General features: G+C 36.4%; 102 protein-coding genes, 3 pseudogenes and 3 riboswitches (2 of these 108 cut by a window edge). Of the genes and pseudogenes, 24 read left to right on the forward strand and 81 right to left on the reverse strand.

Translation table 11 applies throughout. The features are described 5' to 3' along the window. Positions 1 to 571 carry the final stretch of an alanine/glycine:cation symporter family protein gene (locus LD272_RS04345; RefSeq protein WP_439647379.1) on the forward strand. 800 nt of this gene lie to the left of the window's left edge, so the window shows 571 of its 1,371 coding nt (coding positions 801-1,371); its start codon lies beyond the left edge, outside the window; its stop codon occupies positions 569 to 571. A gap of 84 nt (positions 572 to 655) precedes the next feature. On the opposite strand, the gene LD272_RS04350 is transcribed toward LD272_RS04345, so the two are convergent. The 3 genes from LD272_RS04350 to LD272_RS04360 all read right to left on the reverse strand — a co-directional run bounded on the left by LD272_RS04350 (position 656) and on the right by LD272_RS04360 (position 2,806). Further along, complete coding sequence (locus tag LD272_RS04350; protein WP_226035374.1) at positions 656 to 1,324, reverse strand: SOS response-associated peptidase; 669 nt, start codon at positions 1,322 to 1,324, stop codon at positions 656 to 658. Between the two features lie 22 nt (positions 1,325 to 1,346). Continuing rightward, positions 1,347 to 2,069: a lysophospholipid acyltransferase family protein gene (locus LD272_RS04355; RefSeq protein WP_226035375.1), complete on the reverse strand. Its 723-nt coding sequence runs from the start codon at positions 2,067 to 2,069 to the stop codon at positions 1,347 to 1,349. Positions 2,070 to 2,158: 89 nt separating this feature from the next. Beyond that, complete coding sequence (locus tag LD272_RS04360; RefSeq protein ID WP_226035376.1) at positions 2,159 to 2,806, reverse strand: MOSC domain-containing protein; 648 nt, start codon at positions 2,804 to 2,806, stop codon at positions 2,159 to 2,161. Positions 2,807 to 2,964: 158 nt separating this feature from the next. Here LD272_RS04360 and LD272_RS04365 point away from each other — a divergent pair, with 158 nt between their 5' ends. The 3 genes from LD272_RS04365 (at position 2,965) to LD272_RS04375 (ending at position 6,126) form a co-directional block, all read left to right on the forward strand. After that, the gene (locus tag LD272_RS04365) at positions 2,965 to 3,099 is read left to right on the forward strand and encodes a DUF2639 domain-containing protein (RefSeq protein ID WP_226035377.1); all 135 of its coding nucleotides are present in this window, start codon (positions 2,965 to 2,967) and stop codon (positions 3,097 to 3,099) included. A 200-nt stretch (positions 3,100 to 3,299) separates the two neighbouring features. Then, entirely contained in the window at positions 3,300 to 4,307 is a 1,008-nt protein-coding gene (mreBH, locus tag LD272_RS04370) for a rod-share determining protein MreBH (RefSeq protein ID WP_226035378.1), read from the forward strand. Between the two features lie 343 nt (positions 4,308 to 4,650). Then, positions 4,651 to 6,126 carry a UDP-N-acetylmuramoyl-L-alanyl-D-glutamate--2,6-diaminopimelate ligase gene (locus LD272_RS04375; RefSeq protein WP_226035379.1) on the forward strand — a complete coding sequence of 492 codons (1,476 nt, stop codon included), beginning with the start codon at positions 4,651 to 4,653 and terminating at the stop codon, positions 6,124 to 6,126. Between the two features lie 76 nt (positions 6,127 to 6,202). On the opposite strand, the gene LD272_RS04380 is transcribed toward LD272_RS04375, so the two are convergent. After that, on the reverse strand, positions 6,203 to 6,418 hold the full coding sequence (locus tag LD272_RS04380; protein WP_226035380.1) for a YdbC family protein: 216 nt from the start codon (positions 6,416 to 6,418) through the stop codon (positions 6,203 to 6,205). Positions 6,419 to 6,609: 191 nt separating this feature from the next. Between LD272_RS04380 and LD272_RS04385 the strand changes: the two genes are divergently transcribed. Continuing rightward, a complete protein-coding gene (locus LD272_RS04385) occupies positions 6,610 to 6,837 on the forward strand; it encodes a DUF2164 domain-containing protein (RefSeq protein ID WP_226035381.1) in 228 nt (75 codons plus the stop codon). Positions 6,838 to 6,850: 13 nt separating this feature from the next. On the opposite strand, the gene LD272_RS04390 is transcribed toward LD272_RS04385, so the two are convergent. After that, a complete protein-coding gene (locus tag LD272_RS04390) occupies positions 6,851 to 7,354 on the reverse strand; it encodes a GNAT family N-acetyltransferase (RefSeq protein ID WP_226035382.1) in 504 nt (167 codons plus the stop codon). A 134-nt stretch (positions 7,355 to 7,488) separates the two neighbouring features. Between LD272_RS04390 and LD272_RS04395 the strand changes: the two are divergent. Both LD272_RS04395 and LD272_RS04400 read left to right on the forward strand, forming a co-directional pair. Beyond that, positions 7,489 to 7,842 (forward strand): annotated as a pseudogene (locus tag LD272_RS04395) (NUDIX hydrolase). Positions 7,843 to 8,002: 160 nt separating this feature from the next. Further along, positions 8,003 to 8,926 (forward strand): DMT family transporter, encoded by a 924-nt coding sequence (locus tag LD272_RS04400; protein WP_226035383.1) that lies wholly within the window; start codon positions 8,003 to 8,005, stop codon positions 8,924 to 8,926. Between the two features lie 7 nt (positions 8,927 to 8,933). On the opposite strand, the gene LD272_RS04405 is transcribed toward LD272_RS04400, so the two are convergent. Both LD272_RS04405 and LD272_RS04410 read right to left on the reverse strand, forming a co-directional pair. Next, a complete protein-coding gene (locus LD272_RS04405; protein ID WP_226035384.1) occupies positions 8,934 to 9,152 on the reverse strand; it encodes a hypothetical protein in 219 nt (72 codons plus the stop codon). A 20-nt stretch (positions 9,153 to 9,172) separates the two neighbouring features. Continuing rightward, complete coding sequence (locus tag LD272_RS04410; protein WP_226035385.1) at positions 9,173 to 9,469, reverse strand: DUF5658 family protein; 297 nt, start codon at positions 9,467 to 9,469, stop codon at positions 9,173 to 9,175. Between the two features lie 454 nt (positions 9,470 to 9,923). Here LD272_RS04410 and LD272_RS04415 point away from each other — a divergent pair, with 454 nt between their 5' ends. After that, complete coding sequence (locus LD272_RS04415) at positions 9,924 to 10,283, forward strand: helix-turn-helix domain-containing protein (protein ID WP_226035386.1); 360 nt, start codon at positions 9,924 to 9,926, stop codon at positions 10,281 to 10,283. Positions 10,284 to 10,357: 74 nt separating this feature from the next. On the opposite strand, the gene LD272_RS04420 is transcribed toward LD272_RS04415, so the two are convergent. Continuing rightward, on the reverse strand, positions 10,358 to 11,131 hold the full coding sequence (locus tag LD272_RS04420) for a TIGR01457 family HAD-type hydrolase (protein WP_226035387.1): 774 nt from the start codon (positions 11,129 to 11,131) through the stop codon (positions 10,358 to 10,360). A 303-nt stretch (positions 11,132 to 11,434) separates the two neighbouring features. Here LD272_RS04420 and zwf point away from each other — a divergent pair, with 303 nt between their 5' ends. Both zwf and LD272_RS04430 read left to right on the forward strand, forming a co-directional pair. Beyond that, positions 11,435 to 12,922, forward strand: coding sequence for a glucose-6-phosphate dehydrogenase (gene zwf / locus LD272_RS04425; protein ID WP_226035388.1), 1,488 nt, complete (start codon positions 11,435 to 11,437; stop codon positions 12,920 to 12,922). Positions 12,923 to 12,942: 20 nt separating this feature from the next. Continuing rightward, on the forward strand, positions 12,943 to 13,569 hold the full coding sequence (locus LD272_RS04430) for a cyclase family protein (protein ID WP_226035389.1): 627 nt from the start codon (positions 12,943 to 12,945) through the stop codon (positions 13,567 to 13,569). A 51-nt stretch (positions 13,570 to 13,620) separates the two neighbouring features. On the opposite strand, the gene gnd is transcribed toward LD272_RS04430, so the two are convergent. The 3 genes from gnd to sda form a co-directional block, all read right to left on the reverse strand. Beyond that, positions 13,621 to 15,039 (reverse strand): NADP-dependent phosphogluconate dehydrogenase, encoded by a 1,419-nt coding sequence (gene gnd / locus LD272_RS04435; protein WP_226035521.1) that lies wholly within the window; start codon positions 15,037 to 15,039, stop codon positions 13,621 to 13,623. A 194-nt stretch (positions 15,040 to 15,233) separates the two neighbouring features. Further along, on the reverse strand, positions 15,234 to 15,983 hold the full coding sequence (locus LD272_RS04440) for a Cof-type HAD-IIB family hydrolase (RefSeq protein ID WP_226035390.1): 750 nt from the start codon (positions 15,981 to 15,983) through the stop codon (positions 15,234 to 15,236). Positions 15,984 to 17,006: 1,023 nt separating this feature from the next. Beyond that, positions 17,007 to 17,168, reverse strand: coding sequence for a sporulation histidine kinase inhibitor Sda (gene sda / locus LD272_RS04445; protein ID WP_226035391.1), 162 nt, complete (start codon positions 17,166 to 17,168; stop codon positions 17,007 to 17,009). A gap of 352 nt (positions 17,169 to 17,520) precedes the next feature. On the opposite strand from sda, the gene LD272_RS04450 reads away from it, so the two are divergent. Further along, entirely contained in the window at positions 17,521 to 17,856 is a 336-nt protein-coding gene (locus tag LD272_RS04450) for a helix-turn-helix domain-containing protein (protein WP_226035392.1), read from the forward strand. Positions 17,857 to 18,406: 550 nt separating this feature from the next. On the opposite strand, the gene LD272_RS04455 is transcribed toward LD272_RS04450, so the two are convergent. From LD272_RS04455 to larC, 12 genes and pseudogenes are all read right to left on the reverse strand, one after another. Then, positions 18,407 to 19,693, reverse strand: coding sequence for an L-lactate MFS transporter (locus tag LD272_RS04455; RefSeq protein ID WP_226035393.1), 1,287 nt, complete (start codon positions 19,691 to 19,693; stop codon positions 18,407 to 18,409). Positions 19,694 to 20,226: 533 nt separating this feature from the next. Further along, positions 20,227 to 21,138 (reverse strand): AEC family transporter, encoded by a 912-nt coding sequence (locus LD272_RS04460; protein ID WP_226035394.1) that lies wholly within the window; start codon positions 21,136 to 21,138, stop codon positions 20,227 to 20,229. Positions 21,139 to 21,491: 353 nt separating this feature from the next. Beyond that, on the reverse strand, positions 21,492 to 21,965 hold the full coding sequence (larC2, locus tag LD272_RS04465; protein WP_226035395.1) for a nickel pincer cofactor biosynthesis protein LarC2: 474 nt from the start codon (positions 21,963 to 21,965) through the stop codon (positions 21,492 to 21,494). Positions 21,966 to 21,988: 23 nt separating this feature from the next. After that, positions 21,989 to 22,741 carry a nickel pincer cofactor biosynthesis protein LarB gene (gene larB / locus LD272_RS04470; protein WP_226035522.1) on the reverse strand — a complete coding sequence of 251 codons (753 nt, stop codon included), beginning with the start codon at positions 22,739 to 22,741 and terminating at the stop codon, positions 21,989 to 21,991. Between the two features lie 406 nt (positions 22,742 to 23,147). After that, positions 23,148 to 24,620, reverse strand: a complete 1,473-nt coding sequence (locus tag LD272_RS04475; RefSeq protein ID WP_255639641.1) for a gluconokinase — start codon at positions 24,618 to 24,620, stop codon at positions 23,148 to 23,150. 273 nt (positions 24,621 to 24,893) lie between these two features. Continuing rightward, on the reverse strand, positions 24,894 to 25,697 hold the full coding sequence (gene larE, locus LD272_RS04480) for an ATP-dependent sacrificial sulfur transferase LarE (protein WP_226035396.1): 804 nt from the start codon (positions 25,695 to 25,697) through the stop codon (positions 24,894 to 24,896). Positions 25,698 to 25,745: 48 nt separating this feature from the next. Further along, the gene (locus tag LD272_RS04485; protein ID WP_226035397.1) at positions 25,746 to 26,516 is read right to left on the reverse strand and encodes an SDR family oxidoreductase; all 771 of its coding nucleotides are present in this window, start codon (positions 26,514 to 26,516) and stop codon (positions 25,746 to 25,748) included. An 18-nt stretch (positions 26,517 to 26,534) separates the two neighbouring features. Then, a complete protein-coding gene (locus LD272_RS04490; RefSeq protein WP_226035398.1) occupies positions 26,535 to 27,803 on the reverse strand; it encodes a nickel pincer cofactor-dependent isomerase, group 22 in 1,269 nt (422 codons plus the stop codon). 285 nt (positions 27,804 to 28,088) lie between these two features. Beyond that, positions 28,089 to 28,280 (reverse strand): annotated as a pseudogene (locus tag LD272_RS04495) (Gfo/Idh/MocA family protein); the annotation flags it as partial. Continuing rightward, entirely contained in the window at positions 28,274 to 28,588 is a 315-nt protein-coding gene (locus LD272_RS04500) for an AraC family ligand binding domain-containing protein (RefSeq protein WP_226035399.1), read from the reverse strand. The gene LD272_RS04500 and the pseudogene LD272_RS04495, both read right to left, overlap by 7 nt. A 256-nt stretch (positions 28,589 to 28,844) precedes the next feature. Then, entirely contained in the window at positions 28,845 to 29,492 is a 648-nt protein-coding gene (locus LD272_RS04505) for an urease accessory protein UreH (RefSeq protein WP_226035400.1), read from the reverse strand. An 84-nt stretch (positions 29,493 to 29,576) separates the two neighbouring features. Beyond that, positions 29,577 to 30,497: a nickel pincer cofactor biosynthesis protein LarC gene (gene larC, locus LD272_RS04510; protein ID WP_226035401.1), complete on the reverse strand. Its 921-nt coding sequence runs from the start codon at positions 30,495 to 30,497 to the stop codon at positions 29,577 to 29,579. A 364-nt stretch (positions 30,498 to 30,861) separates the two neighbouring features. Between larC and LD272_RS04515 the strand changes: the two genes are divergently transcribed. Further along, entirely contained in the window at positions 30,862 to 32,049 is a 1,188-nt protein-coding gene (locus tag LD272_RS04515) for an ROK family transcriptional regulator (RefSeq protein WP_226035402.1), read from the forward strand. 190 nt (positions 32,050 to 32,239) lie between these two features. Here the strand turns inward: LD272_RS04515 and uxaC are convergent, their stop codons facing one another. Together uxaC and LD272_RS04525 are read right to left on the reverse strand one after the other, a co-directional pair. Next, positions 32,240 to 33,637 (reverse strand): glucuronate isomerase, encoded by a 1,398-nt coding sequence (gene uxaC / locus LD272_RS04520; RefSeq protein WP_226035403.1) that lies wholly within the window; start codon positions 33,635 to 33,637, stop codon positions 32,240 to 32,242. A gap of 382 nt (positions 33,638 to 34,019) precedes the next feature. Then, positions 34,020 to 35,006, reverse strand: a complete 987-nt coding sequence (locus tag LD272_RS04525) for a tRNA dihydrouridine synthase (protein WP_226035524.1) — start codon at positions 35,004 to 35,006, stop codon at positions 34,020 to 34,022. Between the two features lie 755 nt (positions 35,007 to 35,761). Here LD272_RS04525 and LD272_RS04530 point away from each other — a divergent pair. From LD272_RS04530 to LD272_RS04545, 4 genes are read left to right on the forward strand one after another with little or no spacing between them, the layout of a single operon-like run. Then, a complete protein-coding gene (locus tag LD272_RS04530) occupies positions 35,762 to 37,882 on the forward strand; it encodes an MMPL family transporter (RefSeq protein WP_226035404.1) in 2,121 nt (706 codons plus the stop codon). Positions 37,883 to 37,934: 52 nt separating this feature from the next. Beyond that, entirely contained in the window at positions 37,935 to 38,606 is a 672-nt protein-coding gene (locus LD272_RS04535; RefSeq protein WP_226035405.1) for a response regulator transcription factor, read from the forward strand. After that, positions 38,603 to 40,000: a sensor histidine kinase gene (locus LD272_RS04540; protein WP_226035406.1), complete on the forward strand. Its 1,398-nt coding sequence runs from the start codon at positions 38,603 to 38,605 to the stop codon at positions 39,998 to 40,000. Before LD272_RS04535 ends, LD272_RS04540 begins: the two co-directional genes overlap by 4 nt. Positions 40,001 to 40,005: 5 nt before the next feature. Beyond that, positions 40,006 to 40,401: a hypothetical protein gene (locus LD272_RS04545; protein ID WP_226035407.1), complete on the forward strand. Its 396-nt coding sequence runs from the start codon at positions 40,006 to 40,008 to the stop codon at positions 40,399 to 40,401. A gap of 570 nt (positions 40,402 to 40,971) precedes the next feature. Here the strand turns inward: LD272_RS04545 and LD272_RS04550 are convergent. The 8 genes and pseudogenes from LD272_RS04550 to LD272_RS04585 all read right to left on the reverse strand — a co-directional run bounded on the left by LD272_RS04550 (position 40,972) and on the right by LD272_RS04585 (position 47,336). Next, the gene (locus tag LD272_RS04550; protein ID WP_255639647.1) at positions 40,972 to 41,427 is read right to left on the reverse strand and encodes a P-loop nucleotide/nucleoside kinase family protein; all 456 of its coding nucleotides are present in this window, start codon (positions 41,425 to 41,427) and stop codon (positions 40,972 to 40,974) included. 686 nt (positions 41,428 to 42,113) lie between these two features. Beyond that, positions 42,114 to 42,656 (reverse strand): ATP-binding protein, encoded by a 543-nt coding sequence (locus tag LD272_RS04555; protein ID WP_439647381.1) that lies wholly within the window; start codon positions 42,654 to 42,656, stop codon positions 42,114 to 42,116. Next, positions 42,651 to 42,995 (reverse strand): annotated as a pseudogene (locus LD272_RS04560) (type II toxin-antitoxin system PemK/MazF family toxin); the annotation flags it as partial. The gene LD272_RS04555 and the pseudogene LD272_RS04560, both read right to left, overlap by 6 nt. A 60-nt stretch (positions 42,996 to 43,055) precedes the next feature. Further along, entirely contained in the window at positions 43,056 to 43,490 is a 435-nt protein-coding gene (locus tag LD272_RS04565) for a hypothetical protein (protein WP_226035409.1), read from the reverse strand. Between the two features lie 555 nt (positions 43,491 to 44,045). Further along, positions 44,046 to 44,780: a hypothetical protein gene (locus LD272_RS04570; RefSeq protein WP_226035410.1), complete on the reverse strand. Its 735-nt coding sequence runs from the start codon at positions 44,778 to 44,780 to the stop codon at positions 44,046 to 44,048. Positions 44,781 to 44,953: 173 nt separating this feature from the next. After that, positions 44,954 to 45,487, reverse strand: coding sequence for a TIR domain-containing protein (locus LD272_RS04575; protein WP_226035411.1), 534 nt, complete (start codon positions 45,485 to 45,487; stop codon positions 44,954 to 44,956). 62 nt (positions 45,488 to 45,549) lie between these two features. Beyond that, entirely contained in the window at positions 45,550 to 46,653 is a 1,104-nt protein-coding gene (locus LD272_RS04580) for a DNA polymerase III subunit gamma/tau (protein WP_226035412.1), read from the reverse strand. A gap of 38 nt (positions 46,654 to 46,691) precedes the next feature. Beyond that, entirely contained in the window at positions 46,692 to 47,336 is a 645-nt protein-coding gene (locus tag LD272_RS04585) for a hypothetical protein (protein WP_226035413.1), read from the reverse strand. Positions 47,337 to 47,542: 206 nt separating this feature from the next. On the opposite strand from LD272_RS04585, the gene istA reads away from it, so the two are divergent. Both istA and istB read left to right on the forward strand, forming a co-directional pair. Then, entirely contained in the window at positions 47,543 to 49,093 is a 1,551-nt protein-coding gene (istA, locus tag LD272_RS04590; RefSeq protein ID WP_226035414.1) for an IS21 family transposase, read from the forward strand. A 1-nt stretch (position 49,094) separates the two neighbouring features. Then, on the forward strand, positions 49,095 to 49,862 hold the full coding sequence (gene istB, locus LD272_RS04595; RefSeq protein ID WP_226035415.1) for an IS21-like element helper ATPase IstB: 768 nt from the start codon (positions 49,095 to 49,097) through the stop codon (positions 49,860 to 49,862). Positions 49,863 to 49,955: 93 nt separating this feature from the next. Here istB and LD272_RS04600 read toward each other — a convergent pair whose 3' ends face one another. Next, entirely contained in the window at positions 49,956 to 51,737 is a 1,782-nt protein-coding gene (locus LD272_RS04600) for a hypothetical protein (protein WP_226035416.1), read from the reverse strand. A gap of 143 nt (positions 51,738 to 51,880) precedes the next feature. Here LD272_RS04600 and LD272_RS21575 point away from each other — a divergent pair, with 143 nt between their 5' ends. Continuing rightward, positions 51,881 to 51,988 carry a DUF2116 family Zn-ribbon domain-containing protein gene (locus tag LD272_RS21575; protein ID WP_226035417.1) on the forward strand — a complete coding sequence of 36 codons (108 nt, stop codon included), beginning with the start codon at positions 51,881 to 51,883 and terminating at the stop codon, positions 51,986 to 51,988. Positions 51,989 to 52,061: 73 nt separating this feature from the next. Here the strand turns inward: LD272_RS21575 and LD272_RS04610 are convergent, their stop codons facing one another. Beyond that, positions 52,062 to 52,667: a helix-turn-helix domain-containing protein gene (locus LD272_RS04610; protein ID WP_226035418.1), complete on the reverse strand. Its 606-nt coding sequence runs from the start codon at positions 52,665 to 52,667 to the stop codon at positions 52,062 to 52,064. A 342-nt stretch (positions 52,668 to 53,009) separates the two neighbouring features. Here LD272_RS04610 and LD272_RS04615 point away from each other — a divergent pair, with 342 nt between their 5' ends. Next, positions 53,010 to 53,453, forward strand: a complete 444-nt coding sequence (locus LD272_RS04615) for a hypothetical protein (RefSeq protein ID WP_226035419.1) — start codon at positions 53,010 to 53,012, stop codon at positions 53,451 to 53,453. Positions 53,454 to 53,471: 18 nt separating this feature from the next. On the opposite strand, the gene LD272_RS04620 is transcribed toward LD272_RS04615, so the two are convergent. The 17 genes from LD272_RS04620 to LD272_RS04700 form a co-directional block, all read right to left on the reverse strand. After that, complete coding sequence (locus LD272_RS04620) at positions 53,472 to 54,707, reverse strand: IS256 family transposase (protein WP_226035420.1); 1,236 nt, start codon at positions 54,705 to 54,707, stop codon at positions 53,472 to 53,474. 815 nt (positions 54,708 to 55,522) lie between these two features. Beyond that, entirely contained in the window at positions 55,523 to 56,902 is a 1,380-nt protein-coding gene (gene rlmD / locus LD272_RS04625) for a 23S rRNA (uracil(1939)-C(5))-methyltransferase RlmD (protein WP_226035421.1), read from the reverse strand. Positions 56,903 to 57,153: 251 nt separating this feature from the next. Next, the gene (locus tag LD272_RS04630; protein WP_226035422.1) at positions 57,154 to 58,062 is read right to left on the reverse strand and encodes a diacylglycerol kinase; all 909 of its coding nucleotides are present in this window, start codon (positions 58,060 to 58,062) and stop codon (positions 57,154 to 57,156) included. Positions 58,063 to 58,184: 122 nt separating this feature from the next. Then, the gene (gatB, locus tag LD272_RS04635; RefSeq protein WP_226035423.1) at positions 58,185 to 59,615 is read right to left on the reverse strand and encodes an Asp-tRNA(Asn)/Glu-tRNA(Gln) amidotransferase subunit GatB; all 1,431 of its coding nucleotides are present in this window, start codon (positions 59,613 to 59,615) and stop codon (positions 58,185 to 58,187) included. Then, on the reverse strand, positions 59,615 to 61,084 hold the full coding sequence (gene gatA, locus LD272_RS04640; protein ID WP_226035424.1) for an Asp-tRNA(Asn)/Glu-tRNA(Gln) amidotransferase subunit GatA: 1,470 nt from the start codon (positions 61,082 to 61,084) through the stop codon (positions 59,615 to 59,617). Before gatA ends, gatB begins: the two co-directional genes overlap by 1 nt. A gap of 14 nt (positions 61,085 to 61,098) precedes the next feature. Further along, positions 61,099 to 61,389, reverse strand: coding sequence for an Asp-tRNA(Asn)/Glu-tRNA(Gln) amidotransferase subunit GatC (gene gatC, locus LD272_RS04645; protein ID WP_226035425.1), 291 nt, complete (start codon positions 61,387 to 61,389; stop codon positions 61,099 to 61,101). 533 nt (positions 61,390 to 61,922) lie between these two features. Next, positions 61,923 to 63,440 (reverse strand): sodium/proline symporter PutP, encoded by a 1,518-nt coding sequence (gene putP, locus LD272_RS04650; RefSeq protein ID WP_226035426.1) that lies wholly within the window; start codon positions 63,438 to 63,440, stop codon positions 61,923 to 61,925. Positions 63,441 to 64,346: 906 nt separating this feature from the next. Continuing rightward, the gene (locus LD272_RS04655) at positions 64,347 to 65,618 is read right to left on the reverse strand and encodes a helix-turn-helix domain-containing protein (RefSeq protein ID WP_226035427.1); all 1,272 of its coding nucleotides are present in this window, start codon (positions 65,616 to 65,618) and stop codon (positions 64,347 to 64,349) included. Between the two features lie 296 nt (positions 65,619 to 65,914). Further along, positions 65,915 to 67,462 (reverse strand): L-glutamate gamma-semialdehyde dehydrogenase, encoded by a 1,548-nt coding sequence (gene pruA / locus LD272_RS04660; RefSeq protein ID WP_226035428.1) that lies wholly within the window; start codon positions 67,460 to 67,462, stop codon positions 65,915 to 65,917. A 120-nt stretch (positions 67,463 to 67,582) separates the two neighbouring features. Beyond that, positions 67,583 to 68,749, reverse strand: coding sequence for a CamS family sex pheromone protein (locus tag LD272_RS04665; RefSeq protein WP_369413937.1), 1,167 nt, complete (start codon positions 68,747 to 68,749; stop codon positions 67,583 to 67,585). A 17-nt stretch (positions 68,750 to 68,766) separates the two neighbouring features. After that, a complete protein-coding gene (gene ligA / locus LD272_RS04670) occupies positions 68,767 to 70,773 on the reverse strand; it encodes an NAD-dependent DNA ligase LigA (protein WP_226035430.1) in 2,007 nt (668 codons plus the stop codon). Between the two features lie 14 nt (positions 70,774 to 70,787). After that, on the reverse strand, positions 70,788 to 73,022 hold the full coding sequence (gene pcrA / locus LD272_RS04675; RefSeq protein WP_226035431.1) for a DNA helicase PcrA: 2,235 nt from the start codon (positions 73,020 to 73,022) through the stop codon (positions 70,788 to 70,790). 13 nt (positions 73,023 to 73,035) lie between these two features. After that, complete coding sequence (gene pcrB, locus LD272_RS04680) at positions 73,036 to 73,725, reverse strand: heptaprenylglyceryl phosphate synthase (RefSeq protein WP_226035432.1); 690 nt, start codon at positions 73,723 to 73,725, stop codon at positions 73,036 to 73,038. A gap of 353 nt (positions 73,726 to 74,078) precedes the next feature. Beyond that, positions 74,079 to 75,074 carry a Gfo/Idh/MocA family protein gene (locus LD272_RS04685; RefSeq protein ID WP_226035433.1) on the reverse strand — a complete coding sequence of 332 codons (996 nt, stop codon included), beginning with the start codon at positions 75,072 to 75,074 and terminating at the stop codon, positions 74,079 to 74,081. A 52-nt stretch (positions 75,075 to 75,126) separates the two neighbouring features. Beyond that, positions 75,127 to 75,441, reverse strand: coding sequence for a YerC/YecD family TrpR-related protein (locus LD272_RS04690; protein ID WP_226035434.1), 315 nt, complete (start codon positions 75,439 to 75,441; stop codon positions 75,127 to 75,129). A gap of 39 nt (positions 75,442 to 75,480) precedes the next feature. Continuing rightward, the gene (locus LD272_RS04695) at positions 75,481 to 76,527 is read right to left on the reverse strand and encodes a DUF3048 domain-containing protein (RefSeq protein WP_226035435.1); all 1,047 of its coding nucleotides are present in this window, start codon (positions 76,525 to 76,527) and stop codon (positions 75,481 to 75,483) included. Between the two features lie 66 nt (positions 76,528 to 76,593). Continuing rightward, positions 76,594 to 78,339 (reverse strand): adenine deaminase C-terminal domain-containing protein, encoded by a 1,746-nt coding sequence (locus LD272_RS04700; RefSeq protein WP_226035436.1) that lies wholly within the window; start codon positions 78,337 to 78,339, stop codon positions 76,594 to 76,596. Positions 78,340 to 78,537: 198 nt separating this feature from the next. Here LD272_RS04700 and LD272_RS04705 point away from each other — a divergent pair, with 198 nt between their 5' ends. Then, a complete protein-coding gene (locus LD272_RS04705; RefSeq protein WP_226035437.1) occupies positions 78,538 to 78,810 on the forward strand; it encodes a YgaP family membrane protein in 273 nt (90 codons plus the stop codon). Between the two features lie 65 nt (positions 78,811 to 78,875). Here LD272_RS04705 and modB read toward each other — a convergent pair whose 3' ends face one another. Next, positions 78,876 to 79,535, reverse strand: a complete 660-nt coding sequence (modB, locus tag LD272_RS04710) for a molybdate ABC transporter permease subunit (protein WP_226035438.1) — start codon at positions 79,533 to 79,535, stop codon at positions 78,876 to 78,878. After that, positions 79,535 to 80,341, reverse strand: a complete 807-nt coding sequence (modA, locus tag LD272_RS04715; RefSeq protein ID WP_226035439.1) for a molybdate ABC transporter substrate-binding protein — start codon at positions 80,339 to 80,341, stop codon at positions 79,535 to 79,537. The genes modB and modA overlap by 1 nt, the downstream gene beginning before the upstream one ends. Positions 80,342 to 80,530: 189 nt before the next feature. On the opposite strand from modA, the gene moaC reads away from it, so the two are divergent. After that, positions 80,531 to 81,022 carry a cyclic pyranopterin monophosphate synthase MoaC gene (gene moaC / locus LD272_RS04720; RefSeq protein WP_226035440.1) on the forward strand — a complete coding sequence of 164 codons (492 nt, stop codon included), beginning with the start codon at positions 80,531 to 80,533 and terminating at the stop codon, positions 81,020 to 81,022. A gap of 19 nt (positions 81,023 to 81,041) precedes the next feature. On the opposite strand, the gene LD272_RS04725 is transcribed toward moaC, so the two are convergent. The 16 genes from LD272_RS04725 to LD272_RS04800 all read right to left on the reverse strand — a co-directional run bounded on the left by LD272_RS04725 (position 81,042) and on the right by LD272_RS04800 (position 96,512). Next, complete coding sequence (locus tag LD272_RS04725; RefSeq protein WP_226035441.1) at positions 81,042 to 81,551, reverse strand: MogA/MoaB family molybdenum cofactor biosynthesis protein; 510 nt, start codon at positions 81,549 to 81,551, stop codon at positions 81,042 to 81,044. 345 nt (positions 81,552 to 81,896) lie between these two features. Then, positions 81,897 to 82,475, reverse strand: coding sequence for a hypothetical protein (locus LD272_RS04730; protein WP_226035442.1), 579 nt, complete (start codon positions 82,473 to 82,475; stop codon positions 81,897 to 81,899). 146 nt (positions 82,476 to 82,621) lie between these two features. Continuing rightward, a complete protein-coding gene (gene purD, locus LD272_RS04735) occupies positions 82,622 to 83,881 on the reverse strand; it encodes a phosphoribosylamine--glycine ligase (protein WP_226035443.1) in 1,260 nt (419 codons plus the stop codon). Positions 83,882 to 83,954: 73 nt separating this feature from the next. Beyond that, a complete protein-coding gene (gene purH / locus LD272_RS04740; protein WP_226035444.1) occupies positions 83,955 to 85,487 on the reverse strand; it encodes a bifunctional phosphoribosylaminoimidazolecarboxamide formyltransferase/IMP cyclohydrolase in 1,533 nt (510 codons plus the stop codon). Next, positions 85,465 to 86,082 carry a phosphoribosylglycinamide formyltransferase gene (gene purN, locus LD272_RS04745; RefSeq protein ID WP_226035445.1) on the reverse strand — a complete coding sequence of 206 codons (618 nt, stop codon included), beginning with the start codon at positions 86,080 to 86,082 and terminating at the stop codon, positions 85,465 to 85,467. The genes purH and purN overlap by 23 nt, the downstream gene beginning before the upstream one ends. Further along, positions 86,075 to 87,103, reverse strand: coding sequence for a phosphoribosylformylglycinamidine cyclo-ligase (gene purM / locus LD272_RS04750; RefSeq protein ID WP_226035446.1), 1,029 nt, complete (start codon positions 87,101 to 87,103; stop codon positions 86,075 to 86,077). The genes purN and purM overlap by 8 nt, the downstream gene beginning before the upstream one ends. Positions 87,104 to 87,151: 48 nt before the next feature. After that, the gene (gene purF / locus LD272_RS04755; RefSeq protein ID WP_226035447.1) at positions 87,152 to 88,564 is read right to left on the reverse strand and encodes an amidophosphoribosyltransferase; all 1,413 of its coding nucleotides are present in this window, start codon (positions 88,562 to 88,564) and stop codon (positions 87,152 to 87,154) included. Next, the gene (gene purL, locus LD272_RS04760) at positions 88,540 to 90,765 is read right to left on the reverse strand and encodes a phosphoribosylformylglycinamidine synthase subunit PurL (protein ID WP_226035448.1); all 2,226 of its coding nucleotides are present in this window, start codon (positions 90,763 to 90,765) and stop codon (positions 88,540 to 88,542) included. The genes purF and purL overlap by 25 nt, the downstream gene beginning before the upstream one ends. Next, complete coding sequence (gene purQ, locus LD272_RS04765; protein WP_226035449.1) at positions 90,749 to 91,432, reverse strand: phosphoribosylformylglycinamidine synthase subunit PurQ; 684 nt, start codon at positions 91,430 to 91,432, stop codon at positions 90,749 to 90,751. The genes purL and purQ overlap by 17 nt, the downstream gene beginning before the upstream one ends. Then, positions 91,429 to 91,680, reverse strand: coding sequence for a phosphoribosylformylglycinamidine synthase subunit PurS (gene purS / locus LD272_RS04770; RefSeq protein ID WP_226035450.1), 252 nt, complete (start codon positions 91,678 to 91,680; stop codon positions 91,429 to 91,431). Before purS ends, purQ begins: the two co-directional genes overlap by 4 nt. Then, complete coding sequence (gene purC, locus LD272_RS04775; RefSeq protein ID WP_226035451.1) at positions 91,677 to 92,390, reverse strand: phosphoribosylaminoimidazolesuccinocarboxamide synthase; 714 nt, start codon at positions 92,388 to 92,390, stop codon at positions 91,677 to 91,679. Before purC ends, purS begins: the two co-directional genes overlap by 4 nt. Positions 92,391 to 92,422: 32 nt before the next feature. After that, on the reverse strand, positions 92,423 to 93,715 hold the full coding sequence (gene purB / locus LD272_RS04780; protein WP_226035452.1) for an adenylosuccinate lyase: 1,293 nt from the start codon (positions 93,713 to 93,715) through the stop codon (positions 92,423 to 92,425). Between the two features lie 30 nt (positions 93,716 to 93,745). Then, complete coding sequence (purK, locus tag LD272_RS04785; RefSeq protein ID WP_226035453.1) at positions 93,746 to 94,873, reverse strand: 5-(carboxyamino)imidazole ribonucleotide synthase; 1,128 nt, start codon at positions 94,871 to 94,873, stop codon at positions 93,746 to 93,748. Next, positions 94,860 to 95,351, reverse strand: coding sequence for a 5-(carboxyamino)imidazole ribonucleotide mutase (gene purE, locus LD272_RS04790; RefSeq protein WP_226035454.1), 492 nt, complete (start codon positions 95,349 to 95,351; stop codon positions 94,860 to 94,862). The genes purK and purE overlap by 14 nt, the downstream gene beginning before the upstream one ends. 169 nt (positions 95,352 to 95,520) lie before the next feature. Beyond that, positions 95,521 to 95,620: riboswitch (purine riboswitch) on the reverse strand. Positions 95,621 to 95,758: 138 nt separating this feature from the next. Continuing rightward, the gene (locus LD272_RS04795) at positions 95,759 to 95,971 is read right to left on the reverse strand and encodes an NETI motif-containing protein (RefSeq protein ID WP_226035455.1); all 213 of its coding nucleotides are present in this window, start codon (positions 95,969 to 95,971) and stop codon (positions 95,759 to 95,761) included. Next, positions 95,946 to 96,512: a DUF2179 domain-containing protein gene (locus LD272_RS04800; protein WP_226035456.1), complete on the reverse strand. Its 567-nt coding sequence runs from the start codon at positions 96,510 to 96,512 to the stop codon at positions 95,946 to 95,948. The genes LD272_RS04795 and LD272_RS04800 overlap by 26 nt, the downstream gene beginning before the upstream one ends. Positions 96,513 to 97,378: 866 nt before the next feature. On the opposite strand from LD272_RS04800, the gene LD272_RS04805 reads away from it, so the two are divergent. Further along, positions 97,379 to 97,807 carry an Hsp20/alpha crystallin family protein gene (locus LD272_RS04805; protein WP_226035457.1) on the forward strand — a complete coding sequence of 143 codons (429 nt, stop codon included), beginning with the start codon at positions 97,379 to 97,381 and terminating at the stop codon, positions 97,805 to 97,807. Positions 97,808 to 97,898: 91 nt separating this feature from the next. On the opposite strand, the gene LD272_RS04810 is transcribed toward LD272_RS04805, so the two are convergent. The 11 genes from LD272_RS04810 to LD272_RS04860 form a co-directional block, all read right to left on the reverse strand. Further along, on the reverse strand, positions 97,899 to 99,212 hold the full coding sequence (locus LD272_RS04810; protein WP_226035458.1) for an NCS2 family permease: 1,314 nt from the start codon (positions 99,210 to 99,212) through the stop codon (positions 97,899 to 97,901). A 102-nt stretch (positions 99,213 to 99,314) separates the two neighbouring features. Then, a riboswitch (purine riboswitch) is annotated at positions 99,315 to 99,417 on the reverse strand. 95 nt (positions 99,418 to 99,512) lie between these two features. Beyond that, positions 99,513 to 101,051 (reverse strand): glutamine-hydrolyzing GMP synthase, encoded by a 1,539-nt coding sequence (gene guaA, locus LD272_RS04815; RefSeq protein ID WP_226035459.1) that lies wholly within the window; start codon positions 101,049 to 101,051, stop codon positions 99,513 to 99,515. Between the two features lie 88 nt (positions 101,052 to 101,139). Next, positions 101,140 to 101,243, reverse strand: a riboswitch (purine riboswitch). A 31-nt stretch (positions 101,244 to 101,274) separates the two neighbouring features. Then, complete coding sequence (locus LD272_RS04820) at positions 101,275 to 103,506, reverse strand: DUF4129 domain-containing transglutaminase family protein (protein ID WP_226035460.1); 2,232 nt, start codon at positions 103,504 to 103,506, stop codon at positions 101,275 to 101,277. Continuing rightward, positions 103,506 to 104,771 carry a DUF58 domain-containing protein gene (locus tag LD272_RS04825; protein ID WP_226035461.1) on the reverse strand — a complete coding sequence of 422 codons (1,266 nt, stop codon included), beginning with the start codon at positions 104,769 to 104,771 and terminating at the stop codon, positions 103,506 to 103,508. The genes LD272_RS04820 and LD272_RS04825 overlap by 1 nt, the downstream gene beginning before the upstream one ends. Further along, entirely contained in the window at positions 104,771 to 105,733 is a 963-nt protein-coding gene (locus LD272_RS04830) for an AAA family ATPase (protein ID WP_226035462.1), read from the reverse strand. Before LD272_RS04830 ends, LD272_RS04825 begins: the two co-directional genes overlap by 1 nt. 251 nt (positions 105,734 to 105,984) lie before the next feature. Next, positions 105,985 to 107,352, reverse strand: coding sequence for a TrkH family potassium uptake protein (locus LD272_RS04835; RefSeq protein WP_226035463.1), 1,368 nt, complete (start codon positions 107,350 to 107,352; stop codon positions 105,985 to 105,987). Positions 107,353 to 107,487: 135 nt separating this feature from the next. Continuing rightward, positions 107,488 to 108,660, reverse strand: coding sequence for an IS200/IS605 family element RNA-guided endonuclease TnpB (tnpB, locus tag LD272_RS04840; RefSeq protein ID WP_226035464.1), 1,173 nt, complete (start codon positions 108,658 to 108,660; stop codon positions 107,488 to 107,490). Positions 108,661 to 109,657: 997 nt separating this feature from the next. Then, positions 109,658 to 110,500 carry a hypothetical protein gene (locus tag LD272_RS04845; protein WP_226035465.1) on the reverse strand — a complete coding sequence of 281 codons (843 nt, stop codon included), beginning with the start codon at positions 110,498 to 110,500 and terminating at the stop codon, positions 109,658 to 109,660. Between the two features lie 53 nt (positions 110,501 to 110,553). After that, positions 110,554 to 111,354, reverse strand: coding sequence for a hypothetical protein (locus LD272_RS04850; protein ID WP_226035466.1), 801 nt, complete (start codon positions 111,352 to 111,354; stop codon positions 110,554 to 110,556). Positions 111,355 to 111,686: 332 nt separating this feature from the next. Further along, a complete protein-coding gene (locus LD272_RS04855; RefSeq protein WP_226035467.1) occupies positions 111,687 to 112,394 on the reverse strand; it encodes a hypothetical protein in 708 nt (235 codons plus the stop codon). Positions 112,395 to 113,693: 1,299 nt separating this feature from the next. Continuing rightward, complete coding sequence (locus LD272_RS04860; protein WP_226035468.1) at positions 113,694 to 115,130, reverse strand: DHA2 family efflux MFS transporter permease subunit; 1,437 nt, start codon at positions 115,128 to 115,130, stop codon at positions 113,694 to 113,696. 170 nt (positions 115,131 to 115,300) lie between these two features. Between LD272_RS04860 and LD272_RS04865 the strand changes: the two genes are divergently transcribed. Continuing rightward, on the forward strand, positions 115,301 to 115,343 hold the beginning of the coding sequence (locus LD272_RS04865) for a TetR/AcrR family transcriptional regulator (protein ID WP_226035469.1). It continues 503 nt past the right edge of the window; 43 of the gene's 546 nt are visible here — the first part of the coding sequence; it begins with the start codon at positions 115,301 to 115,303; its stop codon lies off the right edge, out of view.

The following is a 115,343-nucleotide window of genomic DNA, read 5'->3' on the forward strand; positions in this document are numbered from 1 at the left end:
TGGTGTGGCACGAGGAGTGTTCTCCAATGAAGCTGGTCTAGGTTCTGCTCCAATTGCCGCAGCTGCTGCTAGGACAGATTATCCAGGTCGCCAAGCATTAGTATCTATGACTCAAGTATTTATTGATACAATTATTGTTTGTTCGATTACTGGTATTACTTTGGTAATGGGAAATTTATATGCAGGTGGGTTAACTGGGGCAGAACTTACTTCCGCTTCGTTTGCTTTGTTCCTAGGTGACGCAGGTACTTATATTGTTACAATAGGAACTATCTTCTTCGCATTTTCTACCATTGTCGGTTGGTCTTACTATGGTGAAAAATGTTTTAGTTATTTGTTCAAAGATAAGTTCATTCCATACTACCGAGCTCTTTTCATTTTACTTGTCTTCTATGGCGCCATTGAAACTCTAAATGTAATCTGGGGTATCGCTGATATTATGAACGGATTAATGGCATTGCCAAACTTAATTGGACTTCTTGGTCTCTCTGGAGTTGTTGTAGCTGAGACGAGAAAATTCTTAAAAGTTGCAAAAGAAGAAAAAGAGTTAGCCAAAAGTCAGGCAAATTAATAATGAATAAACTTGGGATAGTGCCGCACCTATAAATCTGGCACTATCCCAAATTTTATGAATTTCCATTACACGTGACTAACCTTACGAAGTTAGTGGCTTAATACATGCTTTATTTTCATTTTTTACTGAGTTCACAATATCACTAACATTATAGGCAGTTAACTCTTCCACCTTTAGTGTTTCAAGAAACTCATGAACTTCATTTGGATGTCGTTTTATTGGTTTGATCCATTGCTCTTCTTTATCTTTTGGCAAGATAACCGGCATACGATCGTGGATTTTATGCATAAAATCATTTGCTTCTTTGGTAAGAATTGTACATGTATGTAGTCGTTGTCCATCATTCTCCCACATATCCCATAAACCAGCAAAAGCAAATAGCTTTCGATTAGCCAAAGAGATTCGTTTCGGTTGTTTGCCTACTTCAGATTTTTGCCATTCGTAAAAGCTATCAGCAATAATCAAACAACGTTTACCAGATAATAATTGTTTGAAACTCGGCTTTTCATGAGCCGTCTCACTTCTAGCATTAATCATCTTATAGCCAATTTTTGAATCCTTTGCCCAAGATGGAACAAGACCCCACTTCAGAAATCCTGCTCTTTTTTTCTGCCCATCATGAATAATCGCTAGTATATTTTGTCCTGGCGCTATGTTATATCTTGGTTGATAGGACGTTATATTACCCTTTAAATCATATTCCTGGAGAACTTCTAACTCATTTGCATCAAGTGTAAATCGACCACACATGTTTAGACACTCCTTAACTCTTTTAGTTTTGATGATTTATTATCGCACGTTCTATAGTTCTTTGGATATCTTTTGCTATCTCCGTATTCTTCTTAGTTTCATACTGATCAGGATAAATCGGATCACATATCTCGATAGTTACATCTGCAGCTTTTATTTTTCCATTATTGTTTTCTAAAATATTGTACGTTCCATTGATTGCAACCGGTACAATAGGTACTCCAGCCTTTGTGCCGAGTCTTAAACTTCCAGATTTAAACTCGTGTAGCTTTGCACCTCTACTTCTAGTTCCCTCAGGAAAAATAACCATCGACTGACCATTTTTTAAGTTATCTATTCCTTTACTAATCACTTTAATTGCTTCTCTACGGTTAGCCCGATCTATGAATACACATTGCATCTCATCCATCCAAGCACGGACAATCGGTATTTTTTTAATTTCTTTTTTAGCAATAAACCCCAAAGGCTTTCCAGCAAAACCTATTAATACTAAAATATCAAAAATTCCTTGATGATTCGAAACATATAGAACAGGACCGTTTGGTAATTTATTTTGTCCCCGGACATTTACCTTCGTTCCAGTTCTCTCAATTACCTTAAGAGCTACATTCTGTGGCGCTTGAAATACACGCTCATTCTTATCTTTAATTGGTACACTATCAGAAATTTTCTTTACCCTTCTAAGATCGGGTAAAGTTCTTAAGACTGTAAAAGCTGCAAAAATATATATTAATAAAGTTCGCATGGTAAGCTCTCTCCCTTTTCAAGTGACGTATAGATATTTTCATTATCGGAATTTACCGATTCAGTAGAACACAATTTCTCTATTTCGAGTCAATACAGTTTGACCAATTTAGTCTCTAGCGATTTGCGCAAGGTAGCCGCGATTGCATCAACAGTTAAAATTTGATTGATGGCGTCAATATCATCCTTATTACAAAAGAGTGTCTGGTGAACAAACGAGATCGTTATTTGATTGGGATTGGTTTCGATAAGAGTTAATTCATCATTTGGAGCCACATACCCTTCCTTTAGGACTCGAAAGTAATAGCCAGTGAAGCCTGTTTCAGTTACAACTGCAGGTATGTCTTTGATTTGATGGACCTCCGCAATTTTATAACACGGATTTCTCGGCTGAGAAACTTGTATGATCGCGTCTCCCAACTTAAAGGTATCACCAAGGTGAACCTCTTTCTCCGGTAAATGGTCAACAGTAATATTTTCTCCAAAAGCCGGTGCTACAAAATCCCGGTTGTACCTAGCTCGCCAATATTTATAGTGGTGAAAACTGTACATTAAAAGCGCCTTATCTTCTCCACCATGATTTTTCAAATCTGCCTGTCCATCTCCTTCAAACCCTCTTTTGGATAGCCAAACAGGTTTGGAAGTAGATTTTTTAATAAAGCCAGTGTGTAGATTTTTGCCATTAAAATTATACTTGTTTGGAGTCCCAATGTTTAGAGACACAATTTGATAATTCAATTTTAAAACCCCTTTTTAAATTTTCGTTTCAAACTAATTGATTTTCTTTTATTATATATTAAAAAATGACAAAATGAACTTTAGTCTTTCATAGATATTTTCCAAATGTTACAATGGCTGCTGCGTGATTTTTAAACATTTTGGAAAGGATGATAGGTATGCATTTAGGTAGTAAGGGTTGGTATGTAGAAGAACTTAAAGGTTTAGGTGTGCGTTACATTCAAGGACGCAAAATTGAGAAGTACAAAAAATACGTACTTGCAAACCTATTAGAAGAAAAACAAGAAGTATAAAACTTAATTTCACTTGTTGAAAGCAGGAACATTTGTTTCCTGCTTTTTTATTTTCTGAACCAATTTGAGTACATATATCACTGTTCTATTTTTCTTTATTAATAACCTGCCAATTTTTACTAACTACGCAACCCCCATAAATTTCTGTTAAAATGAGAAATGCTATAGAAAAGAAAATTCACATCGATGGAGGAACACTCATGTTTTCAAATGCTGAAGTTGGTATTGACTTAGGTACCGCAAATATACTTGTTTATACAAAATCAAAAGGAATCGTATTAAACGAACCTTCCGTAGTTGCAATAGATACAAGAACGAATCAAGTTGTCGCAGTAGGAACAGAAGCAAAAGAAATGGTTGGTAAAACACCTAGAAATATCGTACCCATTCGTCCGTTAAAAGACGGCGTAATTGCTGATTACGACATTACCGCTCAAATGCTAAAAGAAGTATTAAAAAAGGTTAGCAAAAAAATTGGTTTATCGATGAGAAAACCTACTGTCGTTGTATGTACGCCTTCTGGAAGTACGTCAGTAGAGCGACGAGCAATCCATAATGCCGTTAAAAGTTTCGGCGCCAAAGAAGTCCATCTAATTGAAGAGCCGATTGCAGCAGCGATTGGGGCTGACCTCCCTGTTGATGAGCCAATCGCAAGTGTTATTGTCGACATTGGTGGTGGAACCAGTGAAGTTGGAATTATATCATTTGGTGGAGTTGTATCTTGTCGCTCCGTCCGCACTGGTGGAGATAAGATGGATGAAGAAATTATTCAATACATTCGCAAAAATTTCAATATTTTAATTGGAGTTCGAACAGCTGAAAATATTAAAATGGAAATTGGTTATGCATTAATTGAACATGAAGAGCAGTCGATGGATGTCCGGGGTAGAGATTTAGTCACTGGTTTACCTAAAACAATCACAGTTACATCTACTCAAATACAACAAGCGATCAGGGAATCACTAGAATCAATATTAGATACAGTACGGTCTACTTTAGAAAATTGCCCTCCAGAACTTAGTGGTGATATTGTCGACCGCGGGGTAACATTAACAGGTGGCGGTTCACTTCTAAATGGTATGCAGGAATGGCTCGCCAATGAAATCTATGTCCCAGTTCACCTAGCACCAAATCCACTTGAGTCAGTTGCAATTGGCACTGGAAGATCACTTAAGATGATTCACAAACTACAAAAAGCACTGAAATAACAACAAAAGCGCAGGCGCCTTGCTCATCCCCGACAAGCTTAAGACAAGCCCTCGGCGTGGTGCTTTTTGCCCGTGATGAGGCTTGGCTTTAGACCTCAGGCGGGTGCATTCGAAATAAGCAAACCGCTCCGGGTAGGCGCTGGAGCTAGACATCAAAGTTTATACTATTTCTTATCTTAGTTAACAGAGACCTTACATTGTAAGGTCTCTTTTTTATTCAATATGCAAAGTGACCTTCGTATATTTTTCTAGTTTCTATCCTTTCATGAAAATGTTTCTAGTACTACATCTTTTAAAAATGGATAAAATAAAAAGGTCAAAAATTATTACGAGAGGTTAAATAATGAATACATCTGAACTAATTTCCTACTTCAAAATTAAAGAAGTAGTTGGCGTTTTACCGGAAAAAATTACAGGGATTCATAACGACTCCCGTAAAGTAGAACAAGAAAGCATGTTCATCTGTACTCGAGGATTTACTGTAGATGGACATGACTATTATCAGCAGGCGCTTGATAAAGGTGCATCCGTAATTGTTGCAGAAAAGCACCTTGATATAAATCCAAATGAAGCAGCATTAATTATTGTAAAAGATACCTTTAAAGCACTAGCACATCTTGCAAATAAGTTCTACAACTATCCATCAACGAAACTCAATGTTTTCGGGGTGACAGGAACAAATGGTAAGACTACTGTAACGAATCTTATTTACTCGCTACTAACAAAAACAAATGAGAAGGCAGCTTTGGCAGGGACACTTGGTTTTGAAATTGAAGGAGAAAAATCAACTAGCGAAAACACCACCTGTGATGTCTTAACTAATCAAAAGTTGTTAGATAAAGCTGTCAGGCAAGGATTAGATCATGTAGTAATGGAAGTTTCTTCCCACGGTTTATCACAGGGAAGGCTATGGGGTGTCGATTTTGATGTGGTTGCCTTTACTAACTTGAGTCATGACCATTTAGATTATCATGACTCAATGGAACAATACGGTTACGTCAAGGGATTGCTTTTCGCCCAGTTAGGACAAGATCTAACAAAGGCAAAATATTTAGTGTTGAATCAGGATGATGATTGGTATCGGATTTTTAGTTACTGGTCACCATTTGAAGTTATTAGTTATGGTTTACAAACAGATGCAGATTTTAAAGCAGTTGATATCGATTATAAAATTAACCAAACCTGTTTCACTTTAGTAACGCCTCAAGGAATTTTCAATGTAGAAACTAAATTGCTTGGTGAATTCAACATTTACAATATTCTAGCTGCAATGGCGTCTCTATTTGCCAAAGGGTTATCAGTAGATCAAATGGTGAACACCTTAAAAGATCTCCCTCCTGTTAATGGTCGGATGGAGAAAGTTGATATCGCAGCTCCTGTAACCATGTATATTGATTATGCACATACTCCAGACGCAATTGAGAAATCAATTAATTCTGTCCTACCGTTCAAAAAAGAGAAACTTATTTTCTTAGTAGGAACTGGTGGTGACAGAGACAAAGTAAAGCGTCCACTGATGGCAGAAAAAGCATCCGCAGCAGATTACGTTGTTTTAACAATAAATGACCCTCGTTATGAGGATCCAAATACAATTCTTAAAGATATGGAAAAGGGAATGTTACATGAAAATTACGTATTAATAGAAAATCGGGAAGAGGCAATCTCTCATGCGATCACTTTTAGTGAACCTGGTGATATACTAATTTTCGCCGGAAAAGGGCAAGAAGATTATCAAATTGTTAAAAATAAAAAAATAGCACACAGTGATTTAGATACTGTTAAAAAACACTGTCTTAAAAAGTATACCTATAAAGTTTAGTCCTTCTCTTGACCAAGGAGAGGGGCTAAACCTATTAATTAACAGGGTAGGTTCATTGGTAACAATGATGATTAACCTATAACTTATTTAACAAGGCCTTCAACGTTTTAATTTCTTCATTTGACAAGGTAATTCCTTTACCCATTTTTTCGTGGTCAGGTGCCCAATCCCTTAAATCATATTTTGCTTCTCTTTTATTCCAACTAATTAAGTTTAACTCTTTTTTCCAACCTTTTGGAGACTCCGAAATAACACCTAATGTTTCAACAATTTCATATTTTAATTCTGCCAATTACTCTCACCTTTTTCTGAATAGTTTTCGTTTTTTAATTTCCATTCTGCTATACTAATTATACATTGTTTTCCTTTTCAGGGGTGTTTCTATGTCTATAAAAATGTTTATAGCTATTCCGACTGATGGACAAAGGAATACCAAGCAATAACACGCTAGATATTCTATTAGCATACAAAGGAGCTTTACCTATGAAGAAAAAATTCAAACTGACGAAAACAGAAAAACAAGATATGGTCAAGATTATACAGCAGTATTTTGATGAGGAGAGAAATGAAAAACTGGGAGAGCTTGCAGCAACATTAATGCTCGATTTTTTCATAGAAGAGTTAGCACCGAAATTTTATAATCTCGGTGTTGAGGACGCCCATACGTATATGGTCGACAAATTAGATGACGTTTTTGAAATACAAAAATAACTATCTTTTATAACTATCCTTGGAGTGCGTAAATCCACAATAACTTACCTCGCTTTTTTATCATTTTTTTTTGCTTCATTCCAATTCTTTCGCTAACCTTAATTGACGCTTTATTTTTGGGGTCAATTAGGGATATTAGCGTAGGAATCTTCAATTTCTCAAAACCATACTGTTTGCAAGCTTGTGCTGCTTCTGTAGCATAGCCATTGCCCCAAAATTCTTGTGCAAATAAATAACCAATTTCCATTTGCACTTCCCCATCTATCTTTTGTGGTACTATTCCACACTGTCCGAGAAATTCTCCTGTATGTACATTCTCAACCACCCATAAACCTACGCCAAATTTTCTATAATTGTTTAATGTCCAATTTATCCACCTTACCGTCTCTTCTTCATTTTTGGTTGACGGGTAATATTTCATTGCGATTGGATCAGTAAAAATTTTCAACAAATGATCTACATCATCCTCACGCATTTCTCTAAAAGCTAACCTATCTGTTTGTAGGATTCTATTCATTCAGACGACCTCCACTCAATCATTTTAATTTACAGGTGTAGCTACTTTCTGTTAACTATGAAAAAATATATGTAAACAATTACCCTATCTTGTTAGTAACTAGCCTATCAAGATTTAATCAACTTTATAAATAAATGGAGGGTGATATCTTGGACACTTTTGTCTCCGTGTACGCATATGTTACCAATCACCAAGGTCAGGTATTGCTTGTGAAGACTCACTACCGGTCAGATACTTGGGAACTTCCAGGTGGACAAGTTGAAGAAGGCGAGGCGCTTGATTAAGCAGTTCAAAGAGAGTTTTTTGAGGAAACAGGGATTACCATTAAACCAATGGTATATCGGGTGTCTACTATAATGCTTCAATACATCACACGCCCACATATGAGACCCAGAGTTACAGATGCTATGCACTCAACCAATTTCATCCCCTATGAAACATGGGGTGTTAAACAAAATCAACTTTTGGGTAGATTAGAAGGAAAGTGAATTATCAAACAAACTGTAGTTGCCACCAGAGAGATCATGGTGGCAACTACAGTTTTTCTGATTAACAAATTAGTATATAACTATTATACATAGTCTAACTACCAAAAAACATGTTAAGATAGAAATCGTCTTGTTTTAAAATTTAGAGGGAGGATTTATCATGCGCAATCCGTATTTATTACTAGCATTCGCAATGATGCTTTATGCGGGAAACCTACTTGTTGGAAAACCCGTATCTGAAGAGATCCCTCCGATAACTTTGACACTGCTCCGTTACCTTATTGCATTTATAGCGGTACTTCCTTTTGGGTACTCTGAGTGGAAAAAGAATCGTGCGCTTTGGAGAAAAGAATGGAAAGCAATTCTATCACTATCTATCTCCGGTCTTGTCTTATTTAATATATTGGTATATTTAGCACTTAACTACACGACTTCTGTAAATGCCGCAATAGTTGAGTCATCAACACCAGTATTCGCACTATTGCTTGGTTTTATTCTTTTTAACGAGCGGTTTACAAAAGTACAGTTGATAGGAGTTATTCTATCTTTATTCGGAGTATTCTCTGTTATTACGAAGGGGTCCTTAGACGTCATTCTATCATTGTCCTTTAATCCAGGGGATATAATCATGCTTGGCGCAATGTTAACCTGGGCAATTTACTCGATATTTATTAAACAACACACTTGGAAATTCCCAGTAATGGGTGGCTTACTTGTCATGTGTGTCATTGCTATTGTTATTTTGGTTCCATTGTCAGCTATCGAGTACAATAAAATCGCATCAATTAATTGGTCTACTCCAGTGATCCTCGGGCTAATTTATTTGGGCGTATTTCCTTCACTTATCGCACTGATGGCATATAATAAAGGCGTTAGCGAGATAGGTCCATCTAAGGCATCAATTTTTCTCAATTTAATACCCGTCTTTACAATGATTGGTGCAGTCCTATTCTTAGGAGAAATAATTACTTGGGTACAAATAGTTGGAGGTATTTTAGTTATTACTGGAGTTGCTATTACCAATAAGAAAGTTAATGCAAAAAATAGTGTTACAAACGATCAAAAAATTGCGAACAATGGTTAGCTTTAAATTATATATAGGTTGAAAAATCCGGATCTGTTTGCGCCTGCTTACAATAGCGTTTCTGTAAGTTATGTTGATTTTCTACGGAACTTTTTTTACATACAAATTCCGCATCTCTTAGTTTAACAGCAGTTAAATCTGCAAAGCAGACTGGGCAAATCCACTCACCAGCTTTCCGACTACTAAAAGAAGGTTGATAGCATTGGTTACATGTTTTCATGTTCATAATGTTCTTCTCCCCTCTCGCTAAATTTGGACTAACCAAAAGACGTGTAGTACAAATGTTTTGGTGTAGATAATTGAAGCTGCAATGGCTAATCCACTCACTAAATGTGTTTCAGGTATCTGCTTAGCAACTATAAACATGATCAACAGTAACGAGAGTCCTACTTTAGATGTGATAAACAGAAATGGATTTAACTGATAAAGTTCATTCATTACCGGGTTCAGTTCAGTGATATAAGCATTTTTTAAACCATACAAAGTAATAAAACCGTCTACCACATTTAAGACTGCTAAATATAGAAACAAATGTTTGAACATCGAACCCCTACTTCATGTTTATTTATTCTGAATGGAAACAATTTATTTAGAGACCTTGGCTAAAAAGTCAAGATCTCTATTTATTTACAAATCAATCGGCGTCTCTTCAGGATCTAATAAACTGCTCATAATTCCCCCTCCTTAAAATTAAGGAATAAGTAATTCTCTTACATGTTTTTATCCGATTCATTCCCTGACCCTGATCATTTATCTTCTTGAGCCTCACCGCGTTCTTTTTAAAGAACACTTTGATTTGAGTATATCCCTTGTTTCTTGTTTTATAAAACCCTGAATATGCCCAAAATAACTTTATAAAGAACAAAAACTGTTCTTTATCTTGAATTTACTCTTCATCTCTTCGTTTTTTGAACTTTGTAAAGAATATTTTGTGCTATATAATGAACTTAAGGATGCATTTGTTTAAAAACAAATTATATTAGTTAGGGGATATGAAATGATAGGCGAAAGGATGAAGGCCCAAAGAAAAATAAAAGGATATTCAATTACAAAACTCGCTTCTTTAACAGGTGTGTCTAAATCATACCTGAGCTATATTGAGCGCGGAATACAACAGAATCCATCTTTACAAATTCTTGCAAAGATTGCCATAAGACTCGATACATCAATAGATTACTTATTAGGAGAAGAACCATACTCTTCAAAAAAGTCACCATTCAAAATAGATAAGGAATGGGAGAGCTTATTAAAACAAGCCATCAATGAAGGAATGAGTAAAGAAGACTTTCTTCAAGTTCGGAAATACATCACATATAAAAATAAAAAAAACTCTCAGCCACCTAATGAGGGGGAGTAAAAGCATACTTTCTAATTGATTACAAAGTGCCGTTTCAACATTCAAAAGAGGATGCCAGTTGGCATCCTCTTTTCCTAACTTTCACCAAATGTCCACTCAGCAAGTGTTTCTATCGAATAGGTTGGCTTAATTTTTATATCCTTTAAATGTTCCTTTGTTGTTACCCCTGTATGTACTAAGAGCGAATCGATACCAGCATTGATGCCAGCCAAAATATCTGTATGATAATTGTCTCCTACCATTAATGTTTCTTCTTTTGATGTACCCAGGACTTCTAAAGCTTGCTCTACGATAATTGATTCCGGTTTACCAATGAACTTCGGTTTGACACCAGTTGTCACGGATAATACTGAAATAAGCGAGCCAGCTCCTGGAAGAAATCCTCTTTCTGTAGGTAATGCAACATCTCCGTTTGTAGCAACAAACTGTGCGCCATTTCGAATGTTTAAAGCACCAACAGCAAGCTTTTCATATGTAATCGTTCGATCTAATCCCATCACTACAAAATCTGCTGCTTCTTCTACAATGGTTAAGCCTTCTTCTTTTAAAGCAGTAATTAGTCCCTCCTCCCCGATTGGGTAAACGCTAGCGCCTGGATGGCTTTCTGAAATGAATTTCGCTGTCGCCATACTTGTTGTAAAGACATGCTCAGGAGTTGAAGGAACATCCATTTCTTCTAGTATCTCAGATACTTTACTAGGGTGTTTAGTTGAGTTATTTGTTAAAAAAAGATAGGGTAATTTCTTTTGTTCTAGTTTTTTAACAAACGTTATCGCTTCCTCTATCTTCTCTGTTCCCAGGTAAACAGTACCATCTAAATCAATTAAAAATCCTTTATATTGTTTCATTATTATCCTCCTAGAAATAATCTTAGCTTACCATTTCATCTATATTTAGTTGTGCTGTAACTTCAGCCAAGTCTACTTAGTAATTGTATAAGATATTTTGTTACAATGAAATAGTGAAAATATTCAATATTAAGTAAATAATTTTATAAACGCTCCCTATCATGGTATTGTATAATAAGACATACATACATTTAATTCCGTTCATTTAACGTTTTTAAGCTGAATACCTTATTAGCATATTATTAATGAACAAGTTACATATTATGTGTAAATCTATCATATATAAAGAAAGGTAGTTAAGTAATGACAACTAATGCTCCTAAATCAATTATCGTTATCTTTGGTGCAACAGGCGATTTAGCAAACAGAAAGTTATACCCATCTATTTACAGACTTTATCGAACCGGGAAACTCTCAGAGGATTTTGCTGTTGTTGGTGTAGCAAGACGACCTTTAACCAATGATGAATTTCAAAATAATGTAAAGCAGTCCGTCAATCATTTTCAAGATCAAGAAGTTGACCATGATACGTTCGCTTCTCATTTTCATTATCATCCGTTTGACGTAACAGATATAAAGTCATACCAAAAGCTTAATACCTTATTAAACACTTTAGAAGATGAGTATCATACAGAAGGCAATCGTATTTTTTATCTAGCAATGGCACCTAATTTCTTTGGTACCATAGCAGCCAACCTGAAATCAGAAGGATTAACAACAACTCATGGTTGGAAGAGGCTAGTAATAGAAAAACCTTTTGGCCATGACTTTGAGTCGGCAAAAGAATTAAATGATCAATTAAGACAAGCTTTTACAGAGGACCAAATATACCGTATTGACCACTATTTAGGAAAAGAAATGGTCCAAAATATTGAAGTAATTCGCTTCGCAAACGCTATGTTTGAGCCGTTATGGAATAATCAATTTATATCAAATATTCAAATTACTTCTAGTGAAATTCTTGGTGTTGAAGACCGGGGACGTTATTACGAGTCCTCTGGAGCACTTCGAGATATGGTTCAAAACCATATGTTACAAATGATGGCATTACTAGCCATGGAGCCACCTATTAAATTAACTACTGATGAAATTCGTAGTGAAAAGGTTAAAGTTCTTCGGGCATTAAAGCCAATTACAGAAGATGAGGTAGATAATTATTTCGTCAGAGGACAGTACGACCGAGGCATTGTAAATGGAGAAGAGGTTAATGGATACCGTGATAGTAACTCCGTTGATCCAAGTTCGAATACAGAAACATTTGTATCTGGTAAATTGATAATTAATAATTTCAGATGGGCGGGCGTCCCTTTTTATATTCGGACCGGCAAGCGTATGAAACAAAAATCCACTGAGATTATTATCCAATTTAAAGATTTACCAATGAACTTATACTATGATAAAGGCGAGAATATTCACCCCAACCTGCTTGTCATCCGTATCCAACCAGACGAAGGGGTAACTTTACACTTAAATGCTAAAAAAGGCGATTTCGGATCAACTTCAACTCCAATCAAGCTAAACTATAATAACGATAGTAAAGATAAAATGAACACACCTGAAGCTTATGAATTTTTACTTTATGATTGTATGCGCGGTGATTCAACAAACTTTACCCATTGGGATGAAGTTGCACTTTCTTGGAAGTATGTTGATGTAATTAGTAATGCTTGGAATAACAAATCCGCAAGTCAGTTTCCAAATTACGAGTCTGGGTCAAACGGCCCGAAAGATTCTGATGCTCTACTACAAAAAGACGGTTTTCATTGGTGGGCTGTATCCCAAGAAGAGTAGAAACCATAGGAGGAACAAACATGAAAATGTATGATATCTCTATGTCGGTTTATAACGGAATGGCTGTATGGGAAAACTTGTCTGGAGCACAGCCAAAATTTACTCGAAGTACCAACGAACATATCACTACAACAAACATGGATATAAATCTTCATACCGGAACACATATTGATGCTCCCCTTCACATGATTAATGACGGGGAGACATTCAAAACCATTCCGTTAGAAAGACTTGTTGGCCCTGTGAAAGTGTTTGACTTAACATCAGTCACTGACGGAATAAGTAGAACAGATTTAGAAAATCTTGATATAAAGCAGGATGACTTCATTCTATTCAAGACAAAAAATTCATTCCATCAGACGGACACATTTGATCCTAATTTTATTTACCTTAAAGAAGATGGCGCAGATTTTTTAGTTGAACAAAACATTAATGGTGTCGGGATAGACACTCATGGTATTGAGCGCAGCCAATCCAAGAACCCTACTCACAAAAAGCTATTCAGTAATGACATCATTATCGTTGAAGGTCTTAGGTTGAGAGAAATTACTGGTAAAAATTATTATATGGTTGCAGCACCTATAAAACTTACGGAAACAGAAGCATCTCTTGCTAGAGTAATACTTTTTGATAACCAGCCTTTTTAGACGAAACAAAAGCGTCCTGCTCAAATAATGAGCAGGACGCTTCTTTTATATTTATTCCATCCACTCTGTGTGGAACGTACCCTCTTTATCAACACGTTGATATGTGTGTGCACCAAAGTAATCACGCTGAGCTTGGAGAAGATTAGCTGGTAGCGTTTCTGTTCGATAGCTATCGAAATATGCCAAGGCACTTGAGAATCCTGGAACAGGAATTCCCCGTTCAATCGCAATAGCTAGAACCTTACGTAATGACGATTGATAGCTTTCTACGATCTCCTGGAAATAAGGATCAAGTAGTAAGTTTGTTAAACCAGGGTCACGATCATAAGCTTCTTTAATATTTTGCAAATACTGAGCACGAATAATACAGCCGCCCCGGAAAATCATTGCGATATCTCCATAACGCAGGTTCCAGTCGTATTCATCAGATGCTGCACGCATTTGTGCAAACCCTTGTGCATATGAACAGATTTTACTCATGTAAAGGGCTTGTCTAATCGCTTCAATTAGCTCATCTTTATCACCTTCATATGCTTTAGTTCCAGCAGAAGGGCCATGTAGTATTTTACTTGCCTTCACACGCTCTTCCTTCATTGCAGAAATAAAACGTGCAAACACTGATTCAGTAATAATTGGTAAAGGAACACCTAAATCAAGTGCGCTTTGACTTGTCCATTTTCCAGTTCCTTTTTGACCAGCAGTATCCAAAATAACATCTACCATTGGTTTATTTGTTTCTTCATCTTTTTTAGTAAAGATATCAGCTGTAATTTCAATTAAGTAACTGTCTAATTCTCCCTTATTCCATTCAGCAAACACTTGATGAAGCTCATCAGCATCCGAACCTAAGACATGCTTCATAATGAAATACGCCTCAGAGATTAGCTGCATGTCGCCATATTCGATACCATTATGAACCATTTTCACATAGTGGCCTGCACCATTTGGTCCGATATATGTAGAACAAGGTTCTCCATCTACTTTTGCAGAAATGGAGTCCAGGATTGGCTTAACTAAATCATAAGCTTCCTTTTGACCACCAGGCATAATTGAAGGCCCTTTTAATGCTCCTTCTTCACCACCGGATACACCTGTACCGATAAAGTGAATACCTGATTCTTCTAAATCCTTATTGCGTCTAATTGTATCTTCGTAAAAGGTATTCCCACCATCAATCAGAATATCACCTTTTTCAAGAAGTGGCCTTAACTGCGCAATGGTAGCATCTGTTGGAGCACCCGCTTTAACCATCAACATAATTTTACGTGGTTTCTCAAGTGAATCTACAAACTCTTCAATCGTGTTTGCACCAAAGAAATTCTTTCCAGCAGCCTCATTTGCTAAAAAGTCTTCCGTCTTTTGATATGAACGGTTAAAAACAGAAACCGAATTCCCGCGACTTTCAATGTTTAATGCTAGGTTCTTACCCATTACTGCAAGACCTATTACACCCATTTGTTGTTTTGCCATCTTTAGTATCGCCCCTTCTTCATTCATTTCTTTACTCATCATACCTTCTTAGTATTGATTACGGCAACAAGAGCAAAGGATTCTTTTGTTGTACAAAATAAAAAACTTTCTAATTCCGTCTCTATATATAAACTTATTACAAGCGATGGTCACCTGCAAGTAAAATACCTTTATTTTTGCGAAATTCGTGTAATTTATAATACCCATTTTTCAATAGCATGTGCAACTCCACTCTCAGTATGTGTGCTTGTTATCCAATCAGCAACCTTCTTCACGTCTTCCTGAGCATTACCCATTGCAATTCCTAAACCTGCTTCTTCAATCATTTTAATATCATTTAAACTGTCGCCAATTGCCATTACCTGATCCATAGTGATGTTTAACCTTTGACAAACTTTTTCAATTGCTCTTGCTTTATTAATACCAACTGCATTGACTTCGATATTAGTTAGACTAGAATTACTAACCTCTAATGATTCATTAATAGACAACTCATCCATAATCAACTGTTTTACTTGTTCATCATCAATATCAAAACCAAACTTCAACCATTGATGTGCATCAAGATCATCTGGTACTTCTCCTCTAAAGACTTGATCAGTAGAGGTCATCCATGCCGACGTTTTATGTTTTTTATGTAAGTCCACGAGCATTTTTATTAACGGTATATCTAGCAATTGCCGTTCTACTAATTCACCGGATGCTGTCCAGATCTCGCTTCCGTTGACGGTAATTAAATAAGACGATAACTCAAGTGATTTTGCATAGTCATTGCAAGTACTAAAATGTCTTCCTGTTGAGAGAATCACTTCTACCCCCTGATTACGAGCAGCTGTAATTGCTTTTTTGTTTTCTTCAGAAACTCTGTGATTAGCATCTAATAAGGTGCCATCCATATCTAAAGCTATTAGGCGTACATCCTGTTTTTTCTGCTTATTTTTCATGACAAAAGCTCCTTTACACATATACTATTTTGACAAATCATAAACCAAGTACCTGTTGCTTAGCTGGTTTCTTAGCTATCAATGCACAAATTGCTCCAATAACAGGGATAATAAGTCCGATTATTAAAATTGGTGAATAACTCCCCAACATGTCGTAACCCACGCCAAAAGGTAATGAGCCAAATAACATTTAATCAAAGGCGTTCATAACCATAAGAGAAAAAAACACCTATTGCTGCAATGAAAACGATCACCCAGCCATAGTAAACATTCTTTAGTCTCCTCATTATGTTCCTCCTTTTTACAATTAGAGTTAGTCATTAGGTACACGTCTCCGATTAAGGAAAAAGAGGAATATTGTACACTTAAAAAAACTATACCATTATTCTGTTTGTATTCAATTGATAACTACTCGAAATTAAAAATCTCAAAAACATTTGACAAATGAGTGGATAGGTGAGACAATATATAATCTGCTTCACTTTAGAAGTAACTTGTCTGGGAAATGTAAAGATTATCTGGCATTCTGCCAATGTTTTAATAGAAAAACTTGTTTATCGCAAAGTATTTTTAGCGAAAGACCACGTTTTTCTCATACTATCGTTTGACTTAACCATAAATATAATAAAATATTGATAGTATAGTAAGACTTATTCACACTGGATCGACTTCGGAGTCGTAAGGATGTAAGAGAGGTAGGGCTTGCATCGTTTAGGTTAAAACCACCAGGTGGAAATTGTACCGCGGCAATTTATACAAAAAAGATAAATTTGATTTTTACACTTGTGAACCGAACAAGTTACACTTTACAAGAGGTGCCCCTTTTTTTACTGGGCACCTCTTTCCAATATATTCAGTTGGAGTTAGAAAAGTCTATTAACATAAGTGTATTAGAAGTTAAGTTGGAAATTCTTTCACTGAGGATCGCTGATTAGCAGTAATGCTAATACACAAATCGCTATAATTAAAATGCGGTGGGGATTTATTTATGAATGGTATTAATTGTTCCTTGACATTTCACTTCTACTGATGGCTACTTTCATCCATCCTTGTATCCAAATGCCCTTTTAATCCTCGATTAATAATTTCTGCTTCTAAAAGCTTTATAAATTCTCTATCAAGTACCAGCTCAACAGCTTTTTGATATGCGTCTTGCAATTTTTTATCTGATAAGGTCTCAAACATAATATCACCCACTTATTCAAATTATATAGCATAAAAGTAACTACATCAGCTAACATCCCCTTATTTCCTGAGTAACGGCTATTAGTTAAACAGCAAATGAAAACTTCATCCGTAAACCACTGTCAGAATTGACAATCTATCAAAAAATTGATAGATATAAACCTTTTAAATTTAGAAGGTTATTAGCCACTAATCCTTGAAATGTAACCCTTAAGAACACACTAACTAATTTCTATATTCCATATAAATAGTACATTAATATTTATAGTATTTCAATATTTTAAAATAGTATTTATAGTATCTTCGATTGTTCCTAAAATGAAGGTATATTTACATAGAGGTGAAAAACTGCATGCCTGGAACTAAATTAGCACAAATCATTGGTGAACGATTACGTCTGTTGCGAAAAGAGAATCATCTCAGTCAAGAAGAATTGGCTCATTTGTCTCATTTACATCCTACTTATATTGGACAGCTCGAGAGAGGTGAGAAAAATGCAACATTAGACACGGTAAGTAAAGTAGCCAAAGCATTAGATGTAACCCTAGACGAACTCTTTCGATTTTCAACAGAGCCTGATGAGGATAATCAGACTCTTAATCAATTAAATAATCAACTAGATGAAACAGACAGAGAAACAGTTTTAAAAATTATTAATGTGATGTTGGAATGGAAAAACAAGACCTAACTCATATTAGGTTATCATTTATAATCTAAGGTAGACCAATATAGTTTAGTTGGTCTACCTTTTTGTTATAGTCCTAACATCATCAACTGCAATAACAGAAAATCCTTTTTTCTTAATCCACCTTCTTGATAACTCCGAACGTATTGGATAAAATGCATTCCATGATTTGACCCCCCTAACAATTCAATCTTCGGATTATCCATTTGTTCGATTAATGGGATCAAGTTCTTCCATCACGTAATCCTCGTCATTCATTGTTTATATTCTGCTTGGTATGAGCTTTCACCTGCATGAACAGATAATAATGTATCAGCGTAAATATGAATTTATATTACTAATGGTAGTCCTTATTAGTGGTCACCCTATAAGTAGTGCTTTTTGCTAGCAGTCAGGGGAGGCGCTGGAATTAGACATCAATGCGCACTATTATATATTTTGGTACATATTAAAAAGGAGGCATAAATAGTATTATGCCCCCTTTTGCCTAACTATGTTTTATCTTTTTAAAAGATAGTTATCTTCGATGATTAAGTTACCTGATTTAAAATTATTAACCAAGATTGATAACTTTATTATTACTAACTGGTTCTTTAACAACTCCACCAGAACGTATTGACTTAATATTTGACTTCATTACTAATGAGGTACCAAGTGCAACAACTAGTAGTATCGCAAAAATATAGAATGTTGCATTATAACTTTTAGTAGCATCATGGATAGAAGCAACCATCATTGGACCAAATACACCCGCCATTGACCAAGCAGTTAAAATATAACCATGAATCGCACCGAGTTGTTTTGTACCAAATAAATCACCAATAAATGCTGGTAGCGATGAAAATCCGCCACCGTACATTGTAAGGATAATGAAAATAACAGCTTGAAATAGTAGTGCATTTGATATACTCGGCAATAATAAAAATAGAACGAGTTGAACTGCAAAGAAAATGATAAATACGTTACTTCTTCCTAAGTAATCTGAAAGCGAAGACCAAACGATCCGACCGGCCCCGTTAAACAGACCCATTATTCCTACCATAGAAGCAGCAGCAACAACCGTCAATCCTACTTTCTCTTGAGCCATAGGTGATGCCACTGAAATTAGCATAATACCACAAGAAATATTAATAAACATCATAACCCACAACAACCAAAATCTTTTTGTTTTAACAGCTTGATTAGCTGTTAATTGCGCTAGATCGTCTGGTCGGCGCTTTTTATTTTTGTTGTCGGCACTATCTAAACCTTGCATTGATTTTGGTATCCATCCTTCAGGTGGTCTAGCGATATAGGAAGCACCACTGAGCATTAGAACAAAATATGCTCCGCCTAGAATATAAAATGTTGAAGCAATACCTACAGATTGAATAAAATGAGCTGCTACCGGGCTAGCGACTAAGGCACCGGCACCAAACCCCATCACAGCCATTCCTGTGGCTAGACCTCGACGATCTGGGAACCATTTAACAAGTGTTGAAACTGGTGAAATATATCCAATTCCAAGACCCATTCCGCCAATTACTCCATATCCCAAGTAATATAAGGTTAACGATTCAAATTGAATGGCGAGCCCTGACAAAGCAAGTCCGGCTGAGAAAAGAAATGCAGCAAGTGTCGCAGACTTTCTGGGCCCCCATTTTTCTACAAACCTGCCAAAAGTAGCAGCAGATAGACCTAGGAAAAGAATAGCTATCGTAAATGATAACGTTACTTCTTTGTCATTCCATCCTAGTAGATCAGATAAGGGGTTTTTAAATACACTATACGCGTAGGCAGATCCAATCGATAAATGAATAGCTATTGCTGATAATGCGATGAGCCAACGATTCTTTTTCATATAATCACCTCTAATTTATTTATACTTTAACTATAACAAAGTCTTTTTTTATTTAGATTGAACATTATGTGAATAAATGAGCAAATTTTATGAAAACGTCCACAAATTTGAAATAAAATAAGTATTTATTATTTAAACAAAGTATGTTTTTAGGCAATCCAACTTAAAATAGCGGTTTTATTTCTAGTGAGAAATAATTCATTTATCCTTAATTGGAATACCTTGCAAAGTAATCACAACGTTGTAAGGTGTCGAAAACAATATATTAACATTTGATCCTTTAAGGGTAATAATCGGATGGAACGTTCCATATTTCTACAGCTATGAAAAAACGACTATCCCATCTTTCATGCCAGGATCTAAGGACACTGACATTCTATATCTACATGAACAAATGACTCTTCAAGGGAATCAATTATATTCATACACTAACGAATGGGATAGTTATTAGCTCTATCATTATAAGAATATAGTACAGCACCGAAAGGATTTTGATGACTTTTTATTTAGGAGTGTTTAACAAAATATCGTTATTACATTATTATATTTGTAATTAACCAAATTAAACCAAAGCTAATAATTATCGTTAAATTGGATACTGTCCCCACGAACCTTCTATTATAACCAAACTCAACTGAATAAGGTAACACTGAGGCAGATATTGGCAGTATTAGGGCAATCAAAAGCATGTACTTGAACGTGGCTTCAAAAGGTAAAAAAACAAACAATAGGATTCCAATACCTAAGCCTGTAACATATTTTACTGTAAGAAGTTTTGCGATAAGCTTTCCGTATCCTTTTTCAAACGAGAAGTTTAAATAAATACCTAATAATAAAAGGGAGAGAGGCATATTCGCAACGGATACAATTCCAGAAACATCAACAACAATTTCTGGTAATTTTAATCCTACACTATTTAAAAAACAAACAATTATGTACGTTATTAATGGGATTGACTTAGAAACTTTTCCAAGAATCCTTTTAAAGTTAAATGTAACTTTGTCTTCTGAATAGAAGCTACCTATCAGGTAACTTAACCCGAATACGATAAATGAATTACCAATATCAAACATCCCAAAAAATTCAATTCCCTCATGGCCCCAAATCCCTTCAACAAGAGGAAAAGCGAACAAGCCAATATTAAAGCCTGGAACCATCATTGCAAGCATTCCTTTTGTTTTTCTACTCTCGTTTTTAAAAACAAGAATTCCTAACAGTCCAGAAAATAATCCGTAGATAATAGCAATTAAAATCAGTATGAAAAGTGATGACTCAAACTGAATTTCATTAAACGTTACAATAATTAGAGTAGGTAACGTTATGTTAAAGATAATTCTAGCAAGTCCTTCCCCATCACTTTCTTTTAATATATTCGATCGTTTTAGAATGTAACCCAAAGCAATAATTAACACAGAATATAGAAATTGATTATTAAAACTTTCCAAAAAACATTCTCCTTAGTATATTATCAATAGATTAATAGTTTATTATACTACAGCCGATAATGATTGAGTTTCTTAAGTTATTCATTAAAAAAGGGCATCGCAAACAAACCGAGATTGTGAGTACCCTAACTACTATATTTAGTTGTTAACTATTTAAGCAAGTCTTTTCGTCTCATTCGATTGTTTTACCGAATTGCAGACCCGACAAACAGAACGGTCCTGACTGGTGGTAATTTAAGTACTAATTAGACAGAAATAGTCATTATAAATATCTCAATTCGTTCCACCGTTCGACTGGATAGCAACTAAGGAGGGTGTTCCAATTGGAACACCCTCCTTAGTTAAACTTCACTCTAATGCTCTGCTAGTGCTCTCCATACTTGTTCATAAACCTTCTTCAAAGGAATATTATGACGTTTGGCAATTTCCTTACAATCTTCATATTCTGGTGAACTTTGAAAGACTTCTCCATCACTTAAACCTTGCTTAACTGTAACTTTCCCCCATTCTGTCTGTACCTTTATGAACTGCCGCTCCATGCGATGGACAGTTAATGGGTAATAACGAATACCTAGGGTTGTTGTTTCTTTTAGTAAAATTTCTTTCATTTGATTTATATTTTTTTTAGAACAAAGCAACTGAAGCAAAACTCCTGGCCTATTTTTTTTCATAAAAATTGGCGTGTAGAAGACATCATTTGCTCCCGATTCAAATAAAATGTCCATGACATACCCAAGCCACTCGCCCGAAATATCGTCAAGGTTTACTTCCATTTTAACCATCTGATCATCAATATGTTCATAATTTGGAGGTGGATGTGAATTCACAATATGACCCCTTCCATAAAGTACTAATCGTTCCCTTTCTGCGCTAAACGGTGAATCAATGCAGCGTTATAGGCTCCACCAAAACCATTATCAATATTAACAACACTAATTCCAGACGCACAGGAGTTTAGCATTGTTAACAGTGCAGATAAGCCATGAAAATTGGCACCATACCCAACACTAGTTGGGACAGCAATCACTGGATGAGGAACAAGTCCGCCTACAACACTTGGAAGTGCACCCTCCATTCCTGCTATTACAACAGAGACGGTAGCATTCTGAATTTCTTCGATATTATCAAGTAGACGATGAATTCCAGCGACACCAACATCGTAAAATCTTCTAACCTCGCATCCTAACGCCTCTGCTGTGACTGCCGCTTCTTCTGCAACTCTCATGTCGGATGTTCCTGCACAAACAATAGCAATATAACTTGTAGACTTCTTCTTATCTAATTGATCGTATTTCCAAAAAAGTATTTGTGCTGTCTCTCTATAAGAAAATTCAGGAAATTGTTGTAAAACAAGTTCTGCTTTATCTTCAGAAATACGCGTGACCAATATATCATTACCTTTTGCCTTTAACGCCTGAATAATCGATATAATTTGATCAGTGGTTTTTCCTTCGCCATAAATAATTTCAGGAAACCCCTGGCGTTTTTTCCTATGATGGTCAACCTTAGCAAATCCTAAATTTTCATAAGTCGCTAACATTTCCTTTGCCTTTGAGACACTAATTGTCCCATCTTGAACTTGCTTTAAAATGTCATCCATTATTTTGCCTCACTTTTATACTTCAAATGATGAAGGATTATATTCTATTTTCAAGTCAATTTTATATGTTCTACTAATTACTTCCTTTTTCTTATTGTAAATCAAATCTAACCTTAGTTGTAGTTTGAACAATATTTAACTGGCTAGCTATGTGGAACAAGTAGCCAAAATGACCTTCATCAAGCAGTGAAGGTCAAAACGAGCGAGAAAACGAATGGAAACATCCTTCATGAAGGACTTTAGTCTTGTTCATAGAAGCTATCCTAGTTACACAATAAACGTTTATATACTCAAAAAAACTATTTTATACAAGAGTTTTTTAAATAAAGTTTGAAAACTTTTATTATTACTCTGAACTAAAAAAACATCCGCAGTAAAAATTATCTGCGAATGCTTTTTCTTGTTCATTTTAAGTAAAGTAAACAGATAAGTCTCGAGTTATCTTTTCATATTTTTCATATACTTCCGTATATCTTTGATGATTTTCTATATTAGGCTGAATCACTTTTCCAGATGGTATATTCTTCTTAATAGCCTCAAAAGACTCGACTATTCCCATGCCCACCATGGCAGTCCATGCTGCACCCCAAGCTGCGTTATGATGTGTATTTGACAGGTGTATTTCTTTGCCAAATACATCTGCCATAATTTGCACCCAAACAGGTGATTTTGATAATCCACCGTTTACACTTATTTTTTCTGGTTTACCTGCAACTTCTTCTAAGGATTTCCCTATTTGATATAGATTAAAGGTTATTCCTTCGAGTACAGCGCGTGCTAAGTGTTCTTTTTTATGGTTAATACTTAATCCGAAAAAGTTACCTCTTGCTTTTTGATTCCATAGTGGGGCTCTTTCGCCATTGACGTACGGTAGAAATAGTATCCCGTCCGCGCCAACCTCAACGTTTTCTACACCTTTAAGAAAGTCATCATGACTTCCGTCAAACTCTAGTAGGTCTTTCAACCACTGTAACGCGATTCCACCATTGTTTGTAGCTCCTCCAATAATGGAAGTATCGTCTGTAAAAGCGTAAGTGAATGTTTCCTGCTTTTCATTTATTGGTGCACATTTAGTGAATTGTCTAATTGCACCACTTGTCCCAACAGATACAGCCACTTCTCCTGGTGATATAGCACCATTACCGAGATTTGCTAGTTGACCATCTGCTGCTCCGATAACAAATGGCATTGTCTTGGATATACCCATCTCTTTTGCAACATCTTCTCGGATATTTGTTAATACTTCTGTTGGTGGAACAATTTTAGAAAGTTGGTTTTCTTTGATTCCTGCAATTTCCAAAACTTCCTTATCCCATTCCAACTTGTCTATGTTCATTAAACCCGATGCTGAAGCCATAGAATAATCAATAACTCGTTTTCCAAACCACTTTTGCAATAAATACTCTTTCATCGACATAAAGTAAGTTGCATTACGGTAGGCTTGGTAATCTGTTTCTTTCATCCAAAGTAATTTTAACAGTGGGGACATCGGATGGATTGGGGTACCTGTTTTCATGTAAATATCTTTTCCAATTGTTTTGTTAAGCTTATTTGCCTGATCACTACTTCTACCGTCGGCCCAGATAAGCATTTGTGAAAGTGGGGAAAAATGTTCATCTATACAGATCAGTGAGTGCATCGCACAAGAAATTCCCAACCCTAATAATTCATCTTCATGTACATTCGCTTTTGCCACCACATCTTTAATTGCCGCAAGGGATTGTAGTTCAATTTCATTTGGATCCTGTTCAACCCAATCAGATTGTGGATAATAAGAAGTAATCATTTTTTCCGCTTCTTCAACTAAGTTTCCGTCTAAATCGAATATAATTGCTTTAACACTTGTTGTACCCATATCAAGGCCGATAACTAATTCTTTCAAGGTAGTACCCTCCTCAGCAATTTTTATCTTTTAAAAAGGCTTTGGGCTTTTAGCCCAAAGCCTTTTTAATGGTCTAGAATTATAAAATGGACTGCTGTGGATACTTTGTTAGCCACGGCAAGCCTCCAGTGCTTAGCCGGAAATAAGCGGGCTGCTTATTTCGATTGCCCGCCTGAGGTCTTAAGTCGAGCCTTTTTGTGGCAAGAAGCGCCACATAGAGGCTCGACTTATTGCCCTAGGCTAACAAGGCGCCCTGCGCTTTTCTTATAAGAATCAACTCGATAGTGCTTTGTTCATACTACCGCTATTATAGCCAATTAAATCTAACGTGATATACTTGTATCCAAACTCCTGAAGCTTTTTAGATATGACTTCATGATTTGTTAACACAACACTCATGTCAATTGGTTCCACTTCGATTCTAGCAACCTCTTCATGCGTTCTCACTCTCACTTGACGAATTCCAAGCGATTTTAAATAAGCCTCTGATTTATCTACTTTTGTTAGTTTTGCCTGTGTAATCTTTTCCCCGTAAGCAATTCTAGAAGATAAACAAGCAAATGATGGCTTATCCCACGTCGGCAAATTTCTTTGACGGGAAAGCTCCCTTATTTCTTCTTTGAATAGATCAGCTTCCTGTAAAGGCCCTCGTACACCTTGCTCTTTTGCTGCTTGCATTCCAGGACGATACTCACTTAGGTCATCCGCAATTACACCATAAATTACGTTACGAAATCCTTTTCTCTCCATAATCGGGATTAAATGATCAAATAAACTATTTTTACAGAAATAACAGCGATTTTTATCATTTTCTGTATAACCCGGAATCGCAAGCTCTGATGTTTCAACAACTTGATGGTTGGCTCCAATCAATTCAGCTAACTCTTTAGCTTCTAATAATTCGCTAGTTGGATAGGTCTCAGAATCCGCAGTTACTGCTAACACGTTATCTTTGCCCAATGTATCTACAGCTACCTTAAGCAAAAAAGTGCTATCCACTCCTCCCGAAAAGGCTACAACCACTTTTTTCATATCTTGGAGAATAGATGTTAATTTTTGATATTTTTCATTAATCATCGTTTTATCTCCTTTCATCAAAAAAATTTTATCAATAGATACGATACATTAGATTGTCATACTACCAAATCCGCCATCAACACGAAGCAACGAACCTGTTACAAATCCTGAAGCTTTATCAGATGCAAGGTAAACTGCTGCCCCTTGCAATTCCTCTGGCTCACCAAATCGGTCCATCGGTGTATGGTTCATAATTGATTCAATACGATCTTCACTTAAGATTTTACGGTTTTGTTCGGCCGGGAAAAAACCAGGAATAATTGCATTCACTCTAATTCCGTGTGGAGCAAATTCTTTTGCTAAGAATTGTGTCACACTATTTACGCCAGCTTTTGATGCAGAATAGGTAAACACTTTTGATAATGGTGTAGTAGAAGATACAGATGATATGTTAATAAAATTTCCTTTTCTACCTTGTTCAATCATTCGTTTCGCAAATGCTTGTGTCGTGAAAACAAGACCTCTTAAATTAACGTCCATAATGTCATCCCATTCTTCCATCTCTAATTCTAAGAATGGCGTTGCGCTATTTGTACCAGGTGCATTAAGAACAATATCCCATCCACCTGACCAATCTTCAATTGCCTCAACAAGCTTATTGATTGATTCACGGGAACTTACATCTGCTTGAAATGATTTAGCAGATCCTCCGTTTTTTTCTATTCCTTTAGTAACAGATTCTGCTTTTTCCATATTACGTCCAACAATAGCTACTCTTGCTCCATGGTCAGCAAGTCCTTTCGCCATTGAACTACCTAATACACCATTTCCACCAAGAACTACGGCCGTTTTTCCTGTTAAGTCAAATAATTCACTCATTTTTATTCCCCCTGAATTTTAATTCAAATTTCCTTCTTCATCTACATTTAATTCATAGATATTTGAAATCCTCTCCATATTTGGATGTTCACTTACATGATCTAGCAATGCCTCTGACACTTCAATTTCGCCTACTTCTAATGTGTTTTTAATACGAACCATCTTCACCTTGGTAAAGTCTAGAATATTACACGTTTTAATTGCAGCTTGTATTGCTTGATAATCATTTGGTAATGTTGTCGATACATGAGTTGGTCCCACAACCGTTGAAGTAAGTCCATTTGCATAGGTTGCATCGCGGTTCATTTTATCGACAAGACGCTGGGTTGTGAAATCTGCTGTTCCAACTCCATTGGCATTTCCTTCCGTTTCCTCGGTTAAATCGAGTACAACCATTTTTGTTACCTCTGGTCCTCCATATGCATATGGGGTTGGATAGCGCCCTGTAATGTTAGGATCCATGCCATCACCTGAGATGTTTTTCCCTATTTCATCAATAACAAGTACATCTATTTTTTCAAAGAAGAGCTTTGGCAACTGTTTTTTTGCAAGCTTTTGTAATTCAATTTCTTTTTCTTCAATTTCTTGAGGAAGCAATACTTCTAATTTCGCAACCTTATCAAACGCATTTTCTACAGTTGCAACCGCAAATAGAATAGGCATTTTTTCTAAAATCATATTAGCCATAGCTGGTACATGCTCTGCCATATGCTTAAATCCTAGTTGATGGCAGGCTTCTGCCCCTTTTTGTTTACCTAAACCGATGCTAATCATTTTCATAATTCCACTTTCTACAGGTCCGCGAAATGCAGTATGTGGTTTCACTCGGTTAATGATTACAATACCATCTGCTTTTGACGCAATTTTATCAACATAGATAGGTAAACCATTTGGTAATTCACCAATTTTAATAACTTCCATCGAGGAGCGAATTTCTGCAAATACATTCTCTTCTGTGACACCAAGATGTTCTAAAACAGCTTTTTGCCCTTCATCAGAGGCACCACCATGACTTCCCATACATGGAACGATATATGGTTTTGCACCTAAATCTTGAAGATACTTTACGGTAACAGCGGTCGTTTCAACGAGACGATCCAATCCTCTACTACCTACCGCAACAGCAATTTCCATGCCTGGTTTAACCGTCTTTTTTATTTGTTCTTTTGCCAAACCTGCCCTTAAGACATCACCAAGATTGTCCACTTGAGAATCATCAAACTCCTGTTTCACTTTAGCCATTTTTGGGACGGGAATATCTTTTAAAAGTTCTTGAATAACACCCATAATTAATATTCACTCCGTTTCTTTACTTTATATTAATTTCTATTATATTATCGCTACTGTTCACTTGCACTAACTATTACTATTATTGTAATCCCTTTCAATCGCAACCTTATTAATTTGTTTACTAAACAAATTAATAAGGTGAGAATATCATTATATTTTATTTCAGTCAATGGATTACTTCCAAAATTTAAATGCTATCCTTTGATAAATGAATCTATTCTATAATGTTCGTAAAATTACAAAGAGAGTTATCTCTCATTTCGAGATAATCCTTAAACCTTAGTATTTTTGACCCGTTCGTTCAACCACGCGTTTAGTTTCTTCTAATTGAGCCATGGTTGTAAAGGGAGTCTTATCAGTAAAGTAATCTTTTCCTGCTTCCATTACTTTATTGCAAAGGGCACTCCTCTTTGAAGGTATCGCTGCTGCCGCTACTAATTTAATTGAACTATCATCTAAAATTTGTTCTAATGAAGTTTTTCAAATACTTCTAATACATGTAGACTCTTAAGTTCTGTTAATACACCTAGTATCCACTGGGGAGAAAAGTGAACGACGCTACGAACATATTCAATACTAGGATCAACATTGGGTTTGTGAAGTGTCTTGCCATCCATTAACAAAATATCCCCTGGGGTCAAATCATAAATTTGGTTGTGAATTAAATATCGACATGAACCAGCATGAAAAAAATAAATCTCATAATGTTCTAGGTGACTATGGTAATTTATATTGAGTGCATTTCCCCGAAAGCGATATCCTACAACTAATGGTTCATTCACAAGAGCCCTTCCTTTCTGTGATGCTAGTTTCAAGTATATATTGTTGGAATACAAAAATCATTACTCTAAATTGTCTACTTTCGGATAAAAATTTACTGAGAGTGCTTTTTGATTTACGTTTTGAGATAATTAAATAACGTTTAAAGATGAAAAAAATCACCCGATTAGTACTAATTGTCAGGACCTGCACAAACTAGACGGGTGATTGATTTTTCATTATTTTGTTGTCATCAATTTCTAACCCATTAATTAACGATTAGGGCATCCACATCTGAAATAATCCTTCTGTAATCCCAAGATTATATATATAATAAACACCAAACAAAAAACTGACTGCTCCAGCTGACTTGGTAAGAAACCTGTTAACCCCTAACTTTCCTTTACTAATTACAAATGGTATCCCAAGGATAGTAGTAAAGCCTAGCATTCCGATAATGGTTCCAACACCAAATAGTAAAATAAACAACGAACCTTCCCATACAGTAGAGACCGATGACATCGTTAGTAAAATCATCGCTGCACTGCCAGCTAATCCATGGACTAATCCAATAAACATGGATTTTAATGTTGACCTTTTATCGCCACCTTGTTGTTGATCTACATAACTTTTATAAAAAAACATACTTGATATACCTAGATAAACCAACATAATTCCAACAAGAAACTCTAGCGACATCGCCCATATAGTTGAAAATTCCCCTTTTAAAAGGATGAAGATGATTCCGATAATAAAGAGCGTGATCGTATGGCCTATCCCCCAATAAACTCCTGCTAATGTTGATTGCCATAACTTTTTGCTTTTACTTGCAATTGTTGATACAGCAATTACATGATCAGGCTCTAACGAATGCTTTATACCCAATATAAAACCTAAAAACAATACAGATAGATAACTTGTTGTCATAAAGTTTAAATCTCCCTTTTCTTACTCTTTAAATCCTTAACCGAAGTTATTTAAATGTTTTAGCACAATAAACAAGAACTAAATTCACTCTTCTCCAATAATTACTCGAAGAACGTTCGGATGATTGGGAAAGGTTTTAGTCCCCGCTCCATAGCCAATTGATTTTATTTCCATAGAAGGAATCGTGCCAAACTCCTCAGTTAATACAGCTACTATCGCTGCACCTGTAGGAGTTGCTAATTCTGCTTTCAAATCACTATGTTGAACAGGAACCCCTTTTAAAATTTCGAGCGTCGCAGGAGCTGGCACCGGATACACTCCATGATCAATATGTATCTTCCCAGAACCAACCGCTACTGGTGATGATTTAACAATTTTTATCTCTAAGTCATTCATTAAGATAGCCGTTCCGACAATATCAACAATCGAGTCAACTGCTCCTACCTCATGAAAATGGACTGTTTCAAGGGGTAATCCGTGAATATGTCCTTCTGCTTCTCCAATCTTCCGAAAAATCTTCAATGCCATTGCTTCAACCTGTTCAGTTAAACCTGCCTGTTTTATCATGGTTACTATATCTTGATAAGAACGATGAGCATGGTCATGGTGTCCGTCATGATGGTGATGATGTGAATGTTCAGCATCATGAATATGATGGGTATGCTCGTGTTGGTGTATATGTTGGTGATGACCATCTTCATCAGAATGAGTGTGCGTATGGGTATGCGAATGCTCATGACTGTGCAAATGCTTATGGTCGCCCTCTTCAACGTGACTATGTTGATGATTGTCCGGGTGATTTTGATTGTTTAACACAACATCAAATTTAGTACTAGTAATCCCGTTCTTCACAACTTTACCTTGTTGTAGCTTATACTCTTCTTCTATATCGAGTTTCTTTAATTCCTTTTCCAAACGATTAAAATCTGCACCTGCATCTAAAAGCGCACCGATAACCATGTCACCACTGACCCCAGAGAAGCAATCAAAATAGAGTGTCTTCATGTATTAACCTCTTTTCCGTATAAGTAATAGAAATAATTTCATCTTTTTTCTATTTAAATTTAACATAAGCTAGTACTAGATAAAGTTGTGAATTAGAGTATGATGTTTTAAAATAGATGGTAAGTTAGATAAGAGCTAATGTTAAATGAAATCCCTTTCATTACATAGCGTGTCCTACATACTATACTAGCTAGACTCCAGGCACTTTTATCCCTTAAAAGCTCCTGATAAGTTAGTCACATTTAACCTACATATGTTAAAGCTAATGATTCTCTCTTTATATACAAATGAATTAATTTAATAATTATCTTATGCAATTGATACTATTATTTATTTAACCTTACTAAAACAAAGGGGGATAACCATGGTCACTGGCGATGGCGCATATATTAAAAAAATAAATAGAAACTCTATCCTGGGTAAAATTGTTGAAAATGGCATGATATCCAGAGCGGAATTATCTAAAATCACCGGATTAAACAAAGCAACCATTTCTGTTCAGGTTGCAGATTTATTAGACAAAGAGCTTATTTATGAAACCCAGCAAGAACATAACGCTGTAGGAAGGCGACCAATTATGCTTTCCCTGAATCGCGAAGCTGGCTGCGTATTAGGTATTGATCTAGATTATAAACAAATAACCTATACACTATCTGATTTATTAGGATTCCCCTTGATTTCAGATACATATGAACTTGACACCTCAAATTACGATGAGATTCGTGAACTAGTAGCAAATCACATCAAAAAGTACAAAAGAAAATGTGATGACATGCGCTACGGAATGGTTAACGTAGTAATCGCAATCCATGGCACTGTTGGTAAGGACGAAACTATTTTCTTCATTCCCCAACACCAATGGCGCAACAAGGATTTAAAAGCTGACCTTGAAAAAGATTTAGAAATAAGTGTACATATTGAAAATAATGCTAACCTTTGCGCATTTGCAGAGAAAATTTTCAAACACCATCATACAGATAATCTATTATGTATCAGCATGTATTCCGGGATAGGTCTTGGAATCATAATGGATGGCGAGCTTATTAAAGGTTACCATGGATACGCAGGAGAAATGGGACACATGGTGATTTTCCCTGATGGCAAGCCATGTAAATGTGGAAATAAGGGATGCTGGGAACTCTACGCATCAGAAAAAAGCTTATTCTCCTTATTATCAAAGCAAATGAATAAAAGTGACATTAGCTATCAAGATATCCAAAACTGGATAAACACTAAGGAACCTGAAGTTTGCGAACAAATGCACAGATTTATTAAACACTTATCTATTGGGCTCAATAACATTATTAACTTATATAATCCTGAAACGATTGTGCTTAACAGTGAAGTATTGCATCTATATCCTAATGCAATTGAAGAAATCAAAACCAATCTAACTTCTTCAGTTAGTCAATACCGTGAGCTAGTAATCTCAGACCTTGATAAAAATGCATCTGTCATGGGTGCTTGTGCTTTTGGTATCAAAAGCTTCTTAGAAATACCAGAATTAAACTTAGAACTATCTGAAAAGCTTCTACCACTGGAAACTAAATAAGTTAACCTTTTTAATAAAATCCCCCTTGTTAAACAAATAGAGTCAGGGGGATTTTTATATGGCAACTTTCTACTTGAAGTTACATCCAGTTTGTATGGAAGACTCCCTCTTTGTCTACACGTTGGTACGTACTGATTACCTCTCTCTTTTTAAAAAGTATTATAGCTGACATGATTAAGGTTAGCGCTCTTTAAATAGTAAAATAACGTTCTGCGTTATAATAACAGATGTTTTTCACATAAGTTTCGAGTAGTTCCTTATCATTTGGTACCTTACCTTCCTCAACCCAAGTACCTATCAAATTACATAGTATTCTTCTGAAATATTCATGACGTGAAAATGAAAGAAAGCTTCTAGAATCCGTTAACATACCAACAAAGTTACTAATTAAACCAGTATTCGCTAGTGTTTTTAGTTGGTCTTCCATGCCATCAAGATGGTCATTGAACCACCATGCAGTCCCGAATTGAACCTTTCCAGGTATCTCATCATTTTGGTAATTCCCTGCCATTGCAGCTAACACATTATTATCTCTAGAGTTTAATGAATATAAGATTGTTTTTGGCAATTTACCATTTACCTCTAATGCATCTAAAAAGTTGGATAACGGCTCAGCTAGCAGACGATCTCCAATCGAATCAAAACCACTGTCAGGACCAACCTTATGAAACATGCGCGTATTATTATTACGAAGTGGGTTTATGTGTAATTGCATTATCCAACCTTTATCTGCATACAGCTCACCTAGCGTTACTAACGTGTATGTTCTAAATTGATCAACCTCTTTTTCAGTTAGTTCTTCTCCATTTAAACGTTTTCGAAAGATAGTTGCTACCTCTTCCTTTGTTCCTTCTTGATAGAACATAACATTTATTCCATGGTCAGAGCTTCGGCAGCCTATTTCGTCAAAATAATCCACTCGATTTGCTAAGGCAGCTAGAAAATCATTGTAACTATCAATAGACCTATTCGCTACTTCTGTTAACCTTTCTACCCACTCAAGAAAGTCATCTTTTTCAATGTTTAATCCTTTATCAGGTCGGAATGAAGGGGATACTTTCGTTTGGAACGCTTCGTCTCGAAGTTGAATGTGATACTGTAAGTCATCAGTCGGATCATCGGTTGTACCAACAAAAGCGACCTTATCTTTTTCCAAAATGGATCGAACCGACAATTCAGGAGTTGCCAATTTACGATTTGCTTCCTCCCAAATAGCTGGTGCAGTTTCCTCATTTAAAACTTCATTAATTCCGAAGTATCTTTTTAGTTCTAGATGAGTCCAGTGGTATAAAGGATTCCCCATTGTATTAGGAACTGTTTTAGCCCAAGCTAAAAATTTCTCATAGTCACTCTTGTCTCCAGTTATATATTCCTCACTAATGCCATTTGCTCTCATCGCTCTCCATTTATAATGGTCACCGGCAAGCCAAATTTCTGATAGGTTGTTATAATTTTTATCCTGTAAAATTTCTTCTTGATTTAAGTGATTATGATAATCTATGATCGGCAATTTTTTCGCAACGTGGTGGTAAAGATCTTTTGCTGCTTCACTATACAATAAAAAGTCTTCGGTTATAAAAGTTTTCATCGTTTATTCACCCTTTGCAATAGATCTTTTAAGACGTAATCTTAGTTTTCATTTTTATACATTTAATTATTTTGTTTACCAAACAAACAATTACATATAATATGATATAGGTAAACGTTTTATCTTTCAAGTATATTAGCAGAAATAAATTCTGATTAGTCTTATGGAGTAGATATGATTCATTTCGATGGTTACAATTACTCAAATTCCTATATAGTAAAAATCTAAGCAGCTAATCTGAATAAAAAGTGTCCCTCCATAAAGCAAAAATTGGCGGGAATGAATCCGGTTCAATACCGTATTCATTCCCGCCAATTAACTGCTTAATATACATCTATCTTTTTAGGGGTCGCATCAACGCTTTTACCTTGTTGGAGCATTTCTACTGTTCCCCCGTCACCTCGACATTCTTTAACTCAAAGTTATCGAGCAATGCACGCACTTCATCTGTTGATTCTGTATCCATCAATTGATTTCTTAACTCACCTGCACCTCGAAATCCACGAACATAGATCTTAAAAAAACGACGAAGCGGTTTAAATAGACGAGGTTCAAATTCCTTGGAATAGCGATCGTGTAAGTCAAGATGCAACCTTAAGAGATCCAGCAATTCCTTACTACTAGGCTCTTTCGCCTGTTTTTCAAAGGCAAATGGATTTGTGAAAATACCACGACCAATCATCACACCATCCACACCGTACTTGCGAACGAGTTCAAGGCCTGTTTGACGATCAGGTATATCCCCATTAATCGTTAAAAGTGTATCTGGTGCCACCTTATCACGAAGTTTCTTAATCTCTGGAATCAGTTCCCAATGGGCATCCACCTTACTCATTTCTTTTTTTGTACGAAGATGAATAGAAAGATTAACGATATCTTGTTCCAATAAGTGTTTAAGCCAGTCGTGCCATTCCTCTACATCTGTGTAACCAAGTCTTGTTTTCACACTAACAGGTAATCCTCCTGCTTTTGCTGCTTGTATTAGCTCTGCGGCAACTTCTGGACGACGGATAAGACCGCATCCCTTCCCATTTGCTGCTACATTCTGCACAGGACAACCCATATTGATATCCACACCGCGAAAACCTTCTTCCGCCATTCCAATACTCATTTGCCTGAAGTATTCGGGTTTATCTCCCCATATATGAGCCACCATCGGTTGTTCATCTTCAGTAAAAGTCAAACGTCCACGCACACTTTGGTGCCCCTGTGGGTGACAATAACTCTCTGTGTTTGTAAACTCTGTAAAAAATACATCAGGTCTAGCTGCCGTACTTACTACATGGCGGAAAACAACATCCGTCACATCTTCCATTGGTGCTAATATAAAAAATGGTCGTGGTAAATCACGCCAAAAATTATCTACCATATTCAATTCAAATCCTCTCATTATGGGATACCACCCAAAATTAAAAAGCAAAAAGCCCCTGCTTCTTTAACACTTATACCATGGATAAGTACTTTATATCAAACGGATTATAAATGGTTATTTTTACAAGGGCTGTACACCCGAAATAAACTCTTCCGAATACTCCAGCTCAAATCCTCATTTCAGCTTGGAGTTAGAATATAGTTTTCCGAGCGAACCCCAAATTTTACACTTTCTTGGTTCAAAAATGTCGTTTGTGAACTAATTAGCAGGACAAGGTTGTGAACACAAAAAGACCCCAAATTCGCAAAATTTTATTTTAACGAATTTGGGGTCGAATAGCAACTATTTATTTTAACCGATAATAATAACTTTCTCCGTCCTCCTAAAAATATGTGGATACAAACAATCTATCTATGGTATATAATATCCAGCACCTAGTTTAGCTTTTAGTGCTCCATAAATACTGTGATTGTATTCCTGTACTAAAATACAAATCTATCTTGATTGTGAAGGATCGTCTTATATTTACTTTTTTGCTAATAAAAGTTGTCTCTCGAACTTTTTTCATAGTACTTACTCTATTAGGCGGGACACAGTGACATGGTAGTCTTCTCAAACTTTCATTAACACAATAATGGTAAATACTTCGAGAAAATAAATTAGGTTTATCTACAAATGTAAACAAAAGTTGATATTAAATTTATGTTTCATTGGTAAGATCATCATCGAGAGATTATATAGGGGGTTCTATTTTGAGAAAAATAATACATTCAATAACAGATTGGGTTTCAACTAAACGTGGAATGTGGATTACGATTATCGCTTGGCTCGTTCTGATGGTAGGTTTAAGTGCGGGACCAAGGATTGGCGATTATAAAGTAACTAATTTTCAATCGCTTCCAGATGAAGCACAATCTATCTTAGCTGAGAAAAAAACAGAAGAGATATTTCCAAATGAGCAAGGGACACCAGGAATCCTTGTATTTCATAATGAAAATGGCAACATAAATACCGATGAGGTCACACAAATACTAAATGGAATAGTAGCAGAGGATATTAAAGGAATTGAGACTATCCTTGATATAAGCGCACTTCCACCTCAAGCGTTAACGGGTCTTATTTCTGAGGATGGTTCAACGATAATTGCTCCGATGGAATTAGAGAAGGGGCTTGGCAATAGTGAGTATTCCGAGATCAATGACAAGGCTTCTGAGATAGGTAATACTATTGCAGATAAGTTTGAAAATATGTCCTTTTATATCACTGGTCCAGCAGGAATCGCTGGGGACACAGTCAAGTTATTTGAACAAGCGGACTTTGTGTTATTACTTTCAACTATAGTTATTATTTTAGTATTACTTATAGCGATTTACCGTTCACCTTTACTTGCATTCATACCTCTTCTAGCAACAGCTATTGTCTATCAGGTCGTGAATCAAAGTGTTGCATTACTAGGGGCAGGCGGGTTAGAAATCAATAACTCAACAACCTCCATAATGAGTATTTTACTTTTTGCTGCAGTGATTGACTATTCACTATTTGTATTCTCTCGTTATCGTGAGGAGCTTAACAAAGAGGAAAGTAAATATGAAGCGATGAAACTTGCAATGCGTGCAACTGGAGAACCTGTATTTTTCGCTGGAGGAACGGTGTTAGCAGCAATGCTAGTCTTATTCTTTGCTGATTTTCGTGATTATCAAAATTTCGCTCCTATTTTCGGACTTGCCATGTTCTTCATCATAATAGCGTCTATCACATTGGTACCAGCTTTATTTACGCTATTTGGTCGTAAAGCATTTTGGCCGAAAGTTCCAAAGTTTGGCCAAGAAAAAAATGTAAAACATGGAATTTGGGGACCTATTGCTAAGTTTGTGGTGAACAAGCCTGGTTTATCCGGAGGAATTATTGGTATTTTCCTTTTAATTACTGCTTTTAATGTGTTTAATCTTGATTTTGAATTTGATACTGTCAAAAAGTTTCCTGAGGATTTACCTTCTCGAGTGGGCTATGAAATTGTAGAGGCAAAATATGACAAAGGGGAACTAGCACCTACAACATTGTTAATCGAAAGTGATGAAGCTTTAGTAGAAGAAGACGTAACTGCTATCACAGGAAAACTACAAGAACATAATGAAATTTCATCTGTACGATTGACTGCACAATCTGAAGACTCTAAGGCTCTAAAGCTTAGTGTTGTGTTAGCGATAAATCCATATTCTACAGAAGCTATGGATATTATTAAAGATTTACGTGAAGATACACCAAACCTATTAAAGGACGCTTCTATATCCACAGAAGCATACTTTAGCGGAGTGACTGCAAAGCTAGTAGATGAACGAGATGTGAATAACAAGGATATTTTTACCATTGTAGTACTTGAAACATTACTAATACTAATTCTGTTATTCGTCCTTACTCGTTCTATTAAAATGCCTATTTATATGATGGCGACCATTTTACTTTCCTATGTATCTGCTTTGGGTCTTGGCATTTTTCTAGTTGATTTCTTGTTTGATTATGAAGCAATAAGTACTCGAGTACCTGTCTACGCTTTTATCTTCTTAGTGGCTTTAGGTATCGATTATAATATTATCCTTGCCTCTAGATTCATGGAAGAGCGGAAGACGCATCGTGTTAAAGATGCTCTTGAAATTGCAATCCGAAATACCGGTGGTGTCATATCATCTGCGGGTATCATTCTAGCGGCAACTTTTGCAGCGTTGACTACGATGCCAATTGCTGACCTTTTCGTATTTGGATTTATCGTTGCCATTGGAATCTTAATTGATACTTTCCTAGTTAGGGGTATGCTTCTACCAGCTTTAATACTACTATTTGAAAAAGACAAGCAAGTCTCGCATAATAGACAGTAAAAAAGAATACAAAGGACTTCCTTTGTATGCTCCCTTTTAGGAGGTTCTTATAATGAAGATTCTTGTTGTAGATGATGATGTCTATATTCAACAGCTTGTATCTATTCACTTAAGCCGAGAAGGTTATCAAGTATATAGAGCTAATCATGCTGAAGAAGCCTTGGATATGTTGGAAGAAAAATCATTTGATTTAGCAATTGTCGATGTGATGATGCCAGGAATGGATGGATTTGAATTGACAAAGATATTATCAATGGACTTCGATATCCCCGTTATACTGCTGACTGCCAAAGGTCAGATTGGTGATAAAGAACAAGGCTTCTTAGCAGGTTCTGACGACTATATCGTTAAGCCATTTGAGGTAAAGGAACTCCTATTTCGTGTTGCTGTTGTTTTACGGCGTGTCGAACGTGCCATGGAAACGGTCATAAAAGTAGGAAATCTCACGATAGATCGAAAAAACTTTGAATTGATAATCAATCAAGAAACAGTCCTTCCACCGCTAAAGGAATTTGAATTATTAAGTTTATTAGCTTCACGCGTAAACAAGATTACACCTAGAGCCTTTTTAGTTGAACAAGGATGGGGAGTTGATTATGAAGGTGGAGAACAGACTCTTAATACGCATATAAACCGAATCCGAGAGCGTTTAAAAAAACACGATGCAACTGTGGAAATTCAAACAGTTCGAGGGATTGGCTATAAGCTTGAGGTTAACAAATGAGAACACTATACCGAAAATTCATTGTTGCAACACTATCAATCTTAATAATAAGTGTCACGGTTGGGATAATATTCGCCAATTTTATTTACATGTCTTCAACCAAACAAAAGATTGATCAGCAAAACGTAGAGATCGCCCAAACAATTACATCAAACCTTGAGAGTATGCATTCGGATCGTTCTTCCTTAGAGCCTTTCTTAGAATCGATTGGCAATCTTGGGTATCAAATATATGTAATTAACGAATCCGGGCAAGATGCTTATTTTGGCAAACCTTTTACAAAGACAGAGCTTCCTAAAAGTGCCGAGAAGGTACTCTTGGACAAAGAAATCTACCATGGTATGAGCCACTTTTCTCATAAGTTTTTAATGATGGGGCACTTCTCAAATGATGTCAAGAATACGGTAGGTGTACCGTTCACCATGGGCGGGGAGCAATACGGTTTGTTCTTACGTCCCAATAATAAACTGCTTTTTTCTGATATTCATATGATTTTAGCATGGTTTTTTGTTGCTGTTACAGTTGTTAGCATTAGTGGGGTAATCCTATTTGCAAAGCATCTCATCCAGCCGATTACAAAGTTAACGGAAGCGACCAGAGAGATTACGCGCGAGAATTTTCTTTATCCGTTAGAGATTGATCGTAAAGATGAGCTTGGACAATTAGCAGAAAGCTTTAACAACATGCAGTGGCAGTTACAGCATAATGATGAAGCTCGAAAATCCTTTATCAATAATGTGTCACATGACTTTCAATCTCCACTAATGAATATTCAGGGATATGCGGAGCTTCTACTATCACAAAATGTAGATGAACAGGAGGTAAAAGAGTACCTACAAATTATTGATCATGAATCAAAGCGACTTTCCAATCTAACCAGGCAGCTATTGTTATTAACCTCCCTTGATCAGAAAGCGTATCCGATCATGATTTCAGAGGTGCAATTTGACGAACAAATAAAACAAACCATCCGTAGGTATCAATGGCGACTACAGGAAAAGGAAATTGAAGTTTCTTATAAACTGGAACCTATTCGGGTGAAGGTTGATGCCGAACTTATGAGCAACGTCTGGGACAACTTGATAACGAATGCGATAAAGTATAATGCTCATGGGGGGAGTATTTGGATAAGCTTATCTAAAAGTGAAGGCATCATCACTATCATGGTGAAAGATTCCGGAATCGGTATGTCTAAGGAAGCCGTCACCCAAATTTTCGACCGTTTTTATCGTGTAGATTCATCTAGAAAAAGTGACGGTACAGGGTTAGGCTTATCGATTGTTAAACAAATTATTGACTTACATGGAGGAGAAATCAAGGTTGATAGCAAGGTTGGCGAGGGAACAACCTTCAAAATCTTACTCCCAAATATATATAGAAAATTGGAGGATTAACTATTATGGAACAAACTTGGAGTATAAGGCTCATTCGGTTTTCAGCGATATTCGGAATAATCGGTACTTTTATTGGTTCTCAAATGTCGGGGAGTATGGATTATTCCTTGAGACCCATCCATGCTCATATTCTATTAGTAGGGTGGTTATCCGTATTTGCTTGGGGAATTTTTTATAAGGTATATAAGATTAAATATAAAAGGCTTGTAACTATTCACAGTATCCTAGGAATGGTGGGTGCAGCAGGATTGACCTTAGGAATGTGGATGTACAATATCAATCCATTCAATCTTAATGAAACCTTTGTAATGGTGTTCTTTATCGTCGGTGGAAGCTTACTTTTACTAGCTTTCTTATTATTTGTGTTTATCACCTTTCTTGTTGATAAACAGGAAAATTAAAATGGTATTCGCAAAGCAATTGACTTAAAAATGCCGCGAAGGCTGACAAAATAACAATTCCTGCAATCCTAACCTTGTCTGCTTTGATGTCCTTTTTAAATGAATAAAAACTATCAGGCTCTTCACTCTTCTTCAATGCATTTTTGATCCTTAAGGGAGAATTATAGAGTAAGGAATAACATTTCAAGTTCAATTATTTGGAAATATCTTATAATTTTAAATAGAATAAAATGCAAATACCAAGCAGCCTCGAGGGCATATTCGAGGCTGTTTGTTTTTATACATAGATGTGGGCCAAGCTTAGATTGACTTATAAAGTTTAATACAATAATTTTTCTCCATAGTAGAGAGTAGTTACCACGGTTGTTCTCGGCTGCCTGAACGGGGCTTAAACATCTATTTTCTTGTCAGCAGATAGACGGTCTCCGCTATACAATTTCACAAAAATAACCATTTTAAATTATAAGGTATAAATCTTTGGAGTTGATAAATGAAGCTTATTGAGAAGGTTAAATTAGCCGTTGCAAATGAATTTCTCTTCTAGTTCTAAAACGCTTGTTGAACTCTTTATTATTTTCCACTATACTCTATAATAGTTAAACCCTCGGATGCTTCTGGTGCTTCAAAAAATTTAGTAACATAAAAAAACATCGCTTCCGTGTCAAAAGCTGCTCTATCGGGTTGTTCATTACGCCTTTGTGCAATTTGACGTAAACATTGCTCGTTATTTAGATTAAGGAAAATTAGTTGATGGTTTGCATTGACCTCTGAGGCAATATCCAAAAACCACTTTCGAAGTTTTTGAGTGTTAGCTGGAAAATCCATCACTACATCTGTACCGACGCTTAATATGTTTTGGACATGTTTTTTCACCAACGGCTTTAGCTGCGCTGAGAATTTTAGATAGTCCTCAAATGATGCGATCTGATTGGGATAAAGAGATGAAAGCCATTCGTCCTCAGATAACAATACCGCATGTTTATCTATCGCGAATTGTTTAGATTTAGTTGATTTTCCCGCACCCATTTTTCCACAGAAAAAGTATAGTGTCCCCAATTGTTTAACCCCCGGCTTATTTTAATGGTTGTTACCCACTAGTATTGCACTTATTTAATTTTAACATTAAAAGTACTCGAAACGAACGTGAGAAAACTCGTCTAGTCAATCTATACTTTTTACGCAAAACCTCCAAGATCTATGTCACTTATTCCTTTTCGCGTAAAAATAAGACCCCAGGATCAAAAATCCCCCGAGCCATTAGCCCGAGGGAACATATAATACACTTCTGGCTTTAGATAAAAGCCAGAAAACCTATTGAAACAAGCTATTTTTGTGCATTGATAATAATAACCTGTTATTTCCCCCTCCCCCTCACCCTCCAACCCCGCACCACTACAGCATTCTCTTTTTCTCACTTTTGCCCATCACAAATAATAACGTGCGACAAACCCACTCTTTCTCCCACTTTTTTTCACTTTTTCTCACACGTATCTATTAACACAAAAAAACAATAACGTACGACTGACCCTTCCTCATGCCTTGATCCGTAAGGAATAAGGCAGAGGATTGCGAGAATCTTCGGGTGCTTCCACACGCTTTTATTCTCACTTTTGGTCGATTTCGTAGGTTATTGTTTTTGTTAGTACGTATTTAATTTTGGATTACATAGTAGGTATTAGGTTTGAGGTTATGAAAGGCAGAATCAATAACTTCTAATCTTTAATAGTTACATCAAATTTATTTAATACATAAGAAACAATTTCACTACCTTGAAGAGTCCTACTACTTCCATTCACCCTAACTACGAGTGTTCTTCCATTATCAATGTAGTGAATCAAGTTTTTGCTTTTCAATGCAGGCACAACAATTTCAAGTATGTATTCATCTGCTAACTTTTCACCCTCCTCATTAAATAAATCATGAGTAATTATCTCTAACTGGTCTGGGGATATTCCTGGATTTACAGCTCTCGCCTTATCAAAAACAGCTAATTTTATATCATCAATATCTTTGCTGTCTAACCTTAATCCTTGAATTATTCTCTCACTATCAGTTATTCCATAAAGAATACGACCTCCGCTTGCGTTTAGAAAAGAACAGATATATCTATGAACAGTATCCTTTATCATCCTTAATGGATTTTCTGATTGCTTAAACTCATAATCACTGTCCTCTATTTTATCGAATATATCTCCTTTAACAAATTTATAGAATGACTCAATTTCATCTGTTGTTTCATTATCATTCATTTCCATAAAACCACCAGAAATTAACCAGCCGTTCTTAACTTTTTCCATGTCCGTTTCATTTAGCATACTTATTTTATCTGTTAGTCTTGCCTTATCAATTGTTCTTACTTGCTCTAATAGGACAATGCTATCTCTTTCTAACCCATAAATACCTTTATCTAATTTCACATGAGTTGGTAGCCTCTCCTCTTTAATTTTTGCGGTAACGGCCGCTACTATTACAGTTGGTGAAAACCTGTTAGCAATGTTATTTTGAACAATGACAACTGGCCTTATTCCTCCTTGTTCAGAACCAACAACAGGTGATAAATCCGCAAAATATACTTCTCCTTGGGTTACTATCATATGTTACTCTCCCTATAATAAAATTATATGTATTTGTCATACTCACTTCTCAATTACACATTATCCAATTCTTCTAACAGGTAAAGTTTCAGTTACACCTTCAACATGTAGTTTGTAACCACCACCCGATTCATAGATTATTATTTGCGGTATATATGCGTAATGATAGTTATATGCATAGGATGCCTGTTGCCATACTTGTCCATTTTGGAGTTCAAAAATAGTTTCTCCATCCCAGCCATTGAAGTCATTTGTAACCACACTTTCAATTACTGAAAATAACTTTCTAACTTCTATTGAGTTATTCATCCCTTCTACTTCCAAATAATATCTATTTACCTTTTCAATTATTTGCACATGAGGTCTATAAGCATAGTGATAGTTGTATGCATAATTAGATTGAACCCAATATTGTCCGTTTGTTAATTTAAACAGAGTGTCACCACTCCACCCATAAAAAGTACCATCTATTTGACTTTCAATAATATTTGACATCACAAAACACCCCTTCAATAAGTTGTCAATACTGGTTTATCTAGAAAATCTACCTTTCGATATCAACGTTTATTATTGGCATTAGTTTTCCAGGTAGGAATGATTGATTGCTTCCTTTGTTCCTTGTATTTCAAATGAACAAGTATTACCTATAAACTCTTTTCTTCATTCTACTGTGCTATTAATCCAACAAAAAACATACACTCCTCCTTTCGATATTCCATCAGGCAATGTATATTTGAAACTTTTTTCATTTGTTATCCAGAAGGGTACTTTTTTGAAGTTAGGCCATCTTTTCTAATTGAGCCTTCCAACATTACCTTTATTGCTATTGGACAACTTTTTATCAGTTCTTCAGGCACTTTTAAATTTTTGAAATATTTAAATATCTCATGTGGTAATTATACATAATATTCCATAAAAAACGACTCACTTTTGTGAATCGTAAAATACCTATATAGTTTTGAAAGCTAATTAAGGTTATTGTTTGTTTTACTTCAAATTTATTTGTGGGTTACTTAATAGAGTCAAGGTATGGATCGAATCAAACCAAAATCAATATTTTGCAATATCATCTTTTTCTATTCTAACGCCATAACTCAAAGCATACATACCCTTTGTATTATTCAATAAATGTTCTTGAAATTTGTTAAAAAAGTCCTCTGCCTCCTCTTTATCGCTTACGTTTATCAAAATTTTAAATTTTTCAAAGTATCTTTTAGATTTTATTCGATTCAATATTTGTATGTTCTGATTGGAAAAATACGGGATTGTTGGAGGGAACCAACCGTATCCTTTATTAAATTTACCATAAGCAAAGCTAAGCAAATATAACAAGAAATCCGCTTGAATAAGATCAGAAGTTGATATGCTTCCACTTCTTGCCCGTTCAATGATTAAATGTCCTGAATAAGAAAGAAATTTCTTGCCTCCACTATTGGGTTGCAGTTCTTCTATCAGATTAGGATACATTCGAAATATCCCTATAGAACCTTCCTTATCTTGTCCCAGTGCATTTGTAGTAAAATAGTGATTTCTGATTAGTTCTTTCATTACCAAATATTGTTCATACTTAAACAAAAGACAAGTTGTATAAATAACCAACTCTGTTACAAATAGTTTCATATGATCGAATTGGGATTCATAGTATGATCCACCTTTACCTTGCCTTGTTTCAATTAATGGATATATTGATTCAAAGAAATCAATAATATGTTGAGCATTTATATTTTCGGTTTCTCGTATGTAAGTCTCAAAAAATGCTACATAATTTTCTCTTAATTCATCCATTTCATAGTAAGTAGAATAGACATCTTCAGCCAGTGTAGATTGATCCGCATCAAGAATTGCATATGAGACGAAATCCTCCTTAAACGCATTGTAGAAATCATCTACATAAATATTTACTTTTTCTGGTCTTTTTTCTGCTAAATGACGAAATCTATTTAAAGCACTACCGCTAATTAAATTCGTCTTTTTTTGTCTGTAAGTAAGTGAGCTGGTGCTTTCCCCAATTCAGGTCTTACATACTCAGGTTTGTGATATAGATTACGTATTAACCTTTCGTAACCCTCTTCATACTGTTGTGCGGAAGACATATCTATATATTTTGTTCCTTTAAGGTATGTCGGAATATATTCTTCTCCATTCGCTCCCCTTTCAGCAATAATGGGGATAAATTTAGTTTGTTCAACGTCTCTATATACTTCATCAGAAATTATCACCGTTTCTGTTCCTACACCTCCTTCAAATCCGTCTGCTTTTTTCGTATAGATTTCATCACATATTACTAATACTTTTTTAATAGTAGGATCATTAACACTTCTTTGCATAAATGCATTTAAGTTCTGACCTTCTGCACTATCCCATTTGTCCAATACTACATGTACGCCATCATTTGTTAGTCTTGTTGCAATATCCAAGACCCAGTCTTCCCTACCTGGCATCGCCCATGAATAAGAAATAAATACTTTGTCAGCTCTCAATTCTTCACTCATTAATACCACCCCTAATCTCAATCAATTATTGTTTCTCTATTCCTTTATAGTTCTTACTATTGTTAATTCAACTTGAAACCGTTTCTTATCAATGTTTTAAGTCTATTACGGATTTTTTTCCAATCAGTCATACTTTCCATCTTATCAACTTGGAAATATGAAGATATAACTTCCACTAAAGGCTTCATTAGTTCCAATACAATTTGATCTATTAAATTATTAACATAAAGGTTATTTTTATCTATTTCAGTTAGGATAAAATCATAAAAGTTTTCATCACTCTTGTTATAGTGTAGAAAATTTCTTAATTGTTTACACTCTACAAGTAATGTTTGTTCATAGTATTGAATCAATCCTGTTAATCTACCACAACAATAGTCATCGATTCTATTAAAACTTTCTTTTAAAAATCTTTTCATATTGATAAGGTTGTCCATAACTTCATCTGCTTTGATTGAAAGTAAACGAATAGTTATATAATTGTCCAGTGTTAACTCACTACGTACAGTTGAAATGCCATTTTTTAACCACAAACAAGTCGTTGCTTCTTGGACAATGAACAATAAGCGAGTCAGTGCTACTTGATCTTCTCCAATAAATAAGTTTGAATAGTGAACATCCTTCGTCTGATATGGTAATTTATCAGGATAAATAAATTCAGGTAACGCTTCAAGTTTTATTGATTGATCAGTGATTACTTTATTTACTTCATCAAACATATAAGAGGAAGTTGCTCCTACATATTGAAAGAATTTCAATGAATTCTGTTGGTTCATTCTTGGTTTATTACCCAAGATATCAGTATCGAGAAAAATGTATTGAGGAAAAAATGTACTTCCTGCAAGTAATCCATTATCCAAGTAAAAACCTATATTATCAACGTCATCACCAAATTGACTAATGGAAGAATCAATTATCTTCTGATAGATCTCCTTATTCTTTCCTTTTTGAAACAGTTTTACCTTATGTCTCATGCTTTTAATATTCTTATCTAACTTCACTGAGTCATTCAAGAGATCTCTATTAATTTGATATATAATTAAGCAAAAATCCCTCGCCAAAGAATAAACTGGTACTTGCGTGTACTTACTGTTTTCTTTTACTTCTAATAGATATATAATCCCCAATAAATCAAAGTATGCTGTTTCATATGCAAAATTTTTCATAGATAATAACACTCCTACGCAAAGTGAAAATAGTGTCTCTACCTCTCAACATCAACATTAATTATTGGCATTAGTTTTCCGATAGCATAGTTTTCCAAATAAAAGCGATTTATTGCTTCTTCTGCTCCATGTAAGTTAATATAACTAATACCTATATTATCAACTATGAGACTGGAAGTATCTTTACAGTTACAAAACAACTCATTTATACCTTTTCTTAATTGATCGGTAGTTGTATTGCCTGTATATTCTTTCTGATTAATTTTCAAATGCTTTCTCGTTCTCTCATAAATGCTTTCCTCAGTCTTTCGAACATATAAAGGAATATGTTTACCATACAGTTGAAGCCATGAATTATCCACCTTGACTATAATTTCGTTAATCTTATTAATACCTTTAATCTTTTTGCCCTTTATATTAAATGAACAAATATTTTTCAGAAAAACCTCTCTACTTTCTTCGGTGTTACCTAACCACCAGAAAACATATACTCCACCGTTCAAAATCCCATTTGGCAGTAGATCAATTTTTATATCTTTCATTCTCCAACCAGAAGGGTATTTTTTTGCAGGTTGCCCATCTTTTCTGATTGAACTTTTCAACAATTCTTTTATAGCTATTGGAGGATTATTGAGCAGTTCTTCGAAATGGTCACCTGCACTTTTAGTTAATCTACTTTTCATTTGCTTCACCTATATTATTTAAAGTATTTCGACATCTTTTACCACCATCATACATTAATTTCCATAAAAAAACGACTCACTGTAACTGCTAAACTAAAATGGACAGTTTTTGCTCGATAAAACTGAACACTTTCTGCTCGAATTTTCCCTCTAATCAGTTATTATTAGAAAGTATAAAAATAACTGAGGGTTGGGGGATCAGAAAGGTGTTGAAATTAGAAGTGATTGTGGAAGTTCATCAATTGAAAAAGCAAGGTTTTAAAGTTGCTGCTATTGCTCGTAAATGTAATTTATCGAGAACAACAGTCTATGAATATCTGGAAAGGGATTTTGAAGAAGCATGTAGGTGGGTGGATAATTTGAAAATAAGACAGCGAAAACTAGATCCTTTTCAGGATCAAATCTTAGAATGGCTAAAGGAACATCCAGATTTATCAGCTTCACAAATTTCAGATTGGCTAGAGGATTGCTGCTCCTATACCGAAGCTGGTGACAGTACTGTTCGGACTTATGTAAGAGAATTACGGGAAAAATACCATATACCTAAAACAGTTACATTCCGGAATTACGAAGCAGTCGAAGAACTGCCAAAGGCAAAGCAAATGCAAGTAGATCTTGGAGAAATAAAGATTAAAACGTTTGAAGGAAAATGGATAAAAATTTATGTAGTTGCCTTTGTCCTTTCTCACTCACGTTATAAATATGCTGAGTGGCAGGATCGACCTTTTAATACTCGTGATGTTTTGCGTTGTCATGAAAATGCTTTTGAGTATTACGGAGGCAGGACAGATGAGATTGTGTACGATCAAGACAAGTTGATGACTGTAAGTGAAAATGGAGGGGATATTATATATACGGAAGAGTTTCAAGCTTATAAACAGCAGAGTGGATTTTTAATTTATCTATGTAAAGCAGCAGATCCAGAATCTAAAGGTAAAATTGAAAATGTGGTGAAGTTCGTTAAAAACAATTTTGCGAAAAATCGAGTGTTTGATCAAATAGATACTTGGAATGAGCAGTGTCTAGCATGGCTTGAAAGAAAAGGAAACTACCAAGTTCACAATACAATAAAAAAGAGACCCTTCGAAGTGTTTGCCCTGGAAAAGCCACACTTACGAAAAATCTCCTCCCTACTCTCTTTCGAGAGTAACCATGTAACAAGTATAACAAGAACTGTGCATAAGGACAATATTATCAAATATAAATCTAATCGTTATTCGGTTCCACTTGGAACCTATAAGCCACATGGTGAGAATACTGTCTATGTTCGAATCGAAGAAGAAGAACTTATTATCGAAAAGACACCTGGAGGTGTACCAACAGCTACTCATCCTCTTTCCAGGGGAAAAGGCCAGTTGATTAAAAATACACATCACTCTAGAGACAGATCAAAAGGAATTAGAGCGTATATGGATACTATAAAAAATGCCTTTAATGATCAGGAGAAGATTCAATTATTTCTTGAAGAGATCTATAGACGTTATCCAAGGTATATACGGGACCAGCTACAAATAATACAAAAAGCAGTTAAGAGCTTTGAACCACATGTTCAATCTGCCTTAAATGTTTGTATTGAAAAAGCCTTATGGAGTGCCAATGATTTTCATGATGTCGCAAAACATTTAGCGAGAACTCAAGAAGAGTTTAATAGTCTTCCAGCTGATATTCCGACAATAGAAATGACCTCGATACATTATAAAGATAAAGCATCTGTAAGAGAACTAGATGGATATCTTAAAATTTTAGGAGGCATGTAAGTTGGAATATTCAGTAGAGAGTTTACAAAGGCAACTGCATCAACTAAGAATGTCCGAAACATCAAAAGAGCTTCCAGGTTTTTTAAGGAAAGCAGAGTCCCAATCGTGGACTTATCAGGAATTTCTTAGGGAATTGCTTTCATACGAGGAAAAGCGTCGCGAAGAAAAAATGATAGAAAAACACTTGAAGTGGGCGAAGTTCCCTTATCAAAAAGGGCTTGATGAATTTAATCTTAAAGAACTGCCATCGCTTAGTACGAGACAATTAAGACAACTCCAAGAGCTTACTTGGTTGGAAGAGTCTTTCAATCTACTATTTTTGGGCCCACCCGGAGTGGGCAAAACCCATATTTCTATTGGCTTAGGATTAGAGGCAATCAATAAAGGACATCGCGTGTCATTTGTATCTATGGGAGAATTAGTGCCTTTATTAAAAAGTGAGGAGTTTCTTCGAAAGTCACAACTACAAATGAAACGTATTAGAGAAGCCGATCTGGTCATAATTGATGATTTAATGTACATGGCGATGGATCAAAATGAGGCAAACCTATTTTTCCATCTAGTTAACCATCTTTATGAACGAAGTTCTATCATATTAACATCAAATAAAGGACCAGAGGAATGGGGAGAATTGTTAGGTGATCAAGGAATAACAACGGCGATTTTAGATCGCCTTCTCCACCGTTCTGAAGTCATCCATTTTGATGGATCAAGTCACAGAATTAAATATCGAGAATCTCTTTTTCAAGCAAAAAGTGTTCAAACTTAATGAGCAGAAAGTGTTCAAAACTACTTGACGGTTACACTCACTTGTGTGAATCGCAATGAGGTATATTTTCAAAAACTTTCAAATGCTTTTTATTTACTTATCGAATAAGTGATATATAGGAAAACGTTTCAAGTTATCTTGTTCCTCAACAGGAATTGAGTAAAATATTCGTTTAGCTTTTGATCTATTCCCCAGTAAGACTTCACAAGCAAAAGATATATTCTTATTATTCTTTCTTTCTGCTTCTTCAAGAATATCCAATACGTGGTCTTCTTCTTTTTCGGTTAATTGATTTAATTTCCTAACATTAATTTGGTATTTATTTATCAATGCAATAGTTTCATGCGGATTGATTTCAAGGTATCTGTGAATTAAGTCCTCTGCAAACTCAATATACTTACTTTCATTTTCCATATCGTAGTAGTTAATATAATCAAGTGCAATGCTAATGGTGTATGGTGAATTCACTTCATAATACTTTTCTGTGAATGATTTCTTTACTATATCAAACTTGAAGTTAGCTGATTCCTCCATCACTTTAATCTTCTGACTGGAATAGATACTAACCTTCCAATAATTTTGCTCAACACCAGCGTTAACATTCTGTTGATTTTCTTCTTTTGGTATTAAACCTGCAATAGTATTAAGAGTTTTTTCACTAAAAAAGTCAATGAATTCATTCTTTGCTTTATCAAATAAAACCATTACTTTTACATATTCCGAAAGCCTTATCACTTGGATTAATGAATTATCAAAATCCTTGCTGTCATAATTTGTGAGTAATTGATATTGTTTCTCCTTGAATAGTTTGAGTATTCCATTAAAAAGTTCGCTAATATTTTCGTTATCATCAAATTTATAATCATCACTTATTCCTATTTGATCACATATACTTACAATTTCCTCACATTGCTTTATATCTTGTTCTACTTCAGAAAAATCTTCCTTCACATCCAAACTGCCAAAAACACCTATTTTTTCGATAGGTATCTTATTGTGATCCCTAAGATACTTGATTATTTTCAATGCTTTTATATGTGACCGTAAACTTTTCACCTTACCCAAAGTAATTTTCCCTTTGTTAGTGCTTTTGTTAATTTCTAAAACTAAGGACTCTTCAATGAGTAAATATCTTTTATCCACGGTCTCCCTTATTTCATAATTTATCCTAAACACATCATTACCTATCTTTACTTCATCATTTAAGCCTGTCCTTATCTCATGTAATTTTGCTTTGCTTATTGGTATCTCATTTCCTGATTCTATCCCGTACATATAAGCCGATTCTTCAAACAAATCAAATGAAGATTCTTCTTTTAGTTTATAATAGTCTAATTTATACTCAGTAAACTCTCTTTCGGAATTTGCTTCTATGAAATTTTTAGGTTGTTTTTCTACAATTCTAAGAAATTGCTTGCATATGTCTTCTAATAATCCTTTTTCCAACTTCCTAAAAGGAATTGTGATTGATTTATTCCCTGTATATTTAAGATCTATTAACAAATCTTTTAAATCCAATGGAGCAAGAATTCTATAATATGCCTGTCGTGAATATGTAATTGGATTTATCGTCACAACGAAATATAAAACTCCATTTCCATCTTTGTAATATACTTCTATATCACTCTTAGATACTGAATGCTTAATTTTATTTCTTTTAGCTGACTTTTTATTGGTTGCTGTACCTTTTATTTGTATAGGTATATTTTTTGCGAACTTATCTTTTTTAATCTCACTTAAGAAAAGTGTAATGCTACCATCAAAAGCAAGTCCTTTATCATTCATTTGAACGTTACTTAGCAAACGAAATGGTGGTTGTAATATATTCTCATTTATTTCTAAACAAGCTAAATGCTCTATTATTACAGTATCCATAATTCCCCTACCTTCCCCCTTGCTGTACAAACTACTTATATCCTGTAATTATATCCCATTGATTAGTCTAACCCAAACAAGAATATGAATAAATTCTACTAATTACATACATTGAATAGAATAAGAGAGGGGTGACGTAGTTAATGAACTTGGAAGAAAAAGAAATTTGTGTAAACTGTGGTAAGCCTATTAATAATAATTCATCATTTTGTTCAGATGAATGTAACTTCAACTATGGTTCAGACAATTAAAGATAAGACATTAGTCGTTTTAAGAGTAAATTAGTACGCATCTAAAAATTCTAAAGTAGATGCGTACTAATTACTACCTTTCAATTTGCTTAGTTGTAACGAACTTAGATAAGAATTTATCTCTCTGAGCTTTAGGATACGCATGCTTTTCTAAGAACTTCGTATGCCAAGTTCTGTCTTGCACCTCTAAATCTTCCACCTTGTATCCAAGATAGTCGTTTAACTCTTTCCTATTGATTTTTATAATGTGCTCATTATCAAGATATGGAATGTTAATATTGATAGATTCCAAAAAATGAAATTGACGAAGCAGTCTTACACTTTCTTCGACTAATATTTTATTTACCTTATCACCCGTTTCAAAGTAGTTATTATAATCATTGCAGTCTAATTTTGACTGGCTATTGTGGTTAATATACTCCTCAAAAGAGTCAAAATAATTAATCTGCACCATTTTCGAATCTTTTGTAATGTTGATTTCCTTAATAAATGTCCCACCCTGAATATTTTTTATGTAGGGTAACAATGCTGGATGCACTTGTGTTTTATCAATAACCCATGTTTTTCCAATCTTTTTAGACAAAACCTTTCCTTCTGCACAAAGGTTCTTCAAATATCCAGGTGATAATCCCCATAAATCAGACGCTTCCTCTACACCTATCACTTTATCTAAAACCATATACACACTCCTAAATAGTTAATGCGTTAACGCACCTTAATATTAACATGCGTTAACGCACATGTAAATAGTTATTTAGAGTTGCCTTTAGTGGTTTTAGATTAACGTACTTAGTTGCTGTTGCTTATAAAATTATAAACTCACTACCATTAGCTTAACAATGTCTCTTGTGTACAATCGTAATCAGTTTACCTCACATTCTATTCTTTCTAATTCAATTTAGATTTTGACTCTTTCTCCTTCTTTTGCTGAGATTTCAATAATCTATTTTGAATTTTTTGGTATTGTCATAGGATAATAGAAATAATATATTTTACATCATGTGATGAGGAGTAGTTTAAAATGAAGGATACATACATTGAGGCATTCAAGTTCGGGTTAAATCCTACTGGATACTTAATTCAAAAAGGTACTGAAGCAATCATTAACAAAACACAATCGATAAAAGAAAACGGAACTATAAATGAGTTAGAAGAGGAAGCCAGAAAGCAAGATATTTACAATCAGATGACTGAATCCCAAGCAAAGATAGCCCAAGAACTTGCAATTGCACAAAGAATTAACACAGCAGAAGAAGTTGAAATTGAAAATTTCTATGAAGGAGAAGGAAAAGGCGGAATTAGAGTTCAAACAGATGGCGAGACTCAAAGTATAAATGCTGGTCTGAGTGGACAAGGAAGAAAAGTAGTTAAGCGTTTCTACAGATTTAAGGGGTGGCATGACAATGGATTAGAAGTCTTGGAAAAAATGCAATCCCAAAATGAAGAAGACGGGTTTGTCAAATAAAGTGTGTAAGTTTTGTGACTAGATAAATTTCAGTACCCTATTTTCTAATTTATCGTGTACTAATAGCTGGTTCATGACCATAGACCAATTATTGACATGGCCACCTTGCCACTTTGTTTCAAGTTCTTTCACTCGCAAAAATAGCACTTTTAAGAGAGCGTTCTCGTTTGGGAATGCTCCTTTTTTGGTTACTTTTCTAAAGCTAGAATGAATACTCTCTACGGCATTAGTAGTATACATAACCTTACGAATTGCACTACCGTAATCGAAAAGTTGTTCCACATCGTGGAAGTTCCTGATCCATACGTCCAATGCCCCTGGATAGGCTGTCCATTGTTGTTTAAACGATTCAAAAGCACTGTGACACGCCTTTAAACTTTGAGCTCCGTAGACCTTTCTAAGAGAGGCTGTAAATGCTTTATAATCCTTACTGGGAACGTACTTAATCGAGTTGCGAATTAAGTGAACCATACACCTTTGAACCAAGACGTCAGGGAAAATAGCACGGGCACCTTCTTCTAGACCACTTACACCGTCCATCGACATAAAGAAGATGTCTTCTACGCCTCGTGATTTTATTTCATCAAATATCTGCATCCACTTGTGTTTACTTTCTGTTTCATTCAGCCAAAGACCAAGAATCTCCTTTCCTCCATCAATTGTATATCCTAAAATGGTATATACGGCATATTCTTTTGTTTCATATTGGTTTCTGATTGTCGTGTACATGCAGTCTACAAAGAGAAATGCGTAACAGTTACTTAGTGGACGAGTTTGCCACTCCTCTAAATCTGGGAGGACTATATCTGTGATATCTGATACCATTTCGTGCGAAACAGAAAAGCCATAAATGTCTTTAATGGTAGAAGAAATATCCCGCTGCGACATCCCTCTAGCGTACATAGAAATAACCTTATCCTCAATAGCCGAGACATCTTTTTTACGTTTAGGAATTAATTGTGGTTCAAAAGATCCGTCACGATCACGAGGAACAGCTATTTCCACTTCTCCAGTGGTCGTTTTAATGGATTTCTTTCCATACCCATTTCGTCTGTTCACTGTTTCTTTTTCGGCTTTATCGTTTGTCTCGTAACCTAAATAATGATTCATTTCGCCTTTTAACATCGATTCAAACATGGGAACGAATATATCTTTCAGTGCATTTTGCATATCTTCTACAGATTCTGGTTGATATTGTTCAATTATCTTGTTAGCTAATTCTACGGAGTTAGGATTTCTTTTTGGATTTACCATCAAAATCACTCCCTTATATTTATATCTTACCAAATAAAAAAACTGTGTAAGTAAGAATCGTACGCATTCTTACTTACACAGTTAATTTTACACTCCCATCTTTCCTGTTTTTTTAATCCTTAATTATATCTATTTTCCCTTAATAACTTAGTCTTACATCCCCTTCTCTCACTTAACACACTCTTTACTACCAATTCAGTATTTAGTTTGTAATAAGCATCAGATGGATTGATTGTAGCTGATACATTGGACTACACCCTAATTTCTATTTTAATGTACCTGGCAATCGAATTCTACTTTATTCTTTTTTCATCCTGTTACCAATCTAATTCAGGTTTTCTTCCTAATTAATCAAACGACCATTTAGTAAACCATTAAAGAAATCACCAATCCTTATGAGTAGTACAATACTTTCTATAACACCTTCACCCTTCATCCTTAAAAAATCAAAAAAAAATTTACTTTTTTTGATTTTTGCTACCTACTATGTGCATTGATAATAATAACCTGTTATTCCCCCCACTCTCCCTCACCCTCAAACCCGCACCACTACAGCATTCTCTTTTTCTCACTTTTGCCCATCACAAATAATAACGTGCGATAAACCCACTCTTTCTCCCACTTTTTCACTTTTTCTCACACGTATCTATTAACACAAAAAACAATAACGTACGACTGACCCTTCCTCATGCCTTGATCCGTAAGGAATAAGGCAGAGGATTGCGAGAATCTTCGGGTGCTTCCACACGCTTTTATTCTCACTTTTGGTCGATTTCGTAGGTTATTGTTTTTGTTAGTACGTATTTAATTTTGGGTTACAATTTTAACTCTATCAACGCCACGCACTCAATGTGATTTGTCTGAGGAAACATATCTACTGGCTGTACTTGTTTTGTTTCGTATCCACCCTCTTCTAAGATACGGAGATCCCTAGCCAGCGTTGATGGATTACAAGAGACATAAACGATTCGGTCCGGCTTCATCGTAAGCATGGCTTCTAGTAATGCTTCATCACAACCTTTACGTGGCGGGTCGACAACAATTACATCTGGCCTTAGTCCTTGAGCAGTCCACCAAGGCATAATCTTTTCGGCTTCCCCTACGTAAAATTCAGTGTTTTCAATGTGATTTATTTTTGCATTTTTCTTAGCATCGGAAATGGCGTCAGGAACTATCTCAACACCATAAACTTTTTTAGCTTTTTGTGCTAAAGAAAGTGAAATTGTTCCAATCCCACAGTAAGCGTCAATAACCGTTTCCTTGCCAGTTAAATTAGCGTACTCCAGCGCTTTATCGTACAATCGTTTGGTTTGAGGAGGATTTACTTGGTAAAAAGACTTGGCTGAAATAGCAAATTTAATGTCACCAATTGTATCGTAAATGTACTCTTCTCCCCAAAGAACTTTTGTCTTCTTGCCTAGAATTACATTCGTTTTCTCTTTATTTACGTTTTGTACTATCGACTTTATTTGCGGATATGTTTCATGTAGCTCTTTGACAAGTTCTTCTTCATGGGGTAATTGCTCTGTTCTTGTTACAATGACAATCATTGTCTCACCTGTTTGTTCGCCAGTACGGACCATAATATGGCGTAGTATCCCTTTGTGAGCTTTCTCATCATAGGCAGTAATACCTAATCGATCTGCCATTCTACGGACAGCCTCGACCATTCGATCGTTTATTTCAGCAGTAATCACACAGCGGTCCATACCTTCAATTATCTCATGACTTCTTTTACGGTAAAATCCTGTTATTAGCTCCCCATCTCGATAACCGACAGGTATTTGTACTTTGTTTCGATATCTCCACGGATCATCCATTCCAATCGTCGGATGGACAGGAATATCCTCAATATGACCGATTTTTCTTAACGCGTTTTTAACTTGGGATTGTTTCATATCAAGTTGAAGGCCATAACTCATATGTTGCAGCTGACAACCTCCACATTGTATATAAACATCACAAGGGGGTTCGACTCGTTCTGCACTAACGTTTTCTATTTCTAATAACTTACCAAAGGCAAAGTTCTTCTTCACTTTGATGACTTTAACTTTGGCCTTTTCACCTGGAAGTGCGTATGGGACAAATAAGGGATAACCATTAACCTTACCGACTCCATCACCTTCATGAGTTAAATCTTCAAAAGTTAGTTCAATTGTTTCGTTCTTTTGCACTGGTGGTTTTTGTTTTACCATACATCACTCGTCCTTCTTGTCATATGCTGTCCGAATTTTATCCTATACAATAAAAAAGGAAAAACATCCTGTTTTAAATGGTTTTCACCAAACACTTTATCAATTTCCCGGGAAATATGTGTGAATTTATCATTTTTTGATTAATTAGGGTTTTGCTTTTTATTCTGTCTTAGGATTGTCGTTCAATACTTTATTTGATCTTTTTTTAAAACACTATCGCTATTAAATAAAAGAAAAAGAAGATTGCTGTGTTAGCTATCTCCCTTTTTTATGAACTCCTCGGGCACAAAATACTCAACATGCTGATAAAGATTGACAAATTCCCCTGGTAATAATCCACCAAATTCACCGTCAACATTTAATTGCATTTTTTCTTCTGATTTAACCTTAATTCTATTCGCCTTAGCATAAAATATATGCGAATCCTCTAGATGTGCACCTCTAAGAGCTAAAGTAGCGATTCTGACAAATTCAGCAAGGTTTGTCTTTCTTAAGATAAGTAAGTCGAATAAACCATCATCCATTAAAGCTGAAGGAGCTAATTTTTCAAAGCCACCAACAGAGTTAGTATTCGATACTAAAAACAACAAAATCTCATCTTCAAATATTTTACCGTCATATTCAATTGTGACTTTGGTAGGCCGCAGGGAGGGAAGCATTTCAATCCCTTTCAGATAGTATGCTAACTGACCAATCATCGTTTTTAACTTACTCGGTACATCATAAGTTAACTCAGTTAATTTACCGCCACCAGCTATATTCATGAAGTACTGATCATTCACTCTACCAATATCCAATGCTTTTGTTCTATTTTCTAGAATAACATCCACTGCTTTTTGAATATTTCTTGGAATCTCTAAAGCTCTAGCGAAGTCATTCGTTGTTCCAACAGGAATTATTCCTACTTTCGGGCGATTCGCTTGCTCTGCTATTCCATTTATAACCTCATTGATTGTTCCATCTCCACCTGCTGCAACGACAACATCAAATTCTCGCTCAATTGCAATTCTAGCAGCTTTTGTAGCGTCACCTACGCCAGTAGTTGCATGGGCTGAGGTTTCATAACCAGCTTCTTCAAAACGTCGCAAAACCTCAGGTAACTCCTTTTTAAACAATTCACGTCCAGAAGTTGGATTATAAATTATACGAGCGCGATTCATAGGCATCCCCCTATCAAAGTTACTTTTGTTTTAAAATCAAAGTGATTTTCTGTAATTGGATCAATGTTGATCGTTAAAGACAAGAAGGGACCATCCTTTATGAATCAGCCCCTTCTTCTCTCTTATCGTTTTTCCATTTCTTCAATTATTATTTTATTTACCATTGGAGGATTCGCTTGTCCTTTAGTCTGTTTCATCACTTGACCAACAAGGAAACCTAATGCGCGATCTTTTCCATTTTTATAATCAACAATCGACTGTTCATTTTGATCAAGGATTGCTGTGATAATCTCTTTTAATTGACCTTCATCAGAGATTTGAACAAGCCCTTTGTCTTTGACAATCTTCTCCGGATCGCCGCCTTTTTCAACAAGCTCAGCGAATACTTTTTTAGCAATCTTAGAGGAAATTGTTCCATCTTCAATTAGCTTGATCATTTTAGCTAAACCATCAGAAGTAAGCGCAAGATCTTCTAATTCTTTTTGCTGCTTATTCATATAGGCCGATACTTCACCCATCAGCCAGTTAGATGCTTGCTTAACATCAGCGCCTTGAGCGATCGTTGCTTCAAAGAAATCCGACATTTCTTTGGTACTGGTTAATACCATTGCATCATATGCCGGTAAGTCCAATTCACTAATGTAACGCTCTTTACGAACGTCAGGCAGTTCCGGAATTTCCGAGCGTATCCGTTCTTTCCACGCTTCATCAATGTACAAAGGTACTAAATCCGGTTCAGGAAAATATCTATAATCATCTGAACCTTCTTTAACACGCATTAAAATCGTTTCTTTTGTTTGCTCATCATAACGTCTAGTTTCTTGAAGAATTTCGCCACCTGACAGTAATACTTTTTGCTGACGGACTTCTTCAAATTCTAATCCTTTTTGGACAAATGAGAATGAGTTTAAGTTTTTCAGCTCTGCTTTGACACCAAATTCTTCTTGACCAATTGGACGAAGGGAGATATTCGCATCGCAACGCAATGATCCTTCTTCCATTTTACAATCAGAGACACCGGTGTATTGGATGATGTTTTTTAATTTTTCCAAATATGCATACGCTTCTGCTGGCGAACGTAAATCTGGCTCTGATACTATTTCAATTAATGGTGTACCTTGTCGGTTATAGTCAACCAAGGAATATCCATCATTACTATGCGTTAATTTACCGGCATCTTCTTCCAAATGAAGTCTGGTAATACCAATTGTCTTCTTCTTGCCTTCAACTTCAATTTCAATCGATCCATGTTCTCCAATAGGCTGGTCAAATTGAGAAATTTGATAGGCTTTTGGATTATCTGGATAAAAATAATTTTTACGATCAAATTTTGTGTCAGTAGCAATTTCACAGTTCAACGCCATTGCTGCTTTCATTGCAAAGTTAACCGCTTCTTCATTTAAGACAGGCAACACACCTGGATACCCCAAATCAATCGGGTTTACATTTGAATTTGGCTCAGCGCCAAAATGATTGTCACTTGGACTGAATATTTTAGAGTTTGTCTTTAATTCTACGTGTACTTCAAGCCCGATAATTGTTTCAAAGTTCATTACCTGTCACCTCCTAATGCCGGTTGCTTTTTATGGTGATCGGTTGCTTTTTCAAAAGCATATGCTGCACGGTACAGTGTACTTTCATCAAAGTGTTTTCCTATCAACTGAAGACCAATTGGTAATCCTTCACTAGAGAAGCCACACGGAATGGACATTCCCGGTACACCAGCTAAATTTACAGGAATTGTTAAAATGTCATTTGCGTACATTGTCAGTGGATCGTCAATTTTTTCTCCCACTTTAAATGCAGGTGTTGGCGTTGTTGGACCAACAATCACATCATAATCCTCAAATACTTTGTCAAAATCATTTTTAATTAATGTCCGTACTTTCTGAGCTTTTTTATAATATGCGTCATAGTAACCTGAACTAAGCGCAAAAGTTCCAAGCATGATACGACGTTTTACTTCATCTCCAAACCCTTCACTACGAGAAAGTTTAAACATGTCTAACATGTTTTCAGCTTTTTCAGAGCGGACACCGTAACGAACACCATCGAAACGTGCGAGGTTAGCAGACGCTTCAGAAGATGAAAGCAAGTAATAAGCTGCAACAGCATATTTAGAATGTGGCAAAGAGACCTCTTCCCATGTAGCACCAAGGCTTTCATAAACTTTAAGGGCACGAAGGACTGCTTCTTTAACCTCTGGAGCAACTCCTTCTTGTAAGTACTCTGAAGGGACAGCTATTTTTAATCCTTTTACATCTTCTGATAATGCATCCGTATAGTTTGGTATTTCAACATTTGCGGAAGTCGAGTCCATTTGATCATGGCCAACAATTGCTTGTAACAGATGAGCGTTATCTTCGACTGTACGTGTTAGTGGGCCGATTTGATCTAATGATGAAGCAAAAGCAACTAAACCGAATCTTGAAACGAGACCATAAGTGGGTTTTAAACCGACAACTCCACAAAATGCGGCCGGTTGACGAATCGAACCACCAGTGTCAGATCCAAGAGAGAAAAATACTTCTTTTGCAGCAACGGCTGCTGCTGAACCACCACTTGAACCGCCTGGTACATAATCTGTGTTCCAAGGATTACGCGTCGTGAAATAGCTTGAATTTTCATTGGATGAACCCATTGCAAACTCATCCATATTCAACTTACCGATGGTGACTGTATTTTCATCTTGTAGCTTTTGAACGACAGTAGCATTGTATAGCGGATCGTCAAAATTAGATAAAAACTGACTTGCACATGTTGTTCTTAAGCCTTTTGTTACCAGATTATCTTTAAGTCCTAGTGGAACTCCAAACAAAATCGAATTACTACTCTCTTGTTGCTGATCCAATTCCTTTGCTTTTGCTTTCGCAGCATCTTCATTTAATGTTAAAAATGCTTTAACCTGTCCATCTACTTCTTGAATTCGGTTATAAGATTCAGATACCAAGTCACTAACAGTTATTTCTTTTTTATGTAGCTTATCTTGCAATTCCTTCAGTGTATAATCAAAAAGCGACATGCTTTTAAACCTCCTTATTCTAATATGGACGGTACTCGGAATTGTCCATCTTTTTTATCTGGTGCATTATTTAATGCATCCTCTTTATTTATCCATTCCCTAGGATTATCTTTACGCATTACATTTTTCAGATTTAATACATGTGTTGTCGGTTCGACATTTTCCGTATCTAAATCATTTAAAAGCTCTGCATACTCAATAATATCCCCTAATTGTTTTGTCATTTTCTCTACTTCTTCTTCTGTAATAGCTAACCGAGCAAGGTGTGCTACGTGCTTTACTTGTTCTTTTGAAATTTCTGACATAATCGTTCACCTCCGCATTTTATCACTTTCTATGTATTCGAATAATTGTATGAAACATTAAGTTAAAACAATCACTATAGACCTAAAATTAACAATTATCCATTGATGAGTAAAATTTACTTATTTAAACTTACAATACTTATGATAATAGCAAAAAATAGGGTGATTTGGCAACTTGTACAAGTTTTTATTTTAACACGTTTTTAACAACTAATCGAACCCGTTCTATTAAAGTCTAATAAGAGAATATAATTAAGTCTTTCCCTTAATACATATTTCATAAGCATTCAAACCGAGCTGTTAGTAACAAAAGCGCAAGCCTCTTGTTCACCCTAGAGGCAATAAGACAAGCCTCATCGTGGTGTTCTTACCCGTGATGAGGGTTGTGTTAAGACTTCAGGCGGGGTATGCGCTGGAGTTGGATGGTGGCCAACTTAGGAGTTAATTGTCCACTGCCCATTTTATTTATATCCACAAAAAAAGAGTTCTTCTCATAATCCGAGAAGAACTCTTTTAATTTTAAACGTATAAAATTACAACTTACTTACCGCTTCATCAAATTCCGCTTCTACCTCAGGTGCTGGCTTACCAGTTAAACTGATTACTACAGCCAGAATCAAATTGAGTAAGAAAGCAGGAACGATTTCATAGAGGTCGAAAATTCCTCCTGAAAGGAAATCTCCCCATATGATTACCGTTAATGCACCAGCAATAATACCTGCTAATGCACCGTTTCTAGTAAGACCTTTCCAGAATAAAGCAAGTAATACAATTGGTCCAAAGGCACCACCGAAACCTGCCCATGCATAACTAACCAGTTCTAGTACTGAGCTTTCCGGATTTGTTGCAAGAAGTGTTGCAATTAATGCAATAGCAGCAACCGCAAAACGACCAATCCATACTAATTCACGCTCAGATGCATTTTTACGTAAAATAGCTTTATAAAAATCCTCTGCTACTGCAGATGATGATACTAGCAACTGTGAGTCAATTGTGCTCATAATGGCAGACAAAATAGCTGCTAATAGAATACCTGCGATGATTGGATCAAACAAGATTTGTGAAAATGCAATGAATATTTTCTCAGGGTCAGCAAGCATTTGTATGCCAGCGTCATTTGTTACAACTTGAACTCCAAATTGAGACAATACCCCTACATCTTCCGTGCTAATAAATGCAAGACCCGCAAGACCTACAAATACCGCTCCGTATAGTCCTAGAACCATCCAAGTCATACCAATGAAACGTGCTTTTGGTACATCTTTAGCTGAACGTAATGCCATGAAACGCGTAAGAATATGAGGCTGACCAAAGTAACCTAAGCCCCATGCTAAAGAAGATAAAATACCTATTGCACCAACACCAGCAACCATGTCTAAGTGTCCTGGTGAGATGTTGCCTACTGCATCTATAGTAGCGTCCCAGCCACCAACAATCATAATTGCTCGTATTGGAACAATAATTAGTGCCAAGAACATTAGAATCCCTTGGATAAAGTCAGTCCAACTTACCGCTAGAAATCCTCCTAGGAATGTGTAAGAAACGATTACTATTGCGCCAATCCATAATGCTTGAGTGTAAGATAGGCCAAATGATGCTTCAAATAGCTTCGCGCCACCAACCATACCTGATGAAGTATAAAATGTGAAGAATACCAAAATAACAATTGCAGAAATAACACGTAATAAGTGAGATGTATCGCGGAATCGGTTTTCTAAAAAATCCGGGATCGTGATAGAGTTATTAGATACTTCCGTATAAACTCTTAAACGTTTAGCAACGAACTGCCAATTTAAATAGGCACCAATTGCAAGTCCCACTGCGATCCAAGCTCCTCCTAAACCACTAGCATAAATAGCACCTGGTAAACCTAGTAGTAACCAACTACTCATATCTGATGCACCAGCACTAAGTGCCGCAACACCTGGTCCTAATCTTCTTCCTCCAAGTACATAATCCGATAAATTATTTGTTAAACGATAGGATATTACTCCGATTGCTAGCATACCCAGTAAATAAACTATAAACGTTATTAGTGTAGCTGTTTCCATGTTTTATTTTTCTCTCCCCTCTGTAAATAAAGTAATAGTTGATAGAATAATTAATATTGGCATTGGTACAAATAACCAAAACCAGGTGGCACCCGTCAGTGCAAAATCCTCCATGAGACAACCCCCTTTTTATACATTTGTATGCATGTTTTTTTTATTGATTACTAGAATTATTCAAACAAAAATACACACATAACATAATAACTATAACACAACTTGTATTTTTAGAACATTTCAAACGTTTGAACAAATTGTCAGTTAAGTATAAATATACATAAATTTACGTATATTTATACTTATTCCAGTTCTGAGGTAATAAGTATTCACAAAAACTTATAAAATTAAGTAGATATTTTTTCCTAGAAAGGCATTATTGCTCCTCAATATTTAAAGCGCTTTTATTTTTTCGTGTGTAAAAATGACTATTAAAAATTTGCATAGAATCTTCACTTTTGAAATAGCGAGCTACAGAGTCGCAATGAATCATTTTGATTTCATTGGCACATCTCCTGCCTGCGTGTCCAACCCCACAAATAGCAATAAAGGCGAATAGTTGCTAGTTTGGGGTGAATCTTTGCTAGTTTGGGGCGAATTAACTCAAGTTTGGTGCGAATAATCTGATATTAGGAGTGAATCCGCTAAAATTAGAGGCGAATCCACGCAGAATAGGAGCCACATTTAGGGTGGCTCTTACTCAGAAATCTTACATTTTACATCTATAGTATTGATTTGCCCACTTTCAGAACAAATCGTCACATTATATGCTGATTTTCTGCTCCTGTTAGCTCAAATAGATAACGAACATCCACCTATTACCTTCTGCATCATCCGGATCTATCTTTTCAGTTGGTTCCTGAGTTGTTAGTATGTTATCTATTACAACATTATGCATATTACCAGTTCAGACTATAGTTGAATTAATTCTTCATAAGCTTTATTAGCTAATTTGTAATAATGAGTAGCAAACTTATATTTTTTTCTTTTTTCAAAGTGAATGCCCATTAAATTACCGTAAGTCACTAAATTAGCGTAATCATTTTTCCTCTGTAAATATGGAATTAAATGATCAATTACAAGTTGTTCAAATTCACTAAGTTGATTGGTAAGTATATAATAATGTGCATATAATTTCATATGATAAAATTGGTAAATCTTATCGCTACTATCTACTTTTTTTAGAATACTCATACCACGATCAATTACTGCTTTTTTCTTGTCCAATTCATTTGTGTGATAATATTCCTCAGAAAGACACGTTATAGCAATCAGTTGATCTTTCGTGGTGGCGCCTTTATCCTCTAACACTTTCTCAAAGTAATCAATCGCTAGATCTGACTCTCTCTTAGTTGCATGAAGATAACCGAGATTTATATTTACTAATCGTTTTAACTCTGAATTATTATTTAACTTAGAAATATCATCAGCTAAATTATAATTTTTAATTGCTTTATCAAAGTCTCTTATTCTTTCATAGGCGATTCCAAGTAGTATATGGCCATGAGCGCATCGTGATAGATTATAACTTTCCCGGTAATATTTCATAGCGCTCGATATATAGTCTATTACCTCTAATGTGTTTCTTAGCTTACTATATGTTACAGCCATCGTATAATTTAAATCAGCTGTTTCTCGCTTATCTAGATCGAGTTGCCCTAGTTTTTCTTCTGCTTGCTTATACATATTAATCGCCATACTATAATCTTCAGAAAGTGAATGGTAATTGCCGACAAATTTATACCAATAAAAGAGTTCAACATCGTTAAAGGATCCCATTATTTCTTTTAAGACGAGCAATTGCTGATATGACTCCGTTTTTTTACCAATTAATAAAAAATACCGCACTTTATATATTTCAAATAATATGTGTACATCCGAAAAACAACCCTCAATCAAATATTGCAGTTCTTGATATTTTATTTCAAGTTGTTTTTTATCACTAGATTCATACAACATGCCAAACCATTCGTTGCATTTTTGTTGTAAATATATAGAATGCGCATCGTCAGTTTGATGTACACCTAACCGTATAAATAACATTTGAATTACTTTATAACTAGCATTTGTTTTTTGGTTTTCTATTTTTGATAAGTAAGATTCTGACACGATTCCTTTGGCTAAATCCTCTTGTTTCATTTGTTGTTTAGTTCTGTGAAGCTTTATAAAAGGACCTACATCCATAATTATCCACCTTTAAAAGTGTTTTATTTTTATAATAGAATCAATTTCATAATACCTATTTACCACCGTCAGGATGCAACATATGTTGAGATATGCCTTGATATTGTCATCATGAAATTCACCCAATAGATAAATCGACCTATGCACTATTTACATACTAACATAAAAAAAACTGTATTAGTCTTCATGCAAATATCACATAAACTTCAAAATATTTAATGAGATTAATAGTTTCATATTAAGTTCACCATATAAAAACACCCCTTCTTTTGGTTAGAAAGAAGGGGTAATGATAATTAAAGCATTTCTGATGTAGTTTTCCCTTGCATGTGGTGAATTAAGTAATCCGGGCCACCTGCTTTAGAATCCGTACCAGACATGTTAAAACCACCAAAAGGATGATAACCAACAATAGCAGCAGTACAGCCGCGATTAAAGTATAAATTACCAACATGGAAGTCTTCACGTGCTTTCTCGATGTTAGCACGGTTATTAGTGAATACTGCTCCAGTCAGACCATAGTCAGTGTTGTTAGCGAAGTCTATCGCTTCATCGAAGTCTTTTGCTTTTGAAAAGCCAACAACTGGTCCAAAGATTTCTTCTTGCATAATCGTTGCGTTGGGATCAAGATCAGCAAAAACTGTTGGATTGACAAACCATCCCTTAGATTTATCGCCAGTACCACCAATCATTAATTTACCCTCTTTTTTACCTGTCTCCACATAATCTAAAATTTTATTGTATGCCTTTTCATCAATCACAGGTCCCATGTAAGTATCATGGTTAGTCGGATCCGCAACATTTACTTCCTTCGTTAATTCAACAACTCGTGCCAATAAGTCGTCATAGACATCTTGGTGTGCAATTACTCGAGAACATGCCGAACATTTTTGACCTGAGAAACCAAATGATGAATAAGTTATTGCTTCAGCAGCTAATTCAAGATCAGTATCTTTGTCGACAACAATTGTATCCTTACCACCCATTTCAATAATGGTACGTTTCAACCATTTTTGGCCTGGTCCAACAACAGCCGCACGTTCAAAAAGACGCGTACCAACTTCTCTTGAACCTGTGAAGCTAATTAAACGTGTGCGTGGGTGATCAACTAAATAGTCTCCTACCTCTGCTCCGCTTCCTGGGATGTAGTTTACTACTCCATTTGGCATACCCGCTTCTTCAAGTACTTCCATTAGCTTATAGCTAATAACAGGCGTCGTACTAGCAGGTTTTAATAATACAGTGTTTCCAGTTACAAGAGGTGCTAATGCAGTACCTGCCATAATCGCAAATAAGAAGTTCCATGGAGAGATAACCACCGTAACTCCTAGTGGAATATAATTATAGCGGTTATTTTCAATTTCACGACTATTAATTCCTACACCGTCTTTAATTTGAAGCATTTGACGGCCATAGTATTCCATGAAATCAATAGCTTCAGCTGTATCTGCATCCGCTTCCTTCCAAGGTTTACCACCTTCTAACACTAAATGAGCAGTAAATTCCTGTTTACGACGACGAACAATTGCTGCAGCACGGAACAAAATATCTGCGCGCATTTCTGGTTTAGTTTTGCGCCACCATTGGAACGTTTCGTCAGCTACTTTCATTGCTTTTTCAGCAATTTCTTTGTTAGCTTTTGAAACATATCCGACTACTTGGTCTTTATTTGCGGGATTGTAAGATACAATTTTCTCATCTGTAGTAATACGTTCCCCACCAATGATTAGTGGATAATCTTTCCCTAGGCTCTTTTCAGCTTTCTTCAATTCTGCCTCTAGCTCTTTGCGATTTTCATCAATTGAGTAATCTGTGAATGGCTCGTGTTTGTAAGGTGTTACCATGAAATGACCTCCTTTATAATTCGGACAAATTTCCTTAGCAGCTAAGTAATAAAAGCTAAGGCCTTACCAATCATAATTTTAACGTATTGCTCCTGACAGTTCAAACAATCCAGTTCACATTTAATGGTAAATGTGAACTGTTGGTTCCTCTTCCCCAATACTTCGGGTAATTAAAGCCTCTTGTTGTCCATTTGACGTTATGTTGATTTCTAAGGCATAATGAGCTTGTTGAAAGCCATCAATAACTAATCCATAAATATATTGGGTAAAGCCTATTACCTCAGCTTTTCCATTAAAAGAAACCGGTATTTCAATTGTGAGCTTTTCAAGCTGCTCGTCCCTATAAAATCCTTTTCCTACTACACTGACATAATTAGGAAAATAATCGGCTACATCTTGTTCAAAATCCTGTAAGTTAGCAGAAATATCAGGATATTTCTCCTCAGCCGAATTTGAGGGAAACAACATAAATTCTTCATCAATCGATTCCCAATCGCCAATAGAAGATGAACCTTTAGACACTACTGTTTTTGCAATAAAGTTTCCTGGAACAATTGAGTCATATGCTTCCTCTCGATATATGGCGATCATAATCGGCACATTTTCTAAACCAGCAATTTCCCTAGTGCGCTGAACGACTTCTTGAGCAATCGAATTTGCCTCTTTTAGCATTTCATCTTCTGGAATGTCTTGATAATAATCAGGACCACCAATTTCAGTTTGGAATCTATAGGTTGATTTTAAAGCTATTCCAATTGACACTCCACCGAGTTGGACGACATTATCTTCCGTCTTAGTTAAATAATTTTGTTCTAATACATACGATAGATATTTAGGATTATTTTGTTCTTCCTTTATTAACTCAGCAGGGTCAGCATCCTCTTCATCAGTTTCTATATTTAATTCGGGATTTAGGCCTAACTCCTCTTCTCCCTCTTCATATCTTTCTAGCCAATCATATGCCATATCTTTAGTAATGTATTGCCCCTCTTGAAAATAATAGTCTTCTGGATCAAACACATCTTTAGAATGTCCCCTTAATCCTTCTTCAAGTTCATCAATATCAAGTCTGTTTGCTACTTGATTAACGATTACTCCCCTAGCCTTACTAAGTTTATATGGTAGTAAGACCCGGTACGTTTCCTCTGTAAGATTATAGCTAGGAATTATCGCCGTTTCTTGACTTGTCTCATCCTGAGTTTCCTCTACCACCTCATCTTGTTTGTTAAAAGAAGGCGCACAACTAGTTACTATTAGGAGTATCGCTAATAAACAAATCATTTTCACTTTCAACGCTTTCACCCCTATTCCTTTAAAGCTTCTCTTAACTCTTGTTCATCCCATACAGTTATTCCAAGTTCTTTTGCTTTATCTAATTTAGAACCTGCATCAGCACCTGCAATAAGTATATCTGTTTTTTTACTAACACTACCGGTCACTTTTCCACCATATGCTTCAATTTTTTCCTTTGCTTCTTCCCTTGATAATACTTCCAATTTACCTGTTAGTACAACTGTTTTATCGGTAAACAGTGAGTCTTCTTGCTTGTCAGATTTCCTAATGCCTTTGTATTCCATATTCAATCCTAAACTTCTTAACTCGTCAATTAATTGCTTGACTCTTGTTTCATCGAAATATCGAACGATCGAATCAGCCATTTTCTCGCCGATTTCGTAGATAGAGGTATAATCTTCGAAAGTAGCTTCCACGATGTGATCAATTGTCTCAAATTGCTCCGCCAGTGTTCTGGCAGCTTTAGAACCGACATGACGAATCCCTAAACCAAACAACAATCGTTCCAACGAGTTTTGTTTAGAAACTTCAATCGCAGCGAGTAAGTTTTCTACCGACTTCTCCCCCATACGCTCTAATTTAAGTAACTCTTTTCTTTCTAGCTTATATAGGTCAGCTATTGTATGAACTAAATTTTCATGAAATAACTGTTCAATCACCTTTTCACCTAAACCATCAATATTCATTGCGTTTCTAGAAACAAAGTGAATTAATCCTTCCTTTAGTTGGGCGGGACAACTAGGATTAATACAACGAAGGGCTACTTCTTCTTCCAATCGAACGAGTTCGCTTCCACAAGCTGGACAATCGCTTGGCATTTGAAATACTTGTTCTTCACCCGTTCGCTCATCACTAAGTACTCGAACAACCTCAGGGATAATATCCCCTGCCTTTTTTATTACTACGGTATCATTAATGCGAATATCTTTCTCACGAATTAAGTCCTCATTGTGCAAAGAAGCTCTTTGAACGGTCGTTCCTGCTACTTTCACTGGATTTAATAGTGCAGTAGGGGTGACAACTCCTGTTCTACCTACACTAAGTTCTATATCATAGAGCTTTGTAATCACTTCTTCCGCCGGAAATTTATATGCAATAGCCCACCTAGGGCTTTTTGCTGTAAATCCTAACGTTTCTTGATAGTCTAATCGATCAACTTTTATGACGATCCCATCAATATCATAGTTTAGATTTGAACGCTCTTCTACCCAGCTATTTACATAGTTAATAGCCTCTTCTATATTGTTACAAATTCGCCATTCTGGGTTTGTCTTAAATCCGATTTCTTTTAAATAAGTTAGGCGTTCGCTATGGGTCGACAATGTCCCAACTTCCCATTGGCCTACAGCATAAAGGAAAATATCCAGGTTCCTTTTAGCCGCGATTTTAGGATTAAGTTGACGCAAAGAGCCAGCAGCTGCGTTTCTAGGATTAGCAAATGCTTCTTCGGCATTATCTTCCTTAGCTTTATTTAATGCCAAAAATGACTTTTGTGGCATTAACGCTTCACCGCGCACCTCGATTGTATCTTGTTGATCGATACGAAGTGGGATGCTACGAATTGTTTTTAAATTGTTTGTTATATCTTCTCCAATTGTACCATCGCCCCGAGTTGCACCTTGAACAAACGTTCCATTCTCGTAACGTAAAGAGACCGCCAATCCATCGATTTTTAACTCACAGACATAGGATACCTCGTCCACACCCAAACCTTCTCGGACACGGCGATCAAAGCGAATTAAGTCATCTTCCCCAAAAGCATTCGCCAGACTCAACATCGGCACTGTATGTTGTACTTTTTCAAATGCATCGAGTGGTGCTCCACCCACACGTTGAGACGGAGAGTCAGAAGTCACTAACTCAGGAAATTGTGTTTCTAGTTCCATTAACTCATTCATCTTCTGATCATATTCATAATCAGAAACACTAGGATTGTCTTCTACATGATACTGATGATTGTATTTATTAATTTGTGATCGCAATTGTTCAATCTGGTTCTGGGCTTGTTGTTGATCCATACCGAACACCTCTACTATTCTTCTTTTGTGATTGGAGCGAATTTTGCTAACAAACGTTTAATTCCGGTTGGAGCTGGAAATGCAATGTCAAGTTCCATCGCTTCACCCTCACCCTTAACTTTTACAACTGTGCCTTGACCCCATTTTTTATGATTAGCCTTATCACCAGGTTGAAAGCCAATCGACTCTCCACCAGTTGTTGTCTCTTTGAGCTTTTTGGATGATCGTTTAGGTGCTGCAAACGGGTCCGGCTTTGGTTTTTGTGGAGACATGAAAGATCCGAACACTGCTTCTTCTTTTTTCTCCTCTAGCCCCTCTAATAATTCGTCAGGAATTTCACCGATAAAACGACTAACGGAATTCATATTCGTTCTACCATATAACGTACGCATCTTCGCATGAGTTAAGTGTAATTGTTTCTCTGCTCTAGTGATTCCTACATAGGCTAGTCTTCTTTCTTCTTCCATCTCTTCCTCATCCATCAACGATCTACTATGAGGAAAAACATTTTCTTCCATTCCAATTAAGAAAACAACAGGAAACTCCAAACCCTTGGCCGCGTGTAATGTCATCAGCGTTACTTTGTCATCAGCATTTGGATCATCATCTACTTTATCTATATCAGCAATTAAAGCCAAATCTGTAAGAAAAGCAATTAAACTCATGTCTTCACTTTGTTTTTCAAAGTGTTTCGTTACTGTTTTAAATTCTTCAAGGTTCTCCAAACGACTTTGTGCTTCTATGCTTCGTTCATTCTTTAACATTTCCTCATAGCCTGTCCGTTTCAAAACTTCTCCAACCATATCTGTCGCTGTTAAGAATTCTTGTTGGTTGGTCCAATTTTTTATTAATGCTCCAAACTCTGCTAATGATTTTGCCGCTTTTCCACTAACACCAGCAAAATCTACTTCTTGGACAGCCGTAAATAAGGAAATATCATGGTCAGCTGCATAGGCCTGTAATTTCTCTAACGAGGTTTTTCCTACCCCTCTTTTCGGTTCATTTGCAACCCTTGCAAAACTCAAATCATCATCTGGATTAGCGATCAATCGTAGGTATGCAAGCATATCCTTAATCTCTTTCCGATCATAGAACTTAGTTCCACCAATGATTTGGTATGGAATATTAGCCTTTACGAAAGTTTCCTCAATCGAACGAGACTGTGCGTTTGTACGATAAAGCACAGCGACATCCTTATAACTATATGTGTTTGTAGCAATTAAATCTTCGAGTTTATTTGCTACAAACAACCCTTCTTCTTGTTCTGTTGCTGCTTGATAATAATTAATTTTTGTACCTTCATCATTATCTGTCCATAACTTTTTAGGTTTACGACCTGTATTATGATCAATAACTGTATTTGCAGCTTGTAGGATTGATTTGGTCGAACGATAATTTTGCTCTAGCATAACAACCGAAGCATTAGGATAGTCTTTCTCAAAAGAAAGAATATTCGTAATGTCCGCACCTCGCCAGCGATAAATGGATTGATCCGAATCACCAACCACACATAGATTTTGATAGCGCGTTGCAAGCTGCTTTACCAAGTAGTACTGGGCATGGTTTGTATCTTGATACTCATCAACATGAATGTATTGAAATCGGCGTTGATAATATTCCAATACCTCTGGAACGCGGTCAAACAAGTTGATTGTTTGCATGATTAAATCATCAAAATCTAGCGATTGGTTTTTCCTTAGTATTTTCTGATATCGCTCATACACCCTAGCTATTTGTTCATCATAATAATTGCCTACTTTTTTACTATACTCTTCAGGTGTAACGAGTTCATTCTTTGCAGAACTAATTCCACCAAGCATCGCTCTAGGCTCAAACTTCTTTGGATCTATATTTAAATCTTTAAGAATATTCTTAATGACAGTCATTTGATCGCCGCCGTCTAAAATAGAGAAATTAGTACTATAACCAATTCGATCAATATCACGTCTTAATATCCGGACACACATCGAGTGAAACGTCGATACCCAAATCGATGCTCCCTCTGGACCAACAAGACGATAAACTCTATCCTTCATCTCTCTAGCAGCTTTATTAGTAAACGTGATTGCTAAAATACTACGAGGAGAAATTTCCTTCTCCCCTAGTAAGTATGCTATCCGGTGAGTCAGTACTCTAGTCTTTCCACTACCTGCCCCTGCCATAATTAACAACGGACCATCGGTATGTTTCACCGCTTCTCTTTGTCGTTCATTTAATCCCATTAGTAAGTCGTCCATGGTTTGACTCACAAAGACACCACCTTTAATTATTTCCTTTAACTGCTTGCACAGTTTTTAATCCATTTTTTAAATCATCGTATATTACATCTCCAACGACCACAACGTCCGCATACTTACCCATTTCCTCCGCCTGTTCTTTAGACCTTATTCCACCACCATAAAATAATAATGTCGTAGAAAGGTTCCTCTTAACTTGTTCGGCAAGGCTAGGGTCACCATAAGTCCCACTATATTCCAAGTAAAAAATAGGGGATTTAAACATTTTCTCAGCCATTTGCGCATAGGCAATAACATCTTCGTTATTCGGTAAGTAGCAATCTGTGTACTGAAATGCCTTCGCTTGTTCATTCATAATACAGTAGCTTTCGACAAAAAGTTCATTCCAATCAATTACACTTCCAAATTCCTTGACTGCCTGATGCTGTATATCCATAATCCACTTTTTATTTTTACTATTAAGTACGGTTGGAATAAAATAAAAGTCAAATCCGGGTGTTATTGCTTCTAAGTTCGACACCTCGAGAATACATGGGACAGTGAACCTACGGATACGACTTAATAATTGCAACACGCCATCTAGTGTTACATTGTCTGTACCACCAACAATCACTGCATCTGTTCCCGATTCACATATTTGCTCCAGTTCTTCTTCTGAGATTTCTTTATCAGGATCCAACTTAAACACATGCTTCCATTCATTCATGTTATACACAATAAACCTCCTGTACCGCTAGTACACCAAATTCAAATTTAGAATGAGGGAACTACACCATATTCACCGGTATCTTTACCCAAAATAGTGCTATACAATTACCCAGATTCGTTTCACTGGCAATCATGTCACTTACCTTTACTTCGTTTAGGATAACTCATTACGTTTCTCTTAGATATATGTAGATTAACTATAATCATTGATTCATTATATCAAAAATCTAACCATTTATTGAATAGAATGCAGAAGAATCTTTTGGGTCATTTTGGAAAGTCTTAAGTAAGACCCACAACAGCAGTAATATTCTATCCTTCAAGCAAAAAAATAGCCCTGTAACAGGGGCTATTTTAAAGTTACTTATCCTTCGATTGATCAGCAGGGAAAACTACTCCCATTTGCTTACGAGCTTCCTCTAAGACCATTGCTGTATGTAATGAGTTTTCATACGAATTGACTAATGATTCGGTTTGATTATTAGTTATCAATTCAATAAATTCCTTCGCCTCATAATACATCGTATTACTCTTTTGGTTCTGGGTAATATTCTCAGACGAACCATCTTTATATTTGATTTCTACATTAGTTGGCTTACTAATACTATCAATAATAATTGATCCTTTTTCTCCCTGAATCTCTGACTGGATATATGAATTAGCAATTTTCGAAAACATGACAGCACCATTCATGTTTTCATAATCAAAAATAACACTACCTTGTCCGTCCACTCCTGAATCAAGCATTAAGGCATTAGCTTTTAATTCTGTTGGCTTACCAAATAAAGCAACCATTGGATAAATACAGTAGATGCCAATATCCATTAAAGAGCCGTTGGAAAACTCCGGCTTAAATGCATTTAAAACAGTTCCTTCTTTATATGCATCATAACGAGAAGAATATTGACAATAACTCGCAAAATAGCGACGAACTGAGCCTATTTTATGTAAATTTTCTTGAATGATCTTGAAGTTAGGTAAGTGTGTTGTCTTTAATGCTTCCATCAATAGGACATTATTTTGTTGTGCAGTTTCAATCATTTCTCTAAGTTCATCGGCACTCGATGCTATAGCCTTCTCAACCATTACATGCTTGCCGTTTTTCATACATGCTATCGCTTGTTCTTTATGAAAAGAGTTTGGACTAGCAACATAGACCGCATCAAACGCTTCACTTTGAACAAATTCATCTAAATTAGTATATGTCGTCTCTACGTTATATTTATTAGCAAATTCCTTCGCTTTTTCTTCTGTTCTTGAATAAACAGCTGTAAGTATAAAATCTTCAATCTCTGAAGCCGCATTAATAAAATTTTCAGTAATCCAATTTGTACCGATAATACCAAAACGAACCACAATTACACCTCATTTAAATTTTTATCACTCGCATGACTATAATAGCGAAAGATTATTTATTTTCATCCTTATTATCTGACTTTTCTAGTCGTTCAAGTACCATTTGATACCCATCATTTCCATAATTGATACATCTTTTCACTCGCGAAATCGTTGTTGTAGAAGCACTAGATTCTTGAACAATAGCATGATACGTGTGTCCATCTCTTAGCATCTTTGCTACTTGTAATCGTTGCGCAAACGATTGAATTTCGCTCATAGTTGCAATATCATCAAAAAAACGATAAAACTCTTCTCTATCTTCTAACGTTAAAATCGCATCGAATAATTGATCTAAATGTTCCCCGCGTAACTTATCGATTTGCATCTTCAACCACCTTTTTTTATTACTCAGTCCAACTTATAATTATTGTATCGATACAGCTTCTAGACCTGTACTTTCAGGGATCACATTAATCCACGTTTTTCCTGGTACAAACCCAACTGGTTGACCATCTTGAACCGGGACTATTTGCCCGTCAATATTTTGCCATTCGACTGATTGAACAGTTCCTTTTTGAAGTAAATATCCATTTCCACCAGATTCAAAATCGATTTCTCTTCTACCAGCACTATCTACTACCTCGTGATAGGTCTCAATAATAAATACATTATCCAGTTTGATAGGTTCTTCTGTTTCAAGTTCAATGGATTGTTCTTCTCCATTGAAACGAAGGTATTTCTCAGATGCTGAATCATATTTATACCTTACTGGCGTCGAGTCATAATTGAAACTAACCTCATTAGCATCGTCACCAGAAATGTTCATTGACTCTTCTTCTGTCAAAAATGACAATGCCTTGTGTTTCGATTGTACTTGGTAACCTTTCCCCTCTGCAACTTCATAGACAGCATCAAATAATAAATATGAATTATGTGGAGCAACTCGGAAATCTTCACGTTTAAAAAGATGTCCGTCATTGTCGTAAAACATTCCCTCTAAGTGATCAGCAGCTCCTTGTTTTAACATATCTAAAATAAAGTTCGCAGCACCATGGTGAACATAGATCGCTCCATAATCATCCGCTAAATTAAAATAATAAGGGCGAGCGCTTCTTACCGGTCCAACAACATCAGGCTTTTCACTTTGAAAGATAGCCATTAGCCTCGTTATATTACCCTCAGCTAATATTTCAAATACAATATCCGCCTTTGTTAATCCGGTCTGTGGTCTAGCTTTTGGATGGTTATTTACCATAACCGCAACAGCTCTATCCGTTACCTCATCATTGGTCGGTACACCGCTATATGGATAGACATTCTTAAACGTCGGTTCCTCAGGTTCTTCTAAACCGACAGGCTCCTCCGTTTCACTTTCCGGATTTGGCTCTGCAACTTGTTCCTCTTTTTGACATGATGCCATCACAATCATCACTAGTAACAACAGTAAATACTTCCAGTAGTACTTTTTCATAGTCCCCTCAACACCTCAGTAATTACACTTTTTATTTTAACATTTCTCTATTTTTTGATTATACCATTACCTCATGATAGCAGGAAATAGAATCTCTCTCTTTTTAACATCAACAATTCCTTGTGGCGTAATACGGATAAAAGGTAAATGCGTCGACGATAAAAAGAGTAAGGTATGAGGAGGATCGTTATATTTGTACCCATACTGCTTTAATGTTTCGTTTAATAATCTATCTTTACTTATTAACGTTTCCATATCGCCGTCGTTCATCATTCCAGATAGAGTTAAGGGAAGCTCAAAGACAATCTCGCCACGATTAACTAGAACAATTCCACCACCCAACTCTTTCATTCTGTTAAAAGCAAGCAACATATCCTGTTTACTTTTACCAATAAAAATAATATCACCCGTAATAGAATACGAACTAACTAAACCACCTAAGCTGTCCGTAAACCCCTTAATTAACGTGTTGACTCGCCACTGACCTTTTCGATCAACCAGCATTAAAAATGATTCATCATGAGTCCGGTCTATCTCTTCAACATTGCCCTCTATGGTAACAGCATAAGGCTTAACAATTACGTCATTAACCATTTCTAGACCAATTGGCAATGAAAATTGCAAATCTTCTTCAGAAATATCCCAGTTTAACTGTAATGCATTTATCCCGTACTTTCCCCAATTAATCTCGACTTGATTATCAGTTATTGTTTCCTTTTCTTTTAACACCCATTGACCTTTAGCGATTACTGAGTTTGGCGTTGGATTTTCTTTTGAATCTAATATATTAAGATGAGCAACTCTGCCAGGAGCAATACTTCCCAATCGTTCATGCAAATTGAAATGTTTTGCTGCATTAAAACTAGCCATCATATAAGCATCTATTGTTGGAACTCCCTTTTCAATCGCAATTTCAATACACTGATTAATCAATCCCTTTTCATAAAAAGCAGGCGATGATCCATCTGTAGTCATTGTCAAAGAATCGTAATTAGTAATTCCTAATTGTTTTAATTCAGATAAAAGCTTCGGTAAATCTGGACGAATAGAAGAATACCTTAAGCCAACCTGATACCCAATGCTAATACGATCGAACACTTCTTTTCCCGTCATCCCCTCATGGTCTGCACTTGCGCCTAGCAGCTTCATTTTAGTTAATGTACGCTCAGAAGCGCCCGGAAAGTGCCCCTCTATAGGCTTACCAAGACGTTTAGCTTCTTGCATCCAATAAAGCACATGATCATCGTCAGCAAGTACTTGTGGCCAGGAAGTTAGTTCTCCTCCTTGGATAACTGCTGCATGATTTAACCATGCCAAAATATTGGAATCATGGAATATTTCATGCTCATCTTGTAGCAAGGTTTGTGAATCAAACCTTGCCCACCAGTACATCGATATTGGTATTTTCATAAAATCATCCAGTATTGTAAACGCTTTCTTTTGGGTGGTCAAATTTAACCAGAGCATATTATCATTTACCAAGGTAGTTGTTCCAGTTTGTGATGCATATTTTGCTAATTGATGGGGATTATATAATTGAAATGGATGTGCATGTGGTTCGATATATCCTGGTACAATATATTTTCCCTCACAATTAACAACTTCTGTGTGTAAAGTATTTTCAGGGAATCGATCTCCTACATATACAATCCGATCATTATATATCCATATATTGGCCATAACCCACTGTTTTAAATACACATTTAAATAAGTTGCATTTTCAAGCAACATAGTCGGTGCGAGTGTTCCATCTATTACAGAGACGTGTTCTCTTAATTCTTTATTTCTCCAACGGTAAAGATGTTCATTCATCATGATCTCCTCAATTTCTATATTTTCTATTGTGGCCTGACTAAGCGTCAGTGAAAATCCGAGTTTTTAACTCAAACAATTGATTGGTTTAAAGCAAACTTTTAGTGGCTAATTACCACCAGATAAAGGAAGTTTTACTTTATATTAACACATCATTAAATATTACGCATAACAGTTCTCTGAAAGGATGTTTTTTATATGATACGACAAAATATCGGAATATTAAATGCACTGCTTCGAATAACAATCGGCTTAACATTTTTAACCTATACTAGTGTTAATATGAATCGCCGACCATGGCGTCAAGGCTCAATTTTGCTGATTATCTTATCAGCAATGAAAGTCGCAGAAGGAATTGTTCGCTATTGTCCTGTAACTGACATCATTACTAACTATATCGACAGTAATGAGATGGAAAGTGGAAGCCAATCCGAAGAAGAGGGATTAGAGGAAGCAATTAACCCTTCCTAATATAAAATGACGTGTGGGGAAATTACCCTACACGTCATTTTATTTTCGATTAACGATATCATTGGCTAGCGATCCGATTTTTTTAATACGAAGAGCATTAGATACGATATGATAATTATCGAAATGACCCAAGCCCATGCTAAAGTGGTCTGATTTGATTCAAATGCCACATATATAGCAGTTGGAATCGTTTGTGTCTTACCAGGAATATTTCCAGCGAACATTATGGTCGCTCCAAACTCTCCAAGTGCCCTTGCAAAACTTAAGGTAATACCAGCGATAATTGGCTTAAAACATAGTGGAATGGAAATATATCTAAAAATCTCTCGTTCATTTGCACCATCTACTCTTGCTGCATCTTCAATACCTTTATCAATGGATTGAAATCCAGTTTTTGCAGATTGATACATTAAAGGAAATGACACCACTACTGCCGCGATAATCGCAGCCCAAATTGTAAATAAAACAGATTGATTGAATAGCGAATCGATTAGTTGACCAACAGGACCATTCCTCCCGAAAATAATTACTAATAAAAATCCGATAACTGTTGGTGGCAATACGATAGGTAACAGCAATAGTGTTTCCAAAGTAGTTTTTCCTGTGAAATGTCTGTTAGCCATGAACCACGCAGTAGAAGTCCCGCTAACAGTTACAATAAGTACAGCAATAGTAGCTACGATTAACGATAATTGAATTGGATCCCAAAATTGATTTGTTAACATTAATTATCACTTATGGGACTGAACCCATACTCCTTAAATATTTCTAATGAATCGCTGTTTGTTACATAGTCAAAAAACAACATTGCCGCTTCTTTATGGTTGGAGTCTTCCAAAATCCCAACTGGATATATAATCGGCGTATGGTCTTGTTTATTAGCGGTTGTAACTACTTGAACTGACTTTGAATGTAGCGCGTCTGTACGATAAACAATCCCCGCATCGGTATTACCTGTTTCGACATAATTTAATACTTGTCTTACATCTTTTCCGGGTATAAATTTATCCTTGAGCTTATTGTATAGTTTTTGTTTTTCCAAATATTCCTTAGCATAATAACCTGCTGGGACAGTTTCTGGTATGCCGATTGCCACTTTTTTGACTTCTTCATTTAATAAATCAGAAAAACTCGATAGTCTTACGTCCCCGCTATTTGGCTGAATTAATACTAACTCATTTCCCACCATTTCCTTATGGTAGTTGCTTGATATAAATCCTTGATCAAGCAAAGAATTAAACCTTTGGAGATTAGCAGAAATAAAAAGATCTACTGGAGCACCATGAGCTATCTGTTGCTGCAAGGAACCAGATGAACCAAAGTTATATAATAAATTTATATCATTATGTTCTTCTTCAAAATCAACGCGAATCTCTTCTAGTACATCCATCATGCTAGCGGCTGCTGAAATGGTTAGCTCTACTTGTTCATCATCATTGTTAGATTGTTGCGAAGATGAACAGGCAGTTAGAAGAAGTAATATGAAAATAATCACAGCAAAGTAAAGATAGTAACGCTTATTTTCTTTCATCGATGACAAACCCTTCAACAGATTACTTATAGTACTCTTTTACAATCTCTTTTTGAACAACCTCTTAAAGCTCCAATTTTATCTTATATCATTCGTTTAGGTCTACTACCACCTTAGGCAATAAACGATCTGTTTTGTTATAATAGGATAGGACTTAAATTAAATCATAACATAACGAGGTGAATACTCTTGTCAGAATTTACTCATATAAATCAACAAGGTAGAGCGAAAATGGTAGATATTACGGAAAAAAAGGAAACAATTCGCATAGCAATTAGCCGTTCTAGCATTATTGTTAACGACGAAATTTACCACCAGATTGTAAATCACCAAGTGGGAAAAGGGGATGTATTAGCTGTGGCCCAGGTTGCTGGAATTATGGCCGCTAAACAAACTTCAACCATTATACCGATGTGCCACCCACTCCCACTCAGTGGAATCGATATGAATTTTGAATGGAACCTAGATAATATCGATAAACCGGAGTTGTTAATAACAGTAGAGGTGAAAACTAAAGGAACTACAGGCGTTGAAATGGAAGCATTAACTGCTGCTTCTGTGACAGCTCTTACAATCTACGATATGTGTAAGGCTGTCGACAAAGGGATGGTTATTGGACAAACATACTTGCTTGAAAAATCCGGGGGGAAAAGTGGCGATTATAAACGTGAGACTAGTTAATCACCACCGTATCTTTTGACTAAGTATCTTTATTTATTTCCATCACAATATGTCCAATTTCAGGTAAGATTAATTCATTCATAGCTAGACGAACTGCACCAGATGATCCTGGAATTGAAAACAATACTGTTTTATTTGTCACCCCTGCAAATGCACGTGATAATATTGCAGCTGAACCAATATCGTGCTGATAGCTTAGCATTCGAAAGATTTCTCCAAACCCGGGGATTTCTTTTTTTGTTAAGGACTGAACCACTTCAATTGTCACATCTCTATTAGCTATTCCAGTTCCACCATTCAGGATGACTGCCTCGACTTTACTATCATTAACTGCTTTTGTTATTGCTGCCTCTATTTCTTTTAATTCGTCACAAACGATAACATAGTCCACTATTAAGTGTTCTTGTTCAATTAATAATTGTTTAATTAATTGACCACTTTTATCCGTTTCCTCTGTTCTTGTATCACTAACAGTGATTACCTTACAATTAATCGATGTTTTTGACTTTTTTCTATGTTTTTCTAACATAAACTAAGCACCTCTCTATTAGTTAGCATTATCAAAAATAAAATAGGGTAAACGATCAATTTCCTCAACCTTCATTGTACAATAGTTCAGGCTCACTTTGCTAAATCAAAGGTAACCTCTTCCTAAACAAGAAAAGCGCAGGGCGCACTCGAAATAAGAAAGACATTTATTTCTGCCAAGATTATTCTTAGCCTAGCGCAAATAAGTCAAACCTCAGGCGGGCTAGGCGCTGGAGCTAGACATCGATGCGCAAATTTTTATTCTTTCTTTCCTTTTAAAAAAGGCTAACTAAACTGTTCGCTTAGTTAACCCTTTAAATAAACGTTATTTACTTCATCAATACTATTAGTCCCATTCTCCATTATTCAGACCTGGTAATTGACCACCGAATTGTGTTGGCAACTGGTTCCAACCCCCATTGTTTGATCCTGTTTGTTGGTCCTTTTGATTAGGAGAATAGGGTTGTTGGCTCAAAGCTCCTCCGGGTCCCGGCTGTGGTCCACCGAATCCTGGTAAATATGGTTGCTGATTCCATCCTCCTCCCGGACCTGGTAGTGGCCCTTCGAAATTTGGTGGATATGGCTGCTGATTCCACCCTCCTCCTGGACCTGGTAAGGGACCCTCGAAGTTTGGTGGATATGGTTGCTGATTCCACCCTCCTCCCGGACCTGGTAAGGGACCTTCGAAATTTGGTGGATATGGCTGCTGATTCCACCCTCCTCCCGGACCTGGTAAGGGACCCTCGAAGTTTGGTGGATATGGCTGCTGATTCCACCCTCCTCCTGGACCTTGCTGCCCTCCACCAAAACTCGGTGGATATGGTTGCTGATTCCAGCCACCTATTGGGCCTGGCTGTCCTCCACCTAAACTCGGCGTTTGAGAATAATCTTCATATGGGTTTGAACCTTTATTTCTATTCGGCATTTTGCATTACTCCTCCTTTTAACTTTAATCTACATAATTAACCTATTCGGCTTTTAAAATTCCGCTACCACCCAAAGCAATAATGGGCGGCTAATAGAACAAAAAAACGTGGAATTGTATAATCAATTCCACGTTTTTTGCTCTATCTACTTTTTCTTATTAAGTCCTATATCAGTGCGATAAAAGAAAGAATCATCTCTATCAAAAGCCTTTAAATAATCATATATATTTTTCTGTGCTACTTCCCGTTTTTTATCCATTGACCCGACTAATAGTACTCGACCACCGACAGAGTGGAAATTCCCAAATTGATCGCGGCCAGTTCCAGCATGGATTATAAAGCAATCTTTTGACTTTGGTAGTTCTGGTAATGCAATTTCTTTACTATATTCTGCTGGATAGCCTTTCGATGCTACAACAGTTCCTATACAATACGCATCTTCCCAAACTAGTTCGGGATCTTTACCAGATGTAACATCAATAATCACCTGAATTAGATCGTTTTTCAATAACGGAAGGACTACTTGTGTTTCAGGATCTCCTAACCTAGCATTGAACTCAATTACTTTGGGCCCTTGCTCTGTTTCTATTAAACCTGCATATAAAATCCCTGAAAACGGCCGTCCTTCTGCTATCATACCTTTTGCAGTTGGTTTAAGAATTTTTTCGACAGCAAAGTCAATATCTTTTTGCTGCAAATCTGGCACAGGTGAAAATGCCCCCATTCCACCTGTATTCGGACCTAAATCACCGTCAAATGCACGTTTATGATCTCTTGCTGGCATTAGTGGATACACATCTTCGCCTTCTACAAAAGCCATTAGCGAGAATTCCTTTCCTGCCAGAAATTCTTCAATAACGACCCGATTACCCGCTTCGCCAAATTGGTTATCAACGAGCATGCTCTCCACTGCCTCAATTGCCTCGTTCAAGCTTGTTGCTACTACTACACCTTTGCCTGCAGCTAACCCGTCGGCTTTTACTACAATAGGTACGCCTTGTTGTTCGATATATTTTCTGGCCTCGTCTACATCTGTGAATGTTTGATAATCAGCCGTTGGAATTCTATATTTTTTCATAATAGCTTTAGCAAAATCTTTACTACCCTCAATTAGTGCCGCCTGTTTCGTTGGTCCAAAAACATTCAGTCCCTCGCTTTTGAAGGCATTTACCACACCTGCAAGTAAAGGTACTTCAGGCCCAACAATCGTCCAATCAATCCTATTTTGCTTTGCGAAGGTTACTAACTGATCGACCTCAGTATCTTCAATCGGTACACATGTAGCATCAAGTTCGATCCCACCATTGCCGGGCGCTGCAAAGATAGTAGTAACCTGACTACTTTTTGTCAATTTCTTCACAATACTATGTTCACGACCACCACTGCCAATAACTAAAACATTCATATTCTCCCCGCCTTTTTTTAAACTGACATCAAACATCTTCCGAAGGTACTGTCAGGAGCCTAGACAGCAAGATTTAATGTTTAAAGTGGCGCATGCCTGTAAATACCATTGCAATTCCATAATTATTACACGCGTCAATGGAGTCCTGATCACGTTTAGAACCACCTGGCTGAATGATTGCTTTGATACCAGCTTTTGCGGCAGCTTCTACTGTATCTGGCATTGGGAAAAATGCATCAGATGACATAACCGCACCTGTAGCCTTCTCTCCCGCTTGCTCAAACGCTATTTTAGCCGCACCAACACGGTTCATTTGCCCTGCTCCAATACCAAGTGTTTGGTCGCCTTTCGCAACTACAATTGCATTGGATTTAACATGCTTAACAACATTCCAAGCAAATAGTAAATCAGTTAATTCTTGTGTGTCAGGTTTTCTTTCTGTTGGAATAGTGATATCTTCTTCTGTAACCGTACCGTTATCCCTGTCTTGAACAAGCAACCCACCAACGACGCTTACTACCTTTTTCGTGTTTGAACCGTTACTTTCCATCGGTATTTCAAGTAGTCTAAGATTCGGTTTTACGGTTAATAACTCAATTGCTTCTTGCGAAAAAGAGGGAGCAATGATAATTTCAAGAAAAATCTCTTTTAGTTGATTCGCAGTTTCCTTGTCAACTTGTCTATTTAATGCCACAATTCCACCAAAAATCGACATTGAATCAGCTTCGTATGCTTTGGCATACGCACTAGCAATATTTTCACCAATTCCGACACCACAAGGATTCATGTGCTTTACTGCTACTGCAGCTGGTCTGCTATATTCTAGTACCATTTCTAAAGCCGCATTGGCGTCTTGAATGTTATTATAAGACAACTCCTTACCATGAAGCTGTTTGGCATTTGCAATCGATGCACCCTTTACATTTGGTTCCTGGTAGAAAGCAGCCTGTTGATGAGGATTCTCCCCATATCTTAATGATTGAACTTTTTCATAGGTCATTGTGTAAGTCTCAGGATCTGTTTCACCCGTGATGTTGGTAAAATAGTTGGCAATCATTGCATCATAATTTGCTGTATGTCTAAATACTTTAGCTGCTAGTTGTTTCCTGAAATCCACCTGTGAACTATTTTGATTTAACTGATCGATGACAGAATCATAATCTGATGGGTCAACAACGACCGTTACATCACGAAAATTTTTCGCCGCTGCTCTAAGCATGGTTGGACCACCAATATCGATGTTTTCAATTGCCTGTTCTTCTGTCACGCCTTCTTGATCAATCGTTCGTTTAAACGGATAAAGGTTAACTACCACTACATCGATTGGTTGAATGTCTAGCTCTGTCATTTGCTTTTGATGTGATTGATCATCACGTCTTGCAAGTAAACCTGCATGAATGAATGGATGAAGTGTTTTAACTCTACCATCTAGAATTTCTTCGAAGTTTGTAACTGCTGAAACAGGTATTGCTGGAAGATTCGCTTCCTGTAATGCTTTTAAGGTTCCACCAGTAGAAACAAGTTCATAACCTAGCTTGTCTAATCCAGTCGCAAATTCTACTAACTTACTTTTATCTGAAACACTAAGTAGCGCTCTTTTCTTCATATAAAGGGTCCCCTTTCATATTGCCTGCTAAAATTAATGATTGTATGACACTCGGAAATAGGCGATGCTCAATTTCTTGTATCCTTAGTTGTAATGACTCTCTACTTTCCTTATCGATTACTCGTAGTGACTCTTGTTCCACTATTTTCCCGGTATCCATTCCTTCATCAACTAAGTGAATGGTCACACCTGTCACTTTCACACCTGCAGCTATTGCCTGGCCGACTGCATCTTTGCCTGGAAAAGAGGGTAATAAAGATGGGTGAATATTAATAATTCTCTGATGATACGAATCGAGTAATGTTGATCCAATTAGTCGCATATAACCCGCTAATACAATCCACTCAACTTTGTACTTCTCTAGTTCATTTAGTATCTCATATTCAAATTCTGATTTGGAATTATATTGTTTTGCATTGAATACAAATGTTGGCACCTGATAAAATTCCGCTTTTTCAAGTACCTTTGCACCAGGCTTATCACATACTAATAGCGCTATTTCAGAGTCAAGGTTGCCTGATTCAACTTCTTTTTGTACTGACTCAAAATTACTGCCTGTTCCTGATGCAAAAACAGCTATTTTAGTTTTAGTCATTAACAACTACCACCCCAGGCTGATTTACCACTTTTCCAATAACAGATGCACGCTCACCAATGTCATCTAGTAATTGTAATGCCATCTGTTCTTCATGGGGAGATACCACGATAGCCATACCTACTCCCATATTAAATACACCCAACATGTCATTAAATCTTAGCCCAGCTTGTTCTTCTAAGAAGGTGTATATTGCCGGAATTTCCCATGAGCCAGAAACAACTTGAGCACCTAAATGCTCCGGCAGGGCCCTGGGAAGATTCTCGTAAAATCCGCCACCAGTAATATGACTAATTCCCTTAATATCAATATCTTGTTTCAACTGTTTTATTGCTTTTACATAGATCTTCGTTGGTGTTAATAATTCCTCTCCAAGCGGTTTATCCAGAGGATCGTAAACGGAAGATAAGTCTAACTTTTGTTCAGCAATTATTTTACGCACTAAAGAAAACCCGTTGGAATGAAGACCACTTGATGCAATCCCAATAATCGTATCACCTGGTTCAATTTTTTCACCAGTTATAATTTCACTTTTTTCAGCAATACCGACAACAAAACCAGCTAGGTCATATTCACCATTTTGATACATACCTGGCATTTCAGCTGTTTCCCCACCAATTAAAGCACTGCTAGATTCAACACAACCATCGGCAATCCCTTTGACAATTTGTTCAATTTTTTCAGGCTTATTTTTTCCGCAAGCAATATAATCAAGAAAAAATAACGGATCGGCACCTTGAGCAACGATATCATTGACACACATTGCCACTAAATCAAGCCCAACGGTATCATGTTTATCCATTTCAAAAGCAAGCTTAAGCTTGGTCCCAACCCCGTCAGTGCCAGATAATAGTACTGGTTCCTTGTAAGAGAAAGACGTTAATTCAAATAAACCAGCAAAGGCACCAACCCCGCCCAAAACTTCCGGTCGGTTTGTCTTTTGAATATGTTTTTTCATTAGGTCTATTGCCTGGTAACCAGCATCAACATCTACACCAGCTTGTTTGTATATATCACTCATATGAACGCTCCTTTTAGGGGTTTTACAGTCAGTTAAACGAATTGCGTTTTAATCCTTATATACGGGTAATACCGTATCTGGATATATTTCTGTTGGGTAATTACCAGTAAAACAAGCATTACAAATTCCGTGTTCAATGGAGTCTTTATCCTCAACTATTGATTTCTCTAATCCATCAGTAGTTAGAAAAGCTAAACTATCTGCTCCTATTAATTCTCTAATTTCTTCTACTTCATAATTAGCAGCAATTAATTCTCCTTTATTCGACGTGTCAATCCCATAGTAACAAGGATTGACAATCGGTGGTGAACCAATTCGAACATGCACTTCTGTTGCACCAGCTTCTTTCAACAGACGAACGATTCGTTTGCATGTTGTTCCACGTACAATAGAATCATCAACCATGACGACACGTTTACCCTCCACTATTCCGCGGACTGGGGATAATTTCATTTTAACCCCTTGCTCTCTAAGTTCTTGAGAAGGCTGAATAAACGTACGACCGACATAGCGGTTTTTAATTAGTCCAAGTTCATACGGAATCCCAGCAGCTTCTGCATACCCTATTGCAGCAGATATACTTGAGTCAGGAACACCAGTTACTACGTCTGCCTCAATAGGGGCTTCACTAGCTAGTTGTTTTCCCATTGTTTTCCGACTAGCATGAACGTTTAATCCATCTAAATCGCTATCAGGGCGGGAAAAGTAGACATACTCCATGGAACATAACGTTCTCTTCATCGGAGAAGCAAACCGTTTTGAGGTAATTCCACTATCATCAATAATTACGAGTTCCCCCGGTTTTACCTCTCTAACGTATGTCGCACCAATAAGATCAAATGCACACGTTTCTGAAGCAACTACATAGGCATCACCTAACATTCCAATTGATAACGGGCGCAAACCTCGGGGATCAAGAGCAACGAACAATTGTTTTTCAGTTAAAATAGAAAATGCATACGCTCCTTTAATCATACCCAATGCTTGCGCAATTGCCTCTTCCATTTCTAAATGGCCACTTCGCTTAATTAAGTGGGCGATTACCTCTGTATCAGAGGTTGTTTGCAAAATACTACCCTGAGCTTCTAGCTGGTTTTTTAACGCATAGGCATTAACTAAATTTCCATTATGAGCAAGTGCCATACTATTTTTTTGCGACCGAAACACTAATGGTTGAACGTTGTCATAACCGCCACCACCTTGGGTAGCATACCGCACATGACCCAAAGCAGCATTGCCTTTCAAACGAGAAAATTCATTTTGTTGAAAAACTTCGTTAATAAGTCCATTCCCTTTATGCAAATGTAATTGTTCACCATCGCTTGTGACAATACCCGCGCCTTCTTGTCCACGGTGTTGAAGAGCATGTAAACCATAATAAGTCATTTCCGCAGCCTTCTCATGACCCCAAATAGCAAACACACCACATTCTTCGTTTAACCCTTTGATTTCAGCAAGCATGGTATCGCCCCTTTCCACAATGTTTTCAAGCTTTCAACCGATTCTTCAATAACTATGTCCTCATTATTATTCACTTTCAGCTGTCCACTTTCTGTTACTTCCCCTATTAAGTTAGCATCCTCTACTAAGCTTTCGAACGCCTGTTTATCATCTGGTTTAATAGACACGAGAAAACGAGATTGACTTTCACTAAATAGCTGGACAGTTGTATCACCACTAACTTCCACATCACAACCTAACCCGTTATTAAATAAACTCTCAGCCAGCGCTACCGCTAATCCACCTTCCGCTAAATCGTGTGCAGAACAAACCAAACCACTTTGAATGGCAAGAAGTAATTGCTGTTGACGCTTCGCCTCGATATCGAGATCAATGGATGGCGCTTTTCCGAAGTAGTTATTCTCTAGTATGTTTTGTAACTCACTACCAGCAAATTCTGGCTTTGTCTCTCCAATTAAATAAATATAGTCTCCAGGGGTTTGGAAGAATGATGGAGTTACATGATCTAGTGACTCTAGTAAACCAACCATTCCAACAACTGGAGTTGGGTATATTGACTGGCCATTTGTTTCGTTGTAAAGAGAGACATTACCGCTAATAACAGGCGTATTAAGCGCTAAGCTTGCTTCACTCAAACCATCAACACTTTTTTCCATTTGCCAAAAATTTTCAGGCTTATCTGGATTACCAAAATTAAGTCCATCTGTTAAAGCCATTGGCTTCCCACCAGAACAAACAATATTTCGAGCTGCTTCTGCAACTGCAATCTTACCGCCTATCTCAGGATCTAAATAAATATAACGGGAGTTACAATCGGTTGTCATCGCGATTGCTTTATCTGTTCCACGCACACGTATAATCGCAGCATCAGACCCTGGTCTCACAACTGTATTGGTTTGAACCATTGAATCATATTGATCGTAAACCCATTCCTTACTTGCTATCGTTGGTTGTTGTAGCAGGGATTTTAACGCCTCACTATAGTTATTAACGATTGGCTGATAATCGTCCAATTGTTGAAACTTTTCATAGTATTCAGGTACTTTAGAATCTTTATGGTAAACTGGAGCATCCTCCGCTAACGAATCGACAGGAATATCAGCAGCAACCGCTCCTTTGTGAATGAGGCGGAACTGATTATCATCTGTAACTCTTCCAACAGCTACTGCTTCTAAACCATATTTTTTGAATATATCGATAATTTCATGTTCACGTCCTTGTTCGACAACAAGAAGCATCCGTTCTTGCGATTCTGACAGCATCAATTCATATGGCGTCATATCAAGTTCACGCTGTGGAACTAAATCTAGGTTCATTTCCATACCTGTTCCTGCTTTACTTGCCATTTCACTTGCTGAGGAAGTAAGTCCAGCAGCTCCCATATCCTGCATACCAACCAACGCATCACAGTGAATTACTTCTAAACATGCTTCGATTAGCAACTTCTCCATGAACGGATCACCAACTTGAACAGATGGACGTTTGCTTTCTGACTCTTCCGATAAGTCTTCTGAAGCAAATGTTGCCCCGTGAATACCATCTCTTCCCGTTGCAGCACCTGCATAAATAACAGTATTGCCAATACCTGCAGCAATTCCTTTTTGGATATCCTTTTGATCAATTAACCCAACACACATTGCGTTTACTAACGGATTTCCTTCGTAACAATTATCAAATTGCACTTCGCCACCAACAGTAGGAACACCTACGCAGTTACCATAGCCTGCAATTCCATTTACTATTTCTTCAAATAAATATTTAACACGATTGGATGTTAAGTTACCAAATCTCAACGAATTGAGTAAGGCAATCGGTCTTGCTCCCATTGAAAATACGTCACGAATAATCCCACCAACACCAGTTGCAGCTCCCTGATAGGGTTCTACTGCAGAAGGATGATTATGACTTTCAATTTTAAAGACAACCGCTTTACCATCTCCAATGTCGATAATACCCGCACCTTCACCAGGACCCTGTAAAACGTGATCTGCTTTTGTTGGAAATTTCTTTAGCAGCGGTTTTGACGTTTTATAACTACAATGTTCTGACCACATTACTGAAAAGATACCAGTTTCCGTGAAATTAGGCTGACGTTTCAAGATTGATTTAACAAGACCAAACTCGTCATCAGTTAAACCCATATCCCTGTAAAGACGGTCCTTTTCGATTACCTCTGGAGTAATTTCAGGCGCTTGTAACATATTTTTCCCTCCAATTGTTCACAATTGATTTAAATATTTTCAAGCCATCATTACCACCCAGTAATTCTTCAACTGCACGTTCTGGATGCGGCATCATGCCAAGCACATTACCTTGTTCATTCATAATTCCTGCTATATCATTGATCGAACCATTTGGATTATTTGTATAGGTGAAAACAATTTGATTATTATCTTTTAGTTGCTTTAGTGTAGTGTCATCACAATAGTAGTTACCTTCTCCATGAGCAACCGGTAAAGAAATCGCTTCTCCTTGTTGGAAAGCCGTTGTGAACATGGTGTCTCTATTCGCTACTTTCAGTTCCTCAAAATGACAAATGAACTTAAGATTTTTATTTCTTAGCATTGCACCTGGTAACAAACCCGCCTCTAACAAAATCTGAAAACCATTACAAACACCTAAGATAGGCACTCCCTTTTCAGCTTGTCGCTTAAGGTCAGCTACGATTTGAGAAGTGGATGCAATCGCTCCTGAGCGCAAATAATCACCATAGGAAAATCCACCAGGAATTAAAATAGCGTCATAGTCTGATAGGTTGGCAGACTGATACCATACCAGCTCTGCCTCCTCACCTAATGCGTCCTTTGCTGCATGATACATATCTCTATCACAATTGGATCCCGGAAAAACTACGACAGCAAATTTCACTGGGTAACACCCTCCTCAATTGTGTACTGATAATCTTCAATAACTGGATTAGCAAGTAACTTGGCACACATTTCCTCTACTTGTTTCTCGGCATCAGTATGGTCATCTAGTTTTAACTCCATATATTTGCCTACACGCGCCTCTTGAACCTCTGCATAGCCAAGCGTATTTAACGATGTTTGAACCGCCTTGCCTTGCGGGTCTAGAACTCCCGACTTTAATGTGATGTAAATTTTCACTTTTTTCATTTTACTGCCTCCAGTCGATTGAGAATAGCTTCGTACACCTTTAAAAGGTCACCTAAATCTTCGCGAAACACATCTTTATCCATTTTCTCTCCAGTATCTTTGTCCCATAGTCTGCATGTATCCGGTGAAACCTCATCAGATAGAATAATCTCGCCATTTAGATTCCTACCGAATTCTAATTTAAAGTCGACCAAGGTTAAGTTCACTTCACTAAAGAACTCGCTAAGGTGTTGATTAATCACCAAAGCTGTGGTTTTAACATCAGCAAGCTCTTGCTCAGATAAATCAGTTAGTAGTCGCGCATGTTCGTCATTTATTATCGGATCTCCAAGCCCATCATCTTTAAAATAAAGTTCAACTAGAGGGGGTGCAAATTCGACTTTTTCAGGTATTCCTAAGCGACGAGTAATACTTCCAGCTGCAATATTACGAACGACAACTTCTACAGGGACAATTTTCGTTCTTTTTACTAATTGTTCCGTTTCGTTTAAACTCCGTTCGAAATGACTCTTTACACCTCTCGCATGTAAAAAATCAAAAACCTTGGAGGATATAAGGTTGTTGTATTTACCTTTCCCAGTAAAACTCGCCTTCTTGATACCGTTAAAAGCCGTGGCATCATTTTTATAAGAAAGAATCAATTGTGAATCGTTACCACTCACTTTAAATACTTGTTTTGCTTTACCTTCATACAAAAGTTCACCCTTCACTTGTGCAACCCCCTAAGTTTTAGTCAATCCTTCTATAAACCAATCTTGTCGAAAATGCGATCAACATTTTTTAGATGATAGGTGTAATCAAAACAATCATCAATTTGGTCGGTTGTTAATGTCGAAGTTATTTTCTTCTCAGCCTCTATTAATTCTCTGAAAGGTATTGCATCTTCCCATGCTTTCATTGCGTTTGGTTGAACAATATCGTATGCTTCTTCTCTACTCATCCCTTGATCAATTAACGACAGTAGTACACGTTGAGAGAATATTACGCCATATGTTTTGTCGATATTTTTTTTCATATTTTCCGGGAACACAGTCAGGTTTTTAACAATGTTCGAAAACCGGTTTAGCATATAGTTAAGTGCAATTGTGGCGTCTGGCAAAATCACACGTTCTGCAGACGAATGCGAAATATCACGTTCGTGCCACAACGAAACATTTTCATAAGCCGTCACCATATACCCACGAATCAATCTTGCCATACCAGTCATATTTTCAGATCCAATTGGATTTCTTTTATGTGGCATAGCCGATGAACCCTTTTGTCCTTTAGCAAAAAATTCCTCAACTTCTCTTGTTTCTGTTTTCTGTAACCCTCGAATCTCTGTTGCAAATTTCTCGATTGAACTGGCAATTAAAGCTAGTGTAGAAAGATACTGCGCGTGTCGATCTCTTTGCAAGGTTTGTGTCGATACCGGCGCAGCTGAAAGTCCTAATTTTTCACACACATATTCTTCAACGAACGGATCAATATTGGCGTACGTTCCAACAGCTCCAGATAATTTTCCTGTTTCGATTGTTTTCGCGGCTGCATTAAACCTTTCTAAATTGCGTTTCATTTCTTCATACCAAAGCGCCATTTTCAGGCCAAAGGTCGTAGGTTCCGCATGGACACCATGTGTTCTACCCATCTGTACGGTGTGTTTATGTTCCTTTGCCTTATCAGCTAGAATGTCAACAAACCGTTCAATATCTTTTCTCAAAATTTGGTTTGCCTGTTTTAATGTGTAAGACAGGGCAGTATCTACTACATCAGTTGAAGTCAGCCCGTAATGAACCCACTTTCTTTCCTCGCCAAGCGTTTCCGATACAGCTCTTGTAAATGCTACGACATCATGTCTAGTTTCTTGTTCTATTTCAAAAATTCGATTGACATCAAATGACGCATTTTCACGAAGTTTTTTCACATCTTCTTTTGGTATAATTCCAAGTTCACTCCATGCCTCGCATGCTAATATTTCTACCTCTAGCCAAGCATCAAACCTGTTTTCATCTGTCCATATTGCTCCCATTTCTTCACGTGTATAACGACTAATCATTACATGTCCTCCTAAGTTTCTTTATCTGTGTTAGTTTGTTCCTTTAGTTTTAGTTTCAACTAATTGCTGCAATTCATTTAAATCAGAACCAACATAAGTGATGTGTCCCATTTTTCGTTTTGGCTTGACTTCCTTTTTTCCATATACATGAATATGTGCCTCACCTAGTTCATCAATGCGAGCTAGGCAGTCCTCGATATCATCACCAATTAGGTTTATCATAATCGCTGCTCCCTGAAACTCAACCGGTATTAACGGGAGCCCACAGACCGCTCGTATATGCTGTTCAAACTGTGATACGTTACAACTGTCAATCGTAAAGTGTCCTGAGTTGTGCGGTCTTGGCGCCATTTCGTTTATATAGATATCATTTCCTTGAACAAACATTTCAATCGCGAACGTACCGACAACACCTATTCCTTCAGCAATCGTATAAGCTGCTTTCAATGCCTTCTCTTTAACAACATCATTCACAACAGCAGGAGCGATTGTCTGATCTAAGATATGGTCCTTGTGATGATTTTCAGCAACTGGGAAAACCGTCATCTCTCCATTTGCTGACCTAGTGAATACAACCGATATCTCTTTTTCAAATTCAATCCATTGTTCTAGTAACAATCGATCATTATTCTTGATAAACTTTAGTGCATCCGCCATGTCGACTTCTGATTGTAATTTAAATTGACCTTTTCCATCATAACCTCCACGACAAGTCTTGAGGACTAAAGGAAAGCCAATGCGATCTAATGCTTTATCCAAATCTGCCTTATTTTGAATAACCGCAAAATCAGCAACTGGCAAATTATTTTCTACCAATACCTTCTTTTCATTCTCTCTATCCTGGGTGATTTTTAATAACGCTGCCCCTTGTGGGAGAATACCTTGATTTTCAAGATATTGTGCAGATGCAAGGTCAACATTTTCAAATTCATACGTAATTACATCTGTTAACTCGGCTAACTGTTGGATAGCTTTGCTGTCATCGTACGCAGCTACAAGATGGCGATCACTTACTTGTGCAGTTGGACAATCTGGCGTTGGATCTAACACAACAATTCGATAACCCATGTGTTTTGCTGCAACAGCCATCATTCTCCCTAACTGACCACCACCGACTATTCCAATTGTATTTCCAGGTAATATCCTATTTTGTCGCAAGTTGTTCCCTCATCTCGTCAACCTTTTTTTTCATTTGATCTTGATAATCTATTAGTCTTGTTGAGATTTCATCATCAAAAGCTGCTAGAATTTGTGCCGCCAATATTCCTGCGTTTTTCGCACCGGCACTCCCGATTGCTACTGTTGCTACTGGCACTCCTCCAGGCATTTGTACAATAGATAACAATGAATCTAATCCATTAAGACTCTTGGATTGTACTGGAACACCAATAACCGGAAGAGTTGTCTTTGCTGCAATCATGCCCGGTAAGTGGGCAGCTCCACCCGCTCCAGCAATGATTACTTTTAAGCCTCTATTTTTAGCAGAATCTGCATAGTTAAACATATCATCTGGCGTTCTATGTGCAGAAATAATCTCTTTTTCAAATGGAATATCTAGTTCATTTAATATCTCACAAGCACTTTTCATTGTTTCCCAATCCGATATGCTTCCCATAATCACACCAACACTGTTCATAATAAAGACCTCTTTTCTATTACTAATCATTTTTAGTAGGTTTTTAGGTTGACTCACTGTACAAGACCATAAAAAATGCCTATACATCTCCTCAAGGAATGAGAGAAGATGAATAGGCATAGTCGTAACGAGCTCTTTGATATGCATTCAAATAACCATTGTATATATACAATGATCCATCTTCCCCCATAGTCCATCATTTACGGTGACGGGTAGAGACGATCGGGCCATATTCCCGAAATTATATGAGGTCTACGATACTTTATATTTCAAAATAATTCTACATTAACCAATCTGTAAATACGAAATTGACACACATACATAATAACAAGCAATTAAGAATCATGTCAATAAATATAACAATAATTATCGAACGATTAAACCACTTTATTTTATATCGTTCGTATTTAGAGTGGTATAGTATCAAATACTATTTGTTTACTTACTGGCTGATAGGTAGTTTCTCCATTTTTACTTACTTCTTGAAAAACAGGTACTTCCGCTCTTCTTACAGGTGTGTATCCTTCTCGTTTTATTCGATCTAAGCATTGATCAATTGTTTCGCCTTGTTGTAATTCAAATCTTTTTTTCGAGTTATTTTTCTTGTGGTTTTTTGACATTTTTAAATAAACGCCCTTTCCTTACTTGTTTGACCCAGAAGCCTCCATGAATTTGCTTCGGCTCATAAGTGATGATAAATGCTTTGGGATCAATTTCTTGTATTGCTTGGTATAATTGCAATTCATATTTTCTAGGTGTTAGTATTTGCATCGACAATCGGTCACCATCCATCCCATATGCAATCCAGCTTGTTACCCCGTACCCTTTATCCCGTAGTTGCCTAGTAAAGGAAAGTTCAGGGTCCTTCGATACAACATTGACAGTAATATATCCTAATGCAAGCTTTTCTTCTATTTTCGAACCTACAATGACACCTATTCCATATCCAAGCGCATAGGCTACTAAATTTTCTATTCTTTCTAAATTTTGCAATACCAGTCCAAGTCCCAACGTGTAAATGGTAATCTCAAACATCCCAATAACTGCAGCGATATACTTTCTACCTTTAAGGGTTAAAATTACTCGCATCGTCGAAAACGACACGTAAAAAACGTTCACCGATAAAATAATCAGAATCATGATTATTGCATTATCCAGCATAGTAAATGCCTCCTAAATCTCTCTTCATTTAATATTTCTATTCTAATATAAGACTGTTTCTAAAAGAGTGGGACTGCGGTTACTCGTCCCACCGAAAACATTTGTTGCTTTTTCCAAGTATTAAATCTTAAAGAGTAATTACTATAGAATCCGACTTAACTTTGGTTAGGATTTAATTCTTCCAGTGAATCGAGTGCTATACGATCGCTTCAGCAGAATACTTCGCTTTCCATGGGCACGGCCTAAAGCCTCAGAATCAAAGAACGATTCTTCCGGGGTCTTCGGCTCGTGGGACTGCGATTACTCGTCCCATCGAAAACCTTTCGCTGTTCCCATAGGAGTCTTCGTATTCTGCTTTCGCTGAGTAGTGGTGTTCTGATTAGCGAGTACCTATTTACCGTCAATTCAACGTTTTTCGGAGTTCTTCCCACTTGAATAGAAAGCTATTCTAAGCGGAGGAAATACACGAAGACTCCTTGAAAATTCACAAATCGAATTTTCTGCGTGCGATGTTGTTTCAAGGATGCCTATTCAAGTCCTGCGGGAGGAAAGGCATAGATGAGACCCCAAAGTCGCGCAGCACGAGGAGGCTCAGCAGCCACCCGCAGAAAGCGAAGTGTATTTCCGCAGCGCTGATTTAGCACTCATCTTATAAAGACCGGAAGATAGCAAATCCTAACGAGCGTTACGTCGCAGTTTCTATCAATAGCAACAAACTGTGCGAAAAGAGCCTAATTTATTCATGATATCGCCTATTAGGATATTCACCCATAAACGATTCATGCATACACTATATCGCATTCAGGCTTAGTACGCCAAATACAGAATGCTGTTAAAAAATTCAATTATTAAGGAGGCAGTATTTAATGGATCCCTTCAGTAATATGAATGAATGGAAAAAAAATATGGATAACTTTTTTGGAGATAGTTTTTGGAATGAGTTTGAGGATGTTCTAAAGCCACCTGTACCTCAAGTGAATCTATATCAATTTGAGAATGAATTGCTTTGTTACGTTAATTTGCCTGGTGTTAAAGATTTAGAAAAAATAGATGTATTTGTTGATTATGCAACATTAGAATTAAAAGGAATTATAGATATTAAACATGGTGGCGGACAGGTAATTAAAGATGAAATTATCCACGGGGCATTTGAGAGAAAAATTGAATTACCATATCCTGTTCGTAGTGATAAAATTGACGCTACTTATCAGCACGGGTTACTCGTCCTACAATTACACCGTTTAATTAGAGAACAAACTAGCAAAAACAAACTTGCAATTAAACACTTAGATTAACTAGGTTGATTTTCAAAGTCATATTCATTTATTGACAATTAAAAAAGAAAAGCTTTGACCACATTGTTTGGCCAAAGCTTTTCTTTTTATTCTAATGCAAGAATGCTAGATATAGAACAAATACCACAAACAGGAACCACATGATTGGATTAATCTCTTTCGCTCTTCCTTTAACTGCCATAAGAATTGGATAGAACACAAATCCCATAGCAATACCCGTAGCAATACTGTATGCAAGCGGCATAATAATGATTGTTAAAAATGCCGGAACTGCAACTTCAAACTTCTCCCACTCAATATCCTTTAATACAGTACACATCAACACACCAACAATAATTAACGCCGGTGCAGTTACTGACGCAGTTACTACACTTAATAACGGCGAGAAAATTAAGGCTAACAAAAAGAATCCTGCAGTAACAACTGATGTAAATCCTGAACGACCACCAGCACTAACACCAGTAGTTGACTCAACATAGGAAGTTGTTGTCGAAGTACCAAGCGCCGCCCCAACAACTGTAGCAGTAGAATCAGAAAGTAATGCCTTACCAGCACGAGGAAGCTTGTTGTCTTTCATCAACCCAGCTTTTGTTGCAACCGCTACTAATGTTCCAGCAGTATCAAAAAAGTCAACGAACAAGAATGTTAGAATAACTACCAGCATTTGACCAGTGAAAATATTTCCAAATTCGACAAATGCTTGACCAAACGTTGGCGCAAGACTAGGAACAGAACCTACAACATCACTAATTCCAGTTGGAGGACTAATTAAACCGAAAATCATCCCCGCAATGGCTGTGATAATCATTCCATAGAAAACCCCGCCTTTTACGTTTAGCGTAAGAAGAATAACTGTAGCTAAAATACCAAAAACAGCTAATAAGGTAGGACCCGATGTTAAATCGCCTAAAGCAACCATAGTTGCAGGGTCAGCAATAATAATTTCAGCATTCTGAAAACCAATAAATGCAATAAACAAGCCAATACCAGCACCAACAGCAAGTTTTAAGTTACCAGGAATTGCATTAATTATCTTTTCGCGTAAGCCAGTTAATGTTAAAACAATAAAAATAAGGCCTGAAGCTAATACACCCGCTAAAGCAGTTTCCCATGGAATTCCCCAGCCTAGTACCACTGTATATGCAAAAAATGCATTCAGTCCCATACCAGGCGCAAGTGCAACTGGATATTTCGCATAAAGACCCATTACTAACGTACCAACCGCAGCAGCAAGTGCCGTTGCTGTAAATACTGCCCCTTGGTCCATATCGATTGCACCATCAGCAGTTAAAGTAATCGGGTTAACAAATAAGATATAAGCCATTGATAAGAACGTTGTCAGACCGGCAATAAATTCGGTACGGAAATTAGTACCTAACTCCTCAAACTGGAAAAACTTCTTCATTATTAATTCCTCCCCTGAATTTTGCCGCAAAAAAAGCACTCACTAAAGTGCCAAGTGAGTGCTACCATTAACTAAACCGGAAAATTGCAAATACATAACTAAAATTTTGCAAAACACCGGCGTAGTCAGACCAATTAATGGTGGTCTGGTAGAAACTCATGGGCCATATTCCCAAAATTATACGACAGTTATTTATTTATTATTAAAAGTACATTATTTATAATACTAGCGAATAACAATCTAGTCAAGCAAAAAACGAATGTTTTTATTACAAAATAATATAACGTTCGGCTATTACTTTTATTCCCACTCTATCGTTGCAGGTGGCTTACTAGTAATGTCATAGACTACTCGATTAATCTGTTCAACTTCATTGACCATCCGAGTTGAAATCTTTTCGAGCACTTCCCAAGGAATCCTTGCCCAATCAGAAGTCATACCATCGATTGAAGTAACTGCACGTATGCCAATCGTGTAGTCATACGTTCTAGCATCGCCCATCACACCAACACTTCTGATGTCAGGGAGAACAGTAAAGTACTGCCAAATATCACGTTCTAAACCAGCATTCTTTACTTCTTCTCTTAGGATCCAATCTGATTCCCTAACGATTTCAAGTTTTTCTTCGGTTATTTCTCCTAACACACGGATACCAAGACCTGGACCAGGAAAAGGCTGTCTCCAAACAATGTCTTCAGGTAATCCAAGCTCTATACCCAGAACTCTCACTTCATCTTTGAACAAAGTATTAAGTGGCTCAAGCAATTCAAATTGCATATTCTCTGGCAATCCACCAACGTTATGGTGTGATTTTATCGTTTGCGCTGTCTCTGTACCACTCTCAACAATATCTGTATATAGCGTGCCTTGCGCTAAATAATCGATCTCTTTAAGCTTGTCTGCTTCATCGTCAAACACATAGATAAATTCATTACCTATGATTTTTCTTTTTTGTTCCGGGTCAGATACACCTTTTAATTTTGATAGAAAACGTTCTTGTGCATCTACTTTAATAATATTCATATTGAATCCTTCTTGAAGAGTTTCCATTACCATGTCTGCCTCATTCTTTCGAAGGAGCCCATGATCAACAAAAATACATGTTAATTGATCACCAATAGCCTTATGGATTAGTGCAGCTACAACTGATGAATCCACTCCCCCACTAAGTGCACACAAGACTTTCTTGTCTCCAACTTTTGAGCGAATCTTTTCTAGCTCCTGATCAACAAAATTTTCCATTGTCCAGTCCCCAGTACATTGGCAAACATCGATAACAAATTGTTTAAGTAGCTCGTTGCCGTACTCGGTATTTCTAACTTCCGGATGAAATTGGACACCAAAAAATTGACGTTTTGTATCACTAATAGCAGCAACTGGTGTAGATGTACTGGTTGCGTCAATTTCAAATCCTATTGGCGGTTCAATCACTTTGTCACCGTGACTCATCCATACAGTCTGAGACCTCGGTGTTCCTTTAAATAGGATTGGTTCATTTGCTAAATTAATTTCCGCTTTACCATATTCTCTATCTTTAGCTCTTCTTACATTTCCACCAAAATGCAGTGTCATTAATTGCATTCCATAACAAATACCAAGAACAGGAATACCTAAGTCAAAAATTCGTTCGTCACAACGAAAACTATTCTCATCATAAACACTATGTGGCCCACCAGATAAAATAATTCCTTTTGGATTCATTTCCTTAATCTCTTCAGCCGTTAGTCGATGAGAATGTAACTCACTATAGACGCCAAACTCTCTTATCCGTCTAGTAATTAATTGGTTATATTGACTTCCAAAATCTAACACTAAAACCATTTCGTTATTTAGGTCCATGTCTACGTCTCCTTTTTAACTACTTATATTTGATTCAGCAAATAAAAAATCTGCCTTCATATAGAAGGCAGAAATCAACGTTAAAAAAACAAGTGATTTCCACCTTCATAGTAAAGACATTTGCGGCGTCTTCGTAGAAACTACTCAGTCCATACATTCTGAGTATATATGAAGGATATAAGCTTTTAGATTTATATCATTTTATCAATGACATAATACTAGGTCAAGACAATGATTGCCTAATTAAATTTTCCCATAATTCTGTTATCTGTTTGTTTTGGGACGAATCTTGTTCATTTCGATAGATCATTCGCTCATAAAAATACGTAAACCGACTCATATCGGTAGTTTGAAGCTCTCTATCTACAAATCGTGCATATTCTCGCAGTGTCTGACCCTTTTCTCTTTTATACCCTTTATGATCAAGTAGCTTTAATAAATAGTGATATTCTTTTTGAGCAGCTACTACTCCATTTTTGTTTTTATACTTTCGAATCATCATTAATGACATAAAACGATACCTTGTCAAATAAAGGGATAAACTAGCTAAAATTAAAACAACAACACCACTAATAATGACAATCCAATTCCTAGATGTATCATAATTTTTGGCACCTGAGTTTCCAGCTAATTCTTGTTCAAAGTCTTCCGGAAAGTCTTGAAAGTTCCCTGCGAAATCTTCTTCATTTTCTTCTTCTTCATCTTGCTCTGCAACACTTTCTGTTTCTGTCTCTTCCGTTTGGTCTTGTTCCTGGTAAAAATCTACCGGATTAGAAAAACCTTGTGTTGGTTCAAATGGTACCCAACCTACATCTGGAAAATAAACCTCTACCCAAGAATGTGCATTTGAATTACTAATTTCATAAACTTCCATGTCACTTGGAACGCCGCCAGGTTTGTCCTCTCCTACTAACATTTCACCAGATGTAAACCCTTTTACCCAACGGGCAGGAATTCCTAAAGTACGAAGCATAACTACCATTGAAGTAGAAAAATTATCACAGTAACCCACTTTAGTCTCAAATAGAAACTGGTCAACATAATCCTCTTGTTGGTCTGGCACGGATACTTCATCTGTTTGATAGACGAAACCGTTTCGATTAAAATACTGCTCAATCGTTGTTACTTTGTCATACCTTGTTTCGTCATCAGCTACTACTCGCTCAGCTAAATCACCAACTCGCTTTGGCAAATTCTCAGGCAACTGTAAATATTTCTCCTGAATATCGCTTGGATCATTATCCCCTGATTCCATTAGTTGATTAATTGAAAAGGATGGATAGTTATACCTTAACTGATAGCTATTTAATAGCACTTCTTCTTCTGGACCTTCACCGACTATTGCTTCTGTTTCTTGGTCCAATAAATACTGGACTCGGTAATTACTGGAAACAGTTTGTATGCCATATGGATAAACTAATTTAGAAATATGTGCATCTGCCTCAAAGCTTACCATTGCAATTTTCTCCGTTGTATCTACTGTATCCTGAAATAAATGTAACGAAATTTCACCAGCAGGCTGTTCTTGGTAGTTCAGCTCTTCTGAACTTTCCCAGCCTTTACCTGAATATCTATCCTTTGTTTCTATTCTCCAGTAATGAGATTCCTGCACAGCAGCCCTGAAGACAGGTGTGTAGTCTTGGATAAATGACCCACCCAATCTAGAATCATTCTCTCCATATCCTGCTTTTTGAACAACTGTATCTCCACCATTACCACCAACACCAGCATACTCAGCAGTACTTGTTAGATAAGGAACAGGATCTGCCCACTTTGGCTCATGCTTTGGCAAAATGATACCAATTATCGTTAGGCAAGCGATAAGTACGAGTATAGGAACAATCCTGGTTATCGTATTTTTCGTATTTTCATAGTTAATAGATTCTCTATCCATTTCACGTGAAAAGCTAGAGATACCCATGGCAACTAACGAAACGATAAAGGTCCGTACAATAGCAACGTCTGCTTGATAAGTTGTAAACGTATCTAGCACAGTTATATAAATGAACGTAAGCAACACAAAAAGAAAAATCCTTTTTGCTACTACAAACCAATAATAAAGCAAGTAACTCATTGTCCAAAGTAGCAGTAAAAACAATAGACTTCTAAATAATGGTGTCATGTCTACCCACTGCCTGTTCACTATCATTTCAAGGTTGAATTGAAGGTGCAGGAACCATAAATGAAACCAAGCTGAACTAAAAATAGGTTCTGTTAAAAATAATCCATCGATCAAAATAACAATACCTGAAAGTTTTAAGGGTACAGATAACCACCAATTCACCTTTAGCATCGAGATAAAAAAACAAAAGGCGGCATAAAGAACAAATAATACTAGATTACCCGTATCGGTAATTGATTCTAATGGCCGTAGCCATTCCCAAAATAATAAGAACCCACAAATATAAACAATATATTGAGTAACTGCTGATTGATTCAAAGACGAACGCACCATTAGATGTTCACCTCGAATTCTTGGGTAATTAACTTCTCCTCAGTAATTAAATTAATCATTACACCTTCGACCGAAAGCTGTTGAATCATTTGATAATCTTGACTAGTAATCTTTGAAGATGGTTTTATCAAATAAATAATGATTCGATTACTTTTCTGTTTGACCATATCTATTGATTGTTTAATCTCAGAATTAAGATAGGTGATAACGATCATCGTAATTGAACCATATGGTACTTTCTTTACCTCATCAGCCAGTTGATGATGAAAGGGACTATCACCACCAGGTCTAACTTTTGCAAGAAAATGATTCATCAACTCTTGTTTACTAAAATCTTGTTGAAAAGGGATAAAAACTCTCTCTGCTCCTAGGGCTAAAAAGGCTAGCTGCGAGGTTTTCTTATTAAATGACTCTATTAATGAAAACGTAAGTTCAATACTAGCATCAAATGTAAGCCTATTCAGGCCTTCATAGTCAACGGTATCTAATATTAGGAGAATACTAGAACTTTTTTCCTGTTCAAATTCCTTAGTCATAACTGAATCTTTCCGAGCTGTAGTTTTCCAATCAATCCAGGAAAAACGATCACCAGGTGCGTACTCTCTAACGCCAGATACCATATTGTTATTTTTTGAATTCATCATAAGCGAAGTAGAAGCACCTTCATCAAATCTACTTAATCCTTTTTTTATAGAGATAGTTCGATAGCGGGGATAAACCAATAAACGATTCGTAACTGGAAAGACGTAACCTTTCTTAATAAAACCAAAGAAGTCACCCGTTTTAATACGGATTGCGTGATATTTGTGTTCACCACGAGGCAGGTTTGTTAATGTGTACTGGTAATGGAAATTTCGTTTGAACCAAGGAAATGTGATCTTTTTAACCATTCTTTTTTCAACAACTTTTTCCGGCTGATTCAAATACTTATAATCTTGATGACCAATACTTGTGTAGTTAATTGATGATGGGAAAAATTCTTCAATTACACAATAATAGATTGGAAAGGCGAACTTTCTAGTTATATCTATATCGACGGTGATACTCTCACCAGCTCTTTTAACGTGATTTGATAGCGTTCGTTTCACCGACCATTTGGATATTGGATATAATAACAATAAAAACAAATAAACGAAGAGGGGGAGAAAACTATAGAATAAAAACCAACTGACAAATCCGCCTTGAAACATCGCATAGGAGTATAAAGTACCAAATACCAACAAAATTTGGATTAGCTTTAGCACAAAGCTAAGATTTTCTTTCATTAAAAATATTCCTTTCTAACAGGGATGGATATTTCCTTTAATAACTCCGCTATAATCGTTTCAGTAGTAGTTCCTTCAAATTTCGCTTCAGAGTTTAATATAATACGATGTGCAAGAACATAAGGAGCTAAATACTTCACATCATCAGGAAGAACATAATCACGATCATGAATAAACGCGAACGCTTTTGCGGCCTTCATCAGTGCAATCGATCCTCTTGGACTAACACCTAAATAAACAGACGGATGGTCTCTCGTCGCTGTCACTAGCTGAATAATGTAATGGAGCACATTTTTTTCTATAAAAACTTCTCTAACTTCTCTTTGGACATCCATTAGTTCTTCTTTATTCATAACAGCCTCAATTGATTTAATTGGATGGTCTTTTGATGTATTTTCAAGCATTTCTAATTCTTCAGTTGGAGTTGGATAGCCCATCTTCAATTTCAAGATAAACCGATCTAATTGGGCTTCAGGCAAAGGATAAGTTCCTTCATATTCAATTGGATTCTGCGTCGCCATCACAAAAAATGGTGAATTTAGCTGAATGGTCATTCCATCAACCGTTACACTCATCTCTTCCATTGCCTCTAATAAAGAGGATTGAGTTTTAGGGGATGTTCTATTAATCTCATCAGCAAGAACAATATCTCCTAAAATTGGTCCACCTCTAAATTCAAATTCCATTTCTTTTGGGTTATAAATAGAAACACCCGTGACATCCGATGGTAACAAATCAGGCGTGAACTGGATTCTTTTAAACTCACAATCCAGTGACTTTGCTAATGTCCTCACGAGCATTGTTTTACCAACACCAGGAACATCTTCTAACAAAACATGGCCTTCAGCTAAAAGAGCAACCAAGCTTAATGTTGCCTCTTTCTCTTTCCCAATCATTACTTTTTTAATATTTTTTAATACCTTGTTAACTTTTGGATTATACAAAAATGTTTGCTGCGACATAGATAAACTCCTTCCATTATCCACGTATGCATAACTACTACATACTACCTACTATAACTATACTACATTTGGGTTGGTTATACACAAGCACTTAGATGTGGGAATCAAGGAAATTTACGGATTTTTCATAATAATTTTATTTTAACAGTAATCAAATGCATTTTTATATAGTAAAACGTGGTTTCGGTTAACATTTAGTAAAAAATACAATAACAGACCTTAGAATTAAATTCTAAGGTCTGCTTTATAAATTAACCAATAATCACTTTTTCTGTTGGGTAACGATACAAGTCCTTTGTTTCCTTTCCTCGAAGTAGGAGAATAAAGGAGAAAACACCCAGTCTTCCAATAAACATCAAAAACATAATGACTATTTTCCCGAATGAAGTGAGATCAGGAGTAATCCCCATCGACAATCCTGTTGTTCCAAAGGCTGAGGTCACTTCAAATATGATAGCTATAATCGGAAAACTTTCCGTTGAAGCAAGTATAATAACAGAAGTTATACACAATACAGTTGCTGTTGAGATAACAATAAATGACCTTAATACATCTTCAGGTTCAATCTCTCTTCCGAACACTTTAATACTAGAATTACCTTTACCATAATTATATATTGCAAGTAACATGATGGCGAATGTTGTTGTTCTGATACCACCACCAACACTACTTGGAGACGCACCAATAAACATTAACACAACCATTAGTAATAAAGTTGGCATTGTGAATTCATTAACATCCATTGTCGTTAAACCACCACTTCTAGATGTAACTGACATGAACAAACTGTAAAAGAAGGTTTCATGCCAAAGCTTGTCAGCAAAAAAGGCTGTTCGTTCTAGTAAAAATATCAATAGCCACCCTATTAATACAAGAAAAAGAAATGTAAAGGTTGTAAGTTTTGTGAACAACGAAAAATGAAATTTATCAGAGCCATCCTTATATTTACCTCTGATAAGCTCTTGAACTTCAATTAAAACAGGAAAACCTATCGCACCTAAAATAATTAGAATAATATTAACAAACTGAATAAAATAATCACCTGCGAACGGAATTAAAGAGGAACCAGTAATGTCAAAACCACCATTTGTAGTTGCACTTACAGCTCCAAAAAAACCTTGAAGTAAGGCTTCTTGCCATGTATCAAAATACGATAAAAAGTATGTACTTAATATTACTGTACCTATTAACTCTATTAAAAGTACAATTTGGAAAATTTTAAGCATTAATTTAACTAGTCCTGATAAAGTCTTACTATTTTGATCGACTCTAATCAATTGCCTTCCACGTAATCCTATTTTCTTACCTAAGATAACCCAGACAAATGTCCCTAAAGTCATTATACCTATACCACCAAATTGCAACACTAGCGTAATTGCTAATTTTCCATATACATTAAAAGTTTCAGTAATAGAAACCGCAGTCAATCCTGTGACACTAATAGCACTAACAGCAGTAAACAATATATTAATAAAAGTAGGAGACTCTCCCGGATTATGAAAAAAGGGTAAACTTAATAGCAATGTAGAAAACCCAATAGCTAATAAGTAATAAATAATAATTACATGAATAGTTGACAACTGTTTAGAAATTTTAAATTCCTTCGATAATATGTTCATTACGGGTTTATCTCCTTGGTCTATTAACATTAAACTATTTGTAAGTTTATCTTGAACTACCCGCCACTTACCACCCTTACGGGTTGCTTGAAGTGGGGGATTCCTAAAAACACCAACCTATCGATTAGTTATGGATTAGGCTATCCCCGCAGTTCCTGCGGTTAATCGTAATGCTTCATTACGAAGATTGATACTTGCGTTAATATCCCTTTCGTGATGACTCTTACACATTGGGCATGACCATTCACGTAAGGCAAGATTTTTAACGTCTTTGTGTCTATGACCACAATTGGAACAAAGTTGACTGCTTGGAAAGTTTTTAGCGACAAGCACGATTTGTTTTCCGTACCAGTTTGCTTTGTATTCCAACATTGTTCGAAATTGCGACCACGATACTTCACTAATGGCTTTTGCTAGATTGTGATTCTTCAACATGTTTTTGACAGACAAATCTTCGATTCCGATGATGTCGTGGTTTTTGACAATCTCGGTAGAGATTTTATCTAACATGTCTTTTCTTGCGTTGGCAATCTTTTCGTGAAGTCGGGCGACTTTTGTTTTTTGTTTTTTCCAATTAGAAGAACCAAATTGTCGCCTTGAAAGAATACGTTGGTCTTTTGTTAACTTTTCTTCTAATGTGCGGAAGAATTTTGGATTTCTATATACCATTCCATCTGAAAGAGTAGCAAATTCCTTCAACCCAACATCAATTCCAACGGATGAACCTGTCTTTTCAAAGGATTCAACTTCTGTTTCAGCTAAAATGGAAATGAAGTATTTACCCGAAGGGTTACGTCTGATTGTTGCGTTCATGATTCGACCTTCGACTTCTCGACTTTTTGCAAAACGAACAAATCCTAGTTTCGGTAATTTAATATGTTTATCCAAGACAGCAATATTGCCATTTACACATTTCGTTGTGTAAGATTGAACAGGATTCTTTTTTGATTTAAAACGTGGTTCTTTGTTTTGTTTTTTGTAATATCTAGAGTAAGAATCATTTACGATTTCAACTGATTTTTGAAGGGCAATACTATCGACTTCTTTCAAAAAGGAATAGTTTTTCTTCAGTTCACGAACCGCTTTAATGGATTTATTCTTGTTGAAGAACTCACCTTTCCATTTATTTTCCGTTAATTGACCGTTCTGCACCATTTCATTCACGACATGCCAATAAGAATCTTTCTCTTTTTGCTTGCCAACAAAATAGTTATGCACAAAACGTGAACAACCAGTTGTTTTATTGAAAAGTATGACTTGTTTGGGTTTTGGATAGATTCTGAATTTATAGGCTCTTTTCACTAACATTAAGGTTCACCTCCCTTTTATCCATTATACCAAACAAAAGGGTGATTTCGAACGCTAGTTCGATTTATTTTCCAAACATTTGAGATGGCGTCTTGTCTGAAGGCGATTCATCTCCTCCTTACCGTTGGGCTACGCCCTTCACACGCTTGAAGAGGGAGTTTTCTCGCCTGTTTTAGATAAATTATAAATATTTTATATTATTTTTATTAAGAAGTAATATCTATTAGTATGTCCACTTGTACAATTCTTATTGATAAACAAAACCCTGGAAGCTTCTAGTTTTTGTTCTACTATTTATAGGAGACTCTTTTCGGATAGCTTGTCGCATTTGATAGAAAATACGACGTAACTTTTAGTTCCACTCTAATTGAATCGAGTGCGATACGGTCGCTTCGTCAGAATACTTCGCTTTCCGTGGGCACGGCCTCAGCCTCCTCAGACAATCTTAATTTTCGAGGAGGCTTCGTATTCTGCCTACGCTTGGTAATGGTGTTCTGATTATCGAAGAATTCAACCGTGTAACTATATGTTTCATAGACTTTTCTACTTTGAACAGAAAGCTATTCTAGTTTGGGTATAGTACTACTAAACACCAATTATTTATAAATATCGTTATACTGATTGATTGGAGCGGAGGGCAGTCGACTCCTGCGGGAAAAGCAACAGCTGAAAATCCCGCAGGAAGCGGTTTTGTTCCGAGGAAGTTGAAGCGTTGCCCGCGGAGAGCGACTGCCCGGAGCGGAAATCAACTCAGTAGTTACGTCGCAGTCTATCGAAATTGTTGTTTTAGATTCAATAATTAAAATTAGTAACGATCTTTAGAAAACAGCTTTTTAGAAAGTATAATATGGTGACTGTGTGATTGCAATGCACTTTTCATAATATATAAAAAATAACTATTTTCTTGTCACATTTCCTTATTACTTACAGCTTGCCTGAGAGTTTAGAGTCCATAAAAAAGGCTGCCGATTATATCGACAGCCCTTTAAAGGAGAATTTATTCTACTGTTTCAGTTTCTTCTATAATAGCTTCAGCATCTAGGTCTGTTTCCGCAATTTCATCGGATGACTCAGCCGCTTGCTCCGAGTCTACTTCCGTTGTTTCTTCCGTATTTTCATTTACTTCATCAACAGTTACATCACCCTCAACCTCTGGGCTACTTTGATCGGTTTCTTCTGAATTCACTTCTGCTAAAACTGCAGACATTAGAGCAGCATGTAATTTTGCATGTACACTAGCATGTTCAGCAGCGTAAGAATTAATTTTGTTTTGAACAGAAACGTGAACTTCCTCGTCTTTTTCATTATCTTCAGGAAGATCAGTTTCTACAACATCTTCTTCGGTAGTTTCACTTTTAGTTGTAGCTTCTTGGGTACTATCTTCTTCATTTCCATCTTCAGTCGATTCAGTTTCTTCTTCAGAACTTTCCTCCTCTAGTTCCTCCGAGTTTTCACTCTCATCATTACTAGATTCAGCATCATCCATCTCTACTGGTTCAGTAGTATCTTCTGTTTCGGTAGTGTCCTCATCAGTGGATACTTCTTCTTCAAGACTTTCCTCATCTTGCTCTGGAACTGCGTGAATAGCGGCATTTGCTGAAGCGTTCGCTTTAGCATTGGCACTAGCATTCTCAGATGCTTGCGAATTGATTTTGTTTTGTACAGAAGGATTTTGTTTCACTTTTGTTTCAGTATCAACATCCTCTTGAACCTGTACATTGACTTCAGCTTTTTTGTCAGCTTTATCACTTTTAGCATCAGTTAATTCTCCGCCAAATAAAGTAGCTATTGATAGTGTCCCTGCAATTACGAAAGTTTTATAAATGGTTTGTTTTTTCATTATTTTTCGCTCCTTAGTTTTTCAAAATTTAATGTATGCTAACCATAAAAAATTCAAGAAGCAATTATAGGTGGATTAAATGGCGGTGCATTTACCCATTGGTTTCGAAGGATTTCTAGTCTAGACCCCCAAAATTGGGACTGTTCAGATTGCATCGTTTCATCACTTGACACAACATTTGCCTTCACAAAGATTGGAACTGAAATTTGCAAGCCATTTGATCCTCCACTTCCTGAAATTGGTGTTTCAGAAGTGGCCAGACTAACATAAACCGGTTGATTTGGTTCTGAAAAAGGCTCTCGGTCCTGTCTTGATTTCGAATCTTGGTTTGCATTTACAGGTCCAGTAACTGAGGTATCCTTAGTACTAGTTATCTTTTCCGCTTGTAATTTATCTGCTTTTTGACTAATTGAAGTACTGGCCATATCCTTCGACTCTGACTCCTGTTTATTTGTTTGTTCTTTTACGGATTTTTGTTTATTCTTTCTATTATCATTTGATTGTTGATTACCATTACTTGTTGTTACCTTCGTATTTCGGTTTTGTTTTTTTACTTTTCCCCCTAGATTATTTGAAACTTTTTCTTTTGAACCTGGAGAAGTTTTCATCTTATTTTTATCACGATTACCAGTTGAAGATTTTACCTTGTCCACTTTTTCAGGATGTTGGTTCACTTTTTTTGTCATTGTATTTTTACTACTGTCGGATGCGGACGAGGTTGGCATCTCTACTTTGGGTTTCGTTGTAACTTCAACGTCTTTATTTTCTTTTCCTTTTGACGCTAAAGCTTCTACTGGAAGGATAAATAGTGCACTTATCATCAAGCTGAAAATTATCATACTTGAGAGACGCATACCTTTTCACCTCCTTCTTTTTTTCTACTAAATGATTCTAACTAGTTTGACTTTTTGTGGAGGTCAAATATTAATTTAGTGAAAATTACCCACATATAACTATCTTAATAACAAAAAAAGAGGCATGAAAATTAAGTTAGTAGTAACTTAATTTTCATGCCTCTTAACGGTTTTAAAACATGGTCTGCGAATTTAACCGCTTTAAGATTATCCATTGTAACATCTAGAAAGATAGTCCACCTATAGGAATAATTAAACACTTCCTTAGGTTAGATCGTCCTGATTACTATCATTTTAAAAGATGACCTAATTCTTCTATATAAAGATGCACCCTATTTACGGAATAAGGAGAAAAACCATTCTAAACTTCCTGTTGGTTTCTTTACCGCTTCTTCTAAACGTTTGTTAAAACTATTTTGTGAACGCCATTCTTTTTTCTGCTCGTCGCGCATGTTTTGTATTTCTTTTTGTAAGAATTCACTTTTTTCTTTTTCTTGTTGCAGCAATGTTTCATAATGAGTATTTTGTTGTTCAGTTAATCTTTCAATTTTTGCATTCGTTTTTTGTGCTGAATTTCCAATACCAGAACTTATCGCATGATGATCTTGCTGGAGCCTTGAAACAGTTGATTTAAGTTGAGACATATCGTTTGTTAATTGAAGATTCATTTCACGTGTAGCTGCAAGTTCATTCGCTAAAAACATTAAGGATTCTTTTAGTTGATTGGGGTCCTGGGGTAAACTATCATATGTATCGGGTATCGCTACCTCTGTCTTATTGAATTCTTCCAATCTATCTACTTGTTGATCAACAAGGTGTTTAGCAGTTTCGTCTAAGGGCTTGTCTGTATCGCGTATCGCTATAAGCGATTCGATGTCCGAACGAACAAAAATGCGCCGATCACCATCTTTAAAAAATTCATATCCATTTCGCTCTAAAATTTGGCCATACTTTCTAACAGTGGGGGTGGCAATCCCCAATTCTTCTGCCACTTGCTTGGTAGTGAAAGATTGTTCATTCTGTTGTATATCGTGTCGCATATCGATCTCCTTTTCTATCTATTGAATATGAAGATTTACGATTCATTTATAAGTTATATCGCCGAGCGATACGGAACACAAGAGCCTCTACACCGTTTCTGGCGTAGTTTAACAAGAAAGACACATATTTAAACTGAGGTTCTAATCCGTCAAATAACTCCACCTATTTCATCAAAAATAAGCTTGTTCGTATCGCGTGCCGCTATGAGCAATTCGATTTCTTATAGAACAAGATCAAATCGCCATTTTCTTGTAGTTAAATAATCGTTCATTCTGTTGTATATCATGACGCATTTGAATCTCCTTATCTATCAAATATGAATGATTTCCAGTGAATTTGCAAGGTATATATCGCCTAGCGATATGAAAAGAAAAAAACGATTTAACTTCCTTCATATCGCGTGCCGATATAAACGATTTAATCTCAGGTTAAAAACTATTTAATCGCTTTCTTTTTCTCTATAATTAATCCTACTTTCTAACAGCTGGTGTTGTCCAACTGTTTCTGCCACTTTCTTTTAAAAAGGCTTTTCTTTCTGTTATATATCATATCGCTTAAGAATCTCCCTTATCTATCAAATATGAATGATTCTCAGTGAATTTGCAAGGTATATATCGCCTAGCGATATGAAAAGAAAAAAACGATTAGACTTCTTCCATATCGCGTGCCGATACGAGCGATTTGATGTCAATTGTAACAACTATTCACTCCTTTTCTTTTTCACTAAATGTAACAATAGTTTCTAACAGTTCGTGTTCAATTCCTCTTTCTTCATCCTTTCAGCCTTTTGATGAAAATCGTTTATTCTGAGCTAGATCGTATCGCATTACACTTCTATTATAATAGGAAGGTTTCCACTGAATTTTAAGGGATATCGCCTTGCGATATAACCAACTAAAGACCATAGTCTTTTCCATATCGCTATAATATCGCTAATGTTTCCTTTAAAATAAATTAATTCCGGGTTTGGTTATCATTTTTGATATGTGGAGATAGTATGCCTTGGATGGTGTTTTTCTGTCTAAATGATAAAAAAAGAAGATTCACACATGAGAAAAGGACGCTTTCGTAAAAGTAAGAAACTTGTACGAAAACGCCCTTTCTAAGATGAATCTTTGCTATTTCAAGAAAATGAAGAGGTCTTTCAGAAACTATAAAACTCTTTGTAAAACTTATCGATCAATGCTGATCATAAGATTTAAAGTTATAACTCTACATTTGGAATTTCTAATCTAACTTGTAATTCAACTCACGGTTGGTCTTACTATTTTAACAGTTCTGCTAATGATTGAATATTTTTAGTGCAGCTCTTCCGCTTTGTCAGTTGACATAGGTTTTTTTAACGGTGTAAACAATGTTATCACCAGTGCAACAACCGCTAAAATCATCATAAAGTAGTATGATTCACTTGAGGCAAAAATTGATGCCTGTTCCGCAATTCTTTCTGACACACCTTGGTTAACTAAATCGTCTGTATAATCTGTTGCGTTTGATGTATAAATTGTTACCACAACCGCTGTACCAATCGCCCCTGCTATTTGACGAACAGTATTGTTTACGGCCGTGCCATGTGTAACAAGTTCCTTTGATAATGCATTTAAGCCTGCTGTATTCAGCGGCATTGTAATAAAGCTTAAACCGATACGCAAGAAAATCGTGCGAATCATTAAGAAAGTAAATGTCGTTGTTTCGGTTAAGTCAGTTACAACCCACATCGAGGGAATGACGAAAATTAAACCGATAATGAATAATGGCTTCGCGCCGAATCGGTCATACATTTTCCCAGTAACAGGCGATAAGGCTGCATTAATGATGGCCCCTGGCAATAATAATAATCCTGCATCAAATGCTGTAAAGCCACGACCATCTTGTAAATAAATCGGTAATAAAATCATATCTGCATATAACATCATCGTTACAATAATGTTAATGAGTGACGTCATGGTAAATGTTTTGTTTTGAAATACACGTACATTTAAGAACGGGTCATTTGCTTGTAATTGACGTGTTGTAAATAACACTAATACTAAAATGCCTGCAATAATTAACGTCAACACTAGCGCATCGTTCCAGCCGTGACTACCAGCATTACTAAATCCATATAATAGTAGCCCGAAGCCGATTGTTAATAGAATGGCACTCGGCAAATCCAACTTTGATTTTGACACTTCAGATACGTTAACTAAATATTTCAATGCCAATAAAATAACAATCCCTACAAGTGGTATTAAGCCAATAAACAGCCAGCGCCATGATAAATATTCAATGACAAAGCCAGATAATGTTGGTGCTATCGCTGGAGCAAAAATCATGGCAAGCCCTAATAATCCCATTGCACTTCCTCGTTTTTCAAGTGGAAAAATAACCATTACGACACTCATCATAAGCGGCATCATAATCCCTGCACCCGCTGCCTGAATCATACGTCCTATTAACAAAACTGTAAAATTCGTTGCAATTGCGCAAAAAATAGAACCGATTAATAATAATAACATAGAGCTTACAAATAATTGACGTGTTGAAAAACGCTTCATTAAAAAAGCCGTTACCGGAATTAATACACCGTTAACGAGCATAAATCCTGTTGCTAACCATTGTACAGTTGTCGCACTAACATCGAATACTTCCATAAATTTACTTAGTGCTACATTTAAAAGTGTTTGGTTTAAAATCGATAAAAAACCTCCCAGTAGCAACACAAACAGTAATACTTTCTTATTTACTTGTTGATCCATAGAAAATCACAGACCTCCTCTTTACTTTATCAACACAATGACGATAAAATGAATTGTAACAACTTTTAAATTAGGAAACCACCAACATTTTTCCGAAAACCGTCTACTATGCAACAGTTTCTTTAATTGTGTTGTAAAATTTAAGTTTAATAGACAGGGGAGGCATTAAAATGTCTGTAAAGAAAGAAGATCCGCGTGCCATTCGCTCCAAGC

The organism is Aquibacillus saliphilus, assembly GCF_020404745.1.
Classification (GTDB): Bacteria; Bacillota; Bacilli; order Bacillales; family Amphibacillaceae; genus Aquibacillus; species Aquibacillus saliphilus.

Excerpts from the sequence above, each read along its gene's own strand:
- LD272_RS04485 (WP_226035397.1), bottom strand. The coding sequence starts at position 26,516 with ATGAGTGAATTATTTGACTTAACAGGAAAAACGGCCGTAGTTCTTGGT.
- purB (WP_226035452.1), bottom strand. The coding sequence starts at position 93,715 with ATGATTAGTCGTTATACACGTGAAGAAATGGGAGCAATATGGACAGAT.
- modB (WP_226035438.1), bottom strand. The coding sequence starts at position 79,535 with ATGTTAACAAATCAATTTTGGGATCCAATTCAATTATCGTTAATCGTA.
- LD272_RS04455 (WP_226035393.1), bottom strand. The coding sequence starts at position 19,693 with ATGAAAAAGAATCGTTGGCTCATCGCATTATCAGCAATAGCTATTCAT.
- sda (WP_226035391.1), bottom strand. The coding sequence starts at position 17,168 with ATGTTTGAGACCTTATCAGATAAAAAATTGCAAGACGCATATCAAAAA.
- purF (WP_226035447.1), bottom strand. The coding sequence starts at position 88,564 with ATGCTTGCTGAAATCAAAGGGTTAAACGAAGAATGTGGTGTGTTTGCT.
- LD272_RS04375 (WP_226035379.1), top strand. The coding sequence starts at position 4,651 with ATGAATACATCTGAACTAATTTCCTACTTCAAAATTAAAGAAGTAGTT.
- LD272_RS04630 (WP_226035422.1), bottom strand. The coding sequence starts at position 58,062 with ATGAATCGCGCTCGTATAATTTATAATCCAACTTCTGGACGTGAATTG.
- purL (WP_226035448.1), bottom strand. The coding sequence starts at position 90,765 with ATGTTACAAGCGCCTGAAATTACTCCAGAGGTAATCGAAAAGGACCGT.
- LD272_RS04600 (WP_226035416.1), bottom strand. The coding sequence starts at position 51,737 with ATGGATACTGTAATAATAGAGCATTTAGCTTGTTTAGAAATAAATGAG.
- LD272_RS04385 (WP_226035381.1), top strand. The coding sequence starts at position 6,610 with ATGAAGAAAAAATTCAAACTGACGAAAACAGAAAAACAAGATATGGTC.
- purN (WP_226035445.1), bottom strand. The coding sequence starts at position 86,082 with ATGACTAAAACTAAAATAGCTGTTTTTGCATCAGGAACAGGCAGTAAT.
- LD272_RS04855 (WP_226035467.1), bottom strand. The coding sequence starts at position 112,394 with ATGCGACACGATATACAACAGAATGAACAATCTTTCACTACCAAGCAA.
- LD272_RS04400 (WP_226035383.1), top strand. The coding sequence starts at position 8,003 with ATGCGCAATCCGTATTTATTACTAGCATTCGCAATGATGCTTTATGCG.
- LD272_RS04490 (WP_226035398.1), bottom strand. The coding sequence starts at position 27,803 with ATGGGTGTTATTCAAGAACTTTTAAAAGATATTCCCGTCCCAAAAATG.
- LD272_RS04795 (WP_226035455.1), bottom strand. The coding sequence starts at position 95,971 with ATGTCAAAAAACCACAAGAAAAATAACTCGAAAAAAAGATTTGAATTA.
- LD272_RS04615 (WP_226035419.1), top strand. The coding sequence starts at position 53,010 with ATGAAGGATACATACATTGAGGCATTCAAGTTCGGGTTAAATCCTACT.
- zwf (WP_226035388.1), top strand. The coding sequence starts at position 11,435 with ATGACAACTAATGCTCCTAAATCAATTATCGTTATCTTTGGTGCAACA.
- LD272_RS04830 (WP_226035462.1), bottom strand. The coding sequence starts at position 105,733 with ATGTCGCAGCAAACATTTTTGTATAATCCAAAAGTTAACAAGGTATTA.
- LD272_RS04405 (WP_226035384.1), bottom strand. The coding sequence starts at position 9,152 with ATGAACATGAAAACATGTAACCAATGCTATCAACCTTCTTTTAGTAGT.
- LD272_RS04805 (WP_226035457.1), top strand. The coding sequence starts at position 97,379 with ATGGATCCCTTCAGTAATATGAATGAATGGAAAAAAAATATGGATAAC.
- LD272_RS04700 (WP_226035436.1), bottom strand. The coding sequence starts at position 78,339 with ATGAATGAACATCTTTACCGTTGGAGAAATAAAGAATTAAGAGAACAC.
- gatA (WP_226035424.1), bottom strand. The coding sequence starts at position 61,084 with ATGTCGCTTTTTGATTATACACTGAAGGAATTGCAAGATAAGCTACAT.
- LD272_RS04810 (WP_226035458.1), bottom strand. The coding sequence starts at position 99,212 with ATGAAGAAGTTTTTCCAGTTTGAGGAGTTAGGTACTAATTTCCGTACC.
- LD272_RS04570 (WP_226035410.1), bottom strand. The coding sequence starts at position 44,780 with ATGGATGAATTAAGAGAAAATTATGTAGCATTTTTTGAGACTTACATA.
- LD272_RS04850 (WP_226035466.1), bottom strand. The coding sequence starts at position 111,354 with ATGCGTCTCTCAAGTATGATAATTTTCAGCTTGATGATAAGTGCACTA.
- LD272_RS04535 (WP_226035405.1), top strand. The coding sequence starts at position 37,935 with ATGAAGATTCTTGTTGTAGATGATGATGTCTATATTCAACAGCTTGTA.
- LD272_RS04540 (WP_226035406.1), top strand. The coding sequence starts at position 38,603 with ATGAGAACACTATACCGAAAATTCATTGTTGCAACACTATCAATCTTA.
- LD272_RS04705 (WP_226035437.1), top strand. The coding sequence starts at position 78,538 with ATGATACGACAAAATATCGGAATATTAAATGCACTGCTTCGAATAACA.
- LD272_RS04440 (WP_226035390.1), bottom strand. The coding sequence starts at position 15,983 with ATGAAAAATAAGCAGAAAAAACAGGATGTACGCCTAATAGCTTTAGAT.
- putP (WP_226035426.1), bottom strand. The coding sequence starts at position 63,440 with ATGGAAACAGCTACACTAATAACGTTTATAGTTTATTTACTGGGTATG.
- LD272_RS04725 (WP_226035441.1), bottom strand. The coding sequence starts at position 81,551 with ATGTTAGAAAAACATAGAAAAAAGTCAAAAACATCGATTAATTGTAAG.
- purM (WP_226035446.1), bottom strand. The coding sequence starts at position 87,103 with ATGAGTGATATATACAAACAAGCTGGTGTAGATGTTGATGCTGGTTAC.
- LD272_RS04835 (WP_226035463.1), bottom strand. The coding sequence starts at position 107,352 with ATGAACATATTATCGAAGGAATTTAAAATTTCTAAACAGTTGTCAACT.
- LD272_RS04450 (WP_226035392.1), top strand. The coding sequence starts at position 17,521 with ATGCCTGGAACTAAATTAGCACAAATCATTGGTGAACGATTACGTCTG.
- gnd (WP_226035521.1), bottom strand. The coding sequence starts at position 15,039 with ATGGCAAAACAACAAATGGGTGTAATAGGTCTTGCAGTAATGGGTAAG.
- LD272_RS04565 (WP_226035409.1), bottom strand. The coding sequence starts at position 43,490 with ATGTCAAATATTATTGAAAGTCAAATAGATGGTACTTTTTATGGGTGG.
- LD272_RS04550 (WP_255639647.1), bottom strand. The coding sequence starts at position 41,427 with ATGGGTGCGGGAAAATCAACTAAATCTAAACAATTCGCGATAGATAAA.
- LD272_RS04730 (WP_226035442.1), bottom strand. The coding sequence starts at position 82,475 with ATGCCGAATAGAAATAAAGGTTCAAACCCATATGAAGATTATTCTCAA.
- ligA (WP_226035430.1), bottom strand. The coding sequence starts at position 70,773 with ATGGATCAACAACAAGCCCAGAACCAGATTGAACAATTGCGATCACAA.
- LD272_RS21575 (WP_226035417.1), top strand. The coding sequence starts at position 51,881 with ATGAACTTGGAAGAAAAAGAAATTTGTGTAAACTGTGGTAAGCCTATT.
- LD272_RS04580 (WP_226035412.1), bottom strand. The coding sequence starts at position 46,653 with ATGAAAAATTTTGCATATGAAACAGCATACTTTGATTTATTGGGGATT.
- LD272_RS04825 (WP_226035461.1), bottom strand. The coding sequence starts at position 104,771 with ATGAAAGAAAATCTTAGCTTTGTGCTAAAGCTAATCCAAATTTTGTTG.
- gatC (WP_226035425.1), bottom strand. The coding sequence starts at position 61,389 with ATGTCAGAAATTTCAAAAGAACAAGTAAAGCACGTAGCACACCTTGCT.
- rlmD (WP_226035421.1), bottom strand. The coding sequence starts at position 56,902 with ATGGTAAAACAAAAACCACCAGTGCAAAAGAACGAAACAATTGAACTA.
- LD272_RS04430 (WP_226035389.1), top strand. The coding sequence starts at position 12,943 with ATGAAAATGTATGATATCTCTATGTCGGTTTATAACGGAATGGCTGTA.
- purH (WP_226035444.1), bottom strand. The coding sequence starts at position 85,487 with ATGAAGAAAAGAGCGCTACTTAGTGTTTCAGATAAAAGTAAGTTAGTA.
- LD272_RS04390 (WP_226035382.1), bottom strand. The coding sequence starts at position 7,354 with ATGAATAGAATCCTACAAACAGATAGGTTAGCTTTTAGAGAAATGCGT.
- LD272_RS04410 (WP_226035385.1), bottom strand. The coding sequence starts at position 9,469 with ATGTTCAAACATTTGTTTCTATATTTAGCAGTCTTAAATGTGGTAGAC.
- larC (WP_226035401.1), bottom strand. The coding sequence starts at position 30,497 with ATGAAGACACTCTATTTTGATTGCTTCTCTGGGGTCAGTGGTGACATG.
- LD272_RS04655 (WP_226035427.1), bottom strand. The coding sequence starts at position 65,618 with ATGGATGTAGGTCCTTTTATAAAGCTTCACAGAACTAAACAACAAATG.
- LD272_RS04525 (WP_226035524.1), bottom strand. The coding sequence starts at position 35,006 with ATGGTAGATAATTTTTGGCGTGATTTACCACGACCATTTTTTATATTA.
- LD272_RS04505 (WP_226035400.1), bottom strand. The coding sequence starts at position 29,492 with ATGACAACAAGTTATCTATCTGTATTGTTTTTAGGTTTTATATTGGGT.
- LD272_RS04545 (WP_226035407.1), top strand. The coding sequence starts at position 40,006 with ATGGAACAAACTTGGAGTATAAGGCTCATTCGGTTTTCAGCGATATTC.
- tnpB (WP_226035464.1), bottom strand. The coding sequence starts at position 108,660 with ATGTTAGTGAAAAGAGCCTATAAATTCAGAATCTATCCAAAACCCAAA.
- LD272_RS04575 (WP_226035411.1), bottom strand. The coding sequence starts at position 45,487 with ATGAGTGAAGAATTGAGAGCTGACAAAGTATTTATTTCTTATTCATGG.
- uxaC (WP_226035403.1), bottom strand. The coding sequence starts at position 33,637 with ATGAAAACTTTTATAACCGAAGACTTTTTATTGTATAGTGAAGCAGCA.
- mreBH (WP_226035378.1), top strand. The coding sequence starts at position 3,300 with ATGTTTTCAAATGCTGAAGTTGGTATTGACTTAGGTACCGCAAATATA.
- LD272_RS04355 (WP_226035375.1), bottom strand. The coding sequence starts at position 2,069 with ATGCGAACTTTATTAATATATATTTTTGCAGCTTTTACAGTCTTAAGA.
- LD272_RS04845 (WP_226035465.1), bottom strand. The coding sequence starts at position 110,500 with ATGAAAAAACAAACCATTTATAAAACTTTCGTAATTGCAGGGACACTA.
- LD272_RS04415 (WP_226035386.1), top strand. The coding sequence starts at position 9,924 with ATGATAGGCGAAAGGATGAAGGCCCAAAGAAAAATAAAAGGATATTCA.
- LD272_RS04585 (WP_226035413.1), bottom strand. The coding sequence starts at position 47,336 with ATGAAAAGTAGATTAACTAAAAGTGCAGGTGACCATTTCGAAGAACTG.
- LD272_RS04820 (WP_226035460.1), bottom strand. The coding sequence starts at position 103,506 with ATGGTGCGTTCGTCTTTGAATCAATCAGCAGTTACTCAATATATTGTT.
- LD272_RS04515 (WP_226035402.1), top strand. The coding sequence starts at position 30,862 with ATGGTCACTGGCGATGGCGCATATATTAAAAAAATAAATAGAAACTCT.
- pruA (WP_226035428.1), bottom strand. The coding sequence starts at position 67,462 with ATGGTAACACCTTACAAACACGAGCCATTCACAGATTACTCAATTGAT.
- LD272_RS04690 (WP_226035434.1), bottom strand. The coding sequence starts at position 75,441 with ATGCAAATCGATAAGTTACGCGGGGAACATTTAGATCAATTATTCGAT.
- LD272_RS04365 (WP_226035377.1), top strand. The coding sequence starts at position 2,965 with ATGCATTTAGGTAGTAAGGGTTGGTATGTAGAAGAACTTAAAGGTTTA.
- LD272_RS04860 (WP_226035468.1), bottom strand. The coding sequence starts at position 115,130 with ATGGATCAACAAGTAAATAAGAAAGTATTACTGTTTGTGTTGCTACTG.
- purD (WP_226035443.1), bottom strand. The coding sequence starts at position 83,881 with ATGAATGTTTTAGTTATTGGCAGTGGTGGTCGTGAACATAGTATTGTG.
- larE (WP_226035396.1), bottom strand. The coding sequence starts at position 25,697 with ATGATTAATGAAAAATATCAAAAATTAACATCTATTCTCCAAGATATG.
- LD272_RS04610 (WP_226035418.1), bottom strand. The coding sequence starts at position 52,667 with ATGGTTTTAGATAAAGTGATAGGTGTAGAGGAAGCGTCTGATTTATGG.
- LD272_RS04695 (WP_226035435.1), bottom strand. The coding sequence starts at position 76,527 with ATGAAAAAGTACTACTGGAAGTATTTACTGTTGTTACTAGTGATGATT.
- LD272_RS04620 (WP_226035420.1), bottom strand. The coding sequence starts at position 54,707 with ATGGTAAATCCAAAAAGAAATCCTAACTCCGTAGAATTAGCTAACAAG.
- LD272_RS04555 (WP_439647381.1), bottom strand. The coding sequence starts at position 42,656 with ATGGAAATGAATGATAATGAAACAACAGATGAAATTGAGTCATTCTAT.
- LD272_RS04350 (WP_226035374.1), bottom strand. The coding sequence starts at position 1,324 with ATGTGTGGTCGATTTACACTTGATGCAAATGAGTTAGAAGTTCTCCAG.
- purE (WP_226035454.1), bottom strand. The coding sequence starts at position 95,351 with ATGAACAGTGTTGGTGTGATTATGGGAAGCATATCGGATTGGGAAACA.
- guaA (WP_226035459.1), bottom strand. The coding sequence starts at position 101,051 with ATGGACCTAAATAACGAAATGGTTTTAGTGTTAGATTTTGGAAGTCAA.
- LD272_RS04420 (WP_226035387.1), bottom strand. The coding sequence starts at position 11,131 with ATGAAACAATATAAAGGATTTTTAATTGATTTAGATGGTACTGTTTAC.
- LD272_RS04800 (WP_226035456.1), bottom strand. The coding sequence starts at position 96,512 with ATGCTGGATAATGCAATAATCATGATTCTGATTATTTTATCGGTGAAC.
- gatB (WP_226035423.1), bottom strand. The coding sequence starts at position 59,615 with ATGAACTTTGAAACAATTATCGGGCTTGAAGTACACGTAGAATTAAAG.
- modA (WP_226035439.1), bottom strand. The coding sequence starts at position 80,341 with ATGAAAGAAAATAAGCGTTACTATCTTTACTTTGCTGTGATTATTTTC.
- purS (WP_226035450.1), bottom strand. The coding sequence starts at position 91,680 with ATGAAAAAAGTGAAAATTTACATCACATTAAAGTCGGGAGTTCTAGAC.